At 69.2% G+C, this 93,474-nt stretch carries 71 protein-coding genes and 1 pseudogene (1 of these 72 cut by a window edge); 24 read left to right on the top strand and 48 right to left on the bottom strand.

The features are described 5' to 3' along the window. Positions 1–128: 128 nt before the first annotated feature. From ACFW16_RS01445 to ACFW16_RS01435, 3 genes and pseudogenes are all read right to left on the bottom strand, one after another. Positions 129–828, bottom strand: a pseudogene (locus ACFW16_RS01445) (IS6 family transposase). Positions 829–937: 109 nt separating this feature from the next. Next, positions 938–2,032: a chloride channel protein gene (locus ACFW16_RS01440; RefSeq protein WP_380301120.1), complete on the bottom strand. Its 1,095-nt coding sequence runs from the start codon at positions 2,030–2,032 to the stop codon at positions 938–940. A gap of 356 nt (positions 2,033–2,388) precedes the next feature. Then, positions 2,389–3,312 (bottom strand): LysR family transcriptional regulator, encoded by a 924-nt coding sequence (locus ACFW16_RS01435; protein WP_380301118.1) that lies wholly within the window; start codon positions 3,310–3,312, stop codon positions 2,389–2,391. A 228-nt stretch (positions 3,313–3,540) separates the two neighbouring features. Here ACFW16_RS01435 and ACFW16_RS01430 point away from each other — a divergent pair, with 228 nt between their 5' ends. From ACFW16_RS01430 to ACFW16_RS01390, 9 genes are all read left to right on the top strand, one after another. After that, the gene (locus ACFW16_RS01430; RefSeq protein WP_380301116.1) at positions 3,541–3,966 is read left to right on the top strand and encodes a hypothetical protein; all 426 of its coding nucleotides are present in this window, start codon (positions 3,541–3,543) and stop codon (positions 3,964–3,966) included. 163 nt (positions 3,967–4,129) lie between these two features. Beyond that, complete coding sequence (locus ACFW16_RS01425; protein WP_380301114.1) at positions 4,130–4,393, top strand: hypothetical protein; 264 nt, start codon at positions 4,130–4,132, stop codon at positions 4,391–4,393. Between the two features lie 129 nt (positions 4,394–4,522). Further along, positions 4,523–5,050, top strand: coding sequence for an invasion associated locus B family protein (locus ACFW16_RS01420; RefSeq protein ID WP_380301112.1), 528 nt, complete (start codon positions 4,523–4,525; stop codon positions 5,048–5,050). A gap of 278 nt (positions 5,051–5,328) precedes the next feature. Then, complete coding sequence (locus ACFW16_RS01415) at positions 5,329–5,556, top strand: hypothetical protein (protein ID WP_380301110.1); 228 nt, start codon at positions 5,329–5,331, stop codon at positions 5,554–5,556. A gap of 567 nt (positions 5,557–6,123) precedes the next feature. After that, entirely contained in the window at positions 6,124–7,365 is a 1,242-nt protein-coding gene (locus ACFW16_RS01410; RefSeq protein ID WP_380301108.1) for an extracellular solute-binding protein, read from the top strand. A gap of 4 nt (positions 7,366–7,369) precedes the next feature. Next, the gene (locus tag ACFW16_RS01405; RefSeq protein ID WP_380301106.1) at positions 7,370–8,305 is read left to right on the top strand and encodes a carbohydrate ABC transporter permease; all 936 of its coding nucleotides are present in this window, start codon (positions 7,370–7,372) and stop codon (positions 8,303–8,305) included. Continuing rightward, the gene (locus ACFW16_RS01400) at positions 8,302–9,132 is read left to right on the top strand and encodes a carbohydrate ABC transporter permease (protein ID WP_380301104.1); all 831 of its coding nucleotides are present in this window, start codon (positions 8,302–8,304) and stop codon (positions 9,130–9,132) included. Before ACFW16_RS01405 ends, ACFW16_RS01400 begins: the two co-directional genes overlap by 4 nt. Positions 9,133–9,149: 17 nt before the next feature. Continuing rightward, a complete protein-coding gene (locus ACFW16_RS01395) occupies positions 9,150–10,478 on the top strand; it encodes a sulfatase-like hydrolase/transferase (RefSeq protein WP_380301102.1) in 1,329 nt (442 codons plus the stop codon). A gap of 23 nt (positions 10,479–10,501) precedes the next feature. Continuing rightward, complete coding sequence (locus ACFW16_RS01390) at positions 10,502–11,536, top strand: LacI family DNA-binding transcriptional regulator (protein WP_380301100.1); 1,035 nt, start codon at positions 10,502–10,504, stop codon at positions 11,534–11,536. Positions 11,537–11,555: 19 nt separating this feature from the next. Here ACFW16_RS01390 and ACFW16_RS01385 read toward each other — a convergent pair whose 3' ends face one another. The 24 genes from ACFW16_RS01385 to ACFW16_RS01270 all read right to left on the bottom strand — a co-directional run bounded on the left by ACFW16_RS01385 (position 11,556) and on the right by ACFW16_RS01270 (position 43,535). Then, a complete protein-coding gene (locus ACFW16_RS01385) occupies positions 11,556–13,058 on the bottom strand; it encodes a peptidoglycan DD-metalloendopeptidase family protein (RefSeq protein WP_380301098.1) in 1,503 nt (500 codons plus the stop codon). Next, positions 13,058–14,380, bottom strand: a complete 1,323-nt coding sequence (locus ACFW16_RS01380; protein ID WP_380301096.1) for an ImcF-related family protein — start codon at positions 14,378–14,380, stop codon at positions 13,058–13,060. The genes ACFW16_RS01385 and ACFW16_RS01380 overlap by 1 nt, the downstream gene beginning before the upstream one ends. A gap of 21 nt (positions 14,381–14,401) precedes the next feature. After that, positions 14,402–16,015, bottom strand: coding sequence for a formylglycine-generating enzyme family protein (locus ACFW16_RS01375; RefSeq protein WP_380301094.1), 1,614 nt, complete (start codon positions 16,013–16,015; stop codon positions 14,402–14,404). Then, the gene (locus ACFW16_RS01370) at positions 16,008–17,219 is read right to left on the bottom strand and encodes an ABC transporter permease (RefSeq protein ID WP_380301092.1); all 1,212 of its coding nucleotides are present in this window, start codon (positions 17,217–17,219) and stop codon (positions 16,008–16,010) included. Before ACFW16_RS01370 ends, ACFW16_RS01375 begins: the two co-directional genes overlap by 8 nt. Before the next feature lie 6 nt (positions 17,220–17,225). After that, positions 17,226–17,960: an ABC transporter ATP-binding protein gene (locus ACFW16_RS01365; RefSeq protein ID WP_380301090.1), complete on the bottom strand. Its 735-nt coding sequence runs from the start codon at positions 17,958–17,960 to the stop codon at positions 17,226–17,228. Continuing rightward, positions 17,957–20,011 carry a vWA domain-containing protein gene (locus tag ACFW16_RS01360; protein ID WP_380301088.1) on the bottom strand — a complete coding sequence of 685 codons (2,055 nt, stop codon included), beginning with the start codon at positions 20,009–20,011 and terminating at the stop codon, positions 17,957–17,959. The genes ACFW16_RS01365 and ACFW16_RS01360 overlap by 4 nt, the downstream gene beginning before the upstream one ends. Beyond that, positions 20,008–21,486 carry a serine/threonine-protein kinase gene (locus tag ACFW16_RS01355; protein ID WP_380301086.1) on the bottom strand — a complete coding sequence of 493 codons (1,479 nt, stop codon included), beginning with the start codon at positions 21,484–21,486 and terminating at the stop codon, positions 20,008–20,010. Before ACFW16_RS01355 ends, ACFW16_RS01360 begins: the two co-directional genes overlap by 4 nt. Continuing rightward, positions 21,483–22,253 carry a PP2C family protein-serine/threonine phosphatase gene (locus tag ACFW16_RS01350; RefSeq protein ID WP_380301084.1) on the bottom strand — a complete coding sequence of 257 codons (771 nt, stop codon included), beginning with the start codon at positions 22,251–22,253 and terminating at the stop codon, positions 21,483–21,485. Before ACFW16_RS01350 ends, ACFW16_RS01355 begins: the two co-directional genes overlap by 4 nt. Beyond that, positions 22,250–22,945, bottom strand: coding sequence for a type VI secretion system-associated protein TagF (gene tagF, locus ACFW16_RS01345; protein ID WP_380301082.1), 696 nt, complete (start codon positions 22,943–22,945; stop codon positions 22,250–22,252). Before tagF ends, ACFW16_RS01350 begins: the two co-directional genes overlap by 4 nt. Further along, positions 22,927–26,580, bottom strand: coding sequence for a type VI secretion system membrane subunit TssM (gene tssM, locus ACFW16_RS01340; protein WP_380301080.1), 3,654 nt, complete (start codon positions 26,578–26,580; stop codon positions 22,927–22,929). The genes tagF and tssM overlap by 19 nt, the downstream gene beginning before the upstream one ends. A 25-nt stretch (positions 26,581–26,605) precedes the next feature. Then, positions 26,606–27,982 carry a type IVB secretion system protein IcmH/DotU gene (gene icmH / locus ACFW16_RS01335; protein WP_380301078.1) on the bottom strand — a complete coding sequence of 459 codons (1,377 nt, stop codon included), beginning with the start codon at positions 27,980–27,982 and terminating at the stop codon, positions 26,606–26,608. Between the two features lie 6 nt (positions 27,983–27,988). Then, positions 27,989–29,332 (bottom strand): type VI secretion system baseplate subunit TssK, encoded by a 1,344-nt coding sequence (gene tssK, locus ACFW16_RS01330; protein ID WP_380301076.1) that lies wholly within the window; start codon positions 29,330–29,332, stop codon positions 27,989–27,991. A gap of 11 nt (positions 29,333–29,343) precedes the next feature. Then, positions 29,344–29,814: a type VI secretion system lipoprotein TssJ gene (gene tssJ, locus ACFW16_RS01325; RefSeq protein ID WP_380301074.1), complete on the bottom strand. Its 471-nt coding sequence runs from the start codon at positions 29,812–29,814 to the stop codon at positions 29,344–29,346. Positions 29,815–29,820: 6 nt separating this feature from the next. Next, positions 29,821–31,155 carry a type VI secretion system-associated FHA domain protein TagH gene (gene tagH, locus ACFW16_RS01320; RefSeq protein WP_380301072.1) on the bottom strand — a complete coding sequence of 445 codons (1,335 nt, stop codon included), beginning with the start codon at positions 31,153–31,155 and terminating at the stop codon, positions 29,821–29,823. Next, positions 31,152–33,863, bottom strand: coding sequence for a type VI secretion system ATPase TssH (gene tssH, locus ACFW16_RS01315; RefSeq protein ID WP_380301070.1), 2,712 nt, complete (start codon positions 33,861–33,863; stop codon positions 31,152–31,154). The genes tagH and tssH (ACFW16_RS01315) overlap by 4 nt, the downstream gene beginning before the upstream one ends. A 74-nt stretch (positions 33,864–33,937) precedes the next feature. Continuing rightward, on the bottom strand, positions 33,938–34,975 hold the full coding sequence (tssG, locus tag ACFW16_RS01310) for a type VI secretion system baseplate subunit TssG (protein WP_380301068.1): 1,038 nt from the start codon (positions 34,973–34,975) through the stop codon (positions 33,938–33,940). Beyond that, positions 34,972–36,792 carry a type VI secretion system baseplate subunit TssF gene (tssF, locus tag ACFW16_RS01305; protein WP_380301066.1) on the bottom strand — a complete coding sequence of 607 codons (1,821 nt, stop codon included), beginning with the start codon at positions 36,790–36,792 and terminating at the stop codon, positions 34,972–34,974. The genes tssG (ACFW16_RS01310) and tssF (ACFW16_RS01305) overlap by 4 nt, the downstream gene beginning before the upstream one ends. Next, positions 36,785–37,285: a type VI secretion system baseplate subunit TssE gene (tssE, locus tag ACFW16_RS01300; protein WP_380301064.1), complete on the bottom strand. Its 501-nt coding sequence runs from the start codon at positions 37,283–37,285 to the stop codon at positions 36,785–36,787. The genes tssF (ACFW16_RS01305) and tssE (ACFW16_RS01300) overlap by 8 nt, the downstream gene beginning before the upstream one ends. 16 nt (positions 37,286–37,301) lie before the next feature. Further along, positions 37,302–38,102, bottom strand: a complete 801-nt coding sequence (locus ACFW16_RS01295) for a type VI secretion system accessory protein TagJ (protein ID WP_380301062.1) — start codon at positions 38,100–38,102, stop codon at positions 37,302–37,304. Positions 38,103–38,115: 13 nt separating this feature from the next. Next, positions 38,116–39,669, bottom strand: a complete 1,554-nt coding sequence (gene tssC, locus ACFW16_RS01290; RefSeq protein WP_380301061.1) for a type VI secretion system contractile sheath large subunit — start codon at positions 39,667–39,669, stop codon at positions 38,116–38,118. 61 nt (positions 39,670–39,730) lie between these two features. Continuing rightward, positions 39,731–41,227, bottom strand: a complete 1,497-nt coding sequence (gene tssC / locus ACFW16_RS01285) for a type VI secretion system contractile sheath large subunit (protein ID WP_380301059.1) — start codon at positions 41,225–41,227, stop codon at positions 39,731–39,733. A 4-nt stretch (positions 41,228–41,231) separates the two neighbouring features. Then, positions 41,232–41,768, bottom strand: a complete 537-nt coding sequence (gene tssB, locus ACFW16_RS01280) for a type VI secretion system contractile sheath small subunit (RefSeq protein ID WP_380301057.1) — start codon at positions 41,766–41,768, stop codon at positions 41,232–41,234. Positions 41,769–41,806: 38 nt separating this feature from the next. After that, entirely contained in the window at positions 41,807–42,892 is a 1,086-nt protein-coding gene (tssA, locus tag ACFW16_RS01275; protein ID WP_380301055.1) for a type VI secretion system protein TssA, read from the bottom strand. A gap of 130 nt (positions 42,893–43,022) precedes the next feature. Continuing rightward, positions 43,023–43,535, bottom strand: a complete 513-nt coding sequence (locus ACFW16_RS01270; RefSeq protein ID WP_380301053.1) for a hypothetical protein — start codon at positions 43,533–43,535, stop codon at positions 43,023–43,025. Positions 43,536–44,079: 544 nt separating this feature from the next. On the opposite strand from ACFW16_RS01270, the gene ACFW16_RS01265 reads away from it, so the two are divergent. The 12 genes from ACFW16_RS01265 to ACFW16_RS01210 all read left to right on the top strand — a co-directional run bounded on the left by ACFW16_RS01265 (position 44,080) and on the right by ACFW16_RS01210 (position 60,516). Continuing rightward, a complete protein-coding gene (locus tag ACFW16_RS01265; protein WP_380301051.1) occupies positions 44,080–44,565 on the top strand; it encodes an Hcp family type VI secretion system effector in 486 nt (161 codons plus the stop codon). Between the two features lie 69 nt (positions 44,566–44,634). Then, complete coding sequence (locus tag ACFW16_RS01260) at positions 44,635–45,681, top strand: hypothetical protein (RefSeq protein WP_380301049.1); 1,047 nt, start codon at positions 44,635–44,637, stop codon at positions 45,679–45,681. A 46-nt stretch (positions 45,682–45,727) separates the two neighbouring features. Continuing rightward, positions 45,728–46,288 (top strand): hypothetical protein, encoded by a 561-nt coding sequence (locus tag ACFW16_RS01255; protein ID WP_380301047.1) that lies wholly within the window; start codon positions 45,728–45,730, stop codon positions 46,286–46,288. 58 nt (positions 46,289–46,346) lie between these two features. Further along, entirely contained in the window at positions 46,347–48,485 is a 2,139-nt protein-coding gene (locus tag ACFW16_RS01250; RefSeq protein WP_380301045.1) for a type VI secretion system Vgr family protein, read from the top strand. 24 nt (positions 48,486–48,509) lie between these two features. Next, entirely contained in the window at positions 48,510–49,196 is a 687-nt protein-coding gene (locus tag ACFW16_RS01245) for a hypothetical protein (RefSeq protein ID WP_380301043.1), read from the top strand. After that, positions 49,193–50,491 (top strand): hypothetical protein, encoded by a 1,299-nt coding sequence (locus ACFW16_RS01240; protein ID WP_380301041.1) that lies wholly within the window; start codon positions 49,193–49,195, stop codon positions 50,489–50,491. Before ACFW16_RS01245 ends, ACFW16_RS01240 begins: the two co-directional genes overlap by 4 nt. Beyond that, positions 50,488–54,729 carry an RHS repeat-associated core domain-containing protein gene (locus ACFW16_RS01235; protein WP_380301040.1) on the top strand — a complete coding sequence of 1,414 codons (4,242 nt, stop codon included), beginning with the start codon at positions 50,488–50,490 and terminating at the stop codon, positions 54,727–54,729. The genes ACFW16_RS01240 and ACFW16_RS01235 overlap by 4 nt, the downstream gene beginning before the upstream one ends. Before the next feature lie 168 nt (positions 54,730–54,897). After that, positions 54,898–55,869, top strand: coding sequence for a TAXI family TRAP transporter solute-binding subunit (locus ACFW16_RS01230; RefSeq protein WP_380301038.1), 972 nt, complete (start codon positions 54,898–54,900; stop codon positions 55,867–55,869). 116 nt (positions 55,870–55,985) lie between these two features. Then, positions 55,986–58,262, top strand: a complete 2,277-nt coding sequence (locus ACFW16_RS01225) for a TRAP transporter permease (RefSeq protein WP_380301036.1) — start codon at positions 55,986–55,988, stop codon at positions 58,260–58,262. Next, entirely contained in the window at positions 58,259–58,654 is a 396-nt protein-coding gene (locus ACFW16_RS01220) for a DUF1850 domain-containing protein (RefSeq protein WP_380301034.1), read from the top strand. Before ACFW16_RS01225 ends, ACFW16_RS01220 begins: the two co-directional genes overlap by 4 nt. 81 nt (positions 58,655–58,735) lie before the next feature. Next, positions 58,736–59,188 carry a DUF2231 domain-containing protein gene (locus tag ACFW16_RS01215; RefSeq protein ID WP_380301032.1) on the top strand — a complete coding sequence of 151 codons (453 nt, stop codon included), beginning with the start codon at positions 58,736–58,738 and terminating at the stop codon, positions 59,186–59,188. Next, the gene (locus tag ACFW16_RS01210) at positions 59,185–60,516 is read left to right on the top strand and encodes a PQQ-dependent sugar dehydrogenase (RefSeq protein ID WP_380301030.1); all 1,332 of its coding nucleotides are present in this window, start codon (positions 59,185–59,187) and stop codon (positions 60,514–60,516) included. The genes ACFW16_RS01215 and ACFW16_RS01210 overlap by 4 nt, the downstream gene beginning before the upstream one ends. Before the next feature lie 83 nt (positions 60,517–60,599). Here ACFW16_RS01210 and ACFW16_RS01205 read toward each other — a convergent pair whose 3' ends face one another. The 3 genes from ACFW16_RS01205 to ACFW16_RS01195 are packed head-to-tail and all read right to left on the bottom strand — an operon-like array spanning position 60,600 to position 64,371. Continuing rightward, the gene (locus ACFW16_RS01205) at positions 60,600–61,520 is read right to left on the bottom strand and encodes a response regulator (protein ID WP_380301028.1); all 921 of its coding nucleotides are present in this window, start codon (positions 61,518–61,520) and stop codon (positions 60,600–60,602) included. Positions 61,521–61,570: 50 nt separating this feature from the next. Then, positions 61,571–63,274 carry a DAHL domain-containing protein gene (locus ACFW16_RS01200; protein ID WP_380301026.1) on the bottom strand — a complete coding sequence of 568 codons (1,704 nt, stop codon included), beginning with the start codon at positions 63,272–63,274 and terminating at the stop codon, positions 61,571–61,573. Positions 63,275–63,324: 50 nt separating this feature from the next. Next, a complete protein-coding gene (locus ACFW16_RS01195; RefSeq protein ID WP_380301024.1) occupies positions 63,325–64,371 on the bottom strand; it encodes a cytochrome-c peroxidase in 1,047 nt (348 codons plus the stop codon). A gap of 271 nt (positions 64,372–64,642) precedes the next feature. Here ACFW16_RS01195 and ACFW16_RS01190 point away from each other — a divergent pair, with 271 nt between their 5' ends. Together ACFW16_RS01190 and ACFW16_RS01185 are read left to right on the top strand one after the other, a co-directional pair. Then, on the top strand, positions 64,643–67,774 hold the full coding sequence (locus tag ACFW16_RS01190) for a 4Fe-4S binding protein (protein ID WP_380301022.1): 3,132 nt from the start codon (positions 64,643–64,645) through the stop codon (positions 67,772–67,774). A gap of 45 nt (positions 67,775–67,819) precedes the next feature. Continuing rightward, positions 67,820–69,490, top strand: a complete 1,671-nt coding sequence (locus ACFW16_RS01185) for a 2Fe-2S iron-sulfur cluster-binding protein (RefSeq protein ID WP_380301020.1) — start codon at positions 67,820–67,822, stop codon at positions 69,488–69,490. A gap of 33 nt (positions 69,491–69,523) precedes the next feature. On the opposite strand, the gene ACFW16_RS01180 is transcribed toward ACFW16_RS01185, so the two are convergent. Genes ACFW16_RS01180 through ACFW16_RS01155 form a run of 6 tightly spaced genes read right to left on the bottom strand, consistent with a single transcriptional unit; the run spans position 69,524 to position 76,899 of the window. Beyond that, positions 69,524–71,143: a formylglycine-generating enzyme family protein gene (locus ACFW16_RS01180; RefSeq protein WP_380301018.1), complete on the bottom strand. Its 1,620-nt coding sequence runs from the start codon at positions 71,141–71,143 to the stop codon at positions 69,524–69,526. Next, entirely contained in the window at positions 71,136–72,332 is a 1,197-nt protein-coding gene (locus ACFW16_RS01175; RefSeq protein WP_380301016.1) for an FtsX-like permease family protein, read from the bottom strand. The genes ACFW16_RS01180 and ACFW16_RS01175 overlap by 8 nt, the downstream gene beginning before the upstream one ends. A gap of 22 nt (positions 72,333–72,354) precedes the next feature. After that, a complete protein-coding gene (locus ACFW16_RS01170) occupies positions 72,355–73,077 on the bottom strand; it encodes an ABC transporter ATP-binding protein (protein WP_380301014.1) in 723 nt (240 codons plus the stop codon). Next, complete coding sequence (locus ACFW16_RS01165; RefSeq protein ID WP_380301012.1) at positions 73,074–75,080, bottom strand: serine/threonine protein kinase; 2,007 nt, start codon at positions 75,078–75,080, stop codon at positions 73,074–73,076. Before ACFW16_RS01165 ends, ACFW16_RS01170 begins: the two co-directional genes overlap by 4 nt. Beyond that, entirely contained in the window at positions 75,077–76,474 is a 1,398-nt protein-coding gene (locus ACFW16_RS01160) for a serine/threonine-protein kinase (protein ID WP_380301010.1), read from the bottom strand. Before ACFW16_RS01160 ends, ACFW16_RS01165 begins: the two co-directional genes overlap by 4 nt. Before the next feature lie 8 nt (positions 76,475–76,482). After that, complete coding sequence (locus tag ACFW16_RS01155) at positions 76,483–76,899, bottom strand: hypothetical protein (protein ID WP_380301008.1); 417 nt, start codon at positions 76,897–76,899, stop codon at positions 76,483–76,485. A gap of 276 nt (positions 76,900–77,175) precedes the next feature. Here ACFW16_RS01155 and ACFW16_RS01150 point away from each other — a divergent pair, with 276 nt between their 5' ends. Further along, complete coding sequence (locus ACFW16_RS01150) at positions 77,176–77,796, top strand: hypothetical protein (RefSeq protein ID WP_380301006.1); 621 nt, start codon at positions 77,176–77,178, stop codon at positions 77,794–77,796. Between the two features lie 48 nt (positions 77,797–77,844). Here the strand turns inward: ACFW16_RS01150 and ACFW16_RS01145 are convergent, their stop codons facing one another. The 12 genes from ACFW16_RS01145 to tssA (ACFW16_RS01090) all read right to left on the bottom strand — a co-directional run. Beyond that, positions 77,845–79,206 (bottom strand): M23 family metallopeptidase, encoded by a 1,362-nt coding sequence (locus tag ACFW16_RS01145; protein WP_380301004.1) that lies wholly within the window; start codon positions 79,204–79,206, stop codon positions 77,845–77,847. Beyond that, positions 79,206–80,486: an ImcF-related family protein gene (locus ACFW16_RS01140; protein WP_380301002.1), complete on the bottom strand. Its 1,281-nt coding sequence runs from the start codon at positions 80,484–80,486 to the stop codon at positions 79,206–79,208. Before ACFW16_RS01140 ends, ACFW16_RS01145 begins: the two co-directional genes overlap by 1 nt. A 9-nt stretch (positions 80,487–80,495) precedes the next feature. Next, the gene (locus ACFW16_RS01135) at positions 80,496–82,574 is read right to left on the bottom strand and encodes a type VI secretion system Vgr family protein (protein ID WP_380301000.1); all 2,079 of its coding nucleotides are present in this window, start codon (positions 82,572–82,574) and stop codon (positions 80,496–80,498) included. A gap of 81 nt (positions 82,575–82,655) precedes the next feature. Beyond that, positions 82,656–83,996 (bottom strand): hypothetical protein, encoded by a 1,341-nt coding sequence (locus tag ACFW16_RS01130; protein WP_380300998.1) that lies wholly within the window; start codon positions 83,994–83,996, stop codon positions 82,656–82,658. 13 nt (positions 83,997–84,009) lie between these two features. After that, the gene (tssH, locus tag ACFW16_RS01125) at positions 84,010–86,655 is read right to left on the bottom strand and encodes a type VI secretion system ATPase TssH (protein ID WP_380300996.1); all 2,646 of its coding nucleotides are present in this window, start codon (positions 86,653–86,655) and stop codon (positions 84,010–84,012) included. Further along, positions 86,655–87,746, bottom strand: coding sequence for a type VI secretion system baseplate subunit TssG (tssG, locus tag ACFW16_RS01120; RefSeq protein ID WP_380300994.1), 1,092 nt, complete (start codon positions 87,744–87,746; stop codon positions 86,655–86,657). The genes tssH (ACFW16_RS01125) and tssG (ACFW16_RS01120) overlap by 1 nt, the downstream gene beginning before the upstream one ends. After that, positions 87,710–89,596: a type VI secretion system baseplate subunit TssF gene (gene tssF / locus ACFW16_RS01115; RefSeq protein WP_380300992.1), complete on the bottom strand. Its 1,887-nt coding sequence runs from the start codon at positions 89,594–89,596 to the stop codon at positions 87,710–87,712. Before tssF (ACFW16_RS01115) ends, tssG (ACFW16_RS01120) begins: the two co-directional genes overlap by 37 nt. Further along, positions 89,596–90,102, bottom strand: coding sequence for a type VI secretion system baseplate subunit TssE (gene tssE / locus ACFW16_RS01110; protein ID WP_380300990.1), 507 nt, complete (start codon positions 90,100–90,102; stop codon positions 89,596–89,598). The genes tssF (ACFW16_RS01115) and tssE (ACFW16_RS01110) overlap by 1 nt, the downstream gene beginning before the upstream one ends. Positions 90,103–90,170: 68 nt before the next feature. Beyond that, on the bottom strand, positions 90,171–90,704 hold the full coding sequence (locus ACFW16_RS01105; protein WP_380300988.1) for a type VI secretion system tube protein Hcp: 534 nt from the start codon (positions 90,702–90,704) through the stop codon (positions 90,171–90,173). A 97-nt stretch (positions 90,705–90,801) separates the two neighbouring features. Next, positions 90,802–92,304, bottom strand: coding sequence for a type VI secretion system contractile sheath large subunit (gene tssC / locus ACFW16_RS01100; protein WP_380300986.1), 1,503 nt, complete (start codon positions 92,302–92,304; stop codon positions 90,802–90,804). Between the two features lie 2 nt (positions 92,305–92,306). Further along, entirely contained in the window at positions 92,307–92,861 is a 555-nt protein-coding gene (gene tssB / locus ACFW16_RS01095) for a type VI secretion system contractile sheath small subunit (protein WP_380300984.1), read from the bottom strand. 35 nt (positions 92,862–92,896) lie between these two features. Next, positions 92,897–93,474, bottom strand: the 3' portion of a protein-coding gene (gene tssA, locus ACFW16_RS01090) for a type VI secretion system protein TssA (RefSeq protein WP_380300982.1). It continues 409 nt past the right edge of the window; only the last 578 of its 987 coding nucleotides appear in the window; its start codon lies beyond the right edge, outside the window — the gene reads right to left on this strand; the stop codon is at positions 92,897–92,899.

Here is a 93,474-nt window from a genome sequence, read left to right as displayed (position 1 = left end):
CGAACTAGTTGATTATGGACACAGCCCTGAAGAAGGGTCTGCTGGGCATGACGCTGGCCGAAGAAGAGCGCGAGATGGATTTGTCACGTTGTCGAGCGTGGCCGCGATGAGGCCGGCATTCGCCCGGCTCAGGCCGCGACGCCGGCCGCATCCCGCCATGCCGCGAACGCCTCGGCGCGAAAGCGACGGTGCGTGCGGGCGGTGGTGAGGTGGCGGCAGACGTTGAAGGTGTTGTAGGTCGCGGCGTGCATCGACAGGAACCGCTGCGCCGCGGCGGGCGACTTGAACTGTTGGAGCTTGCGCTCGCGTCGGCAAACCGGGACGTGCGAGCTCTCGGCCCGGTTGTTTTGCCGCTTGACCCTGATGTACTGCGGCGCCGAGGCCCAGATCGTGAAGTGCAGCGGCGTAGGCCGCACATTTGTCGCTGACCCACTCGTTCGGGGCGATCCCCTGCTTCCGGAGGAGCTTGCGCATTAGCTTGCGGGCGGCAGCCGCGTCCCGCCTCGCCTGAATCAGCACCTTGAGCACCTCACCCTCGGCATCGACGGCCCGCCAGAGATACATCGGCTTGCCGCCAATCCGGACGAACATCTCGTCGAGGTGCCAGCGCCGATGCGGCGTCGGCCGCCCTGCCCGAAGCCGACGTGCAATGGCCGGCCCGAACGTTGCCACCCACCGGCGGATCGTCTCGTACGACACCTCGATGCCGCGTTCGGCGAGGAGGTCCTCAACGTCGCGGTAGCTCAGGGTGAAGCGCAGGTACATCCAGACCGCACGCTGGATTACATCCGATGGAAAGCGGTAGCCGGTATAGCAGGGTTGGGCCATGGCAAACCGCTATGCTGCCAGCGAGCGCCCCGCAAGGCCGCGAACGTGACAAACCCGTGGCCCAGCACCGAGGCGCACATCAGCGCGATCACGTTGTCATGGTTGCCGGTCATTCCAGGATGATGACGAAGGCCGTCATCGGCGCCTGCACGACACCGGCAAAATATCCCGCCATGCCGAGCAGCGCAGCAATGCCGGCACTGGCGCCGAAGATTTGACCAAGCGCACTGCCGAGTCCCGCGCCCACAGCCAGGGACGGCGCGAAGATGCCGCCCGGAATGCCGGACACCATCGACAGCAGACTCGCCAGGAATTTTTCCGCGAAGAACAGAGGCGGCAGATACGTGCCTTCCACTGCGCTGCGCGCCTGCGCATAGCCGGTGCCGAAGGTCTGTCCGCCCGATTCAAGTCCGATTGCCGCTACAGCCACACCGCAGGCCAGCGCCATGATCAACAGGCGCGGCAGTGGTTGTTGCGCGCTCCAGCGCCGGATCCGGCGCATCAGCTTGAGCGCCAGCGCCGAAAAACCGGCTCCGACGGTGCCGCCGGCGATGCCGCAGGCGATTACCAATAACCAATCAGCGAGAGACACTGTGTCCCGCGTCAGACCGAAATAGGTGTAGTTGCCGAGCAGCCCGAGCGAGGCGAGACCAGCCAAAATCACCGCCGTCAGCACCAGACCGTTGGTGCGGGCTTCATAGGTGCGACCCATTTCTTCGATAGCGAAGACGATGCCGGCAAGCGGGGTGTTGAAAGCCGCCGCGATGCCGGCGGCCGACCCCGCCAGGATCAACCCACGCGCCTTGGCCATGCCCCCCCAACGCGCGGCCGCCAGCATGACGGAAGCGCCGACCTGCACGGTCGGTCCCTCGCGTCCGATGGAAGCACCGCAAAGCAGGCCGGCGATGGTCAGCAGGATTTTTCCGACAACGAGCCGCAGGGACAGGATACGGCCGCGGTCCTCATCATCGCGCAGGTGCCGTGCCGCGATCGCCTGCGGGATGCCGCTGCCTTGTGAGCCCGGGAAGAAGCGGAAGGCAATGAAGGCGCAAAGGGTGAAGCCCGCGGGTGTCAGCACCAACGGCAGGAAGCGCCACCAGCTGTTCCCGGCGACCGCCGCGCCGAACAATGCCTGTGCTTCGTCGGCCATTTTCGCAAAGCCGGCGCTGATGACGCCGATAGCGAGCGCTCCGACCCAGAACACCAATCGCGGCTGCCAGACGCGCCGGGAGCCCCACAAGAAGCGGGTGCGCCTGAGCAGCGGATGTCGTGAAAATGTGCGATGCATTTCTTTGCCTTAGACGATCTCGACACCTTCGGCCAGAACCCCAGCTTCCGCCCCTGATGGCAGGCTTGGCCGGCAGCAGGGTTGCCGGAAGCGTTCAAGGCGCCAGTCCCCAATACCGAACGTGCAGGGTCTGGCGATTGGCCAATGTTCCCGCTGGTATTCGGCCGGGAGCCGGGCCTAGCCGAACGTCACCGGTCCGCGCGCAGCGGGAATGCGCGCTACAACCTCGAGACAGAAGGCGGGTCCCGAACGAATCGAACTGGATGAAACGATCATCTCCGCTTCGCGCGCCGATTGGGCTTGGCCCGCATCCGCCCCGAGGGCTCCGCTTCAGTCTCGATCGGCCATTCATCCAATTCCGTCGCGGCAACGTCGCGGAGCGCAGCGAGTGCAGGCCCCAAGAGAGCCTGGTCAGCCCCCTCGTGATAGACGACGTGGACGGGATAGGTGAATTCCGGCGCCTGGGATACCCGCCGCAGCTTCCCGGTTCGTAGAAACGGTTGGGCGGTCCGGGACCGGAAGTATCCGGCGCCGCCGTTTTTCAGGATGAAGCTGAGCCCGAGCGGCCCCAAATCGACGAGCAGGCCCGGGTTGACGAGGTCGGGGAAATTCGTCCGATGGCTCGCGGCAAAGCGCGGCCCCCAGTCAACGAAGACGTAATCCGTCTGATCGAGCTCACTGTTCGGCTGCGTGGTGACGCAGACAAGCTTCTCGGTGAGAAGCTCCTCCACCCGCAGTCCGGGGCTTTGCGGGAGCTGGTACATGACCGCGATGTGCAGAACACCGTCGGAGACCTGCTTTGATAGCTCGCTGGCGATGCTGATTTCCGTGCGTATGGCGATGTGCGGCGCGCTCTGCCTCATCTTCAGAAGCCAATTCAGAAGCAGGGGGTTCCACAGGCTGAACTCGCCCCCCACGGCCAATGAGGCACGGCTCGAAGCCGGCCGCGCGACATCTTCGCAAGCTCTCCGCCACACTTCGACGAGGTTGGGAGCGTGCCGCAGGAACTGCTCGCCAGCTGGTGTCAACGTGGCGCCCGTCTTGCTGCGCGAGAACAGCTTCTGGCCGAGCTGACCTTCGAGGATCTTGATGCGTGCGCCCACGGTCGTCTGGGCGACATTCAGCCTCTCCGCGGCGCTGACGAAGCTTCCCGAATTCACGATCTCCAGGAAGGTCTGCGCAAAGCGGATGTCCATCACCCAATCCGTTCTCAGGAGGCATCGTGATCGATCTAGCAGAAAACCTGCATCATTTGATCAATGAATTTCACTTGTCGTGCACCTGATCGTGCGCCAAGCATGGGTCAGAGTTGCGGCGCTGCCGAGAGTAGTTGGCCGACGCGTGCGGTTGGGCTTGCGATGGACCGCTTCTGGCCGGATCCGCCGCGTCGGGCCGGCAACAAAAGAACAGAGGAGGTGCCAATGATGACCAAGGCGCTGAGCTGGTGGCGCAACTACCAGCCGTCAAAGGCGGTCTGGCTTGGGTCTTGCGCGGGAACCGTTGTCCTGACGATCATGCTCGGCTTCAACTTGGGAGGCTGGGCGACGCCTGCCGCTATGGATGAACAGGTCGAGCAGGCTCGGGCGGAGCTGGCAGCGACGATTTGCATGAACAGGTTCTTGGGAGCGCCTGACGCCGCGAAGCAGCTCTCAGCCCTGAAGGACGAGGCCCCCTGGCGTCAGGACGATTTCATCAGGAAAGGGACCTGGGCGAAGTTCGACAACATTGACAAGCCGATATCCGGGGCCGTTTCTCTTTGCGCCGACAAGCTGAGCGACGCCACCTTGCCCATTGCAGCGAAGCAGGCATCGAACGCCGTCAAAGAAGGCGAAACTGCCGTTGTCCGGTGATGCAGGCGGCCGATGCGATGACGGCGGCACCGCTTCGCGCGGTCGGTCCGGTAGATCCACGCCCCACCGGCTGACGCGAGTTTTGTCAGTTGATGACGCTGCGTTTCTTCGATCCTCGCTGGCGGCTTCGCTCAAGGGGCCGACCCGTGAGCTGGCCCTGATCATGCGTGAGCCCGACGGCGTCTCCGATATCTCACAGGCCGGCGGCGTCACGGTCCTGCTGACGGCCGACGACTATTCCGAGCCGTTCGTGGACGAGGCCTGCCGATCCATTCGAAACGAAGACACGACCATCACGATCATCATCACTCCGGGTTCGCGTGCGGAGACGAGCAGAGCTCCGCATGACGAGGACCTCACGGCGGCGGTGTCCGAGACACGGGAGCCTTTCGTCAATCGATACCCGGCAGGCAAGTTCCGGCGATGACGATCGTGACCGGGCGGGACTCGATCTGAGGAGACGTCGCCGGCACGAGTCTCTTCTCCACCATAGCCCGCATCCTGCCGTGCTCCCGATGCACGAAGCCATCCCGTTGAACGAGGACCGATTTACTCAATGAAGCGCCGACTTCGATCCCTTGCATGCACTTTGGCCGTTCTCGCATCTATCGCCGGAGCCACCCCGAGCTCTGCCAACGCACAACAAGTTCGGCACATCGAAACCGACGGCGCCTGGTTGTCGTTCCAGTTCCTCGAGAACGGGCACCCCGTCTGCTACATCGCCAGCCGCCCCACCAAGATTTTGCCGGCTGATGTCCGGCATGGAGATGTATTTCTCCTCGTCACCGATCGTCCGGCGGACCGGAGCAGAGAGGTCCCCAGCCTGATGGTGGGCTACACTTTCAAGGCGAACAGTGAAGTAAGGGCGGAGGTCGACAAGAGCCGTTTTCGCCTGTTCACCGACGGAAACGCCGCCTGGACAAATGGTCCCTCATCCGATCGAGCGCTGACGGCAGCGATGCGGGCCGGAGATACGATCCGCTTCCAGGCGACTTCTGCCCGGGGAACCCATACCTCCTATGTCTTCTCGCTTTCGGGAGTGACGGCGGCACTGCGACGCATCAGCAGCGCCTGTGAGGCATAGCCCTGACTGATGTGCAAAATTCACGCTCGACGATGCGAATCGAAGGACCGCATGAGTTCGGCGAGGTGGATCACGGTTCGGGGCGAACCTGTTGCTTCAGTTCGAGCGGCTCGCGGCCGCCGTATCGGATAGGAATCGCTGCCCGTCGTTCCCCGCTCGCAACAGCGGTCTAATTATTCGAGAACCGGCTCCATTGCGCTTCGGACCGCGGTGGCGAATTCGATGCGAGCAGTTGGCCGCACGAGCTCGAAAGCAGAAAGGCTTGGGACATGATTGTCGTGACGGCGCCGATCTCCATCGAGCATTTGTTGATGCCGGTCGGCCAGGAAACGGAAAGAGCGGCGGAGCTGGTCGCCGAGGGACGTGTCGACCCGGCCAATATCGAAGCCTTCGACGCGTTCACTGCCGGTCAGGCTGACTCGACCCTCCAGGTTCGCGGACATCATTCGATGATTCCATATCGGATCGGCGCGCTCTGTTCACCAAGCTGCTCGAGGGAGGATTGACCGCATTGAGAGTACGCGATCTACGAGTCTCCTCGGTACCTACAAACTGACGGCGAGTCTGTAAGGGTATCGGTGGTATCCTGTCCCCGCAACCAGACAGCCAAGCGCCCCGTCCCCTCGGACGGGGCGTTTGGCTGTCCGGCTGTGGGGATCGGTGAATGAACCTGTCGGTTCGGCCTGCAGGCTCGCGAAGCGAGCCGTAAGGCAACGCCGAAGGCGGTAAATCCTGTCCCCGCAACCAGATCCGATCCAAAAGCCCCGGTAACTCGACGAGTTGCCGGGGCTTTTGCTTTGCGTCTTCAGGCCGGCTCCAACAAAATCAATCACTTGCGCCCGCAGGCCCAGATCATCCGCAACCAGTTGTGCGGTGCTTGGCACCGCGCCTCGACGCCGACGTCGATCGCCCTCGCCGCGTCACGGACCGCAGAGTGGTGCCGGAAGCTTGCCCAGTGTCGACCGCAGGTGCCGCGCAACGACGACTTGACGAGTCCCGAGATTCTGCACATTAATCGATTAATAAGACCCGTCGCAGCATACATGAAGGCGGATTGCCGTGGGAGGAGACCGATGAGCTGGTTGAGGATGGGCGGGCTCGTCGTCAGCGCAGGGCTGGGTGTCCTGCTGGCGCGGGGGGCAGGGGCCGAGACGCTGACGCTCTATTGGAACGCCGGCCACGCCTATCAGGCCTATGCCGATGTGATCAAAAAATTCGAGTCCGATCATCCTGGCTGGACGGTGCGCTGGGAGAAGTTCCAGTGGCCCGACATGCGGACCAAGCTGGTCGCGGATTTCTCGGCCAAAAACCCGCCCGATCTCGTCGCCGAGCCCGGCGGCTGGGTGCAGGAGTTCGGGCAGCAGGGCTTGCTGACGCCACTCAACGACTTCGTCGCCGCGGATGGCGAGGCGATGGGCTTCCCGGCGGACTGGCAGCCCTATGCCGTGGATCGGAACAAGCTCGGCGACCAATATTACGGGGTTCAGATCCACCTGACCTGCGCCACGCTCGTCTACAATGTCGACATGCTGAGGGCGGCGGGCTTCGACGGGCCGCCCAAGACCTGGGAGGAGTTCCGGGCCGTGGCCAAGGCGACGACGTCGGGGGCGCGCTTCGGCTTCGCGCCCAACCCCAGCCTCGGCTACTACTGGTCCTGGTTCCTGCAGAACGGCGTCCGCTACTACGATCCGAAGACGAACAAGATCTCCCTCGACAGCCCTGAGGCGATCGGGGCGATCCAGTTCCTCGCCGACCTGATCCAGAAGGACAAGGTCGCCACCAAGCCCGTCGCCGGCGCGGATTACGAAGGGCCGCAGAAGCTCTTCACCGCCAACCGGGTCGCCATGATCGTCACCGGCCCGTGGGACGTGAAGCCGATCCGCTCCGGCAATCCGGGGCTCAACTGGGCGGTCGCGCCGTCGCTGGCGAACAAGGTCCAGGCGACCTTCGCCGGCGGGGTCAGCCTGATGATCCCAAAAGAGGCCCAGCATCCGAAGGAGGCCTGGGACTTGCTGAAGCGCCTGGTCGCGCTCGACACCGAGCTGGCCGCCACCAAGGAGGCCGGCATGACCATGCCGCGCAAATCCTGGGCGGAGAGCCCGGAGGTAAAGGCCGACCCGGTCATCGGCAGCTTCGCCCGATGCCTGCCCTATGCGCAGGATGTGACCGCCGAGCTGCGCCTCACCGGCAAGCACGCGCGGATCGACAAGCTGCTGCAGAGCACGCTGGAGGACATCGTCTACAACGGCGTGCCGGCGGCCGAGGCGATGCCGAAATTCACGGCGGAGGCCAACGCCGTGCTGGCGGGCCAGTAGGCCGATGGCGGTCGGCGGCAGCGCCGCGGCGGCGTTCGGGCCGGCGGTCCGACGGTGGGGCCGCCTGAGCCGCCGGGCGCGGCACACGATCGCGGCCTATCTGCTGCTGCTGCCGGCGATCCTCTACTTCGCCGTCTATTTCTTCTATCCGATCGCGCTCGAGTTCTGGGCCAGCCTGTACACCGGCCAGCCGCTGATCGGCGACAGCCGCTTCGCCGGCCTCGCCAACTACGCCGCGGCGCTCGGGGACGGCCGGGTCCGGCAGTCCGTCGTCGTGACCCTGGCCTTCTCGGTCGGGGTCACCGTCGCCAGCATCGCCATCGGCCTCGGCCTCGCGCTGCTGCTCAACCGGCCGCTGCCTGGGTTGGCAGTGTTCCGGGCGGTCATCTTCTTCCCCTACATCATCTCCTTCGTGATCGTCGCGCTGATGTGGCAGGCGATCCTCGATCCCTATACCGGCATCCTGAACGGGATCCTCGCCGGGATCGGCCTGCCGACGCAGGACTGGCTCGCCGATCCCACGACCGCGCTGCCGACCCTGATCGCCATCGCGGTGTGGAAGGATGTCGGCTACGCCATGCTGATCTATCTCGCGGCGCTGCAGTCGATCCCGTCCGACTTTCACGACGCCGCGGCGATCGACGGCGCCACGCCCGGCCAGCGGTTCCGGTACGTCACCTGGCCGCTGCTGACGCCGACGACGCTGTTCATCGCCGTGGTCAGCATGATCGCCCAGTTGCAGGAGCTGGCGCCGGCCTATCTGATCACCAAAGGCGGTCCGGCCGACGCGACGCGGCTGTTCAGCCTCCACGTCTTCGAGGCGGCCTTCTTCGAGCTCAACATCGGCTACGCCTCGGCGCTGGCGTTCCTGATGTTCCTGCTGATCCTGGCGGTCACCTTCATCCAGTTCCGCCTGCTGAACCGGGACATCAGCTATTGAGCGCCGCCGCGACCACACCGGTCGGGACGGCCGCGACCTATCTCCTGCTGCTGCTGGCGGCGGCGCTCTGCATCTTTCCCTTCCTCTACATGCTGTCGCTGTCGCTGCAGAGCGATGCCGACATCTTCAGCGGCCTGCCGATCCTGGTGCCCGAGACGCTGCAGTTCACGAACTACGTCGACATCTGGCAGAAGGCGCCCTTCGCCCGTTTCGTGCTGAACAGCATCATCGTCGCCGGCGGGATCACGCTGCTGCACCTGATCTTCGACCCGCTCGCCGGCTACGTCTTCGCCAAGCTGGAGTTCCCGGGCAAGCGCGTCCTGTTCGTCGCGGTGCTGTCGACGCTGATGATCCCGTTCTTCATCCGCATGATCCCGCTCTATGTCCTGACCGCGCGGATGGGTTGGCTCGACACCTATCAGGGGCTGATCGTGCCCTTCGCGATGAGCGCCTACGGCATCTTCCTGATGCGCCAGTTCATCCGCCCGATCCCGAGCGAGCTGATCGACGCGGCGCGCATCGACGGCTGCTCGGAGATCGGCATCTACTGGCGGATCGTGCTGCCGCAGGTGAAGCCCGCTCTGGCCACCCTGGCGCTGCTGACCTTCGTCTTCCAGTGGAACGAGTTCCTCTGGCCGCTGGTGGTGGTGAGCAGCACGGAGATGCGGCCGATCACCACCGGGCTGACGCTGTTCAACCAGGAATTCTTCACCCAGTGGAACATGACGGCGACGGGCGGGGTGATCCTCTTCGTCCCCAGCCTCGTCCTGTTCCTGTTCACCCAGCGCACCTTCGTCCGCAGCGTGATGCTGGCGGGCATGAAGTGACGGAGCCCGCTGCCGCCATGAACCGCCCGAACGTCATCGTCTTCTTCACCGACCAGCAGCGCTGGGACACCGTCGGCGCCCATGGCAACCCGCTGGACCTGACGCCGAATTTCGACCGGCTGGCCCGGACCGGCACCTTCGTCGCCAATTCCTTCACCTGCCAGCCGGTCTGCGGGCCCGCCCGCTCGGTGTTCCAGACCGGGCGCTATGCGACCGTGACCGGCTGCTACCGCAACGACATCCCGCTGCCGAAGGACGAGAAGACGCTGGCGCATCACTTCGAAGCCGCCGGCTACGACACCGCCTATATCGGCAAGTGGCATCTCGGCTCGGCCGAGCCGGTGGCGCCCGGGGAGCGCGGCGGCTACCGCCACTGGCTGGCCTCCAACATCCTGGAGTTCACCTCCGGCCCGTTCGACACGGTGGTGCACGACAATCACGGCCGGCCGGTGCGGCTGCCCGGCTACCGCGTCGACGCGCTGACCGACGCGGCGATCCGCTATGTCGCGACGCCGCGGGACGACCCGTTCTTCCTGTTCCTGTCCTTCCTCGAGCCGCACCACCAGAACCAGACGGACAACTACCCGGCGCCGCTGGGCTATGAGGAGCGGATCCGCCGCAAGCTCGCCGTGCCCGGCGACCTGGCGGCTCTCGGCGGCTCCACGGCGGCGCATCTGCCCGGCTATCTCGGCATGGTGGCGCGCCTCGACGAGGCGTTCGGCCGGCTGGTCGAGGTGCTGTACAGCCTGGGGCTGCTGGAGGACACGATCATCCTCTTCACCTCCGACCATGGCTGCCATTTCAAGACCCGCAACAACGAGTACAAGCGGTCCTGCCACGAGGCGTCGATCCGGGTGCCGACGCTGTTCCACGGGCCGGGCTTCGAGAATGTCGGCGCCTTCGACGGGCTGGTGAGCCTCGTCGACCTCGCGCCGACCCTGCTCGACGCCGCGGGGCTCTCTGTCCCGGAGACGATGCAGGGACGCTCGCTGCTCCGCACGATCAGAGGAGCCGAGGCGCCGCGTGAAGACGTCTTCGTCCAGATCAGCGAGCACCATGTCGGCCGCGCCCTGCGCACCCGCCGCTGGAAATACGAGGTCGAGGCGCCGGGCGGGGACGGCTGGAACGACCCGGCGAGCGACCTCTATGCGGAGGCGCGGCTCTACGACCTCGAGGCGGATCCGAACGAGCTCCGCAACCTCGTCGCCTCGCCCGCCCATGCCGAGACGCGGGCGGCGCTGCGGGGCCGTCTCCTGGCCCTGATGGAGGAGGCGGGCGAGACGCGGTCCGAGATCCTTCCCGTCGAGAGCAGAAATTGGCATGAAGGGCTGGTGAGCGAGGGCTGATCCCGCTCCGGACCGCCGAGGGCATGGACGACAGCAGCGCCGAACGGAAGCGGGCACCGACCATGGCCGACGTTGCCCGTCGCGCCGGGGTCTCGACGGCCGCCGTCTCCTATTTCCTGAGCGGCGACAGCAAGCAGCTGAGATTCGTCGGCCAGGAGGCGCGTCAGCGCATCCTGGACGCGGTGACGGAGCTGAACTACGTCCAGAACCGCGCCGCCCGTCAGCTCCGTCGCCGGCGGGCCGAGCGCATCGCTCTCCTTCTGCCGCGCCTCGGCGTGCCTTTCAGTGACCGCATCGCCCGGGACGTGCAGTCCGCGGCGGCCGCCAGCGGCTTCTCCACCATCATCGCGGCTGGCGACACGCCCGAGCGGGTGGACCGGATCGTGCGCGAGATCGAGAGCGGCCTGGCCGATGGCGCGATCGCCGATTGGCAGCACCTGCCCGAAGCCGAGGTCGTGCGGTTCGCGGACCGCCTCTCGGCCGCGGGGCGGCCGGCCGTGGTCTTCCATCCCTCGGTGGAGCCGGCGGGCTTTTCCGTCGTCCGCCAGCACACGGCCGAGGCGGTCGGGATGGCGCTCGACCACCTGTACGAGGCCGGCCACCGCCGCATCGCCTATATGCAGCACGACAAGGCGGCGGAGGGCAGCCGGGTCGCCGCGTATCGGCGGTTCGTCGCTGCGCGGACCCTGCCGCTGGAGCCCGTCCTTCTGGTCGGCGGCGCGGAGGCGCGCAAGGCCGCCTTTGCCAATGCCAGGACGCTCGCGTCGATGCCGCGGCCGCCGACGGCGCTCTTCGTCGAATCCGACCTCGCCGCCGTCACCGCCATCCATGCCTTCGAGGAGATGGGGCTCGCTGTTCCCGGAGACATCGCGGTCATCGGCTGCGGCAATATCGAGGAAGGCGAGTTCAGCCATCCGGCACTGACGACGATCGGCCCCGAGACGACCCGCTATGACCGCCTCGCCGATCATCTGATCGCCCTGATCACCAGCCGCGCGGGCGAGGCCCCGACGATTTTCGACGTGCCGTGGCGGCTTGTCCTTCGGGCCTCTGCATGAGCAAGAACACACGCCCGGATCACCGCCGAAGCGCGATCGTCAGCACGGATTTGAGCGCCTGGCCGGTTTCGAGGAACGGCATCGCATCGATCGGGGACCCGCCGCGGCGGATCTCGTAGTGCAGGTGCGGGCCGGTCGACTGCCCGGTCGACCCGAGCGCACCGATCACCGAGGCGGCCGTCACCGTCTCGCCCTTGGTCACGGCGATCGACTGCAGATGCGCGTAGCGGCTGGTCAACCCGTCGTCGTGCTCGATCTCGACGGAGTTGCCGTACCCGCCCGCCACATCCGCGAAGACGACGCGGCCGGATCCGGTCGCGAAGATCGGCGTCCCGGCGGCGGCCACGAAGTCCGATCCGGCATGCAGCGTCACCACGCCGGTGATCGGGTGCGTCCGCATGCCGAACGGGCTCGACAGGCGATAGGGCGTGCGCAGCGGCACGGCGAGCGGCAGACGCGGAAGCCGCGCCGCCAGGAGCCGGGCGCGGGCGTCGAGCGGCCCCGGGGCGAAAGGCTGCGCCGGCGAAGGGCCGTCCCCGACCGGCGGCAGGCCGAGCCGGGCCAGGGCACGGTCCAGCGCCCCCACCGCCACGGCGAGCCGCGCCACCTGGGCCAGCCGGCGATCCGTTGCCTCCAGATCCTGCGGCGACAGGCCCGGGAGGCTGGCCGTCTCGATCGAGGCGGAGGTCATGCGGGCCTCCTCCGGTCCCGACGGGGCCTGCTCCGGGCGCCGAAGGACGAGGCCGATGATCACCGCCGTGAGCAGGGCAAGAACCAGGGTTGCGGCGATCAGCGCAGGTGACGCCCGCGGGGAGGGAACGTCCGGTGGCGGTGCCGCCGCGGCAGAGGCCGCCGGCGGGATCGCGACGATCACGGCGGCGCCGTCACCGGTGGACGCCGTCAGGGTCGTGGCCAGCTCCCGTGTCGCGAGATCCGGTGGCTGGTCCCGCAGGCTGCCGATGATCGCGCCGTCATCCAGCGCGGCGCGCAGCCTGCCGGACATGAGAAGCAGCCGGTCGCCATCATCGACCTCGGCCCGCGCCGTCGCGATCCGCAATCCGGCATGCCGGCCGATCGGGGCGGCATCCGCCGCCGTCGCGCCGGCTGTCGCCGGGGAAGGCCGGGTCAGTGCGGACAGCCCGTCCCGTCGGCAGCGATAGACGTGGCAGTCGCCGGCCTGCAGACAGAGAACATGGCGCCCGCTGAGCAGCATCACGGCGACGTCGACGCCGGCCGGCCCGCTGTCCGATCGCAGCCGGTGGTGCAGCCGCAGATTTTCGCGGTCGAGCCGCTGATGCACCATGCGTGCCAGATCCGCGGGGCCCGTACCTCCGGGCAATGCATCGAGCGCCGCCAGGATCGCACGGGCGCCTTCCGCGCTGGCCGGCCGGGGGGATGTCGGCTCCGCCACCGCCCAGAGGCCGATCTCCGGCCGGCAGAGGAAGGCGCCGCCGTCGGCCCGGCCGCCGGCGGCGGCGGAGATGCCGGCGCATGCGATCCGGAATGCAGGCCGGGGATCCATCAGTCCAGCGCCGGCGCGGGGCCGGCCGTGCCCGTCGGCAGGCTGCCGGCCCTGTCGATGAACGGTCGTGCGGCTTCGGTCAGTGCGTCGAAGCCGGGCAGGGCCGGCTGTTGCCCGAGCGTCTCGAGCCAGGAATAGCGGCGGTCGATGGACGCCCAGGGCCGGGCACCGCCGAGCCTCTCCGCCAAGGCGTCGAGCCGGGCCGCTGCGGCGGGATCGGACGGGCGATCGAGCAGCGTCGCGTGTCGCGCGGCGATGACGAAGCGGAGAAGCGGTCCGGGGGACCGGGTCAGCGCCTCGACGATGCGGGCCGACGCGTCCGGATCCGAGGTCTGGGGCGACAGCTCCAGATCGCCGAGCAGCGGGTCCCAGGCCCGGGCCAGATCGTCGAGGTAGCGGTCCAGGACTTCGCGGACCAGCCCGCCGCCTGTCGTCTCCGGCTCGGCCGCATCGCCCAGCACCCAGGCGTCGGCGGCGATCGAGGCGGAGACGTTGCCGAGCGCGGGAACGAGGACGGTGCGGAAGCCGTCGGCGGTCAGCAGGCCCGGAATCGGCGTCGCCAGAGACATCCCGGACCGCCGCCGCACCGGCCAGCCGTCCGGCCCGAGCGCCAGGTCCGCCCGGAACGCCGGCAGGGCCTGCGCCGCGTCGGAGGTGCGGATGGCGGCATAGGCCCTGGCCGACAGCGGCTCGCGGCGAAGCCGGGTGCGGATCCGCGCCACGGCGCCGTCGTCGAGCCGGGGCGCCAGGCGCGGTTCGGCGGCCAGGGCGCGGTCGAGCTGGCGTCCGAGGGCGGCGCGCGTCGCCGCCTGCTCGTCCGCCGGCAGGGCCAGCGCCCAGTCCACCGCGGCCCAGAGCCGGATCAACTGGTCCTGGCGCCGGCCGGCCCCGGCTATTCCCAGGGCCGCCTTCAGACCGTCGAAGGCGAGCTCGGGATCGACGTCCGGCCGGTCGATGCGGCGGAGGATCCGAAGCCCCAGGCGGCGCAGGAACGCATCGCCGAGCAACGTGCGGTCGTGGTCCGCGGTGGCTTCGGCGACGCGGCGCAGCCGGCCGCCGTTCGGAACCAGTGCACGCCACCATGGAGCGGCGCCCGGCCCCGAGGCGACCGGTGACGCTGCCAGGGCGTCGAGCGCGGGCAGCGCCGCCGCGGGGTCGTCCGAAGCGGCATCGGCCGCCGGCGTCAGGGATCGGGCCGTGGCAAGGCTCGATTCGGCCAGTCCGATCCGATGCGCGTTGGACAGGTGAATCGCCATGAGCGCGGCGACGGCCAGGACCAGCAGCCCGGCTGCGATCGAAGCGGCCCCATGCGTGCGTCCCATGACGTCACCTCTGCGTCGTCGTCATCGCGTCAGGTCGTCGACCAGGCTTTGCGGATCCGCGCCGCCGCTCTGACGCATGCGCTGCATGTGCAGGACGAAGATGTCGACGAAGGGAAGCAGCCCGGTCGAGGCGCGCGCCTGCAGTTCCGCCTTCAGGGTCGGGACCTGGGTCGAGACGATCTCGTCCGAATAGTCGTTGGCGGTGCTGACGACCGTGTCGATGTAGGTCTCGCGGGAGGTGCGGACGGTGTCCGCCAGCGCGTCGCGCTGGCCTTCCATCTGCCGGATCGACGCCTCCGCCTGGGCTACCATGCGCTGCGTCTCGGCATCGTTGGCGCGGCGGGCCTGCATCTGGCGCAGGGCCGGCCGCGCCACCTCCTCGATCGCCTTGCTGACGGCGTCCAGCCTCTGCTGGTCGGTCCGCAGCTTGTTGCCGAGCAGGGCGCCGACATTGATCAGCGAGCGGATGGTGCGATTGCGGGCATCGTTGCGCTCGACCAGCGCTTCCCGGATCGCCTGGCCGACGCCGCGCAGATCCGTCCGCATCGCGTCGTCCGGTGCCGTGTCCGCCAGCCGGTCCAGGGTCGACAGCGCGTCGTCCTCGCGGCGTGCGCTCGCGGTGGCGATGCCGGCCGAGGGCATGGCGAGCCATTCCCGCTCGATCGCCTGGAGCCGCTCCGGCGAGGCGATGACCGGCGCGGCGACGACCAGCCGCAGGCCGAGCTGGCGCGTCGCCGTCGGCCGGCCGTCGCGCGCCGCGTAATAGGGCATCTCGACCCGCATGCCCGACCGGATCTGGGCCAGGGGCATGGTGAAATCCCCGCCGCGCGCGATGAAGCCGCCGGCCTGGCCGTGCAGCCGGCCGCGGCGGTTCAGCCGGAACGGCTCCACCATCATCTCGGCGGCGTTGCCCAGGATGTCGTGCAGGCCGAGCGGGTTGGGCTTCAGGAGGCCGATCGGGTGCAGCCGGCCCTCGGCCGATCCGGTTCCCTGATACCAGAGATATTCGGCCGGAGTGCCGTCCGGCATCGGAAAACGCGCTGCCAGGAACTCCTCGGCCGAAACCGCCATGCCGCCCCGCGCGGCGTATTCCCATTCGGTTTCCGTCGGCAGGCGCAGAAAGCCGGGCGACCCCGCCTCGTTCGGCAGCGCGTCCCGCGCATTGGCCAGCAGCCATTGGCTGTAGCGGTCGGCGAAGGCGACGGCATCGAGCCAGGAGATGCCCGTCTTCGGCACCCGCATGCGCATCGACGTCTCGGGGCAGCCGTCGCCGGCCAGGGCCTGCCACTGCGCCTGCGTGATCTCGTATTTGCCCAGCAGGAAGGACCGGACGCCGGCGATGTCCGGATCGGTGAAGGACCCCGCCACCTCGTCGAAGCGGCGGTCGTCCAGGAAGCCGAGATCGGACTGCGCGTCGCCGACCTGCACGCGCACGTCGTCGAGGAATCCGGCGGAGGGCAGATCGATCCGCCGGAAGGCCATGGCGCCGCCGCAGGGCATCGGCAGCAGGACGTCCCCGTCATGGGGCGCCGGGTTGTAGGCTTCGGCCGGCCAAGTGGTCTCCGCCGCCGCCGATGCCGACAGGACCAGCGCCGCGGCCAGCGCGGCTGCGAACCAGAGGGGGCGGTCAGACATCGCGCAGCCCTTCGGAAGGTTGGATGCCGGCAGCCAGCGCGCTGGCCCAGCCGGCGGACAGGACGGCGGTCGCGATCGTCGCGGCGACGGCGACGGCGATGTGGCCGGGCAGGAGCCGGCAGATCTTCTCCCCGGGCTGCAGGCTTTCGGCGAAGACCGCGTTCAGCGACGCCGAGGCCAGCTGGAAGGCACCGATGGCGAGCAGGCTGCCGAGCAGCGCGATCAGGACCGACTGGGTCACCGGGAAGGTGATCAGGGACCGCGTCGGCAGGCCGAGCAGCCGCAGCATCGCGAGATCGCGTCGCTTGCGCTCGACATGGCCCCGCAGGCCCGCGGCGAGCGATGCCAGGTAACCCAGCGCGCCGCAGCCGGCAATCAGCCAGAACGCGATGCCCAGATTGCGGTCCAGGGCCTGCATCTGTCCGATCTCCGCCGCGGCGGTCCGGACCTCGATGCCGCGCTGCTTCAGATCCCGCTCGAGCCCCTGCACGTCGTAGATCGAGCGCGCATAGAGCCGGAAGCGGGCGAAGATTCGCCCTGTCGCGGCGGGCGCATCCCCGTCCCAGCCCCGATCGGGGACGGCGAGGCCGTCGCGCCAGTCCTCGGTGGCGACGAGCAGGTCGAGCGGGGCCAGGACGGCCTCGGCCGGGCCGACCGGGGCGTCGGTGATGCCGGCCACGGTCAGCGGCAGGCGTTCGGCCTCGATGCGGCCGATGCGCTGGCGGGTGATCTCGGCCCGCAGCCGCGCTCCCTCGGCGACGCCGAGCGCCTCGGCCAGCCGGCGGGTCAGCACGGCGCCGTCCCGGGCGGGCGGTGGGGCCCGGCCCAGGAGCGGGTCGCCGCTGCCGGTCGGCAGGAGAGGGATCGCCGAGACCGGAGGTCCGCCGCCCTCGGCCCTGAGCCGGGTGAAGTTCGCCGCGATCGACCGCGTCGCCGGCACCACGAAGGCGATCCTGGGATCCGCCGCGAGCGCCGCGAAGAACGCATCGTCGTAACGGCCGCTGCCGGCCGGGGCGATCTCGCGGTTTCGCGGATCCTCGATCAGCCGCTGCGCCATGGTGTCGATGAGGCCGAAGCGCAGGCCGAACAGGACCAGAAGTGGCGCCAGGACGGCGGCGAGCCCCAGGATCTGGCAGAGACCGATGCGCCAGTCATGCGCGAAATCCTGCATGGCGAGACGCGCCGCGAGCGTGATCCGGGCCACGCCGCCTCAGCTCCAGAAACAGGCGCGCACCGCATCCGGATCGCGCCGCAGCGAGTGGTTGACCGTCCGCCCTCCCGCGGCGCCGATGCGCGCCGGGTCGTGAGAGGCGATGACCGCCGTCGTGCCCAGACGGTCGACGGTCTCGATCAGCAGATCGAACACCTGTTCCGCCGTCGTCGGATCGAGCGATGCCGTCGGCTCGTCTGCCAGCAGGATGTCCGGACGATGGGCGAGGGCGCGGGCGATGGCGACGCGCTGCCGTTCGCCGACCGACAGGCGGTCGGGCGGGAGGTCGAGCAGGGTGGCGATCCCGAGCCGCTGGGCCAGGGCCCGGATGTGATCGGGATCCGGGCGACCCGCGATCCTGGCCGTGAGCGCGATGTTCTGCCCGACCGACAGATAGGGCAGCAGCCCTCCCGTCTGCAGGACGTAGCCGATGCTGCGTCCCCGCAGCGCCGCCAGCGCGTTGAAGCGCCGCCGGCGCCAGAGGTCGGCGAGGTCCCGCGCCGGCGCCGAAGCGCTGAAGATCTGGAACTGACCCGCGCGGTCCGGGGCCAGTGTTCCCGCCAGCAGGTCGAGCAGCGTCGACTTGCCGGAGCCGGACCGTCCGGCGACGAACAGGATCCCGCCCCGCGGGATCAGGAGGTTGGGGACGTGAAGCTCGAACACCGCTCCGCCGTGGCCGCGGTGCACCACGACGTCGCGCAGGGCATAGACGATGGCGTCCGGCTGCCTGTTCATGGCAGCGCGTCGAGCGGCATCGGATAGACGGCTTCGCCTCCGGTCCTGTCGCCGTCGAGCGCGATCCAGAGGTCGGTGTTGTCGTAGACCTGCTGGTAGAGCCTGATCTTGGCCTGAAGGTCGTCGAGGAACTGCCGCTGCTGCCCATAGCTCCAGGACAGCCAGTCGTCCTCGGTCAGATCCATGATCCGGCTGCGGTAGGGCAGGCCTTCGAGATATTCGCCGATCAGCCCGAGATCGGCGAGCCGCCGCGCCTCCTCCCGGCCGACCGCCTCGGGCCGCCGGCTCATCGTCGCCGCCGCGCTGCGCATCTGGCGGAAGAAGTCGTTCGGGGCGATGCGCGTCGCCTCGCCGGCTTCGAGGATCGCGCGCAGCGTCGCCTGCAGGTCCGAAAGCTGATTCTTGGTGATCAGCACCCGCACGTCCAGGGCCTTGAGCGCCGGGTTGGCGAGATCGCGATCGGACACCCAGGCGGAGAACAGGCGCGGCGGACGCGCGTCCCGGGTCCGTCCGATATAGGCGAGCTGCATGGCGCGCCCGACCAGGCCGGTCCGCGCGACCGCCTCCTCGATCCGCCGCTCCGCGGCCGACCGCTCCTCCTGCCCGGACGCGGGATCCTGGCCGGCACCGGCGACCTGGCCCTGGCCCGCGCTCTCCATCTGCCGGATCATCGTCTGCGAGACGCGGTCCACCACCGCGCCGAAGGATCGGACGTCGCCGCCTTCGACCGGGAAATAGAGCGTGCCCACATTCGGATAGGTGGTCAGGGCCTCATAGGCCTCCCGGGCCGATTCATGGTCGGCTTGGCCGCCCGCCGCCGTCTCGACGTGGATCGCGATCACGGCCGCGCCCTTGGCCTGGGCCAGCAGCCGAAGTTGCTCGACGTCAAGCCCGGTCGACGAGAACGGATCGTTGCCCCGGCGGGGGCTCGCATCGGTGACCAGCACGATGAAGCGGCCGGCCACGCCGGACCAGTCGATATCGTCCAGGGCCGCCTTCACCCCGGCGAAGGCATCTTCCTTGAAGTCCAGATTTGAGACCTTGGACGCCTCCGCCGACGCCAGGCTCGCGATGAAGCCGCGCTCGTCCTGGTTTTCCGGCAGGTTGGCGAAGACCCGGGTGATGTATCCGTCCGGCGATCCGTCCGCCATGACGTCGCGAAAGCCGATCAGGCCGAAGCTCAGCCGGTCTCCCCAGCCGGAATGCCGCAGGGTTTCCGTCACCTGCCGGATCGTGTCGCGGGTGCGCGCGATGTAGGGATCCATCGACACGGTGGTGTCGACGACGAAGACGACGCCCGCCCGATAGCCGGCAAGAAGCCTCTCGGCCGCCCCGGGATCGTCGGCGGACGCCGTCTCGGGCTGGTCCGGGCGTTCCTGCAGCGAGGTCGCCGCCACCTTGAGCCCGAGCCCGGTCAGTCCCGAGGCGAAATAGCCGTCCGCCCAGTCGAGGATCGGCAGCAGATAGAAGGACTTGCCCGGGTCGATCCAGGTCGCCGGCTCGACGGCGGCCACCGGTCCGTCCGCCGGCAGCGTCCCCGTCTCGGCCGCGCGGCCGAGGGCGCCGGCCTGTGCCCCCGCATCCGGCGCCTCCATCAGCGACAGCAGGGCCTCCTCGTCCCGGAAGAACAGGGCGCGGCCGCGATTGACCGGGTTGGTGAAGGCCACCACCAGGGTCTGCTTCCAGTCGATCGCCAGCGTCGCCGGGATCCAGCCCAGCGTCTGGCCGGTCGGCGCCGTGCCGATCTCGATCCATTCGCCCCCCGGCCCCGGTGCCCGCGCATAGACGAAGAGCAGCGACAGCGGCGGCAGTTCCGTGCCAAGGGGATCGCCGCCCGGGGCCGGCGACAGGCGTGCCCCGGGGCGCGTCAGCACCCGCTGCCACAGGCTGGTCGTCCCCTGCATCAGCAGCGGCCTGCGGGCCTCCGTGCCGGCGACCGGGGCAGGTGGGGCCTGGGCCGCGGCCGGCAGGGCGAGGGCGAACAGCGCGACGAGCAGCGCGGCGACAGCCGGGCCGCACCGATGGCGATGAAGGGGCCGGGACGTCGTCATCGGCCGGAACCCGGAACGTCGAGGGCGTCGAGGCGCTGGCGCGCCTCGTCCATGCCCCGGGCAAGCGCGAGCCGATAGAACTCGCGAGCCTTGTCGGCATTGGGGGTGTTGAACGGGTTCGGGCCGGTGCCGAAGCCGGCAGGATCATAGAAGCGGGCGATGCCGAGCGCCGCCGGCCCGCTGCCTCGACGCGAGGCCTCTTCCCAGACGACCAGCGCGGCGTCGGCATTCCCCACATCGAGCAGGCGCCGGCCCGCCTCGAACATCTCCGCCACCGGCAGGGTCGCGATCTGCCGCAGCGTCCCGGGATCCGCCGGCGATGGCTTCGTGGGGCTCGGCGGCGGCACCGTGCCCATCCCCGCGGTCGCGCCGGGGGGAGCGGGCGATGGAGGCGGATTCGGGGCAGGAGAGGCGGGCGCCGCCGGCTGCCCGCCGGGCGTCGTCGGGGGCTCGGGGGAAGGCGGGGGCTCGGTCCGTGACATCCATACGGCGCCACCCGCGGCCCCCAGGACGACCACCGCCGTGGCCGCCGTGATCCAGCGGCGGTGCCCGGCCAGGACCGGCGGAGAAGCGGGCACGCCCGCCGCATCGTCCGGCGGCGCCGGCGCGCCCAGCAGCGCGCGCATCGATTGCGGCCGGTCCAGCGGATCCGGCGCCAGCATCCGGGCGATCTCCGGGGCCAGGGCGGGCGGCACCCCGTCCAGGACCGGGACCCGGCGCCGCGCCTCGGTCATCGTCAGCATGGTCTGTCCCATGTCGAGCGGCCGTCCCCGCGCCGCGGCGGCCAGGACGAGCCCAAGGCTGTAGATGTCCGAGCGGGCGTCGATCTGGGCACCGAACAGGCCGACCTGCTCGGGCGACGCCCAGGAGAACTTGCCCGCGAATCCGTGCCCGACCAGCGTCTGGGCGCCCGGATCGGCCAGCTTGGCGATGCCGAAGTCGATCAGCTTCGCCGCGTCCAGCCGGCCGCGCTCGAGGATGATGTTGTCGGGCGACAGGTCGCGGTGGAAGATCCCCCGCTCATGCGCGACCGCCAGGCCCGATGCGACGCGGTCGCGAAGGAGGCGGACCTCGTCCGGGGCGAGGGGGCCGGCGTCCAGCCGGTCGCGCAGCGAGGGCCCTTCGACATATTCCATGACCAGGTGCAGCCGGCCGTTGGCGTCGCGGAACAGCCCGTCATAGCCGACGATCGCGTCGTGCCGGATCTTGCGCAGCGCTTCCGCCTCACGCAGGAACAGGGCGACGATCGCCTCGTCGCTGACGAGGTCGGGCAGGATGATCTTGATCGCGTGCTGGGTGAGCTGGTCGATGTGCTCGGCCTGGTAGATCTCGCCCATGCCGCCGCGGTTGATCAGGCGGACGATCCGATAGGTATGGAGGACCGTCGACCCGGACGGGAGCACGCCGGTGTGGAGCTTCCGGGGCATGATCAGCGTCGGATCCGGCGATTCCGGCTGCAACCGGTCGGCGTTCATGGCCCGCTCCATCGCGCCGGCGGTGTCGTGTCGAAGGGCTCGCTGCAGGCCAGGGCGACGACGGTGACATTGTCCGGCGCACCGCGCCCGAGCGCCAGGTCGACCAGCGTGTTCGCCGCCTGCTCGGGCGGCATGGCGTCGAGAAGGTTGGCGATCTCCGCATCCGCGACGACCCGGGTCAGCCCGTCGCTGCACAGCAGGAAGACGTCCCCGGGCAGCACCGTGCTCCCTTCCATGTCGAGCTCCAGCTCGCCCGCGGCGCCGACCGCACGGGTGATGACATTGGCCTCGGGATGGTGAAGCGCCTCCTCCGGCGCCAGGATGCCGCTGTCGATCAGGTCCTGGACATAGGAGTGATCCCGGCTGATCTGCCAGAGCTGCCGGTCGCGCAGCAGATACAGCCGGCTGTCGCCGGCCCACAGGCAGGCGAAGTGGCCGCCGTGGATCATCAGGACCACGACCGTCGAGCCGATGGTGGCGCCGTCGCCGATCTCCGCGGCTTCGATCCGCAGGATCCTGTGGACCGAAGCCAGCCGTTCGCGGACCTCGCCGATCAGGGCCGGGGCGGATTCGGGCGCCGGGATCTGCGACAGTGCGCGCATGATCGTCCGGCTGGCGTGATCGCCGCGCCGGTGACCCCCCATCCCGTCCGCCACGGCCCAGAGCCCGACATCGGCACGGCTCAGAAAGGCATCCTCGTTATGGGTGCCCATGGCGCCCGGATCGGTCCGCCCTGCCGCATGGAAGTGGAAGAGCCGGCCGCTCATGGCGGCGCCTCCGCGCTTTCGGCCGGTCCGATCAGAAGCCGGGGCCAGAAATCGGCCGGGGGCAGGCCGGCGCCCGCGAGGAACCATCCTTCTGCGCCGGGGGACGTCCAGAACCGTGCCGGGGCCGCATCGGGCGCGAGCCGATCGGCGACGCGCGCGAAGGCGGCGGCAAGACCGCCGTCGGGGGTGACGGATTCGAGGATCCAATCGTCGTCTCCCCGGCGCCGCTCGGCGGGAACAAGAGGGGGCGCGCCGATGCGCTCGAGGGCCGACAGCCAGTCCTCCGGACGGGTCTCCTCCTCCAGCGCCGCCAGCGCGACCGCTTCGAGCGCGTCGAACCAGGATGCCGCGCTGGCCGGAAGATCCGGCGGCGGTCCGCTCTCGAGCGGCAGGGCGAGCGTCAGCGGGAAGTAGCGGCCGACGCGGTCGACGCTGGGCAGGAACAGGCCGGCAACGGGCGGTCCGGCGACATGGGCCGGCAGGGCGAAGCGCCAGACCGGCGCGGTCCGGTACCGGTCCAGCCAGGCATCGCCGAGGGCCACCCGGGATGCCGCGAGCCCGTCCTGGAGCCAGGCGTCCCACGGCTCGACGAAGCCTCGCGGCAACCGCTGCACGACGAAATCGCCGAGCCAGGGCAGCTTGCCGAAGATGCCGGGGGCGGCACCCGCCGCGGTCAGAAGGCCTGCGGGCATTGGAACTGCCTCAGCTCGGGAAGCGTGAACGGGTTCAGCACGCTCGCCGTCCGCAGGTCGAACGTGGCGCTGTTGGCGTTGTCCGCCACGGTGAAGCGGAACCGATCGCTCGCCGAAGCGCCGGCGATCTTCGCCCGGTCGACCAGGCGGAACAGGGCCCAGGGGCCGTCCAGGGTCAGTCCGCCGCCCGCTGCGTCGTCGACGCCGGCGAAGGAGACGCGGACCTGGTTCGATCCGGTGCCGGGCCACCGGATCGAGACCGGCCGCACAGGTCCGTGATCGTAGCTCACCACCTGACCGTTGATGTCGAGCGTCACGCTCGCCGCCCCGGCGGACAGGTCGACGGGCTCGATCTCGAAGCCGACATCGGGACGGTTGCCGCCCTGGGGGAAGAACGCGTCCCGGATCCGCGCGGCCCGTTCGAACTGGGTCAGGGTCGCGGCGTCGATGCCGAGATCGACATTGTTGACGCGGCCCCAGCGCCAGGGTGATGTCGACGTATCCACATACTGGGCGAGATTCTTGGTGAAGAAGCCGTCGATCAGGCCGCCGGGCGCGAACAGCCTGGCGAAGTCGTCCAGCTTCACATCCTCGCGGGCGCCGCGGGCGAAGGGATAGCGCCCGGTCAGCGCCGCGCGGCAGAGCTCCCGCCCGCCCGAGTTCCAGTCGGCGTTGAGCGTCTGCCGCGCGCCGCCGACGGTGACGGACGAGGTCGCCTCGGCGATCTGGCCCGCCCAGCCGCGCATCGCCGCGGGGGCGCGGCCCGCCGATGCCGTCAGCTGCTGCGCCAGCCCGGTCAGCTCGGCATTGGCCGCCGCTCCCGTGCTGCCGGTCGTCATCGCGCTGCGGTTCATCTGCTGGTAGATGTCGGCCAGCGTGCGGATCATGTCGTCCAGCGGCGCCGGGGCTCCGTTGGGCCCCTCGACGAAGGTCTGCAGGTCGCGGAAGCGATCCTCGACATAGCGGCCGGGCGGTTCCGGCGCGCCGTTGTCGCCGCTGCCGCCCAGCCTGGACCGGGCGTAGTCGCGCGCCAGCAGGGCGGCGACGCGGCCGGTCATGCCGAAGCGGCTCTGCGCCGCGGCCTCGGCGGACGCGCCGGCCGTCTCGGCCGCCTGCTCCCGTCCCGCGCCGGCCTGGTCGGATTCCGGCGCGCCGTGGTCCCCGCCCTCCGGCGGCGGCGCGGTCAGTTTGGTCTCCGTCGCCGCGGCCCGCAGCAGCTGGGAGAGCGGCGAGCTCGGCCCGGACAGGATGTTCAGGGCTTCGACCGCATGCTGCCGGCTCTCGAAGGGCACGATCCGGATATCCGCCAGCAGCGCGTTCCAGTTCGAGACATAGTCGTCGTAGTAGAGCTGCAGCGCGTCGCGCGCGATCTGCGCGACCGCCTCGTCCTCCGGCGCCCCGGTCGGGGCCGTCCGGTCGACCACCCAGCGTTCCGACGCGATCGCGCGGGCGGCGGTCTCCAGCCCGGGCAGCACGGCCTCGTGGAAGCCGCGATAGGTGAAAAGGCCGGGAATGCCCTCGCCCAGGCCCTTGCCGGAGCTGCGAGCCAGGACGCGGGCCCCCTGAGGTCCGGCGTGGTCGCCGGCGGTCCATTCGGGCAGCGCCGCCACCTCGGCCCCCGTGCTCAGCAGCCGATACGCCTGCCCCGCCGGGGGCACGGCGGCGACGATGGTCCTGACCCGTTCGACCAGCTGGCCGTCGATGCCGATGTCGGCCACACGCCGTTCCAGGAGGGCGGCGGTATGGGCTTCGATCGCCGCGCGCAGGGCAGCGTTCCGGTCGCCCGGATAGCGCTGCTGCAGGTCGACCTCGAGCCAGGCCATGACCGCGTCCGGGTCGCTCGCAGGGGCCTTGCCGCCCAGCGTCAGATAGACCTTGAGAGCGATGTAGGCCAGGTCCGACGGCTGATCGATCCCGCGCAGGATCTCCTCGAGCCGGACGATGAGCCGCGGCAGCAGCAGGCTGTTGAGCGCATGCCTGTAGGCCTGGACCGTGGCCTGGGACAGCGTATCGCCCTGGTAGAGGCCGAGGCGCATCGAGACCGGGACCGGCGCATCGCGCCGGTCGTACCCCGCCGGCATGCCGCGCAGGGCGTCGAGCGGCGGCACGATCGCAGCGAGATCGGAATCGCGGACCGGATCCCCCGAGGCGCCGAGCTTGCCGGCATAGTCGTCGAGGCTGGCCCGGGCCGACCGGATCAGGTCGCTGTTGCCCATGTAGCTGGCCGTCCAGCCGGCCAGCGCGGCGACCAGCGCTGCGCAGGCCGCGGCGACGGCGCCCCGCCGCAGCCATCGCAGCCGCCGCTCGAGCCGCGGGTTGGTCGAGACCATGCCGGCTTCGGCGAACACGACCCGGCGCAGCAGGGCGGTCAGGAAGTAGCTGCGCCCGCGGCCGCCGGTCGATGCGATCTGCTGCCGGTCGAGCCCGAAGGACTGGGCCATCGCGCCCATCAGCCGGTCGAAGGGCGTGCCCTCCTGCGTGCCGCTGGTCAGGTAGACGCCGCGCAGCAGCGGGCGGGCGGTGTAGCGGCTGGGCCGGAACGCCTCGGTCAGGAAGGTGTCGAGGGCTCCACGCAGCGACGCGACCTGGGCGGGAAAGCCGTAGATCAGGCTGCGCTGCCGGATGTCGGGTTCCTGATGCAGGCGCTCGATGACCCGGTCGTTCAGCCGCTCGACCAGAAGATCGAACTCGCGCAGGAACTGGGGCAGGACGCCCTCTTCGCCCTGCCCGTCGTCGAAGGCGAAGGTGGTGCCCCAGATCTGCTCGCGCTCCTCGCGTCCCAGGTCGTCGAAGAACTGGGCGAAGCCGGCCAGCAGGTCGGCCTTGGTCAGCAGCACATAGACCGGGAAGCGGATGCCGAGTTCGTTCGTCAGCTCGTCCAGGCGCTGGCGGATGGCACGCGCATGGGCCGTTCGCTCGCTTTCCGGCATCAGGGCGATGTCGGAGACGCTGACGCAGACCAGCGCGCCGTTGATCGGCTGGCGCGGCCGATGCCGCTTCAGCAGGCCGAGAAAGCCGTGCCATGCCGCGGCGTCGCGGGTGGCGTGGCTGTCCTGCGTCGTGTAGCGGCCGGCGGTGTCGATCAGCACCGCCTCGTTGGTGAACCACCAGTCGCAGTTGCGCGTGCCGCCGATGCCGCGGATCGCCTCGCGGCTTTGCCCGGCGCGCTCGGCCAAGGGGAAATCGAGCCCGGAGTTGAGGAGGGCGGTGGTCTTGCCGGCGCCGGGCGGGCCGATCAGGATGTACCATGGCAGTTCGTACAGCCAGCGGCGGCTCCCCCGCCTGCCGACGCGCGTCCGCCGCAGCGTGGCCAGGGCCTCGGCCAGTCGGTCGCGGATCAGCGCGAGCTCCGGATCCTGCGCCGGATGGGAGGGCGGCGGACCCTGCTGCCGGCTCATCTCGTCGACCAGCCTGGCATTGGCCTGACGGTTGCGGACGATGGACCAGGCGGTGGCGAAGGACCAGATCACCAGCATGGCGGCGATCGTCACGACGCGCGCCAGGGCGGTCTCGAGCGGCCGCACCTCCGCAACCGCGATCAGGGGCCCGACGAACCAGACGATCGCGGACAGCAGAAGCACGCCGACCAGGCTGACGAACCAGCGCGCGGTGAGGATGGCGAGGACCTTGCGCATCGGCGGCTCTTGCCCTTCCTGACGGTCAGCCGGCCCCGGCCGGCTTCATGAGCACGACTTCGATCCGGCGGTTCTGCGCCCGCGCCTCCGGCGTGTCGTTCGCCGCCAGGGGCTCGGTGTCGGCCTTGCCTTCCACCGAGAAGCGGCCGTCGTCGCTGACATGCTGCGCGAGGATGCGGCGGACCGACTCCGCCCGTGCGGTCGACAACTGCCAGTTCGACGGGAACCGGACGGTCTTGATCGCCTGGCTGTCGGTGTGGCCTTCGATCACGACCTGCCCGGGCTCGGTCTCCAGGGCCTGCCCGATGCGGTCGACGACCGGCCGGCGATCGTCGAGCAGGGTGTCGCTGGCCGAGGCGAACAGGTTGCTGCCGTTGATCCGGACGCGAACCGACTGCTGGTCCTCGACCACGGTGACCAGGCCTTCGCGGATCTCCGGCTCGAGGAAGCGCGTCAGGCGCTGCTCGGCCGACTCCTTCGGCGGTTCCGGCGGAGGGGGCGGCTCGACCGGGGCCGGCCGTTCGATCACGACCGCGCCGTGCGGCGGAAGCTCCGTCGCGGCCGCCATCACGGGCTCCAGCCTGGCATCGAGGGCCCAGCGGAAGCCGACGAAGGCCAGGACCAGCATGGCCGCCACCGCGGCGCCGATCACCCAGAGGGGGACCAGCCGGCCCAGCGGGCGACGATCGGACACGACACCCACCCAGTGCGGCGACAGGGTCCGCTCGATCTCGCCGCGCCGTCGCCGGATGGCGCGGAACACGGATTCCCGTACGTCGCCCAACCGCGACGGGCCGCGGGATTCGACCCGGTACCGGCCTTCGAAGCCCAGCGAGAGGCAGATGTAGAAGAGCTCGAGAACCTCCAGGTTGCGATCCGAGGTCTTCATCAGGTGGTCGAGGATCTCGAAGAAGCGCTCGCCGCCCCAGGTCTCGTTGTAGAAGGTCGAGACCATCGATTGCTTGGTCCACAGGCTCTGGCTTCCCCACGGCGTGTTGAGGACCAGATCGTCGATGGTGGCGCAGAGCGCATAGCGGGCCGCACGGATGGCATCGGCGGACGCGCCGCCGGCCAGCGCCGTGCGCTCGAAGGTCCGGACTTCGGCGACCACCCGCTGGCGCAGCAGCGGCACGTCGCGATGAACCGCGCGGTTCTTCAGGCGGACCGCGAGAGCGAACAGCACAGCCGCAGCCTGGACCAGCGGGTTCACGCCCGTGGGGGCCAGGGGGACGGCTTCGGTCGGGCCGGCGCCGGCTGCCAGCCGCGGCCGCGTCGGCGGTCTGCCCGGGCTCTGGGTCGGTTCACCCGTCTCCGCGGCGGCGGCCCGGTTGCCCCCGGGCCGGGGGCGGATGACGGTGCGGTCGGGGTTGTCGGGTGCGGCGAAGGGATCGTCATCGACCATCGGCGTCTATCCCTGCGATGCCTTGATCGCCCAGCATTCGATCTGGATGTTCGGGAACTCGCCGGCGACGTGCACCGCCATGCCGCCGGACGACTTCAGCTCCTCCCAGTAGCGGCTGCTTCGGTCCATCTCGAAATAGATCACGCCGGGGTGGTAGGGCAGCTGCCGCGGCGCGACCGGCAGGGCGCGGATGACGATGCCCGGCAAGGCGGCGTTGACCAGGTTGCGGATCTGCTCCACCGGCCCGATCTTGACCTGCGACGGGAAGTGGCGGCGCAGCGCCTCGGCCGGGGCATCCGCCCGCACCGCCAGGATGAAGGCGGCATGGTCGAGCAGCGTGCGGTCGGCGAGCGGGGCGACGCGGATCCCGTAGCGCCGCTCCTCCAGCGGGATCGGGATCGCCGTCTGTTCGAGCACGGCGGAGAGGGAATGCCGCAGCTCCAGCATCACGGCCTGGAAGCAGTGCTCGAGATCGTCATGCCGATACTGCGGAAAGGCGGGTGGCCGCTTGCCCTTGCCGGTGAAGGTGGCCAGCTCGCCGGCAAGCTCCACCGCCGTCTCGTAGAACCGCTCGGGATGGAGGTTCGCGACGGTTGCCAGATGCGCGAGCCGCGGCTCGTACCGGTTGACGAGCTGCAGCAGAAGAAAATCCGCGACCTCGGCCACGCCCTGGGTGCCGGAGGCGCTGACCCGTCCGGCCAGGGCTTCGCCGCGATGGTGAAGCAGGCCCAGGATCTCCGTCGCGAAGCCGGTCAGCGCCGGCGACGCATCGCAGGTCAGCATCGGCGGGATGTAGCGGTCGTCGAGCACGATCATCGAGTCGGACCGGACCTCGACGATCCGCGCGATGCCGAGCCCGATATAGCCGGACTGGTCCTCGCCTTCGAGGAGGTAGCGCATCCGCAGCTTGGCCACCTGCAGCGGGGCGACGGATGCCGAGAAGGCGTTGGCGTCGGTCGCTTCGAACTCCGTGGTCACGAAGCGCGCACTGCCGTCGCCGCCCGCCGAATGATCGATGACCGGGCTGCCGGGCTGCCGGACCGGGACGGCGAGAGAAATCACGGCGTTGCGGGCCGTGTCGGGGATGGTCAGCGGCGGCGGATGGTCGGCGTCCTCGGGAATGGCGAACGGCGTGCCGTCCTCCAGCACGCCCCGGCAGGCGGTGAGGGCGAACCTGCCGGTCGCCAGCAGATCCTGGTTGATGCGCAGCTCCGCAACGCCCCAGGGATAGGGTTTCAGCTCGGCAACGCGGGCGCGGACCAGCTTCTCCACATAGCGGTCGAACTGCTGGAAGTGGTGGGTCCGGAGGAACATCCCCTCCGACCAGACGACCTTGTTGTCCCAGGACATCCTCGACCTGCCTATTGGTTCACCGCGACCGAGACCCCGTGTGCCGCCACGGACACGTCCACGGCCTCGACGCCGCCGGGGTCGATCTGCCGGACGCTGCGCCACTGCGACCTGTCGATGTCCCTGAAGCCCGCGACCACCCCGATGTAACGGGCCCCTTCGTCGATCGGGGTCGAGAGGGTGCGGGTGCTGCCCGGGGACAGCATCACCTCCTCCGACCCGACGACCGTGTCGCCCAGCGCGTCGGATTTGCCGTCCGTGAGCGCGAAATAGTCCGACTGCTGGAAGGCCGAAGCGGAGCGAAGCTGGTAGACGCGCACCCGAATGGGCGACGGACGCGCCGAGGCGTCGGGGTTGATGTCCCCGGCGGCCGTCAGGGTGACCGGGATCGGAGCCGGCTTGGAATCGAACATGCCGCACCCCGATGCGAGCGAGGTTCCGAGCATGAGGATGGCGAATCGCGACAACTGCATGGGATCCATCTCCGTTCAGCCTTGTTCTCTCCGGCGCTCGTAGCCCTCGGCGAAGGCCCGGCCGAAGAGGTCGCGGATGTTCTCCGACGCTGTCTCCGACACCTGCCGATGACGGGCGACATAGGCATCCCACAGCTTGGCCTTGCGCGCGGCCGGCAGGACGGCTCCGAGGCCGCTGGTCGTGCCGTTCGCCGCCGCCTCCACCGCCTGCGGCGCGAGGCTCTCGATCAGGTGGCCGAGCGCCGCCTCCATTCCGCCGATCGTGGCCAGCTCGTGGTTGCGGATGTCGCGAAACGCTTCCTCGATCGCCTCGGCCCCTCCCGCGAAGGCCGGCAGCGGCGGGGACAGGATGGCCATCAGGGCCTCCTCGGCCGTGGCCGAGAACTTCAGCGGATTGTTGTCGCGTGGCCGGATCGCGGTGCGCTCGATCCGGAACTCGGTCTTCAGGGTCGTCCGTGCGTCCAGGGACTCGATCAGTCCCTGTGCCGTCGCGCGGAAGATCGAACCAATGGTCCGGGCCAGCGCCTCGGCGCGCTCCGGTGGAAACTGCGCGGGGTCGAGCCCGGCGGCTTCGAGAACGACCTTGATCAGGTCCATCGGCGCCGCGGCGGGCGTGGCCGCCGGCTCGATATGCGCTGGCTCCGCGGTCGGCCGCTCGGCTGGGGGCGGCTCGGGCGCATCGGGCGGATCGCGGGTGGCATGCTCTTCCGCGGGTGGCGGCTTCGGGGGCGGCCGTGCCCTGTCGTCCGGCGTGGCGGGCGCCTGCTCGTCCCAATCCTCGGGGATCGCCTCGAACCGGATCGGCGGCGGCCGGAAGGCCGAGCGCTCCGTCGGCAGATGGTCGGGCTCCGCCGCCGGTCCGGCCCGATCGGGCCCGTCTGCAAAGGGATCGGCATCGGCGTCCGCCGGCCAGTCCTCCGGGTTGGAGATCTTCAGTGATGCCGGCGGATCGCGGTCCGGATCGATGCCGAAGGGCGCGGCCGCCGGATCGTCGACATCGATCGAGTGCCCGGCCGCGGGCGCCTCCGTGCCCGACAGCCGGACCGCGAACTCGCAGTCGCCGATCCAGATCCGGTCGCCATCGGACAGCACCACGCTGTTCGAGCGGCCGACAGGTTCGTCCGTGTTATTGACGAAGGTGCCGTTGGCGCTGAGATCGAACAGCACGTAGCGATCGTCGACATAGTCGATCAGGCAGTGGTTCTTCGAAAGCGTGCGGGACGGATCGTCGACGACCCAGTCGTTGTCGGCGCTGCGCCCGATCGTCAGCCCTCTGCCTTCGAGCGTCCGGGACTCCCGATGGCCGGTGTGGCCCGGGCCTGCATTGACGAGATCGATGGTCAGTTTCATGGCTGTCGGACCGTCTGTGAACTCGGTCGGACCCGCTCCTGGTCTCTTGGGGCCACCCGGTATTGGAAACCGCCGGCGGCATCCATCGCGACGGTGACGTCCGCGATCGGCTCTCCCTCGGACGCCCGGGTCAGGAACTGCGCCGCAAGATCCGGCAGCAGGGTCCGCGACAGGATCTGCTCGATCGCCCGGGCGCCGCTTTCATTCTCCGTCGCCCGCGCGCGCAACCCCTCGACCACGCCGTCGTCGCAGCGCAGGGTCGCGCCATAGGTTTCGGAGACACGGCGCGCCACGCGGTCGAGCTGCAGCCGGACGATCCGGCGCACGGTGTCCTCCCCGAGGGGCAGGAACGGGATGACCGTCACCCGGCCCAGAAACGCCGGCTTGAAGGCGGCCAGCAGTTCCGGGCGCAGCGCCTCGGCCAGCCCCGTGGCGTCCGGCATGGTGTCCGGGTCGGCATGGAGCTTCGCGATGCGATCGGAGCCGACATTCGAGGTCAGGATGACGACGGTGTTCTTGAAGTCGATGTCGCGACCTTCGCCGTCGCGCAGCATCCCCTTGTCGAACACCTGATAGAACACGTCCTGGACGCCGGGATGGGCCTTCTCCAGCTCGTCCAGCAGGACGACGGAGTAGGGCCGCCGGCGCACCGCCTCGGTCAGGATGCCGCCCTCGCCATAGCCGACATAGCCGGGCGGCGCGCCCAGCAGGAGCGAGACTTTGTGCTCCTCCTTGAACTCCGACATGTTGATGACGGTCATGGTGTGCTCGCCGCCGAACAGCAGGTCGGCCAGCGCCAGCGCCGTCTCGGTCTTGCCGACGCCGGACATGCCGACGAACAGGAAGACGCCGATCGGCTTGCGCGGGTCGGTCAGCTTCGCCCGCGCGGTGCGGATCGACTGGGCCACCGCCTCCAGCGCGTGATCCTGGCCGACGATCCGGTCCCGCATCCGGTCCTTCAGCGTCAGCACCGCGCGGATCTCGTCCGACACCATCCGGCCGACCGGGATGCCGGTCCAGCTCGCCACGACCTCGGCGACGGTCTGGGCGTCGACATCGACGGGGTTCAGGCCCGCATCCTCCTGCAGCGCCGTCAGCCTGGCCCGGGCCGCGGCATAGCCGGCGCGCAGGGCCGCGACGGTCTCCGGCAGTTCGGCCGGCGCCGCCTCGCCCGTGCCGCAGTCGAGCCCGCTCGCCGCCTCGATCCGTGCCCGAAGCTCGCGGATCCGCTCGACGGCCTCCCGCTCCGCCTGCCAGCGTTCGGACAGGCGGGCATGGTCGGCCTCGACCGCGCGCCGCCGATCCTCCAGCGCCGCGATCACGCCGCTGTCGTCCGCGCTCGTGGCCTGCTCGCGGCGCAGGATCGCGATCTCGGCGTCGAGCCGCTCCCGCTGTCGGATGAGGTCCTCGATCGCGGCGGGCGTCGTGGCCTGCGCCATGGCGACCCGGGCGCATGCGGTGTCGAGCAGGCTGACCGACTTGTCCGGCAGCTGGCGGCCGACGATGTAGCGATGCGACAGGCGGACGCTGCCGACGATGGCCTCGTCGAGGATGCGGACGCCGTGATGCTGCTCCAGCGTCGGCGCGATGCCGCGCATCATGTCGATCGCCGCGTCCTCCGACGGCTCCTCGACCTTGACCACCTGGAAGCGCCGGCTCAGCGCCGCATCCTTTTCGACGTACCGCTTGTATTCCGACCAGGTCGTCGCGGCGATGGTGCGCAGTTCGCCGCGGGCCAGCGCCGGCTTCAGCAGATTGGCCGCGTCGCTCTGGCCGGCCGGCCCGCCGGCACCGATCATGGTGTGCGCCTCGTCGATGAAGAGGATGATCGGGGTCGGGCTGGCCTGGACCTCCTCGATCACCGATTTCAGCCGGTTCTCGAACTCGCCCCTGACACCGGCACCGGCCTGCAGCAGACCGAGATCGAGGGTCCGCAGGGTCACCTCCCGCAGCGGCTCGGGGACGTCGCCGCCGGCGATGCGCAGGGCGAAGCCCTCGACCACGGCCGTCTTGCCGACGCCGGCCTCGCCGGTCAGGATCGGGTTGTTCTGGCGGCGCCGCATCAGGATGTCGGTCACCTGGCGGATCTCCGCATCGCGGCCCAGGATCGGATCGATCCCGCCGGCCCGCGCCCGCGCCGTGAGGTCGGTCGTGTATCGGTCGAGCGCCTCGGTTCGCCTGCCGGCCGCGGCGGATGCCGGCGCCTCGCCTGCGGCCGGGGCCGGCGGCGTCTCGGAGGCGCCGGCGACGAGGCGGGGCAGCTCGCGCCGCAGCGTCTCGGCGGGAATCCGTCCGAGCCATGACGATGCGGTGCGGGCGTGCTGCGCCAGAAGGTCGTCGGAGACGAGCGCCGCCAGCAGATGCCCCGAACGGATCTGCGGCTCGCCATATTCCAGCGAGGCGAGCAGCCAGGCCTCGCGGCCCAGTGAGATCAGCGACGGCGACAGGGCGGGGGGATGCACGTTCCCGGTCTTCAGCCGATCCAGCGCCCGGGTCAGATCGGCCGCGACGCGCCCGGCATCGATCTCGTAATGGGCCAGGCACAGGCCGATGTCGCCGCGGGCATCCTCGAGCAGCTTGAGCAGCCAGTGTTCGATCTCGACGTTGAAATGCGACCGGGACAGGGTCAGCCCCGCCGCCTCCTCCAATGCCCGGCGGCATTCGGGATTCAACCTGCCGATCAGGGATTTCAGATCGATCGCGGCCATCTGCTGCTCTCCCTTCTCAGGCCGGCGGTTGTGGTCGCGGAAGTCCGGGCGAACCCGGCGTCGTGCTTGGGCGGTCACACATGGTCCACCTCGAAGACGGCGTCGGACGGGTCGTGCGGGGGAGGGCGGGAGGCCGCCCAGCCGGTCCAGCCGAGTTGTGGGGCGGTATCGCCGCCGAGCCGCAGCAGGGGAACCTCGCGCCGATCGAGGACCAGCCGCACGTTGAAGCTGAGGGCCGGGCCGACATAGAGCCGCGTCAGCTCGGCCACGCGGCGCAGCTCCGGCGATCCCGGCATCAGGGCGCGGAACCGGTCCCAGGAGACGGGGCCGACGCGGATCTGGAACTTGCCGCGGACATCCCAGACGCGCTCGCCGACCACCGCATCGAGGCCGAGCCGGCAGAAGTTGCCGTCCGGCGCTGCCGATGTCGGCAATACCGTCCGCTCCTGCGGCGGCAGGGCCAGCCAGGTGCCCTCGAACTGACGCACCGCGACGGGCAGGCCGAGATCGTCGGAGAGCATGGCCGCGAGCGCGCTGGCGGATCGGGGCCAGCGGGCGAAGTGCCCCGCATAGTGGATGATCGCCTTGTCGTCGACGCTGAGGCGGCCGCGCAGATGGTCGGTGCCCAGGCCGGTGAGGGAAAACAGCGTCGTCGTGATCGGGTCGTCCGCCGCGCCGGCCCGTTCAAAGGCGATCGGCAGCCGATACTTCGCCCAGGCCCGGTAGAACAGGGAGGCGAGCCGGTGCAGGAAGATGTCGAGAAACGCCCGCAGCGCCGGGCGTTTCAGCCGGACCGCGCGATTGACCTCGGCGGTCAGGTGGCTGGGCAGCACGCCGGACGGGCCGATCAGCCCGAACAGGCCGAGCGTGAGCCGGGGCGGTCCGTTGCCGGGATCGGAGGGCGGATCGAAGCGGGCGACCGATGCCGAAGGGAAGGAGAGGGTCGTCGCGCTGGCGAGACGTATGGCCTCTTCGCCCGGCGCCAGGTCCTCGCCGATCGGCCGGCCGCGGCGGTCGGCACCGGGATGGCGCCGCCGCGCCGCGGTCTCGGCCAGCCTGACAGCCTGGAAGGCCTCGACCGCCCAGGGCCGCCTGTGCAGCCACGCGATCACAGCAGCACCGTCTCGCCGGCCCGGGGCGGCCAGCGTTTCAGGGGCGCCGGCCGGCCGCGGATGGTGGCGGTGAGCCGGGAGAAGGCGTTGATGCTGCAGTACAGGCCGAGGAAGCGCTCGAGCACCGAGGCGAAGAGATAGAGCCCGGCGGCGGCAAACCGCTCGCCGTCGAACTCGATGCCGACGTCGACGCCGCGGGCGAAGCCGCCGAGCGGATCGTCGGGCATGCGGGCCGATCCGCGGCGGCTCGACACCGCCAGGATGCTGTCGATCACCGCCCGGGTCTCGGCGGCGTCCCGGAAATCATACAGCTTCAGGATCTCCCGCAGCGCCTTGGTGCCCTCCGCGTCGCTGGTGAGCGAGAGATGGTTGAGGGCGAGATGGGAGACCAGCCGCCATCGGCCATGGCGGCCGATCCGGGGGCGCAGCGTGGCGGTCGGCGGCGTCAGGCAGGCGATGGAGCGGATCGCCGATGCCGATTCCGCCATCGTCAGGCGCGGATGGCCGCCGCCGAAGGGCAGGCGGCTCGGCAGATCGCGATTGAGGCAGGTCGTGTCGACCGAGAGCGTCATGGCCGGCGGCTCGACCGGGTCGAAGGCCTCGTCGACCAGCGTCAGGAAGATGTCGGTGCCATTGTCGCCCGGCGGGCCGGGCCGGCGGCTGGCATGCCAATAGGCGGGCTTCCTGTCGGATCCGGTTCCGTGCCGCGCCGCGTAGAACGGCTCGAACTCCGTCGCGGCGCCATGCGGATCCGTCCCGCGCACGCGCTCGACCGCGAAGATCTCCGTCGCCATCGGGCGGCGCGCATCCGGCACGATGCGGTACTCGGTCGTCGCCTGCGTCACGCGAACGGGCTCCGCGCGCTGCGGGAACAGGTTGACGACCGGCGTGCAGCCGAGGGCCAGCGCCTCCGGCCCCAGGCCGCGCTCGAGGTCGGGCGAGGACCGGCTGAGATAGAGGAAGATCTCGAGGCGGTTGCCAGCCTTGAGCAGGGTCTTCGCCTCCAGCCCGCCGATGTCGGCGAACAGGAACTTCTCGGGGAAGGCGAAATATTCGGACAGGAGCCGATAGCCGAGATGCGATCGCGCCGGATAGGGCAGCAGCCCTTCGTGCAGTTCGAAGCCGACCGGGCGGATCACCTCCGGCGGCAGGATCACTGGCGCGGGGTCGGCCGGCCCGTCGGCCAGCGCGATCGACAGGCAGTTGTTGTGGATCAGCTCGTAGAGCGGCAGCGACTGCTGCGGCGGGCCGGCCAGGTAGAACCGCAGCTCCTCGACGCCGAGGGCGGAAAAGGTCATGTCCGAGGACAGGCAGCGCAGCCCGAGGCGCAGCACCGCCGCCGCGCCGGCCGCCCGGGGATTGGCCGGTGCCGGCATCGGACGCGCGCCCAGGACCGCGGTGTCGAGTGCGATCGGCCAGAGCGTCGTCGGATAGGCCGTCCGGAAGCGGCAGGGCTCCCCGCCGACGGTCTCCGTCACGACCTCGGTGCCGGTCGGCACGGCATAGGGTTTGGCCAGATCCGGCTGGGCGTCGAAGCGCGCGATCGCCATCGACGGGATCGGCGCGAGATAGTGTGGATAGAGAACGCCGAGCAGGGCGTCGGTCAGCTCCGGAAATTCATCGTCCAGCTTGGTGCGGATCCGCGCGTTCAGATAGGCGAAGGCCTCGATCAGCCGGGCGACGAAGGGATCGTCGGTCGCCTCGCCGCTGAGCCGAAGCCGGCCCGCGATCTTCGGATGCGCGTCCGCGAACTCGCCAGCCAGGCGGCGAACATAGGTCAGCTCGCGCTGATAATGGGAGAGAAGGTCCTCAGCCATGGCTCCCCGCCGTCACCGAAAAGCTGCGGCTGGCCGGCTCCAGGATCGAATCGAAGGTCATCGGCTCGGGCGCAGGCTCGGCGTGCATCAGCGCGTCGATCCGGAACCGCAGGGTCCGATCCAGGGCCTCGGCGTTGTCCAGGAGCCGGACCGTCACGCTGCGGAAGCGCGGTTCGAAGCATCGGATCGCCGCCTCGATCGCCGACCGGAACGCCTCCCGATGCTCATCCGAGGTCATCGGCAGCGCCGCGAAGTCCGGAAGCCCGTAACCGGTCAGCGCCGAGTCGAGCTCGGTCCAGGCGCGCGGCCAGCCCGTCGGCCGGGCCCGAGTGTTCAGCAAGGTCTCGAGATCCCGCCGGACGCCGTCCCGGATCGCCGCCAGGGACCGCGCGGTGCGCCGCGTCCCCGAACGCAGCGCGGGATCGGCGTCGTCGGCCAGCAGCCGGTCCAGAACCGACAGCAGCAGGAAGGTGTCCTCGGCGCTCCTCGACATGGTTCGTCTTTTCCCTTCAGGCGGCGGGCCGCGCTTCGAACCGATGCACCTGCAGGATCGGGACCGCCGCGTCGCCGGCCAGCCAGCAGTGCTGTCCAATGCCCAGGGCGGGGGCGTCGCCGCCGCCCTGCCAGTCCGTGACCCGCCCGAGCTTGGCAAGCTCGTCGCCGGCGGTTGCGGTCGTCGGATAGATCGTCGGGACGTAGACCTCGCCGTCCGGGCCGTCGGCGACGGCCATGGTCGCGCGTCGCCACAGCAGATCGCGGGGACGGACGGGCGCGTGGAAGTCGATCGACGCCACCCGTTCTCTCGGAATCCAATAGTACTTGCCGGTGCTGGTCAGCACCTCGACCACCGGGGCGACGAGATCGTCGATGTCGCGCAGGTCGTCGATCTCGGCGTCGTCCAGACAGCCGGCGCATTGCGGCCGCAGCGTCTCGGCCTCGGCCGTCAGGCGTCCGGCCGCCTCCGTCTCTCCGTCGCGCAGGGCGATGCCGGCATCCAGCAGAAGCCGCAGATGCTGCGGCGGCGGCCCGAGAAACTCCGGCACCCGGCCTTCGGCGAAGACTTGGGCACGAGCCTGGGCCCCGCGGATCAACTGCCGGAACAGGGCCGTGCCCAGGGCGGCCGCGGGGTCCTGATCGGCGATCAGATCGAGCTGGCGGTCGGCGCGGTCGAGCTCGCCGGCAAAGCACAGGAGCTCGGCCAGAAGGCCGCGCCGGTCGACATCCGTCGGGTGCGAGCGCACCTCGGCCGTCACGGTCTCGACGGCCTGCGCGAGACGGCCCGCCTGGAAATGTTCATGCGCAGGGCTCATCGCGGCCTCCCGATCACATGGCTCGCGGCCCGGGGGCCGCAAGCTCCGTGACCAGCCGGAAGCTGGAGGCGACCTGGTCCAGCTGGAAATGCGGCTGCAGATGGATCACGCAGCTGTAGAGCCCGGGCCGCCCAGGCAGCTCCCGGACGGCGACATCGACCTCGCGCAACGGATAGCGCGCTCGTTCCTCGGTCGTCGCCGTGTCGCTCGCGATCGAATAGTCGAGCAGCCAGCGCCGCAGGAACTCCTGGCAGTCTTCCGCGTGCTGGAAGGCGCCGATCCGATCGCGCCCGATCACCTTCACGCAGTGGGCGAACCGGCTGATGCAGAAGATGTACTGCAGCATCGCCGACAGCCGGGCATTGGCGGTGGCGACGGGCCGGTCATACCTCTCCGGCCGCTGCAGCGACGGGTTGCCGTGGAAGACGGCATAGGGCGTGTCCCGCGCTCGGCACAGGGTCATGAGGCCGAGCCGGGACAGCTCCTCCTCCTGGGCGTCGGTCAGCTCGACATCGGTCGAGAGCTTGGCGCCCACGCCCGGCCGGTCGGTGCCGAAATGGTCGATGGGAAGATCCGTGACCAGCCCGCCCCGGCTGCCGTCCCGCGCGGCGCCGCGGATCTCGGCGAACCAGCCCGAGCTCTCGAAGGCGCGGATCAGCGTGCCGGCGAAGGCGAAGATGGCGGGACCCCAGCAATAGCCGGACAGATCGGGGGACGACGCGTCCTCCCGATAGCGGAACCCGTCCGCTCGGCTGCCATCGTCCGCCCAGGGCAGCCGCATCAGGACTCGCGGCACGGTGACGCCGAGGAACCTCGCCTCCTCGAGATCGCGCATGGCGTTCCACCGAGCGTAGTCGGGGGCCTGGACACCGCGCGCGACGTCGATCGGCAGGCCGAGCTCGGCAAAGCTCTCGAGGCCGAGCAGGCCGGGATGGGCCGCGGTGATGAAGGGAGCGAACGCGGCCGCGGCGATCCGCATCATGCCCTTCAGCCCGGCGACGTCGTCGGTCGAATGGTCCGGCGCCGGCGCATGCCGCATCTCGTAGGCGCCGAGAAGCACGCCGAACGGCTCGCCGCCCGGCATGCCGAATTCCTGCTCGTAGATCTTCTGGAACATCTGGCTCTGATCGAACTCGATCGCCCGCTCGAGATCGCGGCAGACCTCGGCCCAGGCGATGTCGAGGATCCTGATCCTGGTCGACGTGGCCTGGTCGGCCTGCTCGACCAGATAGGCGACGCCGCGCCACGTCGCCTCCAGCGCCTGCAGCCTCGGGGCGTGGAGGATGGCGTCCAGCTGCGCCGACAGCAGGGCGTCGATCCGGGCGATGTCGCGATCGATCGCGAGCGCCAGCGCCTCCCGGTCGGAGAGCACCCGCGCGGCTTCCGAGGCTCCGAACCAGAGGATCAGGGCTTCGCCGGTCCGCGGCTCCGCCAGGAACGCCGCCAGAGGCCCAGCATCGGCGGCGGCATCACGGCCGTCGTCGGCGAGGATCCGTTCGACCAGATCGGCGGCCAGCGGGGCGCCGACGCGCACCCCCAGGCGCGCCGCCGTCGGTGGGCCGAGCATGCCCGCCGCCGGGGCCTTCGACAGAGCCGCTGCGGAGGAGAGGCGCGTCATGGCCGAGCCGTCAGTTCCCGGTGTTCGGGATGCGCGCGACCATGCGAAGCGACGTCGTCAGCTCCTCCATCTGCAGCCAGGGCCGCAGCCAGGCGACGGCGTTGTATGATCCGGGCGCCCCGGGGATCTCCTTGACCGAGACACGCGCCTCCGCCAGCGGATAGCGCGCCTTCATCTCCTGGCCGGCCTCCTTGTTGTTGTTGACGTAGTTCATGATCCAGCGGTTCAGCCAGGCTTCGCAGTCGTCGGCCTCCATGAACGAGCCGATCTTGTCGCGGGCCATGACCTTGAGGTAATGGGCGAAGCGCGAGGTCGCCATCATGTAGGGCAGGCGGGCCGAGATCGCGGCGTTGGCGGTGGCCTCCGGCCGGTCGTACTTCTTCGGCTTCTGCGCCGTCTGCGCCCCGAAGAACACCGCGTAGTCCGTGTTCTTGTAGTGGCAGAGCGGCAGGAAGCCCAGTCGCGACAGCTCCGCCTCGCGCCGATCGGTGATGCCGATCTCGGTCGGGCATTTGTGGTCGGGATCGCCGTCGTCGCTGGTAAAGCTGTGGAACGGCAGGTCCTCGACCTTGCCGCCGCCCTCGGCGCCGCGGATGGCCGTGCACCAGCCATGCTGCGCGAAGGCGTCGGTCAGCCGCGTACCCAGCACATAGGCCGCGTTCATCCAGCAATAGTCGGGATGCTCCATCGCCCGCCGGACGCCGCCCCCGTCGATCGGCGCCTCCTCATAGTCGAATTCGTCGATCCGGCGGGTCGCCGCCCCATAGGGCAGGCGGGCCAGCACGCGGGGCATGGTCAGGGCGACGAAACGGCTGTCCTCACTGTCGCGGAAGCTGCGCCATTTCGCGAATTCCAGAGATTCGAAGATCTTCTCGAGATCGCGCGGCCGGGACAGCTCGGTGAAGTCGCCGAAGCCGAACAGGTCAGGCGCCGCCGCCGCGATGAACGGCGCGAAGGCCGCGGCGGCGACGTGGCTCACATGCTGCAGGAGCTCGACGTCCTCCGGGTGGTTCGAGAACTCGTAGTCGCCGATCAGCGCGCCGTAGGGCTCGCCGCCGGGCGTGCCGAACTCGTTCTCGTAGATCTTCTTGAAAATCTGGCTCTGGTCGAACTCCACCGCCTTGCTCAGATCCTTGTAGAGATCGCGCTTGCCGACGTTCAGGACGCGGATCTTGAGCATGGCGCTGGTCTCCGTGCTCATCACCAGATGATGGAGCCCGCGCCAGGAGCCTTCGAGCTTCGCGAACTTGTCGTGATGCATGATCGCGGCGAGCTGCAGCGACATCCTCTCGTCGATCGCCCGGATCGCCCGGTTCAGCGTGACCGTCAGGTTCCGGTCATAGACCACGGTCCCCTTGAGGGCTTCCTCGGTCAGCGTGCGCAACAGCTCCTCGGCGCGCTCCGGCTCGGTCTGCTTGGTCACCGCGACGGCCTGGTCGAGCAGGGACGGGGCCGCTTCGGCGGTACGATCGACGGCGTCCTTCTGAAGCTGGGTCTCTGCGGCCATGGCTTCACTCCTCCTCATCGGCGGCGGGCTTCGTCGCCCGCGCCTCCCGCGCGTCGAGCGCATGCGAGAGCTGGGACAACTGCTCCTTGTTCTGCAGGACCTTCTCCAGCAGCGCCTCCAGATCCTCGGACCGGTCGACCTTCGTCATCAGGTCGCGCAGCCGGTTCCTGGTTTCGAGCAGCTTGCGCAGCGGTTCGACCTGCTGGACGACGGCGCCCGGCTCGAAATCCTCGAGCGACCGGAACGAGAGATCGACCGCGATCTCGCTGCCGTCGCCCTGCAGCGTGTTCTCGACCCGGAGATTGAGCCCGGGGGCGATCCGCGCCATCACCTCGTTGAAGTTGTCGCGATCGATCTGGACGAACTTCCGGTCGCGCAGCGGCGCCAGCGGCTGCGCCGGATCGCCGGAGAAATCGCCGAGGACGCCGACGACGAAGGGCAGTTCCTTCTCGACCACCGCGCCTTCGGTCTCGACCTGATACGTGATGTGGACACGCGGCTTGCGCACCCGTTCGAGCTTGTCGTGAATGCTGGACTTCATCACCTCACCTCGCTCCGTGCGTTCACCGCTCCGCGGCGTCAGTCACCTCGTGGTTGGATTCCCGCGGCGACGAGAAAATCGCGGCGGGCCGTGTCGTCGCGGATCAGTTCGGCTATGAGATCGGGAAGCACCATCCGTGCCCGCCGGACGGCATCCTCGAGCGTGTAGGAGATCGGGGAATGCGGTTCCATGCGGCGGAACCAGGCTGCCGCGATCTCCACCAGACGCAGGGCGTCGTCGCGATTCCGGATGGTGCCGAGCGGCGCTGCCGCCGCCTCGGGGACAGGGACGGGACCGTCGGCGGGACCGACGCTCTCCAGCTCCGTTCCGGACGGCGCCGGGCCTTGTGTCGGCACCCCGTCGCCGAGCGCCAGGCGTGCGGCGTCCCGCGCGGCGGTCAGCGCGTTCCGGATGTGCGAGGTCGGCGGAGAGTTCGGGCCGCACCGCGCATCCAGGCTTTCGGACAACGCCTGAAAGGCGTCGCAGGCGGCGTCGATATCGGCCAGGACCGTCTCGGCCTCGGTCCGGCCCATGGCCCGGGCGGCGCCCACGATCTCATCCAGATCCAGGGCCCCGGCGGCGACCCGCTGGGCCCGTCGATCCGGCTCCATCGCGGCGACGTCGCCGGCCTGGATGATCTGCCACAGCGCATAGGAGCCTTGCGGCCCCTGGACCAGCGGGATCTTCCGGATCGGCTGGATCAGCGTGCCTTCCACGCCCTCGCCGTTCAGCCCGATCAGCGGACTCAGGCGCGTCGCGATCCCGTCGTCGTCCGGGGTCGGATGAAGATCGTCCCAATGGTCTTCCAGGAGCCTGTGCAGGATGCGGAAGCCATCGCGCAGACCGGCGAAGCCGTGCAGACGGACCAGCCCCTCGACCAGTACGGACGCGACCTCGAGATCCTTGGAGCGAGTGGCGAGAAGCTCCCCTGCCAGCTCCACCAGCGGGCGCCATTCCGCATCGAGCGGGGCGGCCTGGTCCTCGGCGTCCGCCGCGCGTTCGAGCGCCCGCACCTGGGCCCGCATGTCCTTGAGGCGCTGGAACGGCGCCTCGGGCGAGATGTCCAGGCGCAGATTCTCTCCCGCCGGCCGATCGCCGGGGATGGGCGCCGCAAGCGCATCCATGTTCAAGACGTCGGACGTTGGCACAAGATTGCTCTGGTGTTGCCGTTCGATCCGTGATGTCGACCACCGGCCCGATCATCACGGGCACTTCACGATATCCTCCTGCCGGCCGGGCCGCGCGTGACCCGGGTCACCAGGTCGGCGGGAACTCGCTGATCACGAGCACCGCCGGAACGGGGCGGCTCGACGCATCGACCGCCGCCACCCAGACGGCGTAGGTGCCGTCCGCGGGCCTGTCGAAGGTGATGGCCGGGTTGATGCCCCCGTCGGTCGTGTCGTCGGTGCAGACCCACCTTCCGGACGGAGTGTGGACGACGAGCGCGACGTCCGAGCCCGCCGCCGCGTAGATGCTCAAGGGCCGACGGCCATTGGCGAACTCGACTTTGGCATCGGCTCGTTCTGGGTTGATGTTGCCGATGCAGTCGGTGCCGAGGTCGGAGGCCGAGTAGGACCCTCCGGCGATCACGCCGATCGGGAACGGATCGACCTGGAAGCCGCCGTCCAGCCTGATCGTCGCATAGATCGGCCGGGATCCGGGATCGGGCATGGGCGCCCCGGAGGGCGAGGCGGTCGACGCCATCTGCGCCGCCGCCTGCGTCGCCAGCGCCGCGCATGCCGCAATGGCCGCGAAGCCGAGACTCAACCGACAGTGCCGCACCTGATCCTCCCTATGTCCGGCCAATAAATCCACCCGGCGTGGCGCCGACCTCCCGCAATTTTATCAATTCGCTTGTTCGGAGGCAGATCATCGGTCTGGATACCAGAGTCCAGCAGCGTTTCGGTTTTGTGTCTAGTGTGAATCTTGCCTGATGATAACAGGTGCATTACCAACAGCGAGGCGAGGCGACTCGGGGGTGATCTGGAAAATCGTGTCAATATCAATTTTTCTACTAGCCTTAGAAATCGATATGTTTCATAGTTCGGTACCGTTCCTGTGCAGGCCATCTCCTCGATAGGATGATGCTGCACCTGCCATGCAGGCGGGGGCCCGTCTTCCTTCAAGATGCGACCCGCCTCCGCAGCCGGGTCCGGTGCTTTCTTCGGCACGCCGGTTATGAGGTTTCATGTCGGCTTCCGTTCGGGAAGCCGGCGCAGCGAATTCCCGCCGACCTGTGACCCGCGTCACCCGCGGGCCGGCCGGCAGGAGGACATAATGAACAGACCAATTGCAAGATGGGGGAGGACCCATGGCGATCTACGTCCAGATCGACGGTGTTCAAGGCGACGCAACCCATGAAAGCCACAAGAACTGGATCGACGTCTCGTCGCTGAATTGGGTGATCAACCGGCAGATCTCCACCCCGGCCGGTTCGGCGCGGAACCGCGAGGCCTCCGAGCCGATCGTGGGAGAAGTCTATCTGGCCAAGCAGATGGACGGCGCCTCCGTCAAGCTGTTCGAGGCGGCCGCGACCGGCAACCAGGGCAAGACCGTGACGATCCACCTCGTCACCACCGGCAGCCCGGGCAACACGTTCATGGAATACAAGCTGAGCAATTCCCTCGTCAGCAGCTATCAGGTTTCTGCCGCCAACGGCAGTGACGAGCGGCCGGTCGAGACTTTGGGCCTCAACTTCACCAAGGCCGAGTTGAAGTACACGACCTATGACGAGATGCACAAGCCGGTGAACAACCAGGTGGCGAGCTACGACCTCGCGACGACCCGCAAGGGGTGAGCCGGTCGGAACGGCGACCGGGTCGTCCCGCCCGTTCTTCCGCTGGATGCAGCCAGGAAGATCTTGATCATGTCGGCCAGGACCACACGCTCCGCAATACTGTTGGCATTGCTTGCCGCCGGCTGCTCCGGAATGCCCGGGCAGAAGCCGTTTCCCGGTTATACGAAGGCGCCGGACGAACAGCAGGGAGACGCACAGCCGTCGACGGCCGTCCCCGAGCCGACAGCCGGGGCCGTCTCCGAATCCTCCGCCTCGGCAGGCCTTCTTGCCCGTAAGGTCGAGGCGACCCAGTCGACGCTGGACCAGGCGGTCGAAACCACCCGGTCCCGCCTGACGAAGCTCAAGCAGCAGATCGTGCAGGACAAGCGGGCGCTCGCCGAGCGCGGGGGGCGTGGGGCCAATCGGGAGCAGTACGCCGCCCTGGAGCAGGCCGAAGATCAGGTCAGCCTCGCCCTGGCCCGGACGCGCGTGTCGACGGCCCGCCGGGCCGCGACGGTGCCCGAACAGGTCTCCACCATTCGCGACCTCGGCGGCCTCATCACCTCCGTGTCCGGCGTCGTCGACACGATCGGCGGCGGCAGCCCGGTCGGGGCGCCGGCCGTCATGACGGCAGAGGCCGGGCCGGGCGTGGCGCCTCCATCCTCCCAGCCGGCGGCGGTACCGCCCGGTCCGGTGCCGCCGGGGGCGGCGCCGTCGGTCCAGGCGAACGCCGCGCCGCCGGCTGGGCAGCCGCCGGCACCGGTCGCACCGCCGCAGACCGGAGCGGTCACCGCGCCGCCGACGGCCGGCCCTGGCGTCCAGGCCGACATCGCGCAGCTGCGCGCCAAGCCGTCGCGCCCGCTGCCGGTCACCGTGCCCCCGGCGGGCCAGCCGACAGCGCCGCCGGCGGCCGCGCCGTCAGCGGCCGGTCCCGGCATCATGCCGCCGGCGGCTGGTCCGGGCGTCGAGGCCAGCTTCATGCAGCAGCGCGCCAAGCCGTCACGCCCACTGCCGGTCACCGCGCGGCCTTCAGCGTCCGCGGGCCCGCCCGCCGGCGGCGGGCCGCAGCCCCTACCCGTCACCTCGACGCCGCCAGCCCCCGGCCCGGCGGACACCGGCGCGGTGCAGATCAACTGAGGGCGCGGGCTCGATGCCGTCACAAAACCCCTTCGTCGCGGTGCAGATGATCCTGGCGGACGTCGAACGGGATCTGGCTTGCCCGGGATCCGGTCATGCCGGCGGGCGGGCCGATGCTGCCGCCGCACATCGGCGTCAGCGGCAGGCTGTGCTGCTCGGGCGCGCCGTCCAGGATCTCGGGCCGTCCCTGGCGGTGCCCGGATTCCAGAGCCGCCTCGCCTGGCGGCTGGACTCACAGGCGGCAGGCGGCCCGGGGCCGGATCATGCCGGTCGGAGCGACCGGGCCGGTCCGCTGGCCGACCAGGCCTGCCGGGCCGCCTGTCGCCTGTTCATCCGCTATGGCTTGTCGGGCCCTGCCGCCGGCCGCGCGGCCCTGGCGCGGTTCGATGCGTCGCTGGAGCGCCTGATCCCGGGCGTCGGTGGCGGCGAGATCCGTCGCGTGGCGCTCGGCGGATGGCCGTCCGGGCCTTCCGTCAATCCGCCGGCGGCATCATCGGCGCAGCGCCCGGCCGGGGTGCGGCTGCTGGCGGCGCTGGCTGTCATCGCCGTGACGTTGGGCCTGGCGCCCGCCACCCGCGGCGGGACGGTGTCCGAACGGCTCCTGTGAGGCCGCGCCGCGCCCCGCGCGGCCCGCCCGGACAGGAGACGCAAAGGAGATGCGAGCGATGCCCGACATGATCGCGATGACCCAGGCGGGTCGTCTCCTGGCGATCCAGACTCCCCTCGGCGACGACGTCTTCCTGCTCGAGGCGATGGCGGGGGAGGAAGGCGTCTGCGATCTGTTCGAGTTCCGACTGACGGTGCGGTCGAAGCGGCCGGACGTCGCCGCGGCGGAGCTGGTCGGGCTGCCGGTGTCCTGGACGCTGGAACTGCCGGGTGGCGACCGTCGGTCCTGGTCCGGCGTGGTCGGCATGGTGGAGGCGGGACCGTCGCTGGGCGAGGGCATGCGGTCCTATGTGCTGACGACGCATCCCTGGCTCTGGCTGTTCGGCCACACCGCCGACTGCCGGATCTTCCAGAACCGGACGACGCCCCAGATCCTGGAGGAGATCTTCGGCGAGGCCGGGTTCAAGGATGTCGACTTCGGTCCGGTCAGCGGACCGAAGGAGGTGCGGGACTACTGCGTCCAGTACAACGAGACCGACCTCGCCTTCATCCGCCGGCTGCTGGAGGAGGAGGGCTGGGCCTGGTGGTTCCGGCATGAGGCCGGGCCGGAGGGCGGCCGGCACGTCCTGGTCGTGTCGGATGGCGCCCATGGCTGGGACGAGGGCGACGAGCCGTCGCTGCGCTTCACCACGACCAATGTCGACCTGAACGACGTGACCGGCTGGGCGCGGCGTTTCGCCTTCACCCCGGGACGGGTGGCCGAATCGGACTGGAACTTCGAGACGCCGCGCACCGATCTGACGACGCAGCTGCCGTCGCTGGCGCCGGTCGAGGCCAACAAGCCGTACGAAATCTATCGCTGGGCCGGCCGTTTCGCGAAGAAGCCGCGTGGCGAGACGGTGGTGAAGCGGCGGATGGAGGCGTTCGAGACGGGCTTCGAGACGATCGCCGCCGAAAGCGGCAACCGGAAGGTCTGCCCGGGCCGGAAATTCACGCTCTACGGCCATCCGATCGCGGCGGAGAATGCGAGCTACGCGGTGATGGCGGTGCGGCACGCGGCCGAGGACTCGACCTATGTGACCCGCGGCGACGCCGGCCCGCCGAGCTATGCCAACAGCTTCACCGCGATCCCGTCGGACAAGCCCTACGTGCCCCGGCAGGAAACGCCGCAGCCGCGGATCGACGGGATACAGACGGCGACGGTGGTGGGGCCGCCGGGCGAGGAGATCCACACCGACAGCTATGGCCGGGTCAAGGTGCGCTTCCCGTGGGACCGCCGGGCCAAGGGGGACGACACCTCGTCCTGCTGGCTGCGCGTGTCGCAGCCCTGGGCCGGCCGCAGCTGGGGCGCCCAGACCATTCCCCGCATCGGCATGGAGGTGCTGGTCGCCTATGTCGAGGGCGATCCCGACAAGCCGACGGTGGTCGGCGTGGTGCCGAACGCCGACCGGATGCCGCCGCTCGACCTGCCGGCGAACAAGACCCGGACCTCGCTCAGATCCTCGTCCAGCCCGGGCGGCGCCGGCTTCAACGAGCTGAGCTTCGAGGACAAGGCCGGGGCCGAGGAGGTGTTCCTGCACGCGCAGAAGGACGCCAGCGAGATGGTCACCAACAACAAGCTGCTGAACATCGGCAACGCTTACACGGCGGCGGCACAGACGCTGCACATGACGACGGTGCGGGACTCGCAGTCCACGATGACGCCCGGGGATATCGTGCTGCAGCACAAGGGCAGCATGATCCGGATGGATGAGAACGGCATCACCATCTCCTTCAAGGGCAAGCATAAGGTCCGACTGAGCGACGACGGGGTGCAGATCTATTCGGATAAGGAGGTCCAGGCCAAGCAGGGACAAGGGGAGACCAACTTCGTCTCGATCGTTTCGACAGGCGTCTACACCAACGGCAAGGATGAGATCATGCAAGGGGTCGGCGAGTCGGGGGCCTGGATCAAGCCGGAGGGCGTCTACAGCACCGGCAGGGACGAGATCATCCACGGGGTCGGCGGCAAGTCGGCGGTCTGCGTCGATCCGAAGGGGGTGTACAACGCCGGCGCGAGCCAGGTGGTCCACGCGGTCGGCGAGGAGTCGGCGATCCAGATCACCTCGGGCGACATCTCCCAGAATTCGGGGAAGATCTGGCTGAACAGCCCCTTGAGCCAGATGATCAGCCAGTTCCTCGGCAACGGACAGAAGTAGAGCAGCCGTCGGAGGAGAAGCGCAATGCCGTTCGCCGGCTCCAAGATCCCGGCCCCGGCCATGGCCGCCGCCCGCGGGATGCAGGACGTCTCGATGAATCAGGTGACGGACAAGACGGCACAGCCGCTCGCCCAGGCCGTCACCCCGGCGCCCCAGCGGCCGGCCGCCGGCCCGTCCCGGCCCATGGCCGGGCAGGTGGCGGGTTCGCCGGCATCCATCGGCAAGGATCTGGCGGAGCAGCCCGGTGCGGCGTCGTCGGCACCGTCGACGCCGGGCGAAACCCCGGCGCCCGCCGGATCCTCCGGTCTGCCCCTCGCCGCGCTGACGGAGCTGGCGCCGGGCATGCTGCCGTCGCCGCCCGATTTCCTCGACATCCCCAAGCCGGACCCGCTCGCCATCTTCGCCCCCGCCCGCCAGAGGTTCCAGGCGCTCGCCGCCAACCGGCCGCGGGCGCCGATGGGCGCGGCCGGCGCCCCTGCCGCTCCCGCCGGCGGCGCGGATCCATCCAAGCGCCCTGACGATGCCCAGGGTGAATCGCCCGCCTCGATGGCGGAGGAGGCCGCAGGGGCCGTCGATGCCGTCAAGTCCGAGGGCAGCGGTTCCGAAGATCCCCGGCCGGCGCGGGACACCGCCGGCATGCCTGCCGCGGATGCCGCCGCATCCGGCGGGCCGGCGCCGCAGCGCCGCGCTTCGGAGCCGGCCAAGGGATGAAGAACGCGATCGAGCGCCGGGTCGACCGGCTGGCCGCACTCTGGAACGACGCCGCATCCGATCCCGGGATGCGCCTCTTCTGCTGGCGCTGCGATCTCGACGAGCAGCGCCTTCTCGGCATCTTCACCGAACTCGAGCACGAGGAGGTGGCGCAGACGCCGGGCAGCTTCATCCGGCTGGTGTCGCCCTTCAGCACGCTGCAGGGCTATGCCTCGGTCCTCGCGACGGAGCTCGCGGCCCAGTACGAAGCCGGCCGCGAGGACCTCCGGAAGGACGGCCTGTTCGCCGCCTGGCAGCCGCCCGACCGGATGGAGGAGGAGAGTCCGGGGCAGCATCTGCTGCGGGTCGCCGACTCGCTGCGGGCGGCCTATGCCGACACCGTGCAACTGCTGGTGCTGTGCCTCGAGCCCGGGACCATCGCCGACGACGCCGCCTGGCGGCGCTGGGTCGAGAGCCTGGTGCAGGCCGAGATTCCCGCCCGCCTGCGGTTCATGGTGGTCGACCCGATCGACAGCCCCAGGCTGGCGGGGCTGGAGACCGAACGTCCGGACCGCGTGCGCCTGATCGAGCCGCGCCTCGACATGCCGGCGGCTCTCGACGAGCTCGCCCGGAGCGAGGGCGAGGAAGGGCCGGCCAAGACCTTCCGGATCCATCTGGTGACCCTCGCCAACGCCGCCGGCAAGGGCAATACGCGGCTGGTGGAGCAGGCGGGGGCCAACGGGCTCGCCGTCGCGCGGGCCGAGGGCTGGGCCGACCAGGAGGTGGTGGTCCTCATGTCGCTGGCCGCCGCCCGGCTGGGCGCCGCGGATTTCGACGGCGCGGCCAAGGGCTATCGCGAGGCCGTCGCGGCGGCGCGGCGGGCCGGCGAGGGCGGCCATCCGGCGGCGGCGAAGCTCGAGCTCTCGGCCGGGATGGGCCTGGGCAGCGCGCTCCTGGCGGAAAGCCGCTGGCCCGAGGCCGCCCGGATCTACGAGGCCTGCGTGCCGCTGGCCAGCAAGGCCGACGACGGGATGATGGTGCTCGAATCCTGGCGCATGGCGGCCCATTGCCATGAGCAGGCGCGCGCCGACCGCGAGGCCTGGCGCTGCGGCGAGCACGCGCTGGCGGCCGGGGAGGCGCTGCCGGCGGACCAGCGGCGGAGCTCGACCCTGCCCTGGGTCGGCCAGACGATGCTGCGCCTGCTGGCGCGCTATGACGGGGACACGCCGCAGGCCGTGCAGGTGCGCCGGCGGCTGGACGGGCTGCTCGGCCCGGACTGGGAGCGGGCCCTGACGCCCGGGGAGGCCGCGGCATGATGCTGGCGGTCACCCATTTCGACCCGGTGATCGGCGTCGACATCCACATGATCCAGCCGCCCGGGCCGGTGCCGCCGGTGCCCGTCCCGCACCCCTATATCGGCCTGGTGTTCGACGTCTTCGACTACCTGCCGATCTTCGGCTCGACCATCAAGGTCAACAACCTGCACCGCGCCATCGCCGGCACCGAGGGCAAGGCGATCCCGCCGCACATCCCGATCGGCGGCGTCTTCGTGCCCCCGCTGCCGTGGAACGAGCACGAGAACTTCATGGGCAGCCTGACCGTCGGCTTCGACGACGACGCTGCCACCTATCTGGCGCTGCCGGCGCTGAGCTGCCAATCGATGGGCATCCCCTCGATCCCGCGGCGCAGCAAGAAGAGCAAGCCTTCCCTGAAGAGCCTGGTGCTGCCGACCTCGGTGGTGCTGTCGATCCCGAAGGGGCCGCCGGTCTTCATCGGAGGGCCGCCGACGATCTCGCTCTTCGCCCTGGGCGGCCGCCTGGTCCTGGGGCTGGTCGGGCGCGCGCTGAAATGGGCCCGCCGCACCAAGCCGGGCCGCGCGCTGGACGATCTGTTCAAGCGCGGGGCGTCCAGGGCCCACCAAGCCTGGCGCAAGGCCTTCAAGAACATGCCGTCCGGCTTCCTCAAATGTAAGGTGCTGCGGGCCGAGCCGGTCGACATCCGGACCGGCGAGGTGGTGGTCGACCAGGAGGATTTCTCACTGCCGGGCCGCATTCCCCTGCGCTGGACTCGGCATTACGGCTCGAATTCGACCCGGATGGGCGTGTGCGGACTGGGTTGGGAGACACCGGCTGACGCCCGGCTTGAGCTCCAGCCGGACGGATCGGTCGTCTTCTCGGATGGCGAGGGGGCCGGCGCCCTGTTCGACGCGCTGCCGACGAAGGGGCCGGTGCATGAACCGGTCGACGGCTGGCGGCTCGACCGCGACGAGGACCGCTACACCGTGCGCAGGAAGGGCGGCCTTACCTATGCCTTCCCTGCCCCATCCCAGCCGTGGCGGGAGATCCTGGTCGAGACTCTGACCGATCCGTGCGGCAACACGCTGCGCTATCTGCGTGGGCCCGACGGGTTGGAGCAAATGGTCGAAAGCGCAGGCCGCCGGCTGGAGATCGTGTCGGAGTTCGGGCTCGTTCAACACATCGTACTCTACCATCCGGACTTCGCCGAGGAGCGCTGCTGCCTGGCCCGCTTCGACTATGATCCCGCGGGGCGGCTGACGGCGGTCTACGACGCGCTCGGTCACCCTTACACCTTCGGCTACGGCGACGCAGACCCCGGCCGCCTTGTCCGCCACACCAACCGCACAGGCCACTCCTTCTACTACGAATATGACGAGGCGGGCCGTTGCATCCATAGCTGGGGCGACGGCGGCCTTTACGACTATCATTTCGACTACGACCCGGAGGGCCGCTGGACCAACTATGTCGATAGCCTGGGCCACCCCTGGTCGGCCGAACTCGACGCCCGCGGCCAGATCCTCCGTGAGATCGATCCCCTGGGCGGCATCACCAGCTATGTCTATGACGAGGCCGGGCGCACCACCGCCGTCACTGACCCTGCCGGACATACGACGCAGTACAGATATGACGAGCGGGGAAACCTGTTCGAACTGATCCGGGCGGACGGGGTAAGTATATTATGTGAATTCGATCAGAACGATAAACCGATCCGCATCATTGATCCCAATGGTGTTCTTTGGAGGCAATATTGGAATGAAAATGGATTGCTCGTTAAGCAGGAATCACCCACGGGATTCATCACAACTTACTATTATGACGAAGAAGGAGAGCTATATCGATACAATAATTCACAAGGAAACAATATTTATTTTCAATCTGACAAATTTGGGAATCTTTATTATTTATCAGATTCATTGGGAAACATATGCAAACTCAAATATGATTGCATGGGAAATTTGACAGAGAGAATCGATCCTCTGAATAAAGTTAGTGTATATGAATATGATGTTAAGGGGCGTCTTGTTAGAGTAACATTTCCCGATAAGTCAAAATCGGAATGCTCTTACGATACAAATGATAATCTAATATCTTATTCAGATCAGAATGGAGATGTAACTAACTTTCTGAGCTCGAAGAACGGAAAAATAGAGCGTCGAGTGCAAGCAGATGGTCATTCTGTTGAGTGTCATTACGACTCCGAAGAAAGGTTAATTAATATAAGAAATCAGAATGATCAAATCTATATGGTAGAGAGAGATTCGTTAGGGCGCATTATCAATGAATTGGATTATTGGGGGCAAAAGAGATCATACACTTATGATGCTGCGGGAGATTTGCGGGAGAGTGTAGATCCGCTCGGTCGGATCACTCGTTATGAATACGACCCCCTGGGGCGCGTCCGCAGAAAGATTTTGCCGCATCATGATAAGACAGATCAGGTTTGGATAGAAAATTTTGATTTCGATGCCAATGGGAATCTCATTAAGATGTCCAATCCTTACGTGGCGATAGAGCGTCACTTCGATATAGAAGGCACTCTTCTTAGAGAAGTTCAGGGAGGATTCATAATAAATTACAGATATAATAGGAAAAGAAGATTGACCGGATATAAGACGAATACTGGAAATTCTGTAGATTATGAATGCGATGAACTCGATAGGCCAACTGCAGTGTTGATAAATGATGAGGCTGTGGTCCGCTTTCAATGGGATAAGCGAGGGCAGATTAGTCGAGAAGTTCTGAGAGATGGCCTTATACGCCAGTATCTCTATGATGACAATGGATTAACCACAAGCCAAATTGTGACGCGCGATGACAAGCTTCTCAATGATATACGATACGACTATGATCAGGTCGGCAATCTCCTTCAGCGCCGTGATAGCCAATACGGGGTTGATCAATATCGTTACAGCTCCACCGGACAGATTCTCGAACACATCGATTCAGGAGGTAACACTGCTCGCTTTCTGAATGATCCGATCGGGGATCGGTTGACAACACGTATCCGCAACCCTGAAGCCCGGCGATCCTTTGCCGAGCATGAGGTCCCAGGTTCCGAATGGCGCCGAGAGGGATCTTACGGGGATGTGCATTACAGCTTTGACCGTGCGGGCAATCTTGTCGGTCGCAACGATGCCGAGCGCGCTACACGCCTGACTTGGGATGCCAATCAGAGGCTGATCCGCACCGAGACAAATGGTGTCGTCACTACCTATGGCTACGATCCATTGGGGCGTCGCGTATTCAAGGAAACCGAAGGTAGGAGGACCTGTTTCGGTTGGGATGGAAATAGGATGATAGTGGAGTACGGTGATAATAAAGATGGTGGAGAGTCTGATATCGATTCTAATGGATATAGATCTCGAGAACATGTATATTTTCTTAATAGTTTTGTTCCTATTATTTTGATGGAAATGGTCGGTTTTCGTGGTGAATCAAATTCAATTAGAAGTATGAATTATTACCAAAATGATATTAACGGTCGTCCAATTAAAATTATGAATGAGAATGGCGATATATTATGGCATTCTCAATATTCTATTTTCGGAAAGCAAAATAATTTTGATCAACACGCAATGATTGAAAACACTTTTGGTTTTCAAGGTCAGTATTATGACAGAGAGACTGGTCTGTATTACAATAGATATCGTTATTTCGATCCTGAAATTGGACAATTTATATCGGAAGATCCTCTCGGGCTCTCTGCTGGGGCGAACAGCTTTTTCTACGCGCCTAACGCCATAAGCTGGATAGATCCTCTCGGCTTGGACGAGAGTGGAAGAGGAAAGCCTCATGAATTATTTGCTTGGGTGGAAGATGAGCTTGGCAGGCCGATAGTCAATTTTCCTGATGATCCTGCAACATTTAAAGATCTGTTTAGCGGTGGCCAGACGAAGGCTGTCGCTGGTCCGTACGGGCTCGGCTCCCACACAGAGCCATTATACCTGAAATCGCTCCAAATTGCTAGAATCGTAATACCAGGAGATTTGGTGAGAATGATAGGGGCAAAGGATCCTTGTCCAAATTGTCAATCTATACTGAAGGATTTTGTGAACAGAACCCCTGCAGGTGTTCTCTATAGCTCTGACGAAACAGGAGATTGGCGGCATTGGCATTTTCGCCGACCACGACCCGGTGAATTTCCAAGAGCGCTGCCAGAGGTTGTCCTGGAAATTACAGATTCCAATGGGCAAGTTGTGCGAAAGATGCGTTACCGCAGAACCAGGTCGGGGAGATGGCGGGGGACGCGATGTTGAAAGGGTCAGCACCGCCCCCGCCTGCCGCCACCCGCAGATGTCGGCGGGAATGCGCGCAACGCGCCGCCGGCTGATCCGCTTGTGCATGCGGGTCAGCGATATACAGTGCATTTGAGCGATTCGCCGCCGCGAGCGGACGAACAATCAACTGCAGGACGGGGGGGAAAGATGACACCGGGATTTTCGCTGCGGCGCATTGTTGGGGCGGCCGCGCTTTTCGTGACGGCATCATTGATGGGGACACCCGCCAATGCCGCCGAATTCATCAACATCCTGACGGGCGGAACCTCGGGCGTGTACTATCCGCTCGGCGTCGCCCTGTCGAAGATCTTCACCGAACAGATCCCCGACAGCCGGCCCTCGGTGCAGGCGACCAAGGCCTCGGTCGAAAACCTGAACCTGCTGCAGCAGGGCAAGGGCGAGATCGCCTTCACCCTCGGCGACAGCCTGGCCGACGCCTGGAACGGCAAGGAAGAGGCCGGGTTCAAGGGCAAGCTCGACAAGCTGCGGGCGATCGGCGCGATCTACCCGAACTACATCCAGATCGTGGCTTCGCGCGAATCCGGCATCAAGACGCTGGCCGACCTCAAGGGCAAGCGCCTGTCGGTCGGCGCGCCGAAATCCGGCACGGAGCTGAATGCCCGCACCATCCTGGCCGGCGCCGGCATCAGCTATGACGACCTCGGCAAGGTGGAGTACCTGCCCTTCGCCGAATCGGTCGAGCTGATGAAGAACCGGCAGCTCGATGCCACCCTGCAATCGGCCGGCCTGGGCGTCGCCTCGCTGCGCGACCTGGCGTCCTCCGTGGATGTGGTGGTCGTCGAGATCCCGCAGGCGACCATCGAGAAGGTCGGCCTGCCCTATGTGCCGGCCAGCATCCCGGCCGGCACCTATACCGGCCAGGAGGCAGCGGTTCCCACCGCCGCGGTGGTCAATTACCTGGTGACGCAGGCGGGGGTCAGCGACGACCTCGCCTATGCGATGACCAAGGCGGTGTACGAGAATGTCGCCACCCTGGCCGCGGCGCACAGCGCGGCCAAGGCGATCAAGCTCGAAGCGGCGCTGTCCGGCCTGCCGCTGCCGCTGCATCCCGGCGCAGCGAGATACTTCAAGGAGAAGGGGCTCAACCCGCCGCAGTGACCGCCGCGCCGGTCGGCGCGGCTTGTCCAGAAGCGGGCGGAGGTCCGCTTCCGGTTCTTGCAGCGGCCGCGGGGCGAAGACCCCGGGCCGCAGGAGGCCTGAAGAGGAACGCGAGGATGGCGCAGGTGCATGAGGTCGGCGGGACCGCCGTGCCAATGGTGAATGCCGAGCACGGCCTGCCGGAGAATTTCGGGACCGGAACCGCCGGGCGGCTCCTGTTCTGGATCGCGGTGGCCTTCTCCGCCTTCCAGATCGTGACCGCCTTCGGGCTGCCGCTCGACCGGCCGATCGTCCCGGGCGTCGACCTGCTGCGCATCATCGGGGCGGCCTTCGCGCTGTGGGCGGTGAAGATCGGTGCCGATGCGGTGCGCGGCCGGCCGGTGGCGGAGGCGCTGTTCGCCTTCCTCTGCCTGCTCGGCACCTATGTGCTGGTGGCGGGTTTCGGCGGTGGGGTGCCGAGCCAGATCGTCCGCAGCGTCCATGTCGGATTCCTGTGCCTCGTCGCCGGCGGCATGCTGGCCAACCATCGGGCCGGGGGCCTGGCGGGCCGGCTGTTCGGCTGGGGCCTGGGCGTCTGCGGCTTCCTGGTCGGGCTGTACCAGTGGGTCTTCTACTTCGATCTGGTGAACCGGGCCGGCGAGCTGACCGACGCCGACTTCGTGGTCGGCATCGCGGCTCTGGTGGTGCTGTTCGTCCTGGTCTGGCGGGCGATGGGGCCGGCCCTGCCGATCGTGGCCGGGCTGTTCCTGGCCTATTGCCTGCTGGGCCAGCACCTGCCGGCGCCGTTCGACCACCGCGGCTACACCGCGGACCAGGTGATCGAGCACATGTCCTTCGGCACCGAGGGCATCTACACCACCCCGACCGCGGTGTCGGCGACCTACATCTTCCTGTTCATCCTGTTCGGCTCGTTCCTGGAGCGGGCCGGGATGATCAGGCTGTTCACCGACATCGCCATGGGGGCGTTCGGCGGCGCCCAGGGCGGCCCGGCCAAGGTCGCGGTGTTCTCCTCCGCGCTGATGGGCACGATCTCCGGCTCCGGCGTCGCCAACGTCGTCTCGACCGGACAGTTCACCATCCCGCTGATGAAGCGCTTCGGCTACCGCCCGGCCTTCGCCGGCGGGGTCGAGGCCACGGCCTCGATGGGCGGCCAGATCATGCCGCCGGTGATGGGTGCCGTCGCCTTCATCATGGCCGAGACCATCGGCGTGCCCTATGCCGACATCGTCCAGGCAGCGGTCATCCCCGCGATCCTCTACTTCGCCTCCGCCTTCTGGGCGGTGCATCTCGAGGCCGGCAAGCGCGGCCTCGTCGGCATGCCGCGGCATGAGCTGCCCAGCGCCCGGGCCGCCCTCCTGGAGAAGTGGTTCCTGATCCTGCCGCTGGCGGCGCTGGTCTATCTGCTGTTCGCCGGCTACACGCCGCTCTATTCCGGCTCGGTCGGGCTCGCGCTCACCGTTGTCCTGATCCTGGGCGGCGCGATCGCCGCGGGGCTCGCGCACCAGGCCGTCCGGCTGGTGTTCTGGGTCGGGCTCGGCCTGCTGGCCGCCAGCTTCCTGGTCGCCGGGGTGATGGTGGTGGTCGGGCTGGTGGTCGCCCTGGTGATCGCCAGCCTGTTCGTCCGGGGCGGCAAGGAGACGCTCGATGCCTGCCGCGACGCGCTGGCGGACGGCGCCCGGCAGGCGCTGCCGGTCGGCCTCGCCTGCGCCATGGTCGGCATCGTCATCGGCACCATGACCCTGACCGGCGTCGGCACCATCTTCGGCAACTGGGTGGTCTCGATCGGCAAGGACTCGCTGGCGCTGTCCCTGGTTCTGACCATGCTGGTCAGCCTGTTCCTGGGCATGGGCATCCCGACCATCCCGAACTACATCATCACCTCGTCCCTCGCGGCGCCCGCGCTGCTCGAGCTCGGCGTGCCGCTGATCGTCAGCCACATGTTCGTGTTCTACTTCGGCATCATGGCGGATCTGACGCCGCCGGTGGCGCTCGCCGCCTTCGCCGCCGCGCCGATCGCGAAGGAAAGCGGCTTCAGGATCGGGTTCGAGGCGGTTCGCATCGCCATCCCGGGCTTCGTCATCCCCTATATGGCGGTGTACGACCCGACGCTGATGCTGCAGCCGGTGGCCGGGCTGGAGGGTACGGCGTACTGGCTGGCGGTCGCCTACATGGTGGTCAAGACGGCGTTCGCGATCGGCCTCTGGGGCATGGCGTCGGTCGGCTTCTTCCGCATCCGCATGGCGGTCTGGGAACGGCTGGTGGGCACGGCCGCGGCGCTGTTCCTGTTCGCGGCGGCACCGATGACCGACGAGATCGGCTTCGCCCTGGGCGCGATCGTGATCGGCAGCCAGATCTGGCGTTCCCGCCGCCCGGCCCCGGCGCGCCCGGCGTGAGCCTGTGCCTGGCCGCGCTGGGGCTTCTGGTCCAGCTCGGCGCCGACCGCCTGACCCTGGCCTGGACCCACTCGGTCGAGAAGATCGCGTGGGAGGAGGACTGGCGGGACACGCCGGCCGGGCTGGTGCTGGATGAGGCCCGCGTGCGCGGCTCCGGCGCCGGGATGGACCCGCCGCCGGAAGCGCGGTTCGACGGCCGCGCATGGCGCTGGACGCCCGGCTTGCCGCCGCTGCCCGGGATCGAGCTGCGACGCTCCGGGGCGACGGCCGACTGGAGGATCTGCGTTGCCGGGCATTGCCGGCCGATGGGTGAATACCTCCCGGCGGATGCCGATCCGGTCCGCCTCACCAGCTGCCGGGCGGCGGAGCCGGACCCGGACGTCGCGCGATGACTCCGCGCGACTGCGGCCTGGAACGCCGCGCGTTCGAGGGCCGTTGCGATAATGCAGCTGTCATCGCCGCAGGATATCCCGATGCCCAGAGCCGACCTCCGCTCGACGGCGCACATCGCCCATCATCCGATCCACCCGATGCTCGTGCCGGTCCCGATCGCGTGCTTCGTCGGCACGCTTCTGACCGACATCACCTATTGGCGCACCGCCGAGCTGATGTGGGCCGACTTCTCCGCCTGGCTGGTCACGGTCGGCGTGATCCTCGCCTATCTCGCCGCAATCGCCGGGCTGATCGATCTTGTCGGCAACCGCCTGGTCCGGGCCCAGGCGCCGGCATGGCCGCATGCGATCGGCAACCTGGCCGTGCTGGTCCTGGCGACGCTGAACATGCTGATCCACACCCGCGACGGATGGACCTCGGTGGTGCCCTGGGGGCTGATCCTGTCGGCCGCGGTCGTGCTGATCCTTCTGTTCACGGGCTGGATGGGCTGGTCGATGGTCTATCGCCACGGCGTGGGAGCGTCGGTGCGATGACCGGAGTCCTTCACCCCAGACATGCGGCCTTGGCCCTGATCGGAGCCTCCGTCCTGGTTCTCGCGGCCTGCAACGAGGAGGCGTTCGACACCGACAGCCAAGTCGGGGCCGATCCCGTCCTTCCCGAGCCGCAGCAATACCTATTCCCGCCGATGCATCTCGCCTCCGTCGTCGGGTGGAAGGAGGGCGAGACGCCCACGGTCGCGAACGGGCTCAAGATCGAGGCCATGGCCACCGGCCTCGAGCATCCGCGCTCGCTCACCGTCCTGCCCAATGGCGATGTCCTGGTCGTGGAATCCAAGCCGCCGGGGGTCGAGCCGCTCCGGCGGCCCAAGAGCATCGTGACGGGCTGGATCGAATCGATGGTGACGGGCGGCGGCGATCTGCCGAGCAACCGGATCACGCTGCTGCGCGACGCGGATGGCGACGGCAAGCCCGAGACGCGCCGCGTCTTCCTCGATCGCCTGAGCTCGCCCTTCGGCGTGGCCCTGGTCGGCAGCGATCTCTATGTCGCGAACACCGATGCGATCCTGCGCTTCCCCTTCAATACCGGCGACACCGAGATCACGGCCCCCGGCACGCTGGTCACCCCGCTCCCCGGCGGCCCGATCGACCATCACTGGACCAAGAGCCTGGTCGCGAGCCGGGATGGCTCGCTGCTCTATGTCGGCATCGGCTCGAACAGCAATGTGGCCGAGAACGGCATGGAGGCGGAGAAGAACCGTGCCGCGATCTGGGAGGTCGACCGGCAGACCGGCCGCTGGCGTCTCTTCGCCACCGGCCTGCGCAATCCGAACGGGTTGAGCTGGGAGCCCGAGAGCGGCGCGCTGTGGACCGTCGTGAACGAACGCGACGAGCTGGGTCCCAACCTGGTGCCGGACTACATGACCTCGGTCAAGGATGGCGGCTTCTACGGATGGCCCTACAGCTATTACGGCCGGCATCTCGATCCGCGCGTCCAGCCGCAGCGCCCGGACCTGGTCGAGAAGGCGATCCTCCCGGACTACGCGCTGAGCTCGCATGTCGCTCCTCTGGGGATGGCCTTCTACACAGCGGACGCTCTGCCCCAGGCCTATCGCGGCGGCGCCTTCGTCGGGGAGCACGGCAGCTGGGACCGGGGCGAGTTCAACGGCTACAAGGTCGTGTTCGTCCCCTTCAGCGGGGGGCACCCGAGCGGGAAGGCGCAGGATGTGGTGACCGGCTTCCTGAATTCAGACGGAGAGGCACGCGGACGACCCGTCGGCGTCGCCGTCGACAAATCCGGAGCGCTGCTGATCGCCGATGACGTCGGCAACACGGTGTGGCGCGTGACCTCCGCGGACAAGTAGCGGGAGCGTCGTCTTTTTGCGGGACGCCGGAGGCCGGCATTGGCACGTCGACGCCGACCCTGAAGGCCGGCCGGAATGAGCCCCTAGCTGACCTTGGTGAAGCGGCCGAGGCTGCGGACGATGTTGTCGAGCAGGCCGCCGCCCTCCGCTGCCGCGGCCTCGACCTGCCTCGGCACCGGCTGCCGGGCGAATCTCGGATCGACCAGGCGCCGGCGATGCTCGCGGATGGCGGCGCTGACCGCGAGGCGGAAGACATTCGGGCTGAGGGGCTTGATGGCGAAGCGGTAGATCTGCCCCTGGTTGATCAGCTTGACGATGGTGTCGGCATCGGGAGAGGAGGTCGTCGCCACCACGGTGATCGAGGGGTCGATCTTGGCGATCCGCGTCAGCATGTCTGTGACGTCGACGCCGTCGACCTCGCTGTTGGTGACGATGACGCCGATCTCCTCCTGCTCCAGGATCTCCAGCGCCTCCTCCATGGTGGAGGCGGTCAGGATGCTGTAGTCGCGGGTGAACATCTCGAGCATTTCCTGGCGGTCGGCCGCCACGCCGTCGATCGCCAGCAGCTTGGTGGCGACGCCCAGCGGCGGCGTCAGCACCGCCTCCACCTCCTCGGCCGCGGTCGGGGCGGCGCGCGCGATCTCGACCGCCTCGGCGATGACCTGGCGCAGCTCGTCCTGGTTCCAGGGCTTGTTGAGGAAGCGGAACACCTCGCCTTCATTGACCGCGCCGATGATGGCGACCAGGTCGCTGTAGCCGGTCAGCAGGATCCGCACCGTGTTGGGCCACCGCCTGCAGACCTGCGACAGCAGCTCGATCCCGACCATCTCCGGCATCCGCTGGTCGGAGACGATCACGTCGATCCGGTGGGCCTCCAGGATCGCCAGGGCCTCCCGCCCGCTGGTCGCGGTGTAGACGTCGTAGCTGGACCGGAACATCACCTTGAGCAGCTTCACGATGCGCTCTTCGTCGTCCACGAAGAGCAGGCTGGGCCTGTCAGTCATCTCGCTCTCCTTCGTACCTCGAAGCGTCATGGGAGGGGGGCGGAACCGTCTTATGCGGCGACCTGCTCGAGCCGATGCTCGGCATCGGCCTTGGCGCGATGCGGCAGGATGATGGTGAAGGTGGTCCCGACGCCGGGCCGGGACCTGGCGGAGATGGTGCCGCCATGGGTCTGGATGATGCGGTAGCAGATCGACAGCCCCATGCCGGTTCCCTTGCCGACGTCCTTGGTGGTGAAGAACGGATCGAAGATCCTGGGCAGCACGTCCGCCGGGATGCCGGTTCCGCTGTCCTCGATCTCGATCCGGATCGAGTCCTCGGATTCCGCCCGCGTGCGCAGGGTCAGCTTGCCGCGCCGGGACTGGTCGGCCATGGCGTGGGCGGCGTTGTTGATCAGGTTCAGGAACACCTGCTTCAGCTGCGTCGCCGACGCATGGATCTTGGGGATCTTGCCATAGTCCTTGACCGTGTCCGCGATGTACTTGACCTCGGACCGGGCGATCAGCGCGGCGCTGTCCAGGGCCTCTTCGATGTCGACGTATTCGAGGCGGCCTTTGTCGAGGCGCGAGAAGTTCTTCATCGTGATGATCAGGTTGGTGATCTCCTCGAGGCCGTGCAGCCCCTCGTCGATCAGCATGTTGAGCTCGCCGATCCGGTCGTCGGGCTGCCCGTCTTCCGCATCCGTGCGCGCACCGGGCGTCGATGTGCTGCCCGGGTTCACCTCCGCCATCTGGTCCCGGATCAGGCAGAACACCGCCTTCACATAGGCCAGCGGCGTGTTGATCTCGTGTGTGATGCCCGCCACCATCTGGCCCATGGCGGACAGCTTCGACGACTGGATCAGCTGCGACTGTGCGTCCTCATTGGCCTGCAGCAGCGCCGATTTGTCCCGGTTGAGCTGCCGGTGGTGGCGGCGCAGCAGGTAGCCGGCCCAGGCGGTCGCGGCGACCAGCAGGAAGGAGCACACCAGCACCAGGTCGCGCAGCAGCGACCGGTACCGGTTCTGGTCGGCCTCCAGCACCAGGGCGTCGCGTTGCAGGCGGTCGATCGCCTGGGCGGTCGGCACGGCCGTGAGGTCGACGATCAGCTTGGTGCCGAGCTGCTTCTGGCGGAGGATGACCGCCATATGGGCCAGCAGCGTCTCCGCCTTGGCCGCGGCCTCGGGCGAGGTCCGGCCGGCGGCCTCGCGCAGGGCCGTCATCTGACCGTCGATGACCTGCCGAAGCTGTTCGTTGGGGGTGACGATGTAGCTGGCCACGTCGATGACGATACGGGTCAGCAGGTCGGCGATCGGCGGGTTGGGCGAAGGCCTGTCCGCGCTGCCCGCGAGCTCGGCGAACAGGTCCGCCGCGGCGATCGGCAACAGGCGCGATGAGTTGCTGATGATCGAATACTGCGCCTTGATCCGCTCGACGATGCGGATCTTGTCGTCCATCGCCGAGCGGTATGCGGCGAGCGACGACGACAGGCCCTGGTCCGGCAGCGGGTCGCCCGCGGCCAGCCTTTCGATCGTCCGATACCGCTCGGCCAGCTTGCCGACAGGTGCGGCCACGGAGTCGTAGTTGGGGTTCAGGCCCAGCTCCAGGCTCAGGACGTCGGCGCTCCAGAGGGCGTCGATCTGCTTCATCTCGGCGAGGCTGGCCAGCAGCTCCGACGGCCGGGTGTCCGGCGTGCGCAGCATCGCCAGAAGGGTCGCCAATACTGCGAGAAGAACGGCGATGAAGACACTGCAGACGATCCTGGATCTGATGATCATGACGTGATCTCCGTCACCGGCCGGTGGCTCTTCAATTGCGGTGGGCCAATTCACTGCGAAGGGCGGGCGTCGAGGGGGCGCCCCTTGTATTCGCCGGTCAGGGTTCGCAGGAACGCCACGATCAGCGCGTTGTCGCGGGATGAGATCTGGCGCCCGAGCTGGTACTTCGCCATGGCGTCGACGGCTTCGGTCAGCGTCGCGGCCGAGCCGTCGTTGAAGTAGGGCGCCGTCAGCGCGACGTTGCGCAGGCTGGGGACCCGGAAGACGAACTTGTCCTCCTCGACCCTGGTGGTGTTGTAGAGGCCGAAATCGGGATCGGCGGCGGCGCCGTGCGACCGGAAGTAGTCCCCGGGCGTCCCCAGCACCCCGAACACCTGGAACATGTTTCCGCCGACATTCACCCCCTGGTGGCAGGAGGCGCAGCCATAGGTCTTGAACAGGCTGTAGCCCTCGAGCTCGTCGGGGCCGAGGGCCGCCGCGTCGCCGCGCAGGAACTTGTCGAACCGCGCGTTCGGCGTGGTCAGGGACCGTTCGTAGACGACGATCGCGTCGGTGATGGTCTGGGGCTGCAACCCTTCCGGATAGAGGCCGGCGAAGGCCTGGCTCAGCGCCTGGTCCCGCGACAGCTTGTCGATGATGGCCGGCCAGGTTTCGCCCATCACGGTCGGGTCGTGGATCGCAGCCTCGACCTGCTGTTCCGACGACGCGAAGCGGCCGTCCCACATCAGGCGGAAGTTCAGCGTCGAGTTGAAGATCGTCAGCGTGTTCCGCCTCCCGGCCTTGCCGCCGAGCCCGCGCGACTTGGCCAGCCCGTCGTCGCCGCCATTGTCGAGGTCGTGGCAGGACGAGCAGGCGTTCTCGTTTTTCCTGGACAGCCGGACGTCGTGGAACAGCGCCTCGCCCAGATCGATCTTGCGCTGATCCAGCTCCAGCTGGAACGGGATCGGCGCGATCGGCTCCGGCGTCTGCGCCACGACCAGGGCGGGACCCAGAAACGCCAGGGCCAGGGCGGGCACGGCGGCGATCAGGAGCTGCCGTCCGACGGCCGGGGCCTGTCCTGTCACGCGCCGGCGTTGAGGGTCGAGATCGCGCTTCATCTTCTGCCTGCCCAGACGAATTCGTGGCCACGACATGGGGGCGTGACGAGAATTATTGTCTGCCGGAAGAAGATCTCCGCATCATGCGATCTCGTTATGGCCGTATTATCGCGGCGATGAGCGGAGAGCCTCCGCTGTTGCGGTACCGTCAGGACCCGCGGGCCTCCGGGACCAGAGTGCTGACACCACTCCCGAGCGTCGCGCACCACCGGCCGGGACTTGAGCGTTTCGGCCGGCCGTTGCCCAGCCGCAACTGCAGTGGAGGCCTGACATGCTCGCTCGGACCGCCGAACGCAAGATGCTCGTCGTACGGGGCGTGCTGCTGACCGGATGGGCCGGGCTCATCGCCTCCCTGTTCTGGGACCCGGTCTCGACGGGCTGGACCAGCCAGGCCGGCGGCGCGGTCGCGGTCCAGGACCGCATGCTGGAAAGCGGGCCCTATCAGATCGGGGCCCGGGTGTTCTGGACCATGGTCGTGCCGGTCATTCCGCTGTTCCTGATGGTGTTCGGTCACGAGGCCTGGCGCCGCATCTGCCCGCTGTCGCTGATGTCCCAGCTGCCGCGTTATCTGGGCTGGCAGCGGCAGCGCACGGTGGTGCGTCGCCGGACCGGCAGGCTCGAGCGCACACTGGCCCTGATCCCCCGCGGCGGCTGGCTCGAACGCAACGCCTGGTACGTCCAGTTCGGCATCCTGTTCGCCGGCCTGAACGCGCGGATCCTGTTCATCAACAGCGATCGCACCGCACTGGCGGCGGCGCTGATCCTGGTGCTGGCCGCGGCGTTCCTCGTCGGCTTCCTCTGGGGCGGCAAGTCCTGGTGCAACTATTTCTGCCCGGCGAACATCGTCCAGAAGATCTACACCGAGCCGCGCGGCCTGCTGGAGAGCGCGCCCCACCTGCTGCGCCCGGCCGTGCCGCAGTCGATGTGCCGCAGCGGCTCGCCCGACGGCGACCGCGGTGCCTGCGTCGGCTGCACCGCCAACTGCGGCGACATCGATCTCGAACAATCCTACTGGAACTCGATCCTCGATCCGGCCCGGCGCCGCATCTACTACATGTTCAACGGGCTGATCATCGGCTTCTACTGGTACTTCTATCTCTATGCCGGAAGCTGGGACTACTACCTCTCCGGCGTCTGGAGCCATGAGTCCGGGGCGCTCGGCCGGCTCCTCGATCCAGGCCTGTATCTCGCCGGCCAGGCGATACCGATCCCCAAGCTCGCCGCCGTGCCGCTGGTCATGGGGGCCGCGGTCCTGGCCTCGCTGGCCCTGGGCGCCGGGGCGGAGCGGGCCTATCGCTGGCTGCGGAGTCGCGCCGGCAAGACCGTCCCCGAGACGGAGATCGTCAACCACTGCCTGAGCGTCAGCGCCTATCTGTCGATCAACATCTTCTACCTGCATGGCGGCCGGCCCAGCCTGCTGATGCTGCCACCGGCCGCGATCCATTTCGTCGACATCCTGATCGTCTCGCTCAGCACCATATGGCTGTGGCAGGCGCTCAATCGCTCGGCGTTCAGGTATGAGCGTGAGAAGATCTCGTCAAATTTGCTCAATCAATTGAAAAAACTGAAGATCGACTTCAGCCGGTACCTGGATGGCCGATCGGTCGCCGACCTCAAGCCCGACGAGATCTATGTCCTGGCGAAGGTGCTGCCGGATCTGCCGCACGACCAGAAGCTCGAGGCCTACCGCAACCTGCTGGACGACGCCATCACCACGGGCAAGACCGGGGCCGTGTCCTCGGCCGAGCTGCTGCACGACGTGCGGCAGCAGATGGAGATCAGCGACGAGGACCATCTGCGGCTGCTGGAGGAGCCGGAGATCTCCGAGGCGGCGGTTCTCGACACCGTCCGCACCACCACCAAGGAGCGGATGGCCTGCGTCGCCAACTATCACCAGATCATCGGCCGGTACCTCGTCGCCCATGTCGCATCCGGCCGGACGCTCGACACGATCCGGACCGACCCGGGCATGCAATCGACGATCAGGACCCTCCGCACCAGCCTGCAGATCACCGATGCCGAGCACCGGGGCGTCATGGCGGAGTTGACTGCGCCGGGCGGCATGCTGGCCCGGCAGATGGAATCCATTCTGGACGCCCTGGCGAAGCTGCAGGGGGCGTATTTCTGCCTGCAGAGTTCCAGCCTGCCCGATCGCTTCGCCCGCACGCTGAACGAGCTGCTGCTGGCGGCCGGCGCGGACCGGCTGGGGGCGCTGCACGAAGCCGCGCTGTCCTGCCTGCACGCCTTCGACGGCAGGCTCGGCCGATGGTATGCGCAGGATCTGGCCGCACTGGCGGGCGACGGCGCGATCGACGCGCTGTCCCGCCCGGTCGCCGGGCAGGAGGAGGTTCGCTGGGGGAAGGCGCTCGGCGAGCCGATCACCGCCATCCTGCAGGGCACGGCCGCGGCATCCGACGCCGACGGCGAGCGGCCGGCGGAGCTGCCGCGCCGGTCGTTCCGCGAGGTCATCGCCGCCGGCCTCGATCGCGCCGCCAGCCTGGACCTGCTGCTGGAGCACGAGGCGCCGGTCGTCCGCGCCCTGACGCTGACCGCGTTCAGCTATGTCGACGACGCCCTGGCGCGCGCCGCCGCGCGCCGGCTCGCAGACAGCGGGCAGGCCGACGGCCACTGGCTGCTGCGGCAGACGGTGGACATTCTGGGCGGCGCCGCGGCGGCGGAGGCCGGCACGCCCGAGCCGGCGATCCACGCCGTGATCGTGCTGCCCGACGGCACGCAGAGCCGCTCGACGCATGCGCAGCCGGTGATCACCGTTGGCCGCGGCCCCGGCAACGACATCACCGTCGCCAGCCCGCTGGTGTGGCCGTACCACATGGCGCTTTCGTCGGCCCATGGCGAAGTCCGCCTCCTGCGGCTCGACGGCGCCGGGATCCTCATCGACGGCGTTGCTTGCGACGGTGAATCCTCCGTCCTTCATCGCAATGCCCTGCTGACCTTCGGACCGGGCGCCGGGCCCGCCCTCCGGATCGACTGGCAGGATGCCGCCGAAAGCCGCTGCCTGCGGTCCTTCGACCCGGCGCTGCGGCTGGTGGCGCTGGCCCGCAGCCCGGCGCTGCGGCCGCTGGGCCTCTCCGCCCTCGCCGACATTGTCCGCGACTGCCGGGTCGGGCGTTTCCGGGCCGGCGATGGGCTGCCGGCGGCCACCGGGTCGGGCGAGATGCGCTTCCTCCAGTTCGGATCGGCCCGCACGTCCGCGCGCAGCTTCGAGGCCGGCGATCTGATCGATCCGGGCGATGGCGCGCTCGAGATCGTCAGCGACTTCGCGATCGTCATGACCATCCCGCGGCCCGGCCCGGCTGCGACGGTTCCGGAAGAGTCCAGCCGGCCTGCGCCGGCCGCCGCCGAGGCGGCGGATCTCGCCCCATCCCTCCGCTACGCCAGCTGATCGCGAGCCGGACAACACGCGAACCAAGGCAGGGAAATCACGCGCATGGATACGCTGACCGAAAATATTACGGCTGAAGCACAGGGAGTCGATCTGGCGGTTCTCGTGTTCCTGGTCTTCATCTACGTCTCCGACAGCGAAAAGGACATCACGCCGCAGGAGGTGCAGCGTTTCCAGACGCTGATGAACGACCTGCACTGGACCGACAACGAGGACATGTGCAAGGCGCTGACGACGCTGCGGTTCAACTACACGGCAACCTGGGCCGACTACGAAGCCGGGACGCTGGCGGCGGACCGGGATGCGATCGCCGGCCAGCTGGTCCGGTTCGACCGGGCGTTCGGCAGCGAGCGCGCGAACGCGCTGAAGGCATCGCTCGCCGACCTGGTGCAGCGCATCAGCCGGGGGCCGTCACGGCCGGGCGTCAGATTCGCCCTCGGGGAGTCGAAGGGGCGGGCCAGCGCCCGGCAGGAGCTCGAAACGCTGCTGGCGCCTCCGATGTCCGCCGCGGCGACGGCCGCGCCGGACAAGGCCGGCATCGACCCGAACCCGGAGCCGACCCCGAAACCGACGGCGGGCACGGAGTCTTGGCCCGCGGCCCGGACGGCGATCGGTGAGGCGCCGGTGTGGCAGGGCGGCCGGCTCAGGGTGCGGTGCATCTCCTGCGTCGACGAGACGCGGGACACCAGGACCTTCACTTTGGCCGCCGACCCGCCCCGCCTGTTCAGCTACAAGCCGGGCCAGTTCGTCACGCTGGAGCTGCCGGTCGACGGCCGGACCCTGCGCCGCAGCTACACGATCTCGTCCTCGCCGTCGCGGCCCTACACCCTGTCGATCACGGTCAAGCGCGTGCCCAAGGGCTGGGTCTCGAACTGGCTGCACGACACCATGGCGCCTGGGTTCGAGCTCGAGCTGATCGGCCCGCACGGCCATTTCACCTGCGTCGACCGGCCTGCAGCGAAGCTGCTGTTCATCGCCGGCGGCAGCGGCATCACGCCGGCGATGTCGATGCTCCGCTGGCTCGCCGACACCGGCTGCGCCGCCGACATCGTGCTGATCAACAACGTCCGGACGCCGGACGACGTCATCTTCGCGCAGGAGCTGCAGCATCTCAGCTCGCGCCTCGGCGATGCCCTGCGCCTCGCGGTCGTGCCTTCGCGGGTGTCCCCGGGGCAGTCCTGGAACGGCCCGACCGGCCATTTCAGCGAGGCGCTGCTGCGGCTGCTGGCGCCGGACGTGCTGGAGCGCGAGGTCTTCGTCTGCGGTCCCGCCGGCTACATGGCGACGATCAGGATGCTGCTGCAGGCGCGGGGCTTCCCCATGGCCCGCTACCATGAGGAGAGCTTCGGCGGTGCGCCGGCCTCCGCGCCCGCGCTGCCGGCGCCCCAGGCGCCGAAGGCTCCGCCGGTGCCGAAAGCAACCGCCGCGGCCGCGCCGGCCCCGGTGGCTCCCGCCGAGGTCAGGCTGGTCTTCCTGAACAGCGACCGGACGATCAACTGCGGTGCGGACGAATCCATCCTCGACGCCGCCGACCGCCATGCGATCCCGGCCCAGAGCTCGTGCCGCTCCGGCGTCTGCGGCACCTGCCGGATGAAGAAGCTGAGCGGCACCGTCAGCATGGAGGGCCAGGTCGTCCTGTCCGATGCCGAGATCGCGGACGGCTATTTCCTCGCCTGCATCGGCCAGGCCAGGGGAACCGTTGTGATCGATGCCTGAAGGCGGTAAGGCGGCGGCAAGCGCGCCGCCGCCTTACCGGGTCAGGTCGTCGATCAGGCTCTGCGGGGCAGCGGCGCTGTTGTCGCGCATCCGCCGCATATGCCGGACGAAGATGTCGACATAGGGCAGCAGCGCGTCGGAGCCGCGGGCGTGCAGCTCGGCCTTCAGCGCCGGCAACTGGGCGGCGATCACCTCGTCCGAATAGTCGCTGCCGGTGCTGAGCACGGTATCGAGATAGGTCTCCCGGGAGGTCCTGACGGTTTCCTCCAGCCCGTCCCGCTGGTCCTCCATCTCCCCGATCCGGGCGGTGGCGTCGGCGATGGCCTTGCGGATCTGGGCGTCCTGGCGCCGCGCCTGCAGCTGCCGCAGCGCCGGCCGGGCCACGCCCTCGATCGCCCTTTGCACCGCCAGCAGGCGCTGATGGTCGACGCGCAGCTTGTTGCCGAGCAGGGCGCCGACATTGATCAGCAGACGGATGGTGCGGTCCCGCGCATCGTTGCGGTCGACCAGCGCCTCGCGGATCGACCGGCCGGCGTCGCGCAGCTGGGCGCGGACCGTCTCGTCGCCCGCCTGGTCGGCGAGGCGGTCGAGGGTGCCGAGCGCGGCATCCTCGCGGCGCGCGGTCGACGGGGCCTCGCCGGAGGACGGCATCGCTTCCCAGGCCTTTTCGATCTCATCCAGCTTCTCGGGCGAGGTCACCACCGGCGCCGCGACCACCAAGCGGAAGCCGAGCTGCCGGCTTTCCGTGGCCGTGGCGGCGCCGGCGGCGTAATAGGGCATCTCGACCCGCATCCCGGTCCGGATCTGGCTCAGCGGCGTGTTGTAGTCGCCGCCGCGCGCGATGAAGCCGCCGGCCTGGCCGTGCAGCCGGCCGCGCCGGTTCAGCCGGAAGGATTCGAGCATCATCTCCGCGGCGTTGCCCAGGATGTCGTGCAGGCCGAGCGGGTTGGGCTTGAGGAGGCCGATCGGGTGCAGCCGGCCCTCGGCCGAGCCGGTGCCCTGGTACCAGACATAGTCGGCGGCGCCTTCCGGCATCGGAAATCGCGCAGCCAGGAAATTCTCGGAGGACACGGCCATGCCGCCGCGGGCGGCGTATTCCCACTCGTCCTCAGTCGGCAGGCGCAGGAAGCCGGGCGTGCCCGATTCCGCAGGCAGCGCGTCGCGGGCATGGGCCAGCAGCCATTGCGAATAGCGGTTGGCGAAGCCGACCACGTCGAACCAGGAGACCTCGGTCTGGGGCACGCGCTGCCGCATCCCGGGATCCGGGCAGGCATCGCCGGACAACGCGGCCCATTGCGCGCGCGTGACCTCGTACTTGCCGATCAGGAAATAGCGGGTGCCGGGGACGGCGGGGTCGCCGAACGCGCCGGCGATCACGTCGAACCGCCGGTCGCTGAAGAAGCCGAGCTCGGGCTGTGCGTCGCCGAACTGGACCCGGACATCGTCCAGCACCCCGGTCGAGGGCAGGGCGACGCGGCGGAAGGCCATGGCGCCGCCGCAGGGCATCGGCAGCACCACGTCGCCCTCCGCCGGGGCGGGGTTGTAGGCCTCCACCGGCCAAGGGACGTCGTCGGCAACGGCCGGGTGCGCGGCGGCCAGCAGCGCCGCGCCGATCAGCAGGCCCCGGAAGGACGATGGTCGGCGTTCAGCCATCGCGCAGCTCCTTGGAGACTTCGATGCGGGCCGCCAGCAGGCTGCCCCAGCTGGCCGACAGCAGCGCCGCCGCCATCGTCGCCGCCGCGGCCACGGCGAGGTGGATGGGCAGCAGCCGGCAGATGCGCTCACCGGGCAGCAGCTCGGTGGCGAACATGGTGTTGAGGACCGTGGCGGCCCCTTGGAACACCGCGCCGCCAAAGATCAGGCCGAGCAGCGCGATCAGGACCGCCTGGGTGACCGGGAAGGCGACCAGGGCGCGGGTCGGCAGGCCGATCAGCCGCAAGAGGGCGAGGTCGCGCCGCTTCCGTTCGACATGGCTGCGCAGCCCGGCCGCCAGCGAGATCAGGTAGCCGAAGCCGCCGCAACCGGCGATCAGCCAGAAGGCGATGCCGAGATTGCGGTCCAGCGACTGCATCTGGGCGATGTCGGCCGCGGCCGTGCGGACCGCGATGTCCTGGGTTCGGAACGCCTGCTCCAGCCCGGCCACGTCGTAGATCGAGCGGGCATAGAGGCGGAAGCGGGCGAAGCTGCGCTCGGCCTGCGGCCGCGGCGCCCCGGGCCAGCCGCGGTCATCGACGGCATAGCCGTCCCGCCAGTCCTCGGTGGCGATCAGCAGGTCGAGCGGCGCCAGGATCGCCTCGCCCGGCGAGACCGGCTGGTCGGTGATGCCGGCGACGATGAGCGGGATGCGCTGCGCCTCCAGCACGCCGTCGCGCTGGCGGGTGATCTCGGCGACCAGCCCGCCCCCCTCCACGACGGCCAGGGATTCGGCCAGCCGTCGCGTCAGCACCACCGCGTCGGCGGCCGGGGGCTCGGCTGTGCCCAGCATCGGGTCGCCCGGCCCGGTCGGCAGCAGCGGCGTGCCGGACAGGGTGCGGCCGCCCGCCTCGCTGCGCAGCCGGGTGAGGCCGGCGGCGATCGCCCGGGTCGCCGGGGTGACGAAGGCGACGTCCGGCCGGGCGGCGAGCCCGGCGAAGAAGGCGTCGTCGAAGCGGCCGCTTCCGGCGGGGACGATCTCGCGGTTGCGCGGATCCTCGATCAGCCGTTGGGCCAGGGTGTCGATCAGGCCGAAGCGCAGCCCGAACAGGACGAGAAGGGGCGCGAGCACGGCCGCGAGGCCGAGCACCTGGCACAAGGCGATGCGCCAGTCATGGCCGAAATCCCGGGTGGCGAGGCGCGTCGCCATGGCAATGCGTCCGGCCATCGGCTCAGGTCCAGAAATAGGCGCGGACCACGTCGTCCTCGCGGCGCAGGGCATGACCTATGGTCCGCCGCCCGCTGGCCTGCGTGCGCGACCAGTCGTGCGAGGCGATCACGGCGGTGGTGCGGAACCGTTCGACCGTCTCGACCAGCAGGGCGAAGACCCGGTCGGCCGTCGGCGGGTCGAGCGAGGCGGTGGGCTCGTCGGCCAGCAGCACGTCCGGGCGATGGGCCAAAGCGCGGGCGATGGCGACCCGCTGCCGCTCGCCGACCGACAGCCGGTCCGGCCGGAGGCCGAGCAGCCGGCCGAGGCCCAGCCGGTCCGCCAGCTCGCGCACATGGCCGGGATCGTAGCGCCCGGCCAGGCGGGCGGTCAGGGCGATGTTCTCGACCACCGAGAGATAGGGCAGCAGGCCGCCGGTCTGCAGCACATAGCCGATGCTGCTGGCCCGGATCGCGGCGAACGCGTCATGCCGCCGCCGGCGCCACAGCGCGGCGAGATCCAGCGGCGGGCGGCCGAGCGCCGCCAGCTCGAAGATCTCCGCCCGGTCCGGCGCCAGCGTCCCGGCCAGGAGATCGAGCAGGGTCGACTTGCCGGAGCCGGACTGGCCGTTGAGGAACAGGATCTCGCTGCGCGGCACCACCAGGTTGCTGACATGCAGCTCGAACCCGGCCTTGCCGGCGCCGCGCCGCAGCACCACGTCGCGCAGCGTGTAGACGGGGGTGATCATGGCAGCGCATCGAGCGGCATCGGATAGACCGCGTCGCCGCCGGTCCGCTGGTCGTCGAGCGCGATCCACAGGTCGGTGTTGTCGTAGATCTGCTGGTACAGGGTCGCCTTGGCCTGCAGGTCGTCCAGAAACTGGCGCTGCTGGCCGAAGCTCCAGGACAGCCAGTCGTCCTCGGTCAGCTCCATGATCCGGCTGCGATAGGGCAGGCCTTCGAGGTATTCGCCGATCAGGCCGAGATCGGCCAGGTGCCGCGCATCCTCCCGGCCCACCCCCTCCGGCCGCCGGGCCATGGTCGCGGCGGCGCTGCGCAGCTGGCGGAAGAAGTCGTTCGGCGCCACCCGCGTCGCTTCGCCGGCATCGATGATCGCGTTGAGCGTCGTCTGCAGGTCCGACAGCTGGTTCTTGCTGATCAGGACGCGCACGTCGAGCGCCTTGCGGGCCGGGTTGGCGATGTCGCGGTCCGAGATCCAGGACGAGAACAGGCGGGGGACGCGGCCGCCCTCCTTCTGGCCGAGATAGGCGAGCTGCATGGCACGCCCGACCAGGCCGGTGCGGACCAGCGCCTCCCGGCTCGGATCGTCGGCCTTGGTGTCGGCAGGGGCCGGCGCATCCGTCGCGGCCGCCACCTGGCCCTCCGCGGCCGACTGCATCTGCCCGAGCATGATCCCGGCGATCCGGTCGATCACCGACCCGAAGCTGCGCAGGTCGCCCCTCTCGATCGGGAAGTACAGGCTGCCGACATTGGGATAGTCGGACAGCGGCCGATAGGCCTCCTCGGCGGCGGCGTGGTCGTCCTTGCCGGCCGCGGTCTCCAGGTGGATGACCAGCACCGCGGCGCCCTTCGACTGGGCCAAGAGCCGCAGCTGGTCGGGATCGAGATGGGTGGAGGAGTAGGGGTCGTTGGCCCGGCGCGGGCTGGCATCGGTGATCAGGACGATCAGCCGCCCGGCCACGCCGGTCCAGTCGATGTCGTCCAGCGCGGCCTTGACCCCGGCGAAGGAATCCTCGCGGAAGTCGCGGTTGTCGACATGCGAAACCTTGGCCGCGTCGAAGCGGTCCAGGAACCCCTTCGGGTCGAGCCCGTCGGCCAGGGTGGCGAAGACCTTGGCGATGTACTCGTCCGGACGGCCGTCCTCGAGCACGTCGCGGAACCCGACCAGGCCGAGGCTCAGCCTGTCGCCCTCCTCGGCATGCAGCTTCTCGATCAGGGCGTGGATGGTCTCGCGCGTCCGCGCCAGATAGGGATCCATCGACACGGTGGTGTCGACCACGAAGACGACGCCGGCGCGGTAGCCGGCCATCACCTGCGCCGCGCTGCCAGGGTCGGTCTGCTGCGGCGGCGGATCCGCCGGCTCCTGCAGCGAGGTCGCCGCCACCTGCAGGGCCAGGCCGGGGAAGCCCTTGGCGAAATAGCCGTCGGTCCAGTTCAGGATCGGCAGCAGGTAGAACGCCTTGGCCGGATCGACCCAGGCCGACGGCTCGATCGCCGCGATCGGGCTGTCCGGCGGCAGCGTTCCGGTGATCGCCGTCTGGCGCAGGGCGGCGGTCCGGGCCTCGGCGTCCGTGGCCTCCATGATCGACAGCAGCGGCGCGGAGTCCTTGAAGAACAGGGCGCGGTCGCGATTGACCGGATTGGTGAAGTTCACCACCAGGGTCTGCTTCCAGTCGATCGCCTCCGCCTCGGGAAGCCAGCCCAGCGTCCGGCCGCCGGACGTGGCCCCGACCTCGAGCCAGTTGCCGCCGTCGCCCGCCGTCCGGGCATAGACGAACAGCATGGTCAGCGGCGAGATCTCGGCCTCGGCCGGCGGTCCGCCCGGGACCTGGGACGGCCGCGCGCCCGGGCGGGCCAGGACCCGCTGCCACAGGCTCGTCGTGCCGGCCATCAGCAGCGGCTTGCGGGCGCCGGCGGGCGGATCCTGGGCGACCGACGGGACGGCGAAGGCTGCCAGCCAGGCCAGACCCAGCAGGGCGGCGAGCCGGAGCCGGAAGGCAGGTGTCGTCATCGCGCTGATTCCGCGTTGTCGAGGGCCTGCAGCCGGGCCCGGGCGATGCCGATGCCGCGCTGCAGGGCCAAGGCGTAGAACTCGCGCGCCTTGGCAGGGTTGGGGGTGCTGAACGGGTTCGGACCGGTGGACCGGACCTGCGGGTCGTAGAACTGCGCGAGGCCGAAGGCCGCGTCGCCGCTGCCGCGCCGCGACGCCTCCTCCCACAGCACCAGCGCCGTGTCGGCGTCGCGCTGCTCGGTCAGGAAGCGCCGGCCAGCGGCGAAGATCTCGGCCGGCGCCAGCGCCAGGATCCGCGGCAGCTGCCGGCGGTCCAACTCCTGCGGCGTGGCCGGCCCGGCCGAGCCCGGCGATGCCGATATCATCGGCGCGGGCGCGGCCGGGGGAGAGCCCGAACCCGACCACCACCACACGCCTCCGAAGACCGCCACGGCGAGCAGGAGGGCGGCGCCGAGGATCGGCCGCGGCCGGAGCCGCTCGGTCCAGCGAGGCCGATCGGGCTCCGCGGCATCGACCAGGCTGCGCATGGTTTGCGGCCGGTCGCGCGGGTCCGGGGCCAGCATGCGGGTGATCTGGCCGGCCAGGCTGGGCGGCACGCCGTCCAGGTCCGGGGTCATCTTCCGGGCCTCGACCGTGGCCATCATGGTCTTGCCCATCTCCAGCGGCCGGCCGCGCGCGGCCGCGGCGAGGACGAGGCCCAGGCTGTAGATGTCGGACCGGCCGTCGACCTGCGCGCCGAACAGGCCGATCTGCTCCGGCGACGCCCAGGAGAGCTTCCCGGCGAACCGGCTGCCGATCAGGGTCCGCATGCTGGGGTCGGCGAACCGGGCGATGCCGAAGTCGATCAGCTTCGCCCGTTCGAGCAGGCCGTGCTCGAGGATCACGTTGTCAGGGGACAGATCGCGGTGATAGATGCCCTTGTCATGCGCTTCGGCCAGGCCGGCGGCCAGGCGGTCGCGCAGCTGGGCGATCTCGGACGGCGCCAGCGGGCCCTCGCGCAGCCGGTCGCGCAGCGACGGCCCGTCGACATACTCCATCACCAGGTGCAGCCGGCCGCCGGCGTCGCGGAACAGCCCGTCATAGCTGACGATCGCCGCGTGCCGGATCTTGCGCAGGGCCTCGGCCTCGCGCAGGAACAGGTTGACGATCGACTCGTCGCCGACCAGGTCGGGCCGGATGATCTTGATCGCGTGCAGCGTCCGCTGGTCGCAATGCTCGGCCTGGTAGATCTCGCCCATGCCGCCGCGGCCGATCAGCCGGATGATCCGATAGGTGTGCAGGACCACCGTGCCCGGCGCCAGCGACGGGCCGGCTTCGGCCGGCGCGCTCGGCGCGACCAGGCGTGTCTCCTCGGCCGACGACGCCGCGGAGTCACGGATCGGATCGGGGGTCATGGCCTCGGCTACCAGGCCGGCGGAAACTCGCTGACCACCAGCACGGCCGGCACCGGCCGGTCGGGCGCCTCGACCGACGCGACCCAGATGGCGTAGCGGCCGTTTCCGGGAGCGGTCAGCGTCATCGCCGGGTTGACGCCGCCCGCCTCGCTGTCGTCGGTGCACAGCCACTGCCCCGCGGGCGTGTGGACCACCAGGGCCGTGTCCGTGCCCGCCGCCACGTAGAAATTCACGGGGCCGCCGACATCCTCGAGATCGATGGTCGCATCGGGGCGTTCCGGCGTGATGTTGCCGACGCAGTCATCGGCCAGGCCGACGACCGAGATACGCCCGCCGGCCAGGACGCCGATCGGCAGAGGGTCGGTCCGGAACGCGCCCGTGAGGGTGGCGGCCAGATAGTATGGCCGGGTCGTCGGGTCCGGCACCGCCGAGACCGGTGCGGATGCGGTCTGCTGTGCGATCGAGGTCGGTGTCGTCAATAACAGGAAGAAAAGAACCGCAAAGACGCGTTTTGCGATTGGCATAATTGCCTCCAGGTCCGGGCTGTTCTCGGGGAATATGCGTTGTGATCTGTGAGCGGACCAGAATTCACCGGCCTTTCGGCCTGGATACGATCATGTCAATTCCGCATGCTCCGCAGCGGCCATGCCGGGACCAGGATGTCGGGCTTCTGCGACCCCATCTTCGAGAAGGCGCTGCCGATGTCTCCGTTCAAGTCGCCGATGATCGTGCTCGGTCTGGGCCTGCTCTGCGCCGCCTGCGCCGGTCGGCTGCCGGACCCGAAGCCGTTCTCCCAATACGGCAAGGGGCCCGAGGCCGCGGACACCGTACCGGCGACGCCCGTCGCCGTCACGACGCTGCCGCTCGAGGTCATCGCCCGCAAGGCACAGTCGTCGCGGGTCACGCTCGACCGCGCGATGGACACGGTGCAGCAGCGGCTGAGCTACCTGAAAAAGCTGGTCATCGAGGCCAGGGCGAATCTCGGCCAGAACGGCACCCCGGCGCAGTATGCGGCGCTGCGGCAGGCGGAGCGCCAGGTCCGGCGCGGCATGGTCCGCGCCCGGATCTCCACCGGCGACCAGACTGCCGGCTGGACCGAGCAGGCGTCGACGATCAACGACCTCAGCGGCCTGATCGTCTCCGTCTCCGGCCTGGTCAACACCATCGGCGACGGGCAGCCGGTTCCCGGGACGGCGCAGGCGGGAGCCGCTGCGAAGCCGTCCGATCTCGGCGAAACCGGCGTGTTCGAACCGGCACAGGCCCTTCCCGTCGCCGCGCCCGCCACCCCGGCCGGTCCGGTCGCCGCGGCCGGGGCGAGCTGAGCCTCGGATCGGTTCGGAAAAGATGGAGGGCGGCCCCGGGCCGCCCTTTCAGTTCCGGACGACGGCGGCCAGCATGGATTTCAGCGCCTGTCCGGCCTGCAGGAAGGGCATCGGGTCGACCGGCTCTTCCGCGCGCCGGATCTCGTAATGCAGGTGCGGGCCGGTCGACACGCCGGTCGAGCCGAGCTGGCCGATCACCGTGGCCGCCGTCACCTCCTGCCCCGCCTCCACCGCGATCGACTGCATGTGGCCGTAGCGCGTGACCAGGCCGTCGGCGTGCTGGATCTCCACCATGTTGCCGTAGCCGCCAACCGGCCCGGCCCGCAGAACGCGGCCGTCCCCGGCCGCATAGATCGGGGTTCCCGCCGGCGCCACCAGGTCCAGCCCGGCATGCAGGGCCGGAATGCCGGTCACCGGATGGACCCGCAGGCCGAAGGGGCTGGACAGCCGCAAGGGCACGCGCAGCGGCACGGCCAGGGGCCAGCCGGGCAGGCGCGCGGCCAGCGCCCGGGCCTGCGCGTCGAGCGCTGCCGGAGCGAAGGGGCGGATCGCGGCGGCATGATCCCCTGCGATCGGCAGGTCGAGTTGCTGCACCGTGCGGTCGATCGCCGCGACGGCCACGGCCAGCTGCGCCGTCTGGGCGAAGCGGCGGTCGGCCGCGGCCAGATCGCCCTCATCCGCCGGGGCCGGCGCGCTCTCCTGGGACGGCGCCTGCGCGACCTCGTGCTGCGGCGTCGGTTCGGAGGTCTCCCGGAAGACGGCGAGGCCGAGCACCGCGGTGAAGGACAAAGCGACGGCTGCTGCGGCGCTGACCACCACGGGCCGAATGCGGGATGGCGGCCGGGGAGGGGCCGGCGCGGAGATCACCATCGGTCTCGTCGACGCCTGCGGCCGGTCGGACAGCGCCAGCACCACCGCTCCGCTGCCATGCCGGCCGGCCGCCTCGGCGCGCTGCACCAGCAGCTTGGCGGCGGCGTTCGGCGGCAGCCGCTCAAGCAGCAGCGCGGTCCCGTCGACGACGTCGGCGATGGCCGGCGCGCCGAGGATGATGCGATCATCGGCGTCGAGCCGGACGCGCATCGGCTCGACATCCGGGCTCGCAACTAGGGGGATGAGGCCGGCGCGGCCTAGGCGATGGGCGCTGCCGCCGCCCAGCCGCAGGTATAGCAGATGCGGTGGCCGCAGCAGCGCGATCGCCGCCGAGACGCCGGTCTTCCGCCGCGCGATGCGGGCCAGCTGCGCTTCGTCAACCGCGCCGTCGAGCGCGGCGAGAGCCTCGACCAGTCGGAGGGATCGTGGATCGTCCGCGGCCACGGCCCAGAGCCCGATCTCGGGACGGCAGAGGCAGACCGTACCGGCCGCGCCGGTGACGGTGCCGGAGGGGGCGACCTCGATCAGATCCCGCGGCATCAGTCGAGGGCCGGAGCCGGCGCCGCGGCTTCGGCCGGCATGCTGCCGGCGGTCGCGACGAAGCGGCGGATGGCGTCGTCGAGCAACGGGGCACCCTGCGGTTCTGCACCGTCGAGCCAGGCATAGCGGCGGTCGATGGCGGTCCACAGGCGCAGCCCGCCGAGCTTCCGGGCCAGGGCCGCGAGGGCCGCGTCGTCGCCCCGGCCGCGATCGAACAGCGTGGCCCGACGGGCGGCGACGGCAAGGCGCAGCAGCGGCCCGGACGATCGGCTCAGCGCGGCGAGGAGGCGCGTCGCCGTCTCCGGATCGGCGGCCGGCGTCAGCTCGAGGTCGTCCTGCAGCCCGTCCCAGGCACGGGCCACGTCGTCGAGATAGAGCGCCAGCACCGACGCCGTCAGGTCGCCGCTCTCCGCCGGCGCCGCGCCGAGCACCCAGTGGTCGGAGTCGAGAGAGGTGGACAGGTCCATCAGCGCCGGCACGACCACCCGGTGGAAGCCGTCGGCGGTGAGCAGCCCGGGGATCGGCGTGGCGAGCGAGGCGCCCGACCGGCGCCGCACCGCCCAGCCGTCCGCCCCGAGCACGAGGTCGGCGCGGAAGGGCGGCAGGCCCTGGGCCGCGTCCGAGGTGCGGATCGCGGCATAGGCCCTGGCCGACAGCGGCTCACGGCGCAGCCGGACCCGGATCCCCTCCACGACGGTCATATCGACTGGGACGGTGAGGCGCGGGTCGGCGGCAAGGGCGCGGTCGAGCAGCCCGAGCAGCGGCTGGCGCAACGCGTCCGGCGCGGTCAGCGACCAGTCGGTCGATGCCCACAGCCGGATCAGCCCGTCCTGCCGCGGGCCGGCGCCGCCGATGGCCAGCGCCGCTTTCAGCCCGTCGAAGGCGAGGTCGGAGGCGATATCCGGCCGGTCGATGCGGGCCAGGATGCGCTCTGCCAGCCGGCGCAGGAACGCGTCCCGCAGCAGCTCCTGGTCGAGCTCGGCGGTCGCGGCGGAGAGATCGTCCAGCGGCGCGGCGTTCAGGCTCAGGTGCCGCCACCAGGGCAGGGGTCCGGGAGCCGCCAGGGGCGAAGCGGCCAGCGCATCCAGGGCGGGCAGCGCGGCCGCGGGCTCGTCCGGCGCCGCCTCCGGTGCGGGCGTCGCCGCCTGTGCCCGCTCGATCGCGGCGCGCGCCCGGTCGGCGACGCGGTGGTTCGAGACATGGATCGCCGCCAGGCCGGCCAGCAGGGCCGCGGCCAGGACGCAGCCCGCGATACGGGCCAGGCGGCGAGGGGGGGCCATGGCCCGCGGTCACACCGGCGCCAGCTTCGGCGATGGCGGCGGCGTCGGCAATTCGGGGGCGGGCGGCGGCAGCCCCGCCGCAGCCAGGGCCTGCACCAAGGCCGGCGTGGGCGGGGCCGGGATCGCCGGCGGCATCGAGACGATGGCGCCGGCGCGGGCGGGCCTCGCCATCATGCCGATCGTGGTGCCGATCATGGCGATGCCCGTGGCGCTGATTTCGATGATCTGAGGCCCGGTCAGCCCGTTCACCACGAAGCGGATCTTGTCGGGGGTGACCTCGATCCGGCTGCTGCCGGGCGTCGTCGCGGCGGCCGGCCCCGGCGCCATCGCGGTGGGAGAGGAGGTCAGGACGTACTGCGTCTTGACGTCGATGGAATAGACGTCGCCGACCTCGACATTGTGGTCCTTCTGTGCCTTGAGATAGACTTCCTCCTGCCCCTGCTTGTCCTCGAAGCGCAGCTCGTTATAGGCGTTGACCGCGCCGCGGTCGGTGTGCGTCCGGAAGGTCGACCGCGTCTTGTCCGCCGGCAGGGTCTCGGGCGGATCGTTGGCGGCGTTGTAGACGACCCCGGTCACCAGCGGCCAGTCCGGGTTGCCGTGGATGAAATCGACCACGACCTCCTGGCCGACCCGCGGAATGATCAGGCCGCCGAAGCCCTTGCCGGCCCAGCTCTGGGCGACCCGGATCCAGCAGGAGCTGTTGTCGTCCTTCTTGCCCTCGCGATCCCAGAAGAACTGGACCTTGATGCGGCCGAGCTTGTCGGTGGTGATGGTCTCGGCCTTGGGGCCGACGACGACGGCGGTCTGCGGCCCCTGGATCACCGGCGCCGGCGTGCGGCGCAGCGGGCGGTATTGGGTGGTCGCGGGGATGATCTCGATCATGCTGCGGTAGAGGAAGCGGTCGCCCTTCGCGTCGACGGCGTTCTCCCCGCTACCGCCGACCTCTCCGACCTCGCCGACCACCGTGAACTCGTTCCCCACGGCCAGGAAGCGCTCGGTGGGCCTGGGGCGGGACCCGACGTCGCCGTAGTAGAACGGGTTCGCCGCGGTGAAGATCGATCCGGTCGTGATCTGCCGCGCCGTGCTTTCGACCCGCGCGCGATAGGCGTTGCAGGCCAGTTCCTCGGCCCGGATCGTGGCGTAGAAATCGCCGTCCTTCTTCTCGATGTAGCGGCCCGGATAGATGAAGGTCTCCTGCGTCGGCGAGGCGCCGCCCCGGGCGGTCGTCGTCTTGGCCGCCATGACCGGTGCGCCGGCGGGGAGCCTCAAGACGCCCGTCGACCTCTTGTGCGGCGGGATGCCGCCGACCTTCACGGACGGGACGCGCGCCACGGCCTCGAGATTCGCCCTCGGCTGCTCGTGGTCGTAGTCGTTGAGGACGACCCTGTCCGGCTGCATCGACACCACCTCCTCCCAGCGCAGGATCAGATCCTCCTGGTGGAGGTTCCGGGCCGGCCGGAGATTGTGATGGGTCTCCACCACCTGCGGCGTGCAGGCTTTGTGGCTCGAGGCGTCGTCGACCAGCACCAGGTCGTGCCGGTTCTCCGCATGCTCGAAGTAATAGTAGATGCCGTCCTGTTCCATCAGCCGGCTGACGAAGGCCAGGTCGGTCTCGTCGTACTGGACGCAATAGGGGCGCCGCGGAAGGCGCCCGGTGGGCCGGCCCTTGAAGGTGCCTTTATGCTCCCGGAAGATCTGGGTGATGATCTCGAGACTGGTCTTGTTCTGGAAGATCCTGCTGTTGCGACGATAGTCGAGCAGCGACAGCCAGGGCCGCACCTCCGCCACGTAGTTGAGGCGCTCGGTGTCGTCGAGGCCGAGATACTGGAACCGGGTGACGATGCCGTGGAAGAAGCGCGTCGCCGTGCCCTTGAGCTTGAGGCCGACCGTGAGGCTCTGGCCGGGCACCTTGGCGAAGGTCTGGATCGGGTCGGGGCTGGCGAGCGTCACCTCGTAGAGGAATGGCTCGCCCAGCCGCTCGACGCCTCTCAGCCGCCGGAGATAGACCTCGTTCAGCTGGAACGCGGCCGAGGTCACCGCCGCGAAACGGTTGTCCTTCAGCAGGGTTTCGATCGTCGACAGGGGCATGGTGATGTTCCACCGGGTCTGCTGCGGGTGCGATCGCGCCTGGTCGCCGGACTGCAGGGGGTGCGTGGCGATATTGGGCGGCTACGGAGCAGCCGCGAGTCTGTCGGCTCTGTACTGCTGGATCAGGTACATTGAGACGGCGCCCATGGTGAGGGCGATCAGCGGCGACACCACCTGGGACACGCGCGTCCAGTTGATCTGCTGGTCCGACCTGTTCCTGTACTTGGTGTCCTCGCCCTTCTTGCCGATGTCGGAGAGGATCTTGGACACGCCCTCCTGGAACTTGGCCTCGGTGATCTCGTTGGAGATGGCCTGCCGGCTCAGGTCCCGGACCTGACTCCTGAAAGCCTCCATCTGCAGGGCCAGGGCGTCGTCGATCTTGTCCTTGAAGCAGATCATGATGCCCTGGTCGACGGCCTCCATGGTGGCGTGGACGAAGTGGTCCACGGCCTTCCGGTACTCCTCGGGCGACACCCAGCGGCCGTTATGGGCGTCGTATTTTACGGCCGGTCCGTCGGCCTCGTCCTTCGCGCCCGGCTTGCTCTCCAGGACCAGCGTGCCTTCGCCCCATATGCCCGGCGCCGTTGGACGGTACTCGGCGTAGACGAGCTCCGCCGGGTCGTCCTGGACGCGGGGGCCTCCCAAGGTGTTCTCGACCTTTCGCGTCCGGACGTGAACCGGGATGTAGAATTTGCGGTTCTCGTCCTTGCCGATCTCGACGAGGCCGCTCTTCGGAAACTCCTTGATCGGGCTTCCGGTGGTCGCCTTCGCCTTGGTGACCGTCTTGGGCTTCTCGCCGTCCGGGACGGCAATTGCCGAGGCGCCTGCGGACAGCGGGGTGGCCGGCAGGACAGTCACCCAGTCGACGAACTCCGCGCTGCCCGCCCGGGCGGGCTTGACCAGGGCGCCGGCCTTCACCAGCGTCACCGCGCCGCTGCCGTCGCGCTCGACCTCCTTGATGCGAAAGCTGTCCGAGCCGGGCGCGCGCAGCACCTCGACCAGCCGGCCGTTATAGACCCCGTCATAGACCTCGTAGGTGTCGTCGTTCGGCAGGGACTCCCTGGCCTTCGGGGCGAGCCTTTCCGGAATGAAGGTGCCGGTCCCGCCGGACAGGACACTCTCTCCGGCTTCCAAAGTCGATGTGAGCAGCCGCATCTCGCCGGTCTGCGATCGTTCGATGACGACCTGCCGTCCATCGACCGTGCCCTCCACAACCCGCCGGCCCTGAAGGGTGCCGACCCTGCAGCCGTCTTCGACCTCATCGCCCCAGGTGACGTTGTCCACCGGGGCGAGGTTCATTCGTGAGATCCGGTCGAGCTCGATGGCCTCCCACTGGGCTTCGAGGTCGTCCTCGGGACGGATCGTCCTCGTCCCGCAGAGCCCGGCGAGCCATGCCGAGAACCTGTCAGTCATTGCGGTCATCGTCTGGGAACCTTCAATCGAATGTTGGAGAGGGTTCGGCGACCAGGCGGTCGGCGATGTTCAGGGCGAATGCGCCGTCCATGACGTCGAGATGCAGCGGGCCGATCGGCCGGCCCTCGCGCTGTTCCGCGAGGATGTGCCGGCTGACCGCGGGCAGCAGCGTGCCGGTCAGGATGGCGTCGACCATCCGGCCGCCGGTGTCGACCTGGCGCGCGCGGGCGGCGACCGTCTCGGCAACGCTGTCGCCGAAGGTCAGCGGCACCTTGTGCGCCTGCATCATGCGGTCGGCGATCCGGTCCAGCCGCAGCCGCACGATGCGGTCCAGCATGGCGTCGCTCAGCGCGTAGTAGGGGACGACGGTCATCCGGCCCAGCAGGGCCGGCGGGAAGACCTCGCGCAATGGCCGATGCAGCGCGCGCTCCAGGACCTCCGGCTCCGGCCGCGCCCCGGCGCACAGCTTCGCGATCGACTCGCCGCCGACATTCGATGTCAGCAGGATCAGCGTGTTGCGGAAATCGATCTTCCGGCCCTCGCCATCCTCCATCACGCCCTTGTCGAAGACCTGGAAGAAGATCTCGTGCACGTCCGGATGCGCCTTCTCGATCTCGTCGAGCAGGATCACCGCATGCGGCCGCCGGCGCACGGCCTCGGTCAGCACGCCGCCCTGGCCGTAGCCGACATAGCCGGGCGGGGCGCCCTTGAGCGAGGCGACCGTGTGCGCCTCCTGGAACTCGCTCATGTTGATGGTGATCAGGTTGCCCTCGCCGCCCAGCAGGGTCTCGGCCAGCGCCAGCGCCGTCTCGGTCTTGCCGACGCCGGACGGGCCGCACAGCAGGAAGACGCCGATCGGCTTGGCGGGATCGTCCAGGCCGGCGCGGCTGGTCTGCACCCGCTGGGCGATCGCCTCCATGGCATGGTCCTGGCCGACGACGCGCCGGCCCAGGGCATCGGCGAGGGACAGCAGGGTGGTGGCCTCGTCCTTCAGCAGGCGGCCGACCGGGATGCCGGTCCAGTCCTGCACCACGGCGGCCACCGCATTGCGGTCGACCCGGTCGAGCACCAGCGGCGCCTCCTCCTGGATCTCGCGCCATTCGCCGTCCAGCCGCCGCAGCTCGGCCGGGTCGGCGGTGCCGTCGGCGCGCAGCGCGGCCCGGGCCCGCTGGATCTGCTCGACAAGGCTGCGCTCGGCCTGCCAGCGGACGTCGAGCCGGGCCGCCTCCTGCCTGGCCTCCTCGAACGCCTCTTCCACCTCCGCCCGACGCTCGCCGACATCGGCGCCATCGGCCTCCTCGCGGCCGAGCATCTCCAGCTCCAGCGTCAGGGCGTCGATCCGCTGCCGCTGATGCTCCAGCCGGTCGGGGCGGGCGTGGCGGCTGACGGCGACGCGGGCGCAGGCGGTGTCGAGCAGGCTCAGCGACTTGTCCGGCAACTGGCGGGCCGGGATGTAGCGCCGCGACAGCGCGACCGCGGCCTCCACCGCCTCGTCCAGGATCTCGACGCCGTGATGCGCCTCCAGCGTCCGCACCATGCGGCGCATCATGGTGACGGCCTGCGGCTCGTCCGGCTCGGCCACCGGGATGGCCTGGAAGCGCCGGCTCAGCGCCGGGTCCTTCTCGATGTAGCGCTTGTACTCGGCCCAGGTGGTGGCGCCGATGGTCCGCAGCGTGCCGCGGGCCAAGGCGGGCTTCAGCATGTTGGCGGCGTCGCCGGTGCCCTCCTGGCCGCCGGCGCCGATCAGCGTGTGCGCCTCGTCGATGAACATGATCACCGGATGCGGCGCCGCCTGGACCTCGGCGATGACGTCGCGCAGGCGCTGCTCGAACTCGCCCTTCACCCCGGCGCCGGCCTGCAGCAGGCCGAGGTCGAGCGCGTGCAGGCCGACGTCGCGCAGCGGCGCCGGCACCTCGCCGGCCACGATCCTGAGCGCCAGGCCCTCGACGATGGCGGTCTTGCCGACGCCCGCCTCGCCGGTCAGGATCGGGTTGTTCTGCCGCCGCCGCATCAGCACGTCGATGATCTGCCGGATCTCGGGGTCGCGGCCGATCACCGGGTCGAGCTTGCCGGCCCTGGCGCTCGCGGTCAGGTCCACGGTGTAGCGCGCCAGGGCGCCGCCACGCCCGCCGGGCGCCGCCGAGGGCGAGGTCCCGTCCGCCGCCTCCACCAGCGCCTGCGCGGCCGTGACCTCGGGCGAGCCGCGGGTGATCGCCTCGAAGCCGTCGCGCAGCCGGTCCAGCGCCAGCTTGCCGAATTCGGGGGAGATCGCGAGCAGGGCGTGGCTGAGCGGGCGGCTCGACAGGCAGCCATAGAGGAGATGGCCGGAGCGGATGCGGTCGTCGCCGAAGGCCAGGGTCGCGACCAGCCAGGCCTCCTGGGTCGCGTCCTCGATATGCTGCGACAGGTCGGAGACGGCGGTGGCGCCGCGCGGCAGCCGGTCCAGCGCCCGGGTCAGGTCGCGCGCCATGATGCCCGGGTCGACGCCGAAGCTGCGCAGGATCCGCCCGAAATCGGAATCGGCGACCTCGTTCAGCTGGTGCAGCCAATGGACCAGCTCGACATAGGCGTTGCCGCGCAGCTTGCAGAACGCCGTGGCGCTCTCGATCGCGGCGTAGCAGGGCGCGTTCAGCTTGCTGAACAGGTTCCGGCGGCTGATGCCCGTCATCACGGACTCCACGAGGCTGTTTCGGGGGATGCCGCTTCCGTCGGGCCGGGAAGGGGCGGGGTCGTCGCCAAGTCGTCGGCGTGGCGCCGCGACTTGCGCTTGCCCATCCAGCCGGTCCAGCCGAGCCGGCCGCTGCGGCCCAGCCGGACCGCCGGCACCTCGTCGCGGCGCAGGACCAGGTTGACCTCCCAGTCCAGCTCGTCGCCGACATAGTTGCGGACGATCTGGGCCATCTTGTCGAGGCCGGGGGCGCCGGGCAGCAGCCGTTCGTACTGGGCCAGGCCCAGCGGGCCGATGACGATGCGGAACCGGTGGTGATAGACCTGGATGCGGGCGCCGGCGGTGGCCGTGCTGCCCAGCGTGCCGGTGCCCGGGTCGCGGCCCAGGAGGCACAGCGCGTCGCGCGGCAGCTGGACCCATTTCGGGACGAATTCGCGGATCTCGACCGGCGCCGTGAAGAAGCTGGCGAGGATCGACCCCAGCCCTTCGGCGTTGCGGGTGTGCGAGGCCAGCCGGCCGGTGAAATGGACCTTGGCCAGGTCGGGCATCGCGTCCCGCTCCTGCAGCGACTCCATGCCGAGGCCGGCCAGGGCGCCGAGCTGCAGGGCGAAGCGGTCCTGCTGCGGCCGGTCGTGGCTCACCGTCGGCTCGCTCTCGGCCCAGGCGCGGAAGAACAGCGAGGCCATGCGGTGGTGGAAGATGTCGGCGAAGCGGACCAGCGTCTCGTCGCCGGCATTGTGCTGCCGCAGATGGGCGTATTCGGTCAGATGCAGCGGCAGCGGGCCGTTCGACCCGAACAGCCCGAAGACATAGGTGGCCAGCCGGGCGGAGCCGCCTTCCTCATCGGCCTCGGTCAGGCCTGCGATCGGCCGGGTCGGAAAGGCCAGGGCCGGCTGCTGCCCGATCCGCACCGGGTCCGATCCCGGCCGGCTCGATTCCCCCAGCCGCGGGCGGTCCGGGCTCAAGGCATCGATCCGCCGCAGCGTCTGGAAGACGTCGAAGGCGTGCGGCTCGGCCGCGACCGCGCCGAGGAAGCTGTCGAGGGCGTCCGGCATCAGACCACCGCCCGGCGGCCGATCATCGGCGGCCATCGCATCACCTCCCCGCGCTGCAGGGTCGACAGCACCATCTCGGTGAAGCCGTTGATCGAGACGTATTTGGCGAAGAACAGGTTCAGCACCGAGGCCAGCGGGAAGGTACCGACGCCTTCGAAGGCCGCCTCGTCCAGGGTGACGCCGATCTCGATGCCGCGCGCCACCGCGGCCTGCCCGCCGCCGGGCAGGCGCCGGACCACGGCCTTCGACCGGACCTCCCGGATGCCGTCGATCTGGCGCGTGGCGGAGGCGTCGTCCGGATCGACATAGAGGCGCAGCAGCTCCCGCAGCGCCTCGGCGCCCTGGTGGTCGGGCCGGTCGGAATTGGTGATCGACAGGTAATTCAGCGACAGGTGGCTGATCAGCTTCCAGGCGACATCGCCATTGGCGAAGGACGGCCGCGGCCGGCTCGGCAGCGACAGGCAGCGGACGCTGGTCACGGGGGCGCCGATCTCCAGCGTGAAGTCGGTCTCGCCCCGGCCGATCGGCAGCAGCAGCGGCAGGTCCCGGTTCGAGCACAGGCAGCGCAGCGACAGCTGGCGCAGATCGGCCGAATAGGGGGCGGCCTGGCGGTCGACCAGCGAGACGAAGGTCTCGCTGCCGATATAGCCGGTGCGCGTGCCGTGCAGGCGCTGGTGCTCGGACAGCAGGCGCTGCTCGCGCCGCACCGTGTAGTAGCTGGAATGCTGCTCGCGCCGCCCGTGCTCGTGGATGCTGTAGAAGGGCAGGAACGGCATCGGCGCCGCGTCGCCGCTCTCGCCCTCGCCGCTCATCTCCAGGATCGAGTGCAGCTCGATGTCGAGCGGCCGGATTCGGTCGACTACCACATGGTGCTCGTAATGCTTGTCGCTGACATGGATCCGATCGGCCTGGCGCTCGAACAGGTTGACCGCCGGGGTCGCGAACAGGGCGATGTTCTGCGGGCCGAGATGGCGCTCCAGCCGCGGCTCGGCGCGGCCGAGCGCGAACACGATCTCGAGCTCCTCGGTGGTCGACAGCGCCACCGCGTCGGCCAGGCCGCCGAGCTCGACGAACAGCGTCCGGTCCGCGAGCGCGAAGTATTCCTGCAGCAGGCGATAGCCGTCGAAGGAGCGGGGGACCTCGGGCAGCAGCGACCAGCCCGGCTCCAGCCCGACCTGCCGCAGCGCCTGCCGCGGGATCGTCTCCTGCCAGGGCAAGGGCCGGCTGACCGGCCGGGCGACGATGGCGCGGGTGTCGGCGACCAGCTGCTCGGCCAGGGCCGCGCCGATGCCGCCGGGCCCGGTGAGGTGCAGCGTCAGGGCCTTCAGCGCCAGCTTGGCGAAGGGCAGTCCGTTGGTGGTCCGCAGGCGCAGGCGCAGCGCCGCCTTCACCGCCTGCCGGCCCGGCAGGCGCAGGGCCGAGAGCTGCCCCGGCGTCGCATAGTAGTCGACGGCGCTGACTGCGACCGGCCACAGCTGGACGTCATGGGCGGTGCGGAACTCGCAATGGGTGACGGCGCCGGGGGCCAGCTGGCTCAACAGCTTGGTCCCGCGCGGCACCAGATAGCCGTTCTCCAGCCGCCCGGCCTCCGGGTCCGGCTCGAACCGGACGATCGACATCGACGGCACCGGCGGCAGGAAATGCGGGTAGACCAGCTCCAGCAGATGCTGGGTGAAATCCGGGAAGCGCGATTGCAGCTTCAGCTGCACCCGCGCCGCCATGAAGGCGAAGCCTTCGAGCAGCCGCTCGACATAGGGGTCGGCGACCTCGGTCGTCTCCATGCCGAGCCGGCCGGCGACCTTGGGAAAGGCGCGGGCGAACTCGGCCCCCATGTCGCGCATATAGGCGAGCTCGTCGTTGTAGAGGCGCAGCAGCCTGGGATCCATCAGCCGTTCTCCGCGCGCATCTCGACGACGCGGACGACGTCGAGCTCGCGGTCGACCTCGGTGCGCATCACCATGCGCAGCGGCACCGGATGCGCCCATAGATCGGCCTCGATCCGGAAATGGAGAGAGCCGGTGTCCTGCCCGTCCTCGATCGCCGTGACCCTCAGGCTGTCGGGCAAGAGGCGCGGCTCGAAGCGGTGCAGGCTGGCGAGGATCTCCTGCCGCAGGGCGTTGGCGTCGACACCTTCACGGATGTGCCCGCCCAGCGGCCAGATGCCGTAGTTCAGCGTGCTGGCGGCGACATGGGGGTAGGGCTGCAGGTCCACGGTCGCGGCCAGCTGGTTGGTGTTCAGGAGCCATGAGATGTCGCGCAGGATCACCTCCCGCAGCTGGCGCACCGAGAAGCTGCGCCGGTCCTGCGCCTCGGTCGCACTGCGCGGCTGGTCGTCGGTCAGCCGGTCGAGGAGCGACGGCTGGACCAGGTCCCGCTTGACGGCTCTGGCCATGATTCACCTGGGTGGGGATGGACGAGGGAAGGGCGACCGGCCGGGGGCGCCGGCCGGTCGCGACGCCGTCAGGCGACGAGCTTGGTGAAGTCTGTGCTGTTGGCGATCTGGTTCCAGATGCCCTCGCCCTGCTTCGTCAGGGCACCCTTGTCGTTCTGCTTGTAGTAGATGACCTTGCAGGCGCCGAACCGGAAGGTGACCGTCTCCTCCGGGGCTTCCTCGGCGTAGGACCATTCGACCTTCTCCACGGCCAGCATGTTGAAGGTCCAGTGCAGGAACAGGTTGGTGCCGGACGTGCTTGTGCCGGAGCCGGTCGCCTTGAACAGCTTCAGGTCGACATTGCTGAAATGGGCGCCGCGGCCGCAGGCCACGTACAGATGGGGCGAGGCCGTATCCACCTGCTTCTTGACGGTGAAGACCTCGAACTCGGCCTTGCCGGACCCGGCGCCGCTGGTGTGGGGGCCGATGTTGAGCTTGTTCTCGAGCGAGAAGCTCCACTCGTCGGCCAGCGTGATGCCGTCCTTCAGGATGAGGGATTCACCCTTGGGTTGGATGCCGTCCTTGGACGCTGCGGTGAACAACATGACCGCGTCGAACGCCATGATCGTCTTCCTTCATCTGGTGATTCTGGATGGGGTTGAAGTCTGTCGGGGATCAGCCGTGCCGCATGCGACCTCCTTCCGCCGAGGGAGCGGATCGTCAGGCCTTGCGGGCCGACGGCAGGCGCGACACCAGCCGCAGCGAGATGGTCAGGCCCTCGAGCTGGTAGTGCGGCCGCAGGTAGAACCGGGCGGTGTAGTAGCCGGGGTTGTCCGCGACCTCCTCGACCTTGACCTCGGCCGAGGACAGCGGCTGCTGCGCCTTGCTCTCCTCGCTGCCCAGCTCAGGCGAGGGGTGGACGTAGCCCTGGATCCACTGGTTCAGCCACTCCTCGACCTCGTGCCGCTCCTTGAAGGTGCCGATCTTGTCGCGGACCATGCATTTCAGGTAATGGGCGAAGCGGCAGGTCGCGAAGATGTAGGGCAGCCGGGCGCTCAGCTCGGCATTGGCCGACGCGTCCGGGTCCTCGTACTTGATCGGCTTGTTGACGGTCTGGGCGCCGATGAACACGCCGAGATCCGTGTTCTTCCGGTGCAGCAGCGGCAGCAGGCCGTTCTTCGACAGCTCGGCCTCGCGCCGGTCGCTGATCGCGATCTCGGTCGGGCATTTCAGGTCGACGCCGCCGTCGTCGCTGGGGAAGGTGTGAACCGGCAGGTCCTCGACCAGGCCGCCGGATTCGACGCCGCGGATCCGCGACAGCCAGCCATAGAGCTTGAACGAGCGCGTGATGTTCACGCCCATGGCATAGGCGGCGTTGGTCCACAGATACTTGGCGCTGTCGCCGCCGTCCGACTCCTCCTCGAAGGCGAATTCGTCGACCGGGTTGGTCTTGGCGCCATAGGGCAGGCGCCCCAGGGTGCGCGGCATGGTCAGCGCCACGTAGCGGGAGTTCTCGCCGTCGCGGAACGACCGCCAGGCGGCATGCTCCGGCGTCAGGAAGATCTTGGTGATGTCGCGCGGATTGGCCAGCTCGCGCCAGGAGTCCATCTGCAGCAGATGCGGCGAGGCGGCGGAGATGAACGGCGCGTGGCTCGCCGCCGCGATCTGCGACACCGCCGACAGCAGCTCGACATCCGGCGGGCTGTGGTCGAAGTAATAGTCGCCGATCAGGCAGCCATAGGGCTCGCCGCCGATCTGGCCGTACTCCTCCTCGTAGATCTTCTTGAACAGCGGGCTCTGGTCCCAGGCGATGCCCTTGTACTTGCGCAGCGTCCGGGACAGCTCCTTCTTCGAGATCGGGAAGACGCGGATCTTCAGCGTCTCGTCGGTCTCGGTGTTGAAGACCAGGTGATGCAGGCCGCGCCAGGCCGATTCCAGCTGCTGGAACTCCTCGTGGTGCAGGACCTCGTTGATCTGCGCCGACAGCTTCTGGTCGATCGACGCGATGATCGACTGGATGGTGTCGACGACGTCGTCGCTGATCACCGAGGTGTCGCGCAGGGCCTGTTCGGCCAGGGTCCGGACGGCGGTCTCCACCGCCTCCTGGGCCTGGTCCGACCGGGTCCTGAACTCGCGCTGCAGCAGGCTGGCGAAATCGCCGGGATCGACCGTGGTGGCCGGGGCGGCCTGCGCCTCGGCGGACCTGGTGACTGCGGACGACATGGTCAGTTCTCCTCCGTCTCTGGGGCCGGGGACGGAAGCGCGTCCGTCTTCTCCTCGGGGGTTTCGGGCTTGGGGGCGCGGCCGAGGGCGCTGAGCAGCGCGGGATCGGCCAGCAGCCGGGCGACCAGCTCCTCGGCGCCGTTCTTGCCGTCCATGTAGGTCAGGAGGTTGGACAGCTGCGTCCGCGCCTCGAGCAGCCGGTTCAGGCTCTCGACCTTGCGGGCCACCGCCGCCGGCGAGAAATCGTCCATGCTCTCGAAGGTCAGGTCGACGGCCAGCTGGCCTTCGCCGGTGAGCCGGTTCGGCACCCGCAGCGCCACTCGCGGCTTCAGGGACCGGAGACGATCATCGAAATTGTCGATGTCGATCTCCATCATCTTGCGCTCGGCCACCGGGGGCAGCGCCTCGGTCGGGTTGCCGGCGAGGTCGGACATGACGCCGACGACGAAGGGCAGCTGCACCTTCTTGTTCGAGCCGTAGGTCTCGACGTCGTATTCGATCTGGACCCGGGGCGCCCGGTTGCGCGCGATGAACTTCTGACTGCTGGCCTTTGCCATCTCTTCATTCTCCTCGTGTGGGGCGGCTCCGGTCGTCAGGGGCTCTCGTCGGCCGCCAGGCCGGCGATCGAGCGGTAATGAGCGGCGCCCTCCGGCGCGAGCTCCAGGAGCAGAGCCATGAAGTCCTTGGAGACCAGCCGCTTCGCCCGTTCCAGCAGGGCCGGCACCGGGCTGGCCGGCTCGTTCGCCCGGTACCAGCGGCAGATCCGGTCGAGCGAACCGATGACGTCGTTGCGGTCGCGGATCTCGCCGGACAGGGCGGCCGCGGGAGCCGTCGTTCCCTCAGGGGCCTCGGCTGCCGGCGCGGCGCTGGGCCGGTGGGCGTCGACCAGCTCCTTGGCCTGGCGCAGCAGGGCGATCAGCGGATCGAAGCGGACGGCCTCGGTGATGTCGACGCGCTGCTTGACGCCGGCGTCCAGGCGGATCGCGGCGGCCAGGGCGGCGTCGAGATCGGCGCCGGCCTGGTCGAGCTGGCCGGGGTCGGTGTCGCCGAAGGCGCGCTCGACGGCCGCAAGGTCGATCTCGCCGGGCCGCTGCGCCTCGATGCAGTCGCGCAGCGTGAAGTTCCCGAACTGCCGCGACGCGGTCAGGGGAACCAGGCGGATCTCCGCCA

Origin of the sequence: Inquilinus sp. NPDC058860, from assembly GCF_042743185.1 — a bacterium.
Classification (GTDB): Bacteria; Pseudomonadota; Alphaproteobacteria; order DSM-16000; family Inquilinaceae; genus Inquilinus.
This window is presented reverse-complemented; position numbering and strand designations above follow the sequence as displayed.

Coding starts and splice junctions, on each gene's coding strand:
- ACFW16_RS01435 (WP_380301118.1), bottom strand. CDS start 3,312: ATGGACATCCGCTTTGCGCAGACCTTCCTGGAGATCGTGAATTCGGGA.
- ACFW16_RS01430 (WP_380301116.1), top strand. CDS start 3,541: ATGACCAAGGCGCTGAGCTGGTGGCGCAACTACCAGCCGTCAAAGGCG.
- ACFW16_RS01425 (WP_380301114.1), top strand. CDS start 4,130: ATGCGTGAGCCCGACGGCGTCTCCGATATCTCACAGGCCGGCGGCGTC.
- ACFW16_RS01420 (WP_380301112.1), top strand. CDS start 4,523: ATGAAGCGCCGACTTCGATCCCTTGCATGCACTTTGGCCGTTCTCGCA.
- ACFW16_RS01410 (WP_380301108.1), top strand. CDS start 6,124: ATGAGCTGGTTGAGGATGGGCGGGCTCGTCGTCAGCGCAGGGCTGGGT.
- ACFW16_RS01405 (WP_380301106.1), top strand. CDS start 7,370: ATGGCGGTCGGCGGCAGCGCCGCGGCGGCGTTCGGGCCGGCGGTCCGA.
- ACFW16_RS01395 (WP_380301102.1), top strand. CDS start 9,150: ATGAACCGCCCGAACGTCATCGTCTTCTTCACCGACCAGCAGCGCTGG.
- ACFW16_RS01390 (WP_380301100.1), top strand. CDS start 10,502: ATGGACGACAGCAGCGCCGAACGGAAGCGGGCACCGACCATGGCCGAC.
- ACFW16_RS01385 (WP_380301098.1), bottom strand. CDS start 13,058: ATGGATCCCCGGCCTGCATTCCGGATCGCATGCGCCGGCATCTCCGCC.
- ACFW16_RS01380 (WP_380301096.1), bottom strand. CDS start 14,380: ATGGGACGCACGCATGGGGCCGCTTCGATCGCAGCCGGGCTGCTGGTC.
- ACFW16_RS01375 (WP_380301094.1), bottom strand. CDS start 16,015: ATGTCTGACCGCCCCCTCTGGTTCGCAGCCGCGCTGGCCGCGGCGCTG.
- ACFW16_RS01365 (WP_380301090.1), bottom strand. CDS start 17,960: ATGAACAGGCAGCCGGACGCCATCGTCTATGCCCTGCGCGACGTCGTG.
- ACFW16_RS01360 (WP_380301088.1), bottom strand. CDS start 20,011: ATGACGACGTCCCGGCCCCTTCATCGCCATCGGTGCGGCCCGGCTGTC.
- ACFW16_RS01355 (WP_380301086.1), bottom strand. CDS start 21,486: ATGAACGCCGACCGGTTGCAGCCGGAATCGCCGGATCCGACGCTGATC.
- ACFW16_RS01350 (WP_380301084.1), bottom strand. CDS start 22,253: ATGAGCGGCCGGCTCTTCCACTTCCATGCGGCAGGGCGGACCGATCCG.
- tagF (WP_380301082.1), bottom strand. CDS start 22,945: ATGCCCGCAGGCCTTCTGACCGCGGCGGGTGCCGCCCCCGGCATCTTC.
- tssM (WP_380301080.1), bottom strand. CDS start 26,580: ATGCGCAAGGTCCTCGCCATCCTCACCGCGCGCTGGTTCGTCAGCCTG.
- icmH (WP_380301078.1), bottom strand. CDS start 27,982: ATGGTCGATGACGATCCCTTCGCCGCACCCGACAACCCCGACCGCACC.
- tssK (WP_380301076.1), bottom strand. CDS start 29,332: ATGTCCTGGGACAACAAGGTCGTCTGGTCGGAGGGGATGTTCCTCCGG.
- tssJ (WP_380301074.1), bottom strand. CDS start 29,814: ATGGATCCCATGCAGTTGTCGCGATTCGCCATCCTCATGCTCGGAACC.
- tagH (WP_380301072.1), bottom strand. CDS start 31,155: ATGAAACTGACCATCGATCTCGTCAATGCAGGCCCGGGCCACACCGGC.
- tssH (WP_380301070.1), bottom strand. CDS start 33,863: ATGGCCGCGATCGATCTGAAATCCCTGATCGGCAGGTTGAATCCCGAA.
- tssF (WP_380301066.1), bottom strand. CDS start 36,792: ATGGCTGAGGACCTTCTCTCCCATTATCAGCGCGAGCTGACCTATGTT.
- tssE (WP_380301064.1), bottom strand. CDS start 37,285: ATGTCGAGGAGCGCCGAGGACACCTTCCTGCTGCTGTCGGTTCTGGAC.
- ACFW16_RS01295 (WP_380301062.1), bottom strand. CDS start 38,102: ATGAGCCCTGCGCATGAACATTTCCAGGCGGGCCGTCTCGCGCAGGCC.
- tssC (WP_380301061.1), bottom strand. CDS start 39,669: ATGCTCGGCCCACCGACGGCGGCGCGCCTGGGGGTGCGCGTCGGCGCC.
- tssC (WP_380301059.1), bottom strand. CDS start 41,227: ATGGCCGCAGAGACCCAGCTTCAGAAGGACGCCGTCGATCGTACCGCC.
- tssB (WP_380301057.1), bottom strand. CDS start 41,768: ATGAAGTCCAGCATTCACGACAAGCTCGAACGGGTGCGCAAGCCGCGT.
- tssA (WP_380301055.1), bottom strand. CDS start 42,892: ATGGATGCGCTTGCGGCGCCCATCCCCGGCGATCGGCCGGCGGGAGAG.
- ACFW16_RS01265 (WP_380301051.1), top strand. CDS start 44,080: ATGGCGATCTACGTCCAGATCGACGGTGTTCAAGGCGACGCAACCCAT.
- ACFW16_RS01260 (WP_380301049.1), top strand. CDS start 44,635: ATGTCGGCCAGGACCACACGCTCCGCAATACTGTTGGCATTGCTTGCC.
- ACFW16_RS01255 (WP_380301047.1), top strand. CDS start 45,728: ATGATCCTGGCGGACGTCGAACGGGATCTGGCTTGCCCGGGATCCGGT.
- ACFW16_RS01250 (WP_380301045.1), top strand. CDS start 46,347: ATGCCCGACATGATCGCGATGACCCAGGCGGGTCGTCTCCTGGCGATC.
- ACFW16_RS01245 (WP_380301043.1), top strand. CDS start 48,510: ATGCCGTTCGCCGGCTCCAAGATCCCGGCCCCGGCCATGGCCGCCGCC.
- ACFW16_RS01240 (WP_380301041.1), top strand. CDS start 49,193: ATGAAGAACGCGATCGAGCGCCGGGTCGACCGGCTGGCCGCACTCTGG.
- ACFW16_RS01235 (WP_380301040.1), top strand. CDS start 50,488: ATGATGCTGGCGGTCACCCATTTCGACCCGGTGATCGGCGTCGACATC.
- ACFW16_RS01230 (WP_380301038.1), top strand. CDS start 54,898: ATGACACCGGGATTTTCGCTGCGGCGCATTGTTGGGGCGGCCGCGCTT.
- ACFW16_RS01225 (WP_380301036.1), top strand. CDS start 55,986: ATGGCGCAGGTGCATGAGGTCGGCGGGACCGCCGTGCCAATGGTGAAT.
- ACFW16_RS01215 (WP_380301032.1), top strand. CDS start 58,736: ATGCCCAGAGCCGACCTCCGCTCGACGGCGCACATCGCCCATCATCCG.
- ACFW16_RS01210 (WP_380301030.1), top strand. CDS start 59,185: ATGACCGGAGTCCTTCACCCCAGACATGCGGCCTTGGCCCTGATCGGA.
- ACFW16_RS01205 (WP_380301028.1), bottom strand. CDS start 61,520: ATGACTGACAGGCCCAGCCTGCTCTTCGTGGACGACGAAGAGCGCATC.
- ACFW16_RS01200 (WP_380301026.1), bottom strand. CDS start 63,274: ATGATCATCAGATCCAGGATCGTCTGCAGTGTCTTCATCGCCGTTCTT.
- ACFW16_RS01195 (WP_380301024.1), bottom strand. CDS start 64,371: ATGAAGCGCGATCTCGACCCTCAACGCCGGCGCGTGACAGGACAGGCC.
- ACFW16_RS01190 (WP_380301022.1), top strand. CDS start 64,643: ATGCTCGCTCGGACCGCCGAACGCAAGATGCTCGTCGTACGGGGCGTG.
- ACFW16_RS01185 (WP_380301020.1), top strand. CDS start 67,820: ATGGATACGCTGACCGAAAATATTACGGCTGAAGCACAGGGAGTCGAT.
- ACFW16_RS01180 (WP_380301018.1), bottom strand. CDS start 71,143: ATGGCTGAACGCCGACCATCGTCCTTCCGGGGCCTGCTGATCGGCGCG.
- ACFW16_RS01175 (WP_380301016.1), bottom strand. CDS start 72,332: ATGGCGACGCGCCTCGCCACCCGGGATTTCGGCCATGACTGGCGCATC.
- ACFW16_RS01170 (WP_380301014.1), bottom strand. CDS start 73,077: ATGATCACCCCCGTCTACACGCTGCGCGACGTGGTGCTGCGGCGCGGC.
- ACFW16_RS01165 (WP_380301012.1), bottom strand. CDS start 75,080: ATGACGACACCTGCCTTCCGGCTCCGGCTCGCCGCCCTGCTGGGTCTG.
- ACFW16_RS01160 (WP_380301010.1), bottom strand. CDS start 76,474: ATGACCCCCGATCCGATCCGTGACTCCGCGGCGTCGTCGGCCGAGGAG.
- ACFW16_RS01150 (WP_380301006.1), top strand. CDS start 77,176: ATGTCTCCGTTCAAGTCGCCGATGATCGTGCTCGGTCTGGGCCTGCTC.
- ACFW16_RS01145 (WP_380301004.1), bottom strand. CDS start 79,206: ATGCCGCGGGATCTGATCGAGGTCGCCCCCTCCGGCACCGTCACCGGC.
- ACFW16_RS01140 (WP_380301002.1), bottom strand. CDS start 80,486: ATGGCCCCCCCTCGCCGCCTGGCCCGTATCGCGGGCTGCGTCCTGGCC.
- ACFW16_RS01135 (WP_380301000.1), bottom strand. CDS start 82,574: ATGCCCCTGTCGACGATCGAAACCCTGCTGAAGGACAACCGTTTCGCG.
- ACFW16_RS01130 (WP_380300998.1), bottom strand. CDS start 83,996: ATGACCGCAATGACTGACAGGTTCTCGGCATGGCTCGCCGGGCTCTGC.
- tssH (WP_380300996.1), bottom strand. CDS start 86,655: ATGACGGGCATCAGCCGCCGGAACCTGTTCAGCAAGCTGAACGCGCCC.
- tssG (WP_380300994.1), bottom strand. CDS start 87,746: ATGGCCGCCGATGATCGGCCGCCGGGCGGTGGTCTGATGCCGGACGCC.
- tssF (WP_380300992.1), bottom strand. CDS start 89,596: ATGGATCCCAGGCTGCTGCGCCTCTACAACGACGAGCTCGCCTATATG.
- tssE (WP_380300990.1), bottom strand. CDS start 90,102: ATGGCCAGAGCCGTCAAGCGGGACCTGGTCCAGCCGTCGCTCCTCGAC.
- ACFW16_RS01105 (WP_380300988.1), bottom strand. CDS start 90,704: ATGGCGTTCGACGCGGTCATGTTGTTCACCGCAGCGTCCAAGGACGGC.
- tssC (WP_380300986.1), bottom strand. CDS start 92,304: ATGTCGTCCGCAGTCACCAGGTCCGCCGAGGCGCAGGCCGCCCCGGCC.
- tssB (WP_380300984.1), bottom strand. CDS start 92,861: ATGGCAAAGGCCAGCAGTCAGAAGTTCATCGCGCGCAACCGGGCGCCC.